Here is a 113155-nt window from a genome sequence, read left to right as displayed (position 1 = left end):
CCGAAAACCTTCCCGCCACCGTCCCCTTCGTCGGACCCGAGGCGCAGGAGCGTCGGCGCGGGGCCCCGTATACCGCCCGGATCGGTGCCAATGAGAACGGCTTCGGACCCTCGCCCCGCGCCATCGAAGCCATGGCGCGCGAGGCCGCGGAGATCTGGAAATACGGCGATTCCGACAATCACGAACTCCGCCACGCCCTGGCCACGCATCACGGCTGCGATCCGGACTGCATAATGGTGGGAGAGGGGATCGACGCGCTTCTGGGCCTGACCGTGCGCCTGATGGTCGCGCCGGGCGATGTCGTCATCACCTCTGACGGCGCCTATCCGACCTTCAACTACCATGTCGCGGGCTTCGGCGGGGATCTGGTCAAACTGCCTTACCGCGATGATCGTGAGGATCTGGCGGCGCTGCTCGACCAAGCGGCCGAACGGCAGGCGCGGCTGGTCTATTTCGCCAATCCCGACAACCCGATGGGAAGCTGGCACGAAGGATCGGAGATCGCGGCGCGGCTCGACCAGATCCCGCAGGGCTGCCTGCTGATCCTCGACGAAGCCTATGCGGAATTCGCGCCGGATTCTGCCTTGCCGGTGATCGACCCGGCCGACCGCCGCGTGATCCGGATGCGCACCTTCTCCAAGGCCTATGGCATGGCGGGGGCGCGGATCGGATATGCCATCGGCGCGCCGGATCTCATCGCCGGGTTCGACCGGATCCGGAATCATTTCGGGGTGAACCGGATCGCGCAGGCCGGCGCGCTCGCGGCGCTGAAGGATGCGGCCTGGCTGGAACACATCCGCCAGCGTGTCGATGCGGCCCGCGCCCGGATCGGACGGATCGCCGCCGGGAACGGGCTGTCCGCCCTGCCATCCGCGACGAATTTCGTCGCCATCGACTGCGGCCGCGACGGCGCCTTCGCCCGCGCGGTGCTGGCCGATCTGGACCGGGCGGGGGTGTTCGTGCGCATGCCGGGCGTGGCCCCGTTGGATCGCTGCATCCGCGTATCCTGCGCCCCCGAGGCAGAGCTGGACGCCTTCGCGGCGGCGCTGCCGCAGGCGCTGAAGGCGGCAGGGCGGGCCTGAACCTCGCCGCCGTCAGAGCGAGTATTTGTCCTGAAACCCACGCAATCCCGCTCGCTCCGGCTGCGGCAACTTGGCCACTATCCGGCCCGCCCGAACCGTTCCGCGCTTGCCGGGCCCGCCGCGGACGTTAATCATGCATGTCAATAATCCTTGAACGAGGGACATCATGGCGCAGATCAACGGCATCATCGACTGGGCCAACGGCCTGTTCTGGGGCTACATCCTCATCTACGGGCTGCTGGCGGTCGGGCTGTATTTCACCATCCGGCTCGGCTTCATCCAGTTCGCCCATTTCCGCGAGATGTGGCGCTGCGTCACCTCATCGGGGGTGACGGACCGCGACGGGATCTCGCCCTTCCAGGCGCTGACGGTCAGCCTCGCCAGCCGGGTCGGCACCGGCAATATCGCCGGTGTCGCCGTGGCGCTGACGCTGGGCGGACCGGGGGCGATCTTCTGGATGTGGATGGTGGCGCTTGTCGGCATGGCCACGGCCTATGCGGAATCCACCCTGGCCCAGCTTTACAAGAGCCACGGCCCGGACGGGATGTATCGCGGCGGACCGGCGGCCTATATCGCGCGCGGGCTGGGGGCGCCCTGGCTCGCGGCGATCTTCTCGGTCGCGCTGATCCTGTCCTTCGGGCTGATCTTCAACGCCGTGCAGGCCAATTCCATCGCCGAGGCCGCCGCCGCCCCGATCGAGGCGCTGCTGGTGCAATGGGACCTCGTGGCCCCCGCGACGGGCGACGAGATCGGCGCCTATGTCGCCGCCAAGATCGTCATCGGCATCGCCGTGGCGCTGCTGTCCGGCATCATCATCTTCGGCGGCATTCCGCAGATCGCGCGGGTGGCCGAATTCGTGGTGCCGATCATGGCCGGGCTGTATCTGCTGGCAGCGATCATCGCACTTGTTCTGAATATCGAGCGTGTGCCGGGCATCCTGTCGGGCATCGTGCTGAACGCGTTCGGCCTGCAGGAAACCGTCGGCGGCGTCGCCGGCGGGGTGATTGCCGCGGCCATGAACGGGATCAAGCGCGGCCTGTTCTCGAACGAGGCCGGGATGGGGTCGGCGCCGAACATCGCCGCCGTCGCCACGCCCGCGCCGCATCACCCCTCCAGCCAGGGTTTCGTCCAGGCGCTCGGCGTGTTCATCGACACGATCCTGGTCTGCACCGCGACGGCGGTGATGATCCTGCTGGCCGATGTCATGCCGTCCGAGGAACTGACCGGGGTGAACCTGACCCAGGCAGCACTCGGCGATCATTTCGGCGGGCTGGGGCAGGTCTTCGTCGCGGTGGCGATCTTCTTCTTCGCCTTCACCTCGATCATCGGCAACTACTCCTATGCCGAGAACGCCATCGTCCATCTGGGCGGCGGGCGCGGCGGGATCGTCGCCCTGCGGCTCGCCGTGATGGCGATGGTGGTCTGGGGCGCGTCGCAGGCGGTCACCACGGTGTTCAACTTCGCCGATGCCTCGATGGGGCTGATGGCGACGATCAACCTGATCGCGATTGTGCTTCTGTCGGGCACGGTGGCCACGGTGACGCGCGATTACCTGGCCAAGCGCAAGGTGGGCGAGGAGCCGTTCTTCCGCATCTCGCAATATCCCGACATCGCGCCCGGCGTGAATCGCGAGATCTGGAGCTGAGCCGCCCCCGGCCTCTCCGCACCACGCCCGCGCCCGTCCCGTCAAGGGGCGGGCGCATCGCATTGCAGCGGCCGGGTTGCAGCATCTTTTCCCGTCCGCGCGGCCATGTTAAGCCCGCCCGCGAAACTTCAGGATGACGCCGATGACCGATCTCGACACACTCCGTTCGACCTATCTCGCCCGTGTGGCCGACGCCGCCGATGCGGCGGCACTGGAGGAGGTGCGGCTGGCAGCCCTCGGCAAGAAGGGCGAGATCAGCCTGAAGATGCGCGAATTGGGCAAGATGACGCCCGAGGAGCGGCAGACCGCCGGCCCCGCGCTGAACCGCCTGAAGGACGAGATCGACGCCGCCATCCGCGCCCGCAAGACGGCGTTGGAGGATGCGGCGCTCGATGCCCGGCTGCGCGACGAATGGCTGGATGTCACCATGCCGGGCCGGCCGCGTCCGCAGGGCACGATCCACCCGGTCAGCCAGGTGACGGAGGAGGTCACGACGATCTTCGCCGATATGGGCTTCGCCGTCGCCGAAGGCCCGCAGGTGGAAAGCGACTGGTTCAATTTCGACGCGCTGAACATCCCGCCCGAACATCCCGCGCGGCAGGAACATGACACGTTCTTCATGCACCGGGCAGCGGGCGACGACCGCCCGCCCCACGTGCTGCGCACCCATACCTCGCCCGTCCAGATCCGCGCCATGCAGGAACAGGGCGCGCCGATCCGCGTCATCGCGCCGGGCCGGGTCTATCGCATGGACATGGACCAGACCCATACGCCCATGTTCCACCAGGTCGAGGGGCTGGCCATCGGCCGCGACATCTCCATGGCCAACCTGAAATGGGTGCTGGAGGAGTTCTGCCGCGCGTTCTTCGAGGTCGAGGCGGTCGAGCTGCGCTTCCGCGCCAGCCATTTCCCCTTCACCGAGCCCTCGGCCGAGGTCGATATCCGCTGCTCATGGGAAGGCGGCAAGCTGCAGATCGGTCAGGGCGATTCCTGGATGGAGATCCTCGGCTCCGGCATGGTCCATCCCAAGGTGCTGGAAGCGGCTGGCGTCGATTCCACCCAGTGGCAGGGCTTCGCCTTCGGCATGGGCATCGACCGGCTGGCGATGCTGAAATACGGCATCCCCGATCTGCGCGCGTTCTTCGAGAGCGATCTGAGGTGGTTGAGGCATTACGGTTTCGCGGCGGGCGATGTGCCGAGCGTGGCGGGTGGGTTGTCGCGGTAGTGGCGATTGGATTTCACCCGCGCGCCGGGCAGATACTGGTCGGAGATTTCAGCGACCTTCAACCTCCCGAGATTTGCAAGGTCAGGCCGGTGATTGTCGTATCGCCGAAACTGCGATTTAGAAGCGGACTGGTTGCGATCGTTCCGGTCAGCCTGACAGCCCCCAGAACTGAACTGCCCTACGTTCATCGACTTTCGAGAAATTACCATCCTGACTCGCCGGATGACCTGCCCTGCTGGGCAAAATGCGATCTTTTGATGAATATCTCGCTCAAACGATTGAACGGCTTCAAGGTCGGCCGCCGAAAATGGGCGACGCCCAGCGTCTCTCCAGAGGATCTGGCCGCTGTTCCGAAAGCTGTTGCTGCCGGTCTCGGGCTGCAAGTTAGTTGAATCTTAGGAAGCGATCCACTATGTGAGGCCTGTACCCCGTAAATCGGGCTTTAAGACCTAGAACACTAGGCAGGCTGCTCGCTGATCGATGACAAGATTTGAGTAGCCTAGATATTGTCGAACGTCCCAAAGCCCTGCCTCGGCAGGGCTTTGTGCATCATGAGGCGCGCGTCGACGAAACGCAGGTTTGCTAGGTTCCGTCTTGAGTGGTTGCATGTTGCTCGGGTCGATGTAGCACCGAAAATTGACTCCACCTCGATTGACGCGAGTCAATTGGCCGCTGGCCCGGCGGGGCTGCGCCCCTTGTTTCAGGCCGGGGTTCGCGGCGCTGATGACGCGGGGCAGACCAACACTACAACACCGAAATCATCCCCCCATCGACAAATATCAACTGCCCGTTCACATAATCCGACGCGGCACTCGCCAGATACACCGCCGTGCCGACCAGTTCCTCCGGCTTGCCCCAGCGGCCGGCAGGCGTCCGCCCTTTCACCCAGGCGTCGAATTCCGGGTTCGAGGTCAGCGCTTCATTCATCTCGGTCAGCATATAGCCCGGCCCGATGGCGTTGGCCTGGATCCCGTGCGGCCCCCACTCGGCCGCCATGCCCTTGGTCAGCAGCCGGATGCCGCCCTTGGCGACGGTGTAGGGGATGACCGTCGCGCGGGCGAGTTCACTGGTCAGCGAGCCGATATTCACGATTTTGCCGCGCCCGCGCGGGATCATGCGCTTGGCCGCCTCGCGACCCAGCAGGAAGGCACTGGTCAGGTTGGTGTCGATCACCCGCTGCCAGTCGGCGAGCGACAGCTCCACCATCGGCTGGCGGTGCTGGATGCCGGCATTGTTCACGAGGATATCGACCGCCACCCCTTCCGCATCCAGCTCCGCGAACACCGCCTCGACCGCCGCTTCATCGGTCACATCGAACGCGGCGGCGCGAACGCTCAGACCGGCATCGCGCAGCTCTGCCGCGGCGGCCTCGGTCTTGGCCGCGTCACGCCCGTTGACGATCAGCGCGGCCCCGGCCTGCCCGAACCCTTCGGCAATGGCCCGGCCCAGCCCGCGGGTGGAGCCGGTGATCAGCGCCGTGCGGCCGCTGAGATCGAACAGATTTTGCGTGGTCATGCGTCAAGCTCCGAATTGCGGGTGGTCAGGTCGCTGCGCTCGAACACGGCGGGCAGCAGATCGGTGCCCAGGCCCGGCCCGTCCATCGGCAGGACATGGCCGTCGCGGATCACCGGCATCTCGGTCACCAGCTCGCGATACCAGCCGTCGTAAAAGGCGCGCACCGATTCCTGGATCAGCGTGTTGGGCTGGCTGAACGAGGCGTGGATCGCGGCCACGAAACCGACCGGCCCGGTGCAGTCATGCGGCGCGAAGGGGCGGTGATAGCTGTCGGCAAGGGCTGCGATCTTGCGCCCCTCGGTCAGCCCGCCGGTCCAGCACAGATCCACCATGGCGATATGCGTCGCGCCCCGGTCCAGCATGTCCTTGTAGGGAAAGCGCGATCCCAGCGTCTCGCTCGCACAAACCGGGATCTCGGTCGCGGCGGCGTATTCGGCCAGGGCCTGTGGCGAGTTCATGCGGATCGGATCTTCGTACCAGAACGGGCGATAGGGCGCGACCTCGCGGGCGATCTGCATCGCGGTCGGCAGGTTCCACAGGCAGTGCAACTCGACCATGATATCCATCGCATCGCCGACACGGCTGCGGATCTTCTCGAACGGGTCCAGGGCCTCGCGCATCTGTGCCGCGCTGATCGACATGCCGCGATTCTCCTGCGCCGCCGGATCGAAAGGCCAGATCTTCATCGCCGTGATGCCGCTTTCCAGCAGGTTCTCGGCCAGGGCGCCCGCATCGGACATGAAGGCCGCCAGATCCTCGTACGGCCGCTCGGCCTCGCCGATATTCCACGTATCGACCGGGCGGATATTGTTGCTGCGCACATAGCCGTAGCCCGCGCAGGTGTTATAGATCCGCAGCCGGTCGCAGTTCAGCCCGCCCAGCAGGGTATGCACCGGCTGCCCGGTTAGCTTGCCCAGCAGATCCCACAGCGCAATGTCGATGGCCGAGCAGGCGCGGTATTCCACCCCGGTCGAGCTTTGCGCCATCGGCAGATCCACCATGGCGCGGTTCAGCGCCTCGATCCGGGTCGCGTCGCGGCCCAGCAGGCGCGGGGCGAGCGTGTTGTGGATATGCGCCTCCACCGCCTCGGCGCCATAGAAGGTCTCGCCCAGCCCGACACGTCCGTCTTCGGTATGCAGCCGCACCCACAGCACGTTGGAAAACTCGGCCGTGCGCAGCGTCTCGATCCGGGTGATCTTCATCCTCTTGGCGCTCCCCTCGCATAAGCTCGTGATTGACTGTATAGATATACTGTGAAATATCACAAGGGCATTGGCGGGGGAGGCACGGTGCAGCAGATCGACCATCGGGCAGAATATGCGGACCCGGACGGGCCGGGCGCGGACGGGCTGGACCATCCGGCCCAACCGCAGGCGGGCGACCGCACCGCCGCTGCCTATGAGCGGATCGAGGAGCTTTTCGTCTCGCTGCAACTTCAGCCCGGCGCGGCACTGCGCACCCAGGATCTTCAGGCGCTGACCGGGCTGGGACGCACCCCGGTGCATCAGGCGGTGCGCCGCCTTGCCGCCGAAACCCTGCTGGATGTCCAGCCCCGAAACGGTGTGCGCGTCGCCCCCATCGATCTCGCGCGGGAACGCCGCCTGGCCGATCTGCGCCGCGACATGGAGCGCTTCATCTGCGGCGCCGCCATCGCCGGGATGGAGGGCAATGAGCGCGCCCGGCTTTTCTACATCAAGGACCAGCTTCGCGCCGATGCCGACCGAATCACGCTTGACCGTTTCAACATGCTGGACAAAGCTTTCGACATGCTGATGATCCAGGCCTCGCGCGAACGTTTTCTGGAACGCAGCCTGCGTCCGCTGAAGGCGCTCGGGCGGCGCGCCGGGTATCTCGACATCAGCCGCGTCAGCGGCGCGGCGGGGCTCCGCGAGACGGTGGAGCGGCATCTGGCGATCATGGAGGCGGTGCTGGACCGCGATGTGGCGCGCGCCCGCGACATGTCGGATGGATTGATCAATTTCGGGCTGGAAATGCTGGATCGGCTGGAACGCCATATTGATCCCGCCTGCCTCGATATCAGCTTCGGCCTGGAAACGGGTCAGGGGGGCCGGGCGGGCTAGCCCGGCAAGGGCCCGGCGCGCGGTGGGGCGGGCCGGGAAAAACAGATTGTGGGAGGAACCCTATGAAACTCATTCACGCGGCCGCATTGGCTCTCGCGATGTGCAGCGGCGGTGCCGCGGCGCAGGAATACAGCTTCAAATTCCAGTCCTCGGACCCGGCCGGGAACCCGAATTTCGAATTCCAGAAGGGCTGGACCGAACTGGTCGCGGAACGCTCCGGCGGCGCGGTCGAGATCGAGCTGCTGCCGGTCGGCTCGGTGGTCGAATATAACGAGACGCTCGACGCGGTGGCCGCGGGCATTCTGGACGGGCAGATCTGCGACAGCTCCTACTGGGCGGGCAAGGATCCGGCGTTCGGTCTGATCTCCAACCCGGTCGGCGCGTGGTCCGATCCCGAACAGATGATCGACTTCGTCGAGAATGGCGGCGGCAAGGAGATCATGCAGGAATTGCTGGGCAGCTACGGGCTGCATTTCATCGGCGTCTCGACACCGGGGCTGGAGGCCTTCGTGTCGCGCGTGCCGCTGGACGGCGTCGATGACCTGCAGGGCGTCAAGATGCGCTCGCCCGAGGGGCCGATCGCCAATGTCTTCGCCGCCGCCGGCGCCTCGCCCGTCAACCTGCCCTCGTCCGAGGTGTTCACCTCGCTCGACAAGGGCGTGGTCGATGCGGCCGATTACTCGGTGTTTTCGGTCAACCAGCAGCAAGGGCTGAACGACGTGGCGCCGCATCCGGTCTATCCGGGCTTCCATTCGCTGCCTCTGGTCGAGGTGTCGATGAACAAGGCGAAATGGGACGCGCTGCCCGAGGATATCCAGACCATGCTGGAAGAGACGGTGAAGGAATTCCAGCAGACCCAGCTTGCCGGCAACCGCGCCGCGGACGAGGCCGCCCTGGCCGAGGCCGAGGACAATCCCGACATCACCGTGCATAACTGGTCCGAGGAGGAGCGCGCGAAGTTCCGCGAACTCGGCGTCGCGGAATGGGAGCGTATCGCTGGTGAATCCCCGGCCGCGCAGCAGGTGTTCGACACGCTGACCGCCTATCTGCAGGAAAAGGATCTGCTGCAGTAACGCGATCCCCGGCCGCCCCCGAAGCGGGGCGGCCATATCCAGCTTCAGGAGGGCGACCGATGGCAGACCAACAGGGCCAGCCGCAGCAGGACCAGATCGACCTTGCGGCAACCAGCGAAGGCGCGGGCCCGGTGGCCCCCGAAGCCGGGCTGATGGGCCGCATCGTGGACCGGGTGGGATATGTTTTCGCCGCGGGCATCGTCGTGGCCGCTGCCGTCCTGCTGATGGAGGTGTTCCTGCGCTACCTGCTGAACCGCCCGACCATCTGGGCGCATGAGACGACCGTGTTTCTCTGCGGGCTGGCCTTCACCTTCGGCGGGCTCTACTGCACCAGCCGCAACAGCCATATCCGGGTGGTGCTGCTTTATGACGTGATCTCGCCCGGCCTGCGGCGGATCTTCGACATCGTAATCTCGCTGGCCTCGGCGATTGCGGCGGGCTTCTTCGCCTATGCCGCCTGGCACATGGTAACCCGCTCGGTCTGGGCGCCGTCGGGCGAGATCCGGCTGGAAACCACCGGCAGCGCGTGGAGCCCGCCGACACCGGCGCTCATCAAGATCTTCGTGTTCGTCGTCATGCTGCTCCTGGTGGTGCAGTTCCTGATATTGGCGGTGAATTATGCCCGCCGCGTGAAAAGGTAATCCGGCATGATGGATCTGGGCTTCAACCTTCAGGCGCTCGGGATCGAGTGGGGCACGGCGGTCATGTTCGGCATGCTGATCCTGCTTCTGCTGACCGGGATGCCGCTGGCCTTCGTCACCTTGCTGGTGGCGCTGATCTTCGCGCTTGGCTGGTTCGGGCCGATGTCGATCCCGCTCATCACCAGCCGGGTCTATTCCTTCGTGATGAATTTCGTCTTCGTCTCGGTGCCGATGTTCGTGCTGATGGCGGCGATTCTCGACCGCTCCGGTATCGCCCGCGACCTGTTCGACGCGATGAAGCTGTTTGCCGGGCGCATCAAGGGCAGCGTGGCGATCCAGACCGTGTTCGTGTCCGTGATCCTCGCCGCCATGTCCGGCATCATCGGCGGAGAGATCGTCTTGCTGGGCCTTCTGGCCCTGCCGCAGATGCTGCGTTTGGGCTATGACCGCAACCTCGCCATCGGCGTCGTCTGCGCTGGCGGCTCGCTCGGCACGATGATCCCGCCCTCGATCGTGCTTATCATCTATGGCCTGACCGCCAATGTCTCGATCGGAGAGCTGTTCACCGCCTCCTTCCTGCCGGGCTTCATGCTGGCGATGTTCTACTGCGCCTATATCCTCGCCCGCGCCTATCTGACGCCGGGCGCGGTGCCCGATGTGGATCCCACCCCGGTCCCGCGGGAGGAGAAGATCCGCCTGCTCAAGGGGCTGGCCCTGCCGATCCTGGTGGTGGTCATGGTGTTGGGCTCGATCTATGGCGGCATCGCCTCGGTGACCGAGGCATCGGCCATCGGCGTGGGCGGCGTGCTTCTGTCCACCGTGCTGCGCGGCGAATTCAGCTATGCGCTGCTGCGCGACGCGGCGCTGCAGACCCTCGGCACGGTCGGCATGATCGTCTGGATCGGCATCGGGGCGACGGCAATCGTCGGCGTCTACAACCTGATGGGCGGCGTCGATTTCGTGTCCGAGATGATCACCGGCATCTCCGACAACCCGACCGTGATCGTGCTGGTGATGATGGCGATCCTGTTCTTTCTGGGCGCGTTTCTGGACTGGGTCGGCATCGCGCTGCTGACCATGCCGATCTTCGTGCCGATCATCACCGATCTGGGCATGGACCCGGTGTGGTTCGGGGTGCTGTTCTGCATGAACATGCAGGTCAGCTTCCTGTCACCGCCCTTCGGCCCGGCCGCGTTCTATCTGAAATCCGTGGCCCCGCCGGATATCTCTCTGGGCGACATCTTCCGCTCGCTTCTGCCCTTCATCTGCCTGCAATTGCTGGCGGTGGGCCTGCTGGTGGCGTTTCCGGGCATCACCGGGCGCTGATCGCCGCGCCGCCGGGGTCAGCCCGGCGGACCCGGCCCGTCCATCGCCGCGATCCCGGCCAGCAGCCGGTCCACGAGCCGCGCCGGATCCTCCTCGATATCGGCAGCCACGACGCGCTCATCCGCCGTCGGCGGCTCCAGCGTGGCGATCTGGCTGTCCAGCAGCGCCGCCGGCATGAAATGCCCGTCGCGGTCCGACATGCGCCGGATCAGCGTCTCGCGCCGCCCGCGCAGGAACAGGAAGGTCACCGGCCCGTCGCAATTCGCCCGGATCCGGTCGCGATAGGCCCGGCGCAGCGCCGAGCAGGCGATGAGCGCGCCGGGACCGAGCGCCGCGCCCACCCGGTCCAGCCACGGCGCCCGGTCGGCATCGTCCAGGGGAATCCCCCGCGCCATCTTGGCGATGTTCTCATCGGGATGCAGCGCATCACCGTCGATGAACGCCAGCCCCAGCCGGGCTGCCACCGCCGCGCCGATGGTGCTCTTGCCGCAGCCCGACACCCCCATGATGACAAAGCGTCCCGCTGTGCTGCCCATGCCTCCCGCTCCGTCGTGATACCCGCGCCCCGGACCGGTCCGCTGTCCCGGCACCAATGCCTGTGCGACAGGCTGATCGCGCATGGGGCGAGGATAGGCAAGCCCGCCCCGCCGGGCAAGCGCCCGACCACCCGGCCCGCATCCGCAGGACCGCATCTTGACGCCGCCCGCCGCAAGGCAGATCAACGGATCAGCCGAAAGGGACAACATGGCCCATCCCGCCACCAACAGCGCTGCCGCGCCCGAGCGGACCACGTGGCTGATCCTCGCCGGGGTCAGCCTGTGCCACATGCTCAACGACATCATGCAGTCGCTGCTGGCGGCGATCTATCCGCTGCTCAAGGCGGAATTCGCGCTGGATTTCTGGCAGATCGGGCTGCTGACGCTGGCCTTTCAGGGCACCGCCTCGATGCTGCAACCGGCAGTGGGGCTGGTGACCGACCGCCACCCGCTGCCCATGTCGCTGCCGCTGGGCATGGGGTGCAGCCTGCTCGGCCTCCTGGCACTGGCGCAGGCGCCCTCCTATCCGCTGCTGGTCGCGGGCGCGATGCTGATCGGCATCGGCTCGGCCGTCTTCCACCCCGAGGCGAGCCGGGTCGCCCGCATGGCCTCGGGCGGGCGGTTCGGCACGGCGCAGAGCTTCTTCCAGGTCGGCGGTAATGCCGGCACCGCCATCGGCCCGCTTCTGGCGGCCTTCATCGTGGTGCCGAACGGGCGCGGCGCGATCCTGTGGTTCACCGCGCTGGCACTGCTGGGGGTGCTGATCCTGTCACGGGTCGGGGTCTGGTATGCGGCCTGGCTGCGCGACACGACGCGGGCCCGCAAACCCGCCGCGATGCATGCCCTGTCCCGCCGCAAGGTGAAGATCGCCACCGCGATCCTGGCGCTGCTGACATTCTCCAAGAACATCTACACCGCCTCCTTCACCAGCTATTACACCTTCTACCTGATCGAGAAATTCGAACTCACCACCCAGCAATCGCAGGTGATGCTGTTCCTGTTCCTCGCCGCCATGGCGGTGGGTGTGATCCTCGGCGGCCCTCTGGGCGACCGGTTCCGGCCGCTCACCGTGATCTGGATCTCGATCCTCGGCGCGCTGCCCTTCACGCTGATGCTGCCCCATGTCGGGCTGATGGCGACCGGGGTGCTGACCGTGGTGATCGGGGTGGTCATCGCCTCGGCCTTCCCGGCCATCGTGGTGTTCGCGCAGGAACTCGTGCCGGGGCGGGTCGGGCTGATCGCCGGGATCTTCTTCGGCTTCGCCTTCGGCTCGGGCGCGATTGCCGCCGCCGCGCTCGGCGTGGTGGCGGATCTGCGCGGCGTGGGCTTCGTCTTTGCGCTTTGCGCCTGGACGCCGGCCATTGGCGTGCTGACCGTGTTCCTGCCGCGACGGGCCGCGATGGCCGTCAGTCCCGCACCGCAAAGCCCCGCCGCGCGCCCCGGCGATACGCCCCAGCTCTAGCCGGGCGCGCCGCAACCGCCACCGGCCCCCGCGCTAATGCCCGTACCCGCCCATCCCCGGCAGCCAGGTCGAGAAGAACGGCACGAAGGTCAGCACCATCAGCACCGCGATCGCCGCCAGGAAGAACGGCGGCAATTCCCGGATGAGCGCGCCGGGCCGCTGCCCGGTCGAGGCGGCGATCACAAAGATCAGCCCGCCCACCGGCGGCGTCAGCAAGCCGAAGGTCAGGTTCACGATCACCACGATGGCGAAATGATCTGGTGCAATCCCCAACGCATAGGCAATCGGCGCGAGAATCGGCACAAGGATCATCACCCCCGGCAGCGGGTCCATGAACATGCCGAACACCAGCAGCAGCAGATTGACCGCCAGCAGAAACGCGATGGGCGACAGGTCGAGCGCGATGACGTAATCCGCCAGATCCTGCGGCACGCCCTCGATAATCAGCACCCAGGCGAAGGCGCGGGCCGAGGCGAGGATCAGCAGCACCGCGACCGACATGATCGCCGCCCGCCGCGCCGCCCCCCAGATCTCGCGCAACCCCATGGAGCGATAGATCACCACGCTGATGAGCAGCGCATAGAACACCGCCATGACCGAGGCCTCGGTCGGCGTGGTGATGCCGCTGCGGATGCCGCCCACGATCAGCACGATCAGCATCAGCGACGGCACCGCATGCGCCGAATTGCGCAGAATATCCCGCAGCGGGGGCCGCGCCGCGTCGCTGACATAGTTGCGCTTGCGGCTGATCCAGAAATTCACCGTGGCCATCGCCGCAGAGATCAGCAGCCCGGGCAGGATCCCCGCCATGAACAGCGAGCCGACCGAGACATTCTGATCCTGCAACGCATAGATGATCATGGTGATCGAGGGCGGGATGATCGGCCCGACCACCGCGCTCGAAATCGTCAGCGCCCCGGCATAGGCGCGGTCATAGCCGCCCTTCTCCATCATCCGCGTCATCATCGCGCCCGGCCCCGCCGCATCGGCGAGCGCCGAGCCGGAAATGCCGGCAAACAACGTCTGGCTGATGACATTCGCATAGCCCAGCCCGCCGCGCAGATGCCCGACGAATTGCCGCGCGAAGCGCAAGAGCGACATGGAAATCGCCCCCGCCGACATGATCTCGGCCGCGAAGATGAAGAACGGCACCGCCAGCAGCGGGAAACTGTCCAGCCCCGAAAACATCTCCTTGACGATCACCACCAGCGGATAGGCCCCGGTCAGCCCCAGCGCAGCAAAGGCCGCCAGCCCAAGCGCAAAGGCCACCGGCACGCCGATGACCAGAAACACCAGGAAGGACAGCACCATCAGCGCGATCATCGCGGAACCTCGGCCTCCTCCGCCTCCAGCCCGTCACGCAGATAGGCCCTCGCGATCAGCGCCAGATGAACGACCAGCAGCGCAAATCCCACCGGCATCGCGGCATAGACCCAGAACATCTTCAGCCGCAGCGCCGCGGAAAGCTGGAACCTCGCGCGGGTCATGTAATCCCAGCCCATCCAGATCATCACCGCGAAGAAGAACATCAGCAGCACCAGCACCACCCCGCGCAGCGCCCGCGCGGCGGGCAGGGGCAGGGCGGTCTGGAAATTGGTCAGCGCCACATGCGCGCCCTCGCGCAGTGCGAGGCCCGCGCCCACGAAACACATCCAGATCATCGTGTAGCGCGCGACCTCATCCGCCCAGGACAGCGATGTCCCGGTCAGATAGCGCAGCCCGACATTCCAGCCGACCACGACGCACATCACCGCCAGCAGCGCCACGATGGCGGCGGCGTTCAGCCCGACGAAGATGCGCTCGGCCCGCGAAGGGCGCGGCCCGCCCTCCGCCATGCTGTCTTCCGCGCTCATTCGGTGGCGATGATGCGGTCCATCAGCTCCTTGCCGAACTGCGCCTCGTAATCGGTATAGACATCGGCGAGCTGTTCCTGGAATGCCGCCTTGTCCTCCGCAGACAGCTCGTTCACTTCCATGCCGCGCTCCTTCAGCGTGGCGACGCCCTCGGCCTCGACCTGATCGACATAATCGCGCATCGCCACCACTGCGGCATCGCCGGCCGCCTCGAAGGCGGCTTTCTGGTCGTCGTCCAGGCTCTCCCAGAGCTGGCCCGAGACCATCACGATGGCCGGGGAATAGACATGCCCGTCCAGCGTCAGATATTGCTGCACCTCGTCCAGCTTGGCCGAGACGATCACCGAAAGCGGGTTTTCCTGCCCGTCGATCGCGCCCTGTTCCAGCGCCGGGATCACCTCGGGCCAGGCCATTGGCGTCGGCGCCGCGCCCAGCGCCTCGAAGGCCTTCAGATGGACCGGGTTCTCCATGGTGCGGATCTTCAGCCCGGCCATATCCGCGGGCGAGGCCACCGCCCCACGATTATTGGTGATGTGCCGGAACCCCTGCTCGCCCCAGGCCAGCGCATGGGTGCCGGTCTCGCTGAACTTCGCCAGCATGTCCTGCCCGATCTCGCCATCCAGCACGGTGCGGGCATGGTCCAGATCGCGGAACAGGAACGGGATGTCGAACACCCCCACATCCGGCACGAAATTCGACAGCGTGCCCGACGACGCGATCGTTGCCTGCACCGTGCCGATCTGCAGCCCCTCGATCACCTCGCGCTCACCGCCAAGCCCCGAGGACGGGTAATGCCGCACCGTGAACGCGTCGCCCAGCTCCGCCGTCAGCGTCTCCTCGAACGCCCGCGCCCCCGCGCCGTAATGGCTGTCCTCGGCCAGCGCATAGCCCAGCTTGACCTCCTCGGCCCCAGCCAGCGATACCGATCCCGCCAGCGCCAGCGCCGCCCATGCGAATTGCTTGCTCATATCCGTCATCCTCCCATGATCCGGCCACAGATTGGGCGGATTGGGGGCGCCCCGTCAATGCCCCCTCAACGCCCCGCTACAGCAGGTTGCGCCGCGCCTGCGCCACCAGCAATTGCAGATCGCCCAGCGTCTGCAACCCGAACCGCGCCTCATGCCCAGCGATGAAGGTGGGCGTGCCCTGCAACCCCATCGTGTCGGCCAGGTCCATCGTCTCGTAGATCTGATCGAGGATCGCCCGCGCCTCCATATCCGCGCGCAGCTTCTCGGTATCCAGCCCGATCTCGCGCGCGACCCGCATGACCGTGGCCTCCTCGGCCCGCGCATTCAGCCCCATCATGGCCGAATGAAACTGCCAGTACTTCCCCTGGTTCAGCGTCGCGAGCGACGCCTTGGCCGCGAACATCGACCCCTCACCGAACACCGGCCATTCCCGGAACACCAGCCGCAGATCCTCATCGCGCGAAACGATCTGCTGCACCGCCTTAATGTTCCTGCGGCAGAAGGTGCAGTTATAATCGAAAAACTCCGTCAGCGTGACATCGCCATCCGGGTTCCCCGCCACCGGCAGCGCCGGGTTGCGTTCCAGCACGTCGCGCAGTTCTTCAGGCATCGGATTGGGATGCGGCTCCTGCGCGCGCCCCGCCAGCGGCCACGCCGCCATCGCCACCCCCGAGAGCACCACCCCCCGCCGCGTCATCCGGCCTTTGCTGTCATCCTGCGCCGACATGCTGTCCTCCTGAATCTGGCTTTGGTCGCAGGTTGGACGCTTGGCGAGGCCGAGGCAAGCCGGGGATGGGGAACGATTGGGTGAGGGGTTGGGACGGCCCTGAGCCGCCGTTCGACCAAGCGTGGCGCTGCCCCGCAGCATTCACCGGACCGGCCATTCGCCGCATTTGCGAAAAATTGGGCCGCTCGAATTCAAGCGATGCTGGACGAAGCCAACTTTCAGCGCTGCGGCAATTATGCAGATCTCACTGCCGTTAAACTCAGTGTCTGCCAACATACTCCTACGCTACGGCCCGAGACGGTAACTCATCCCATGTGCGTCCGTCGAGAGTTCGACCAGCCTTTTTCTTGTTGACACCACCCCACTGTTTGAAATGAAACGCAACGCTACTCCTCACGCACTGATCTCGAATTGAACGTACCCAATCTGGGTCCATATAACGAGCTCCGGGGCCACTTTCTCCGCCTGCAATTGCCCATTCGATACCATCAAGATCTAGTAGCCCAACGTCCCCTACAAGAGGTTCAAGTGAAAGAAATTTTGTGAAGGCTCCACTCGCCCGCAAATCATCAATTCTGAAAGTGTAATCGGCACTCTCAACGCTCACTCCCATCCAGATATTGGATGACCATCGAAGAAAAGGTGACAATTCCTTGAGCCTGTCGGAACGCTTTGTCAAAACTTGGAACGTATGATGCGAGCACACCCGCATCACAGCAAAAACGCGCTTAATGAAATCAAGAGGCACATCTTCATGGAACAGGTCAGACATTGAATTGACGAAGATCATCCGGCCTTGCTTCCAGGAGCGCGGAATTTTCAGCGCTTCTTCGTCTATGCGAATTCTTCCATTCCACTTAGGGCGTCCGCCCGATTTTCGAGTAAGGCCTTGGTACTTCGGTTGACCCATCGCCTCTAGCCTCTGCGCCATCCGCATCGCATAGCAATTTGTACAACCGGGCGAAACGATACTGCAACCAGCGACGGGATTCCACGTCGCCTCAGTCCATTCAATTTTTGAATTTGTGCCCATCATACCACCTATGGAAAAATTACCAGAAGACGATCAGCGAAGGAATTTTGCCTCCTCTTTTTACCCTCAGGGTCAACAACGGAAACTTTTTCAGCAGACTCTAGTTTTCCTAAGACATCTTTGTAGTGGCGGCTCAGGAAGGGTCGACCCACGCTGTGTTCACAGTAAACGTCTCTCAGGGAAACAGTTCGGCCTGCAAAATCGTGTAGGAGCAAATCGGCAAGATCATCCAGCGGACGCTGAAACTCGAATAAGAAAGGCATAGTCTCGTCGGCAGGCGAATAAGAAAAACTCGCCACTCCCTGATCCTCGGTGGAACTCTCCTTTGCCATAATTTCCTTCATGACTTCGTATCCTTTGAAATTCTTCGATACGAAGACAAGATGGTGCGTCAAACGACCTTCTGGGTTTTTGAAACGGAAAGGGAGCACAAACTTTCCGCCCATCTCAATAAGAGCATTGGATAGTTCCTCGAGCACCATTTCCTGCCGATGAGCCGGTCTCGCGCCATTGACTTTGATGCGCAATTGATCGGCGCGCTCCTCACCAAACAGTGCGTCCATGTGCGGCTTTACAGACGCGTTCGAGATTCCCGCATTGATACGGTTATAGTTGAAAAAGAAGACACAGTCGCAGCCCCAATCCTTAATCACCCCATTAACCAAGCGCAAAGACAATCCCTTGTACCCGAAAGGATCGAAAAACGTGAAAGCGGGAATAATTTGAGTTTCCGAGAAATACTCTTCGGCGTCCTTGCCGACCTCGTTGCAATTCACAACTGGCTGATATTTGAGAGTTTTGATCCCGGGTAATTTGGCTATTTCCTGCTTGAGAGTGCTCGAATTATTTTCATCAACATCATTAAACAGTGCAACAAGCGCGTCTCGAATTCGTTCGTTTTCAATTGCTTTTTCCAGCACCATCAAGGGCGTTGATGCCGAACCATCCTTGTATCGCCCCGGCCCCGCGTAAAGGTCGATATAGGCGATTTTTCCTTCACCCCACCTCTTCGCACTCCCAACTACGATGTTTGCCCATGCGACAAAATATTTTTGCACAATACGCGCCTTGACGATCGATTGGTCGCCGCGTTCTTCAAAGAACTTTTTTGACATAAATGCCCCAAGGTTACTGTCTTGTTGCACGCCATAGTAGATCGACTGTTCCATACCCAAAAGTAGAACATAACTAGAACAAATGGAAGGGTGAGAATTTGCTCTACTATCTCGCTCGCAGCCGTAGCAGCTTTGCCTGAGACGGCGGCCTTCAGTCGAATGGCGGTTCTCGCACGATGCTGCGATTGCTCTGCTGCCCCGCCGCATGTCCGCTAGCTGCCCGGACGCGCGCCTCGCCGAAAGCACGAGCACAACCCTGTGCACAACCCGTGTACAGCCTGTGTACGCCCTGTGTACGCGCTGTGACCCCCGCAAAACGGCCAAAAAAACAGGCAGCCCGAAGGCTGCCTGTGGAAAACCCTGTGTACAGATCAGTTGACAACCTGTGGGGTTAATTTGTCCGCTCAGACCGAGTAGTACATCTGGTACTCGACCGGGTGGGGGGTGTGCTCATAGGCGTAGACCTCTTCCCATTTCAGCGCCATATAGCCTTCCAGCTGGTCGCGGGTGAACACGTCGCCCTGCAGCAGGAAGTCCATATCCTTCTCCAGCTCCTCCAGCGCCTCGCGCAGCGAACCGCAGACGGTCGGGATCTCGGCCAGTTCTTCGGGGGGCAGGTCGTACAGATCCTTGTCCGAGGCCGGGCCGGGGTCGATCTTGTTCTTGATCCCGTCGAGACCCGCCATCAGCAGCGCCGCAAAGCACAGATAGGGGTTGGCGGCGGGGTCGGGGAAGCGCGCCTCGACCCGCTTGGCCTTGGGGCTTTCGGTCCACGGAATCCGCACGCAGCCCGAGCGGTTGCGCGCCGAATAGGCCCGCAGCACCGGCGCCTCGAAGCCGGGGATCAGCCGCTTGTAGCTGTTGGTCGAGGGGTTGGTCAGCGCGTTCAGCGCCTTGGCGTGTTTCAGGATGCCGCCGATGAACCACAGGGCTTCCTGGCTCAGATCGGCATATTTGTCGCCCGCAAAGATCGGCTTGCCGTCCTTCCAGATCGACATGTTGACGTGCATGCCGCTGCCGTTATCGCCCTTCATCGGCTTCGGCATGAAGGTCGCGGATTTGCCATAGGCATGGGCCACGTTGTGGATGACGTATTTGTATTTCTGCAAATGGTCGGCCTGTTCGGTCAACTCGCCAAAGACCAGCCCCAGCTCGTGCTGCGCGCTGGCAACCTCGTGGTGGTGCTTGTCAACCTTCATGCCAATCCGCTTCATCGTGGACAGCATCTCGCCGCGGATATCCTGCCCCGCATCAATCGGGTTTACGGGGAAATACCCCCCCTTGTGACCGGCGCGATGCGCGGTGTTGCCCATCTCGTATTCGGCGTCGGTGTTCCAGGCGGCGTCGGCGGCGTCGATCTGGTACGCGACCTTGTGCGGTGTCACGGAGTAGCGGACATCATCGAACAGGAAGAACTCGGCCTCGGGCCCCCAGAAGGAGACATCGCCGATCCCGGTCGATTTCAGATAGGCCTCGGCCTTGACGGCGGTGCCGCGCGGGTCGCGGGCATAGGGTTCGCCGGTGTCGGGCTCGACCACATTGCAATGCACGCAGAGCGTTTTCTCCGCGTAGAACGGGTCCAGATAGACCGAGGAGGTGTCCGGCATCAGCTTCATGTCGGACTGGTCGATCGACTTCCACCCGGCGATCGAGGAGCCGTCGAACATGAAGCCGTCCTCGAAGAAATCCTCGTCGATCTCATCCTTAATCAGCGTGACATGCTGAAGCTTGCCCTTCGGATCGGTGAAGCGGACATCGACATACTCGACCTCCTCATCCTGCATCAGCTTGATGACGTCTGCGACTTTCATGGTTGCCCTTCCTTTTTCGTGCTGAAACCGGCCAGGGCCGGCTCCGTGTCGCCAATCTCTGTTCTCGTCCGGCCCCGCGCGCGCGTCAGACCGCGTCCTCGCCGGTTTCGCCGGTGCGGATGCGAATCGCCTGATCGATCGGCGAGACGAAGATCTTGCCATCCCCGATCTTCTCAGTTCTCGCCGCCGAGACAATGGCCTCAACGGCGGCGTCGATCTGGTCATCGGGGAGCACCATCTCGATCTTGATCTTGGGCAGGAAATCCACCACGTATTCGGCCCCGCGATAGAGCTCCGTGTGCCCTTTCTGGCGACCAAAGCCCTTGACCTCGGTGACGGTCAGCCCCTGCACGCCGACTTCCTGAAGGGCCTCCTTCACATCGTCCAGCTTGAACGGCTTGATGATCGCTTCGATCTTTTTCATCGCGGTGATCCTTCCTGCGCTTGTCTGCGACCTGCTTGCCGGGTTTGCGGTCAGCCGTCCACGCATTGCGCATAAGATCCGGGCGGTTGGGCCGGAAAGATCCGGGCATTCGCCTAGCAATTGGGCGATGTGCACAGAAAACAGGCAGCTTTTGTCTCTAGTCGTTCGGCGCGACGGTCATCAGCCCCGCGCGCCAATGCCGCCCTGGACATCAATCCGGCCGGTATCCGGTTCTCGCGGCGGTGCCGCGGCGCGGTCAAGGCAGACCCCGATGAAGCCGAGCGTGAGAAAGCGTTCGGCCGCGTCGGAGCAGATCGTGCTGCGCAGGGCTTGCCAAAACCCAGGCGGCATCTGCCGGTCTCAGGGAGACCGGATACAGAAAAGCCGCGGCCAGATGGCCGCGGCTTATCCGTCTGCGTTTGCGCGCGGATTACAGCTCGTCGAGGCTTTCGACGGCTTTCTCCAGCTCTTCCTTGCTGACTTCCTTGTCCTCGACCTTCGCCTGCTCGACGATGTGATCGACCACCTTGTCCTCGAAGATCGGGGCGCGGAGTTGCTGCTGCGCCTGTGCGTTCTGCTGGATGAACTCGAAGAACTGACGCTCCTGGCCGGGGAACTGGCGGGCCTGGTTCATCACCGCCTGGGTGAATTCCTGATCCGACACCTGCACCTCGGCCTTCTGGCCGATCTCGGCCAGCAGCAGGCCAAGACGCACGCGGCGCTCGGCCAGTTTCTTGTGCTCCTCGGTCGGCTCGATCTCGCCGTGGTTATGGCCCTGCTCCTCGGGATGTTCCTCGTGCCAGAGCTGGTGGGCGATCTGGCCGGCCTCGGCCTCCACCAGAACCTCGGGCAGGTCGAACTTGACCTGATCGTCCAGTTGATCGAGCAGCGAACGCTTCATCACAGCGCGGCTGGCGCCTTTGTATTCCGCCTCGAGCCGTTCGGTGATCTGCTCTTTCAGCTTGTCGAGCGACTCGGCGCCGAAACGCTTGGCCAGTTCATCGTCGATCTGGGCATCGACCGGCTTCTTGACGGCCTTGACGGTGGTGGCGAAGACCGCATCCTTGCCGGCCAGATGTTCGGCGCCGTATTCGGCGGGGAAGGTGACCTTCACCTCGACCTCGTCACCGGCCTTCGCACCGATCAGCTGATCCTCGAAACCGGGGATGAAGCTGTTCGAGCCGAGCACGAGCGGATAATCCTCGGCCGCGCCGCCCTCGAATTCCTCGCCATCGACCGAGCCCTTGAAGTCGATCACGATCTGATCGTCCTTCGCGGCCTTGGAGCCCTTGCGCTTGTCCTCATAAGCGGTGGCGTTCTTGGCCAGCCCGTCCAGGGCTTCCTGAACCGCGGCATCTTCGGCCTTCACGACGAGGCGCTCCAGCTTCACCTTCGACAGATCGACCTCGGGGATCTCCGGCAGGATCTCGTAGGAGACGTTGACCACGACGTCGTCGCCTTCCTTCCAGTTCTCGCCATCCTGCATCTCGACCTTGGGCTGCACGGCCGGACGGTCGCCGGATTTCTCCAGATGCTCGCGCAGCGCGCCGTCGATGGAATCCTGCATCGCATCGCCCATGACGCGCGGGCCGAACTGCTTTTTCAGCATGGCCATCGGCACCTTGCCCTTGCGGAAGCCCTTCATCTCGACTTCGGGCTGGGCTTCTTTCAGCTTGGCATCCACCTGGGCGGCCAGATCCGCGGCCGGGAGGGTCATCTGGTAGCCGCGCTTGAGGCCTTCGTTCTGGGTCTCTGTGACCTGCATGTTTCATCCTTCGTCATGGTGCGGGTGGAGGGACTTGAACCCCCACGCCTTGCGGCGCCAGAACCTAAATCTGGTGCGTCTACCAGTTTCGCCACACCCGCAATGTCAAGCGGCGGGCACTCCGGCCCGCCCCGTAAATCCGCGCCGTTCTAGCAAAGCAATCGCGCGGGCGCGAGCGGAAAATCGAGGCGTCTGGCGCACGGGGGAGGCGCCGTCGCGCGGCCTGTGCCGCAGGCCACGCACCCGCCGGTCAGCGCCGCGGCGCCTCGCCGTTGAGCGCGCGCAGATGGCGTTGGGCCACGGCATTGATTTCTGCGCCGACAAGCACGACGATGGCGGAAATCCACATCCACATCATCAGCACCACGACGGCACCAAGCGTGCCGTAGGTTTCGTTGTAGGACGCGAAATTCGACGTATAGAAAGAGAACAGCGCCGAGGCCGCCACCAGCCCGACCGCGGCGAACAGCGCACCGGGCGAGATCCAGCTGAAATGCGCGTCATCGCGGCTCGGTCCCCAGCGATACAGCGCCGAGATGGCCAGCAGCAGCACCGCGAACATGATCGGCCAGCGGATCGCAGTGACCAGATCGCGCGTCTCTGCCGGTATGGGCAGCCAGTCGAGCAGGGCGGGCAGCACCGCGATTGTGGCGACGAGCGCGATGACCAGCACGATCGCACCCAGCGTCATCGCCAGCGATACGATGTTCAGCATGACGAAGCCGCGCCGCTCACGCTGGAACCAGGCGACGTTGAGCGCGTCCATAAGCGCCTTCATGCCGCCATTGGCCGACCACAACGTCGCCAGGAGCCCGGCGATCCCGGCAAAGGACAAGGCGGTGCCGGGCGATTCGATGATCGCCTCGACCTGGCCGCGAATGATGTCGAGCGCCGAGGACGGCACGAATTCCTGCAGGCTGTCGAGCTGCTGGCGGATCACCTCGGGATCGGCCACCAGCCCGAAGATCGACACGAGCGCGGTGATGGCCGGGAACAACGCCAGCAGCCCGAAAAACGTCACGCCGCCCGCGACCGAGGTCACGCGATCCTCTCCGATTTCCTTGACCGTGCCCTTGAGGACCGCCCACCACTCGGACCCACGTAAGCCCCAGGGAGTCCGGGGCGCATCGGCGCGCGGGGCGGGCAGGTCAGCGTCGGGATCACCGTCCCGCACCCGCTTGGCCGCGGCTGGCGGCGGCGGCTCGTCCAGCCCGTATCTGCGGCGGACATCGTCAGGGAGCGGGCCGAAAAACGCATCGGCGACGGATCGGTCAGAGCGTGCAGTCATGCGGGATTACAGCCTGTGGGTCCGGTCTTTGCTGCCGTCCACGCGGCGATACTCGGCATCGCGGCCCGTGTCGTCACGCCCGGCCGCCTCGCGGCCGCGCGGCGCATCGTCACGATCCCCAGCGGCATGGCGACGTGATCCGCGATCCGTTGACCCGTCGGTGCTGCGGCTGCCGAGGAATCCGGTCAGGCGGTCCGCGGCGCTCTCGAAGTCGCGCATGATGCCGTCGGTCTTGCCGGAGACCTTCTGCAGACCCTCGACCGCGGCATTTGCGGCTGTGAGGATGCCGGTCAGGCTGGTCGCGACCTTGTTGGCATTGTCGCTCAGATCGTCGATGAAATTCCCTGACGATCGTTGCGAGGAGCGGGCGCGGGACTGTGCCTGACGGCGCGCGCGCTTGCGGGTCTCGGTCGCATGGTCGTCATAATCGTCGAAATTCGCGCGCGCCCGGCTGCGCATGGCCTGCCTGTCCTCGGCGCCAAGCGCCTCGAAGCGGGGGGCGTAGCGGCGACGGGGGCCTGCATGGCGGCTGCGCGAGCGGCGCGCCCGGTGATCGTCGTCATCATCGTCTCCGCTGACCGCGTCAATCACGGCGCGGCCTGCGAACACCGCAAGCGCGGTCGTCGCCGCTGCGGCCACGCCGACGCCGCCCCAGATCAGCCAGTCGGGACCACCTTTCCGCGGCGGTGCCAGACGCCGGTTCGGCGGGATGCTGTCAGACGGGATATGGCCCTCGGGGACGGGGCGCGGGCCGTGGGGGGTGTCAGAGGTCACATCAGCAAAGCGCGACATGGGCCATTCCTTTCGATTCGCGTGTCGGGACAGAACGAGCGGCGGCGCGGTTTCGTTCCGCAGATCGCTCCAAAACCGCTGCGCACCAACGGCACGTGGAATGCAAAAAAGCCGCGCCGGTGATCCGGCGCGGCCCTTGGCTGCGACTGGGTCGGAATCGGTGCGGTTACTCGCCCGAACCCGCCGTGGTTTCCGGCGCCTCGTTCACCAGCTCCTCGTCCTCGCGCGAGGCGGAGCCGATGTCGTCGAACAGCTCGGCAATCTCGAACTCGGCAGCGGCGTCTTCTTCCGCGGCCAGATCCTGGATCGACTTGCCCGATGCCTGAAGCTCGGCCTCTTCGTTGGAGCGGGCGACGTTCAGCGTGATCTCGGCCTCGACTTCCGGGTGCAGAACGACCTGAACTTTATGCAGCCCCAACTCCTTGATCGGCGCGCCGAGCACGATCTGTTTGCGATCGACGCTGTGGCCGGCCTCGTTGGCGGCATCGGCCGCGTCGCGCGGGCTGACGGAGCCGTAAAGCGCACCGGCATCAGAGGCCGAGCGGATGATGACGAAGGTTTCGCCGTTCAGCTTGTCGGCGACCTTCTGCGCATCGGCCTTGGATTCGTCGTTCTTGGCGACGAGCGCGGCTTTCTGCGCCTCGAAGGCGGCGATATTGGCGTCAGAGGCACGCAGCGCCTTGCCCTGCGGCAGCAGGAAGTTGCGGGCGTAGCCCTCCTTGACGCGGACGACATCGCCCATCGCGCCAAGCTTGGAGACGCGTTCCAGCAGGATGACTTGCATCGGTCTTCCTCCTTATTTCACGACATAGGGCAGCAGCGCCAGGAACCGCGCGCGCTTGATGGCCTGGGCCAGCTTGCGCTGGTTCTTGGCCGAGACGGCGGTGATGCGCGACGGCACGATCTTGCCGCGTTCGCTGATGTAGCGCTGCAGCAGGCGGGTGTCCTTGTAGTCGATCTTGGGGGCGTTATCGCCACCGAACGGATCGACCTTGCGACGACGGAAAAACGGTTTGTTTGCCATATTCTCGCTCTCCTCAGTTGTCGCGGTCGCGATCTCGACGCTCGCGGCGCTCGCCCCGCTCTTCGCGCTTCTGCATCTGGACCGAGGGGCCTTCCTTATGCGCGTCGACCTTGATCGACATCACGCGCATCACGTCGTCATGCAGACGGGCCAGACGCTCCATCTCCTGCACGGCGGCCGAAGGCGCGTCGGTGCGCAGGAAGGCGTAATGCCCCTTGCGGTTCTTGTTGATCTTGTAGGCGAGGGTGCGGACACCCCAGTATTCGCTGTCGACCACCTTGCCGCCATTATCGGCCAGCACGGTGGAAAAATGTTCGACCAGCCCTTCGGCCTGCGTGTTCGACAGGTCCTGGCGGGCGATCAGCACATGCTCATAAAGCGGCATGTCAGACCTTTCAGTTTCAGGCGGCTTCAACGGCGGGACACCCCTTCCGCGCCCCGCCACGAGAGGCTGCGCCGGTTTCGCGATTGCGGAAGGATGCGGCTTTATAGCGGCGAAACCCGGCAATGCAAGCCGATTCGCGTGGTGACCGGCCCGATCCGTGGCTGGAACCTCGCCAGAGGCGGGACGTTGGCTGCGGGATGCAGTATCCATCCAGTTTGAAGGAAACTTTGATGTTCACGATTTTTACCGCGACACCGATCCGCAAGCGCCATCTTCTCGCCGCAACGATCCTGGTGTCAATCGGGCACGGTGGCGCGGCATTCGCGCAGGAGACAGGGGCGACCGACAGCGCGGATGCGACGAACGAGGCCGCACAGCCGACCCAAGGCGCGGCAGAGGGCGAACAGACGGGCGGCGACTCCCCCGCTGCCACCGGGTCGGAGCCGCAGGCTGGCGCGCCGGTCATGTCCAAACCCGGCGATGACGACACCATGCCCGACGCCGGCAGCTACAGCTTCGATCCCGCCCATAGCCAGATCATGTTCAGCTATGACCATATGGGATTCTCGACCTCCCGCGGCTTCGTGAACGGTCTGGAAGGCACAATCACGCTCGATCCGGCCGATCTTGGTGCGGCCACGGTCGAGGCGTCGTTTCCACTCGACGCGCTGCGCACCGTCTCGCCGGAGTTGGACACACATCTGATGGGCCCGGATTTCTTCGACGTGAGCGGCGACACACCGATTGTCACTTTCGTCTCGACCGGCGTCGAGGTCGAGGATGACGACGAAGAGGCCCGCGTGACCGGCGATCTGACGCTGAACGGTGTGACGCGGCAGGTGACGCTGGATGTGGAGTTCAACGGCGCCGGGCTGGACCCGATCACGCAGCAGCCGACGATCGGCTTCTCCGCCGAGGGCGAGATCGACCGCTCCGATTACGGTCTGAGCGCCTTCGTGCCCGCGGTGGATGACGAGATCGAACTGGAGATCTCGGTGGAGGCAAAGGCCGACGGCTGAAGCTTTGACAGCGTGACTGCGTGGATGCGCGGGGCCGCCATCGCTCGGCCCCGTTTGGCATTGCACCGCACCGGCTGCCGGGTCATCTTGCACGCAAACGGGGGAAGGACGGCGACATGGCGCTCGAGGACGCGAAGAACCAGGTGGATCAGGCCTTTACGCGGCAGGACCCGCGGGGACTGAGCTTCGAGAATGCGTTCGGCGGCGCGACCTCGTTCTTGCGGCGGCGCTACACCAAGGATCTGGCCGGATATGATCTGGCCGTCACCGGCATTCCCTTCGACCAGGGGGTGACACATCGTCCCGGAACCCGCTTCGGCCCGCGCGCGATCCGCGAGGCGTCGGCACTGCAACCCTATGATCCGCCCTATGGCTGGGGCTATGATCCGTTGTCGACGCTGGCGATTGCCGATGCGGGCGACATGGCCTTCGACTACGCCAATACGCGCGAGGTGCCGCAGCGGATCGAGGCGCATATCGGCGGGCTGCTGGATCAGGGCGTGGGCACGGTAACGCTCGGGGGCGATCACTTCATCACCCTGCCGATCCTTCGGGCCTATGCCAAGCGGCACGGCCCGATTGCACTGATCCAGTTCGATGCCCATTCCGACAGTTGGGTCGATGACGACCCCGATCGCATCGATCACGGGACGTTCCTTTACAAGGCGATCCGCGAAGGCGTCGTCGATCCCGCGGCGAGCGTCAGCGTCGGCATCCGGACGGACAATCCCGACACGATGGGCGTCACCATCCTGGACGCGCGATCCGTCCACCGGGCCGGGATCGAGGAGACGCTGAACCGAATCCGCGAGGTCATCGGCGCGCGCCCGGTCTATCTCACCTTCGACATCGACGCGCTCGACCCCGCATTCGCGCCGGGGACCGGCACGCCGGTCTGGGGTGGTCTGGCCAGTTGGCAGGCGGCGGCGCTGCTGCGCGGCCTGGCCGGGATCCCGTTGCTCGGCGGCGATGTGGTCGAGGTCTCGCCCCCCTATGACACCACCGGCGCGACCGCGATCGCCGGGGCCCATGTCGCCACCGAACTGATCTGCCTTTACGGCTGGACCCGCCGCTGAGGGCGGTCGGGCGGCGGCTTCGCCACGCCCGATCTGTTGAATTGAGGTCTTGAACGCCGCGGGCTGCCCGAGATGCAAACTTGATGCAACCGCGTTTTGGCTTGACCTGCGCCATGCCGCGGTGCACTTCGCAGACATGCTTCCACAGGACCGTTTGTTGCAGATCATCCAGCGTTTCGAGTTTCTCGAGGCCAAGCTGAACGCCGGGCCGGCCGCCGATGAGATTGCCGAGATCAGCCGGGAATATGCCGATCTGAAACCGGTCGTCGATCAGATCGGTCGCTGGCAATCCGCGCGTGAGGGGCTGGAAGAGGCGCAGCTCATGCTGGCCGATCCCGATATGCGCGAGCTGGCCGACGAGGAGGTGACGCGGCTGAAGGCCGAGCTGCCGCTGCTCGAACAGGCGCTGCGGGTGGCGCTGCTGCCGCGCGATGCGGCCGATGCGCGGCCCGCGATTCTGGAGATCCGACCGGGCACGGGGGGCGAGGAGGCGGCGCTGTTCGCCGGTGATCTGCTGTCCATGTATCGCCGCCACAGCGAGGCGCAGGGTTGGGATTTCCAGTTGCTCGAGATGGCGCAGACCGAGCTGGGCGGTGTGCGGGAGGCGACCGTGCGCGTCGCCGGTGACGGGGTGTTCGCGCGTCTGAAATACGAATCCGGCGTGCACCGTGTGCAGCGCGTGCCGGAAACCGAATCGGGCGGGCGCATTCACACCTCCGCTGCCACGGTCGCCGTTCTGCCCGAGGCGCAGGAGGTCGATATCGAAATTCCGGCCGCCGATATCCGCATCGACACGATGCGGGCCTCCGGCGCGGGCGGACAGCATGTCAACACGACCGATTCCGCGGTGCGGATCACCCATCTGCCGACCGGGATCGTGGTCACCTCGTCCGAGAAATCGCAGCATCAGAACCGCGCCAACGCGATGGCCGTGCTGCGGGCGCGGCTCTATGACATGGAGCGGGAGCGCGCCGCGAGCGCGCGCGCGGCAGACCGGAAATCGCAGGTCGGATCGGGCGACCGGTCGGAGCGCATCCGCACCTATAATTTCCCGCAGGGGCGCATGACGGATCACCGGATCAACCTGACGCTCTATGCGCTCGACCGGGTCATGCAGGGAGATCTGGGCGAGATCATCGACGCCCTGACGGCGCATGACCAGGCGGAGCGGCTGGCGGCGCAGGAATGACCGGATTGACCGGGCGGGCGCTTCGTGCGCAGGCGCAGGAACGCCTGACGGTGGCAGGGGTGGCCGATCCGCGGCGCGATGCGACGCTGCTGCTGGCCCATGCGCTGGAACTTCTGCTGGGCAGACGGGTCGCGGCGCATCACCTGTCGGACCATCTCGACAGCCCCGCGATGAACGGGCTGCCGGAGATCTATGATCGGCTCGTCATGGCCCGCGAAGCGCGCCAGCCGGTCAGCCAGATCACCGGCAGGCGCGCCTTCTGGAACCATGAGTTTCGCGTCACGCGCGACACGCTGGACCCGAGACCGGAGACAGAGGTGCTCGTCGCCGCGGCGCTCGACCTGCCCTGGCGAAGCGTGATTGACCTCGGCACCGGGACCGGGGCCATCCTGATCTCGCTGCTGGCGGCACGAAAGGCTGCGCGGGGACTGGGGATCGACATCTCCGAGGCCGCGCTCGACGTGGCCCGCGACAATGCGGCACGGATCGGGGTCGAGGCGGAGTTCCGCACGGGCAACTGGCTCGACGACGTCACCGGGCCGTATGAGCTGATCGTGTCCAACCCGCCCTATATCGCGCGCGATGAGATGGCCGATCTCGCACCCGAAGTGTCGCGATGGGAGCCGGAAGGGGCGCTGACCGATGGCGGAGACGGGCTGTCTGCCTATCGCGCCATTGCCGCACAGGCGCGGCGCGTGCTGGTGCCGGGCGGGCATGTGCTGGCCGAGATCGGCTGGCAGCAGGGCGACAGCGTGCGCCGGATCTTCGAGGCTAAAGGCGCGGTGGTGCGGCTGATCCCGGATCTCGACGGGCGCGATCGGGTGGTCGGCGCGGTTTTTCCGCACGGAATGGATTGAGACATGCGGGAATCGGCAGATCTCCCCGGCCAGAGGCGGCAAATGCAGTTTTTGCTTGTATTGCAATCCCAGCCGTGCTTATTCGATCTGCGTGACGGTGGACCGGGTTCGCCGCACCAATCAGCCACGACATTGCTGAAGTCCAGGGCGCGGGTCACCCGCAACGCAATCGGACGCAGGCGACATGTGGCATGTCAACCATTCCAGATGACTGGATAAAGTCAGACAGATGAGATCTTCCAAATCCCGTTCGCGTTCGAAGTCGAACCGTCAGCGTTCGCTTGGCAACATCGTCAACCGCGTCTTCGATTCCTCGGGCCCAGAGGGCAAGGTGCGCGGCACGCCGCAGCAGATTATCGACAAGTACCTGACGCTGGCCCGCGACGCGCAGCTCTCCAATGACCGCGTGGCCGAGCAGGCTTTTCTTCAGCACGCCGAACATTACACCCGCATGCTGGGCGAGGCGCAGCGCGAACAGGCCGAGCGTCAGCAGCAGCATCAGCAAAACCAGCAGAACCACCAGAATCAAGGCAATCGCGGCGATGACGACCGTGAAGGCGGCGATGACGCGCCGCGCGATCAGGGCCGGGACGACCGCAACCCGCGCCGCGACAATCGCCCGGACCGGTCGGAGCGCCAGGACCATCGCGACGCCGCCAACGGTGCGCGCGGCGACGATGCGCAGCCGCCGGTGAATGGCCGCGACAACCGGCGCGCCTTGCGCGAGGAACAACCGCCAGCTGCGCCGGTTGACGCCGCCGGGGATGCGGCGGCGCCTGAGCAGGGCCAGACAGCGCCCGCGCAAGAGGGTGCAGACGCCGCGCCGCAGGGTCTGCCCGCTGCCATTGGCGAGGAATCTGGGCAGGTCGATACGCCGGAACAGGCGGCCGCGAAACCGGCCGCGCGCGGCCGCCGCGCCGCGTCCGCCGCACCGCGCGCCCGCGCACGCAAGACCGATCCGGCCCGGCCCGCCGCGGCCAAGAAGCCGCGCAGCAAGGACAGCAACGCGGCCTCGGACGCGCAGGGCGACTGATCCGGGAAAGCAGGTTTCAGCTCATGCTCAGGTCCGGCGCGGTGAAACGCGCCGGCCCAGTCGGTTCCGGGGTCCGGCCGCTTCAGCCCGTATTGCGGGCGAGAAGCAGGGACAGGCGGCAAAACTGTTCCACTCCGATTTCCTCGGCGCGGGCGGTGGGCGAGATGCCGGCCTCGGTCAGCACTGCCTCGATATCCGGGCGCAGCCCGCGCAGCGAGCTGCGCAGCATCTTGCGCCGCTGATTGAAGGCCGCGGCCACTACGCGCGACAATGCCGCCGCATCGGCGGGAAAGCGCGGCGCGGGCAGGGCGGTGATCTGCACCACGGCCGAATGGACCTTGGGGGCCGGCACGAAAGCCTCCGGCGGCAATGACATGACGATCCGCGCCTCGCTGCGCCACTGTGCGAGCACGGCCAGCCTGCCATATGCCTTGCTGCCGGGGGCGGCCACGATCCGCTCCGCCACCTCGCGCTGAAACATCAGGGTCAGCGATTGCCAGAAGGGCGGCCATGAGGGCGGGGTCAGCCAGCGGATCAGCAATTCGGTGCCGACATTATAGGGCAGGTTCGCCGCCACCCGGATCGGCGGGTTCAGATGCGCCAGCGGATCGATGTCGAGCGCATCGCCGTGGATCAGGCTCAAACGGCCGGGATAGGCTGCCGCGATCTGTTGCAGCGCGGGCAGGGCGCGGGCGTCCTTCTCGATGGCCAGAACATGGCGCGCGCCTTCGGCCAGCAATCCGCGCGTCAGCCCGCCCGGTCCCGGCCCGATTTCCAGCACGTCGCAGCCCGACAAATCCCTCGCTTGCCGGGCGATCTTGGCCGTCAGGTTCAGATCGAGCAGAAAATTCTGGCCAAGCTGCTTTTTCGCGCGCAAATCATGTTCGGCAATCACCTCGCGCAGCGGCGGCAGCCCGTCGATCGTGCTCATCCGCGCCGCCTCATTGCGCCTGCCGGGCCCGCGCAAGCTGACCGGCCATGCGCAGCGCGGCGATGGCGCTGTCGGGATCGGCTTGCCCGGTCCCCGCAATATCGAAGGCGGTGCCGTGATCGGGCGAGGTGCGCACGAAGGGCAGCCCCAGCGTGACATTCACCCCGCCGGAGAAATCCAACGTCTTCATCGGGATCAGCGCCTGATCGTGATAGGCGCAGATCGCCGCATCCCAGCGGGCGCGGGCGGGGGCATGAAACATCGTGTCCGCCGGAAGCGGGCCGCTGATGTCAAGCCCTTCATCCCGCAGCCGCGCGACGAGGTCGCTGATCCAGTCCTGTTCCTCGCGGCCCATCGCCCCGCCCTCGCCGGCATGGGGATTGAGGCCCGCGACGGCGAGGCGCGGGGCGGGCAGGCCGAAATCGCGGATCATGGCCGCGCGGGTGATGCGGATGGTCCGCTCCAGCAGATCCGGCGTCAGCGTCCGGGGCACATCGGACAGCGCGATATGGATCGTGGCGGGCACCACCCGGCAGGGCGGGTCCACCGTGGTCGAGGCGAGCATCATCGCGACATCGGCACCACCTGCGAGATGGGCCAGAAACTCCGTATGGCCGGGAAAGGCGAAGCCCGCACCGTCCTTCAGCGCCTTCTTGTGGATCGGCATGGTGCAGATCCCGGATGCCGCGCCGTCTCGGCAGAGTGTGACCGCACGTGCAATCACCTCGATCACGCCCGCCGCATTGGCCGGATCGGGTGTGCCGGGTCGGGCCGGCGCCGCGAAATCATGACGCAGCACAGCCAGGCCGTCGGCGGGCAGTTGCGCCAGATCCGTCACCTCGGTCCAGGCGGTGCCGTCCGGCAAATGCCGCGGATCGCCCATCCAGACAAACGGGACGGCGGCCCGATGCAGCGCGGGCGCCAGTTCCGGGCCGATCCCCGCCGGTTCGCCGCAGGTGACGATGATCGGGCGCGGCATCTCAGTTTCGCCGGATCACCGCATCCGCGCGCAACTCGGCCAGATAGGCGTCTGCTGCCTGGGTGATCTTGCGGTTGAAAATCTGCTCGCGCACCGACTCGCGCTCCGGCAGCGCGTTGGAATCGGCCGCCGCCACCGTCTCGCCATCGGTCGTCGTCGCGGTGGCCACCGGGCCGCTATCCAGCCCGGCCAGAAGCACCGGCGTGCGGTCGCACAGCATCACCAAATCTGCGGCGCCGCCACGATCGATCACTGTTGCTTCGTTCTCGTCAAGCGAAGCCAGCCGCACCGCGATCCCGCTGGGAATGCTGCCCTGACCGCCGGTGACGCGCTGCACCTGCTGGTCCGGCAGGCCGTTGGCAAAGACATACAGCTCCTCGCAGGAACGTGCCTGCGCCGCGACGCCCTGCGCCTCAGCCGTGCTGGCATAGGTGACCTGGAGATAGTCGAGCTGCTGCTCGCGCGCGCCGGGGCGCAATTCGCCGCGCGTGTCGCGCAGAAAGAACAGCACCACCGCGCCGGAGACGCTGAGCGGCGGTGTCATCTGGCCCGGCTGCAGACCCAGGATGATCGGCCGCAGCGACGGCGGCATGTTGTCAACGGCCATCCATTCCAGGCGCCCGCCGCGCGCCGCCGATGGCGTGGCGGAGAGGCGCCGCGCGGCGTCGGCAAAGGCGGCTTCGCTGCGCACCGACTGGGTCAGGGCCTCGGCCTGCGCCATGACTGCCTGTTCCTGTCCGGGCGGGGCGGGGATGATCAGCTCGGAGATCAGCACCTGCGTGACAAGCGGCGTCTCCACGATCCGCTTGAGCGCCTGATCCAGTTCGGCATCCGACACGGCGACACTGGGTGCGATGCGCTGCCTCACCACTTCGCGCCAGGCCACACCGGCTTTCACGAAATCGCGATAGGCCTGCCGCTCCACGCCGCTGCGTTCCAGCACCTGGATGAATTCGCCCGTGGACAGCCCGGCGCGGCCGGCAAATTCGGACAGGCCCTGTTCCAGCCCGACATCGCTGACCTCCACGCCGATCTGGCGCGCGGCCTCGTTGCGCAGCCGATCCTCGATCAGCGCCTTCTCGGCCGCGTCGCGGCCCTGCTCCGGCGCGTTCAACACCTGCATGAAACGCATGCGCTGCTGGATTTCGTATTCTGTCACAACGGCGTTGTTGACATAGACCACCGGCGAGAAGTCCTGCGCGAGACCGGGCGCCGCAACCGGCGCAGAGATCACCGCGGCAAGCGCGACGGAAAGAAAGAACTGCCGCATGAAGTCATGCCCCCTCATCATTTGGCGTCAATCTAGCGCAAGCAGCTTCGGCGCGCCACACTGCCCTTGCCTTCCGGCTGGCGGCCGAACCCGCCAAGCCGCACCGACAGGTCGAGATCGGTTTCCGGGTCGACTTCGGCCGTGTCGGTGAACCGGCGCGAGGCCGAGAAATCCACGCTGATGCACTCATTGCGATAGGCGATGCCGAACCCGGCGGTCTGGGCTCGGGTGTCGGCCAGGTCATAGCGGGTGTTCGCGGTGGCCCACCAGCCTTGCGCCAGTTGCCAGCCGACCTCTCCGGTCAGTTCGGACAGGTTGTCGTCCCGGCCCTCGAACTCGTCGGCCTTCAGCCAGATATGGCCGAGGCTCAGCTCCAGCCCCGGCCGCGCCCAGCCGATGCGCAGCTCGTCGCGGTTGATGCTGAAATTGTCGTCGAACAGCGCCCGGTTGGCGATGCTCAGCCCGGAATTATCGGCGTAGTGCCAGGCCAGCAGCCAGTCGGATTTGCGCCCGCGCAGTGGCAGCGGCGTGTCGTCCCCCGGTTCGGTCCGCTCGCGGAAGATACGCCCGCCCGCCAGCGACAGCGACCAGCCGGCCGGGTCGAAGCGCGTCCAGGTCACGCCGAGATTGGCCCGCAATCCGGTTTCCCGTGCGTCCCAGCCCGGATAGCGGGATAGCGCGAACAGGTTGCCCTCGTCGAACTCGATCTGGCGGCTGTCCTCGTTGGGGATCCGGTCACCGTCATCCTCATAGGGCGACCATACGAGCTGCGCGACGGGCTCCAGCACATAGGAGGCGCGACCGTCACTGCCGGTCAGCGGATAGCGCAGCGTCGTCGCGACCCAGGGCACGCTGCGGGTCTCGGTGTCGTCGAAGCGGGAATCGTCACGGATGGCGTAGATGTCGGCATCGAAGCCGAGCGCCGCCTGCGCCAGTACCCCGCCCGGCAGGATCTGGCTGCGCCGCCAGTCGAGGGCCAGCGAGGCGCGCGCGGCATCGCGGCCAAGCTGATCCTCACCGGACGGGCGGCGATGGGCGTGGGTGTTCCATTCCAGCCCGGCCTCGCCCCCCGCCAGGCGCCAGCGGCGGATCCAGCTCATATCGGCCACCTGCGCCGGCGAGGTGGAGTTGTCCTCATCGTCGCGCAGGGAATGGTAATTGCCCGCCCGCGCCCAGACCAGCTTGTTCCGGGTCACACGCTGAAGCGTCAGGCCGCTCCACAGCCGGTCGGCATCGCTGATGTCGTAATCCAGCAGATAGCCGTCATCGGAGGCGACCTGCAATTGCATCCCGAGCTGGTAGCCGCGCGGCAGCTCCCATTGCGCGGCGCCGAACAGATAGCCGCGCGTGTCCCCCTCTCGGATGTCGTCTCGGGTGATGGCCCCGTTCCACTCCGTCGCACCGTTCCAGAAGGCCTGTCGATAGCGCAGCATCAGGGTCCGGGTCTCGGACGCCGACAGATAGGGGGTGGCTGTCACATCGGCATGCGGGCCGAGCGTCCTGAAATAGGGCAGCATCACCCCGAAGCCGAGATTCGACGTGGTGCGGAAGCGCGGCCGCAGGAAACCCGACATCCGCTCCACCGTCGGATCGGGGGCGGTTACCGTGCCGGGCCAGGCCGCAATCGGCAGACCGAAAGCGCGCAGTTGCGGATGCTCGAAGATCAGGCGGTTTTCCTCGTCGTCATGGGTGATGCGCCGCGCCCGGATCTCCCAAAGCGGGGTCGGATCGGCGGCACAGACCTGGCAGGAGGACGCAACGACATTGTCGAGTCGCGTGAACCGGCCCTGCCCGGTGATCTCGACCTGAGAGGCGGCCATCTGCATTTCGCGGGCCAGAACCAGCCGCGCGCCGCGCAGCAGCCCTTCGCGCATGTCCTGGCTGAGCTGCGCCTCATCCGCGATCAGCACCGCCTCGTCCTCGGTCCCGGCCAGGCCCGGCCGGGTCAGGTGGATCGGGCCGCTGATCTTCATCTCGCCGCTGTCACCGTCATAGCGGACCCGGTCCGCCACCAGCCGTGCGCCCTGATACCACACGACAACGCCGCCGGATGCGGTCAGGCTGCGATCCTCTGACATGGTGATGTCGTCGGCCAGAAGCGTCGCGGCACCGCCATCCTCCGCCATGCCGTCGCCCGCGAAGGTGATCTGCCTGCGGGGCGGGCGAACGCTGCCGCTGAGCCGGCTGAGCTCGGTTCCGTCGGCATAGGGGGCTGCGGGATCGCGGTTTTCGGTCGGCGCGAGCGCGGGCCCCTGGCTGCCGTCATAGGCGGGATCGGTTTCCCACCAGGGCTGACGATCCGCGATATTCTGGCCGGATGCGGGCGCCGTCGCGAGGAGCAGCGATGCGAGCAGCAGTCTTTTCATCAACCATCCTCGAGTTGCAGCAAAGCGCCGACCGCGAACAGCAGCGCGACGACCGGAGGGGCCCAGCCCGCCAGCCAGGGCGGCACCCCGGCATTCTCGCCCAGGACCTGCGCCATGTTGCGCAGGAAGAACAGCGCGATCCCGGCGGCGAAGGCCATCAACACCAGACTGCCGGATTTGCGCCCGCGCATGTGGCGGATCGTGAAGACCGAGGCGATCACCACCATGGCTGCCAGGGTCAGCGGCAAGGCGAGTTCCATCTGCAGCCAGACCTGATGGCGCAGTGCCGAGAACCCGGCGCGCTTCAGCCCGGCGATATAGGAAGGCAGATCCCAGACCGGCACGGCCTGCGGGCTGCCGAACCCGTCGCGGATTCGGTCGGCGGTCAGCTCGGTCGGCAGGATCAGCTCCGCGCTCTGCCGGGCCTCCGCTTCCGGGTTCACGGCGTCGAGCGGCCATTCCTTCACCTCGCGCAGCGTCCATGCGCCGTTTCCGAGCGTGGCCTCCGCCGCCGAGATGCGCGTGGCCGGCCCGCTCTGCTGGTCGTAGATTACAAAGCTCGCATCATAGAGCGTGGTGGCATCCGGGCTGGTGCGGGCGGCGCGGATCATCATTTGCCCGCCTTCATCGCCGAGCGCCTGCCTGAGCCAGACGGCGTCCTCGCTCAGACTGACGGTCTGGGCGGTGCCGGACTGGAGCGCCGTGACCGCGGCGGAATATCGCGCCTCGGTCGCGGCAACCATCGGGTTCAGCACCGCCACCGCGAAGGCGCCGATCAGCCCGGCCATGACCGCCGGGGCCAGCACCGAGCGCAGACCGGACCGCCCCGAAGCGCGGATCGCCACCATCTCGGACGAACGCGACAGGCCCAGAAACAGCGTGATCGCGGCCAGCAGGCCGATCAGCGGCAGGATGCCGTAGAAACTGCCCGCGACCGACAGGGCCGACAGCCGCGCCGCGCCGCCCAGGCTGATCCCGTCATCAGAGAAGCGCCGGATCTGTTCGACCATGTCGATCAGCAGCAGGATGGCCAGGAACACGCCCGCCAGAAGCAGGAAGGCCCGCAGATACTTGTTGGCGACATAGCGGGCGAGCGTCATGCGGCCTCCACCGATGCGGTCAGCGGACCGGGCCGTCGCCGTCGCGCGGAGAGCCACAGCAATGTGGCGCAGATGCCGGCCCCGACGGCTGACGGCAGATAGACGAGCGGCCAGTAGCTCGCATCATCACCGGCGCGATTGGCCGTCCAGTTGGTCAGAAGCTGCACGAAGATCAGCGCGACGATGGCCCAGCCGACCTGCCGCCAGACCCCGAAGCGCGAAAACCCGCCCACCAGCAAGGTGGCAAATCCAAGCATCGCGGCCACCGGGGACAGAAGCGGCTGCGCCAGTCGCTCATGCGCCTCCAGCCGCGCGCGGGCGGCGGTCTGCCCGGTTGCAGCAAGCAGGGCGGCGTCGGGCGACAGCAGCCGGGCGGTGCCGTAATCGCGCAGATCGCGCCCCTTCGCGGCGCTGCCGCCGACCATGCTGGCCAGATCATAGGTCATGTCCTCGAACCGCGTCACCGACAGGCGCGGCGCATCATCATTGCTGCGCAGCGACTGCACCATGCCGCGGATCATCACCAGTTTCGGCCCGGCATCGGATTTCACGATCAGCGCCTGCTCGGCGCTGTAGGACGTGATGGACGACGCGTCGCGCGCATCCTCCAGGAACAGCCCCTCGATCTCGCCCTGCGCGGTAATGCCGCGGATGAACAGCGTCACGCCCTGCGCCGGATACTGGAAGATCCCGGGCTTCAGGAACTGCGCGGTCACGTTCTCGGCGATCTGCTCCTGGCGATCTGCCAGCCGGGCACGCGCCATGGGCACGATGGCATGGACCAGGATCGACACCATCAGCGCCACCATCATCCCGAACACGAGCACCGGCCGGGCCATCCGCCACGGCGAGAGCCCCGCCGATTGCATCGCCACCAGCTCGGATTCGCCCGACAGACGGTTCGTGCCATAGGCCGTGGCCGCAAAGGCCGCGACCGGCAGCACGATGGAGATCACCAGCGGCAGCGTCAGCAGCGTGAATTCCAGCACGACGAGCGCCGTCTGGCCGTCCGCGATCAACTGCTCGAACAACGAGACGGCCCGGTTCAGCCAATAGACCGCCACCAGCACAAGTGCGAAGAAGCCGAACAGGATCAGCATGAGCTTGAGAATGTAGCGGTCGATGCGGGTCATGCGCTGTCCTTCGGGCTGGCCCCTGATTAACGGCTGGGGCGCGCTTGGGGAAGAGCGGTGGTCGGCTGCGCCTCTGGCCAAGGGCGCGGGCCGGGGATAGGGTTTGCGGCAATGCAGACAGGAGTAGCCCCATGACCCAGCCGGTCGAGATCCGTTTCACCGAAACCAGCACGGAAAACCTGGCATCGCGCGCCGGCCGCATCGCGCTGATCGTCAGCAAGGAGGGGCAGCTTCCCGCGAAACTTCCGAAATCGGCGCGCCCGGCGATGACCCGCGCGGTCGAATCAAATGAGTTCGCCAAGCTGGAGCCGGGTCAGGCGCTGACCATGGCCTATCCGGGCGGGCTGGAAGCCGATGCGATCCTGCTGGTGAAACTGCCGAAAAAAGCCACCGTGGCGCAGGCGCGCAAGGCCGGTGCTTCGATCGGCGCGGCGCTCGGCAGTTCCGAGATGCTGGTGATGGCGGGCAACCACGCGCGTGCCGCGGACATCGCGCTCGGACTGGCGCTGCGCGGCTATGATTTCTCGATCTACAAGACCCGGCCGGATGCGGCAGAGGGCGAAACCGCTGCGCCCGCGCAGCAGCGCCCGCCGCAATCGGTGCAGGCGCGCGGCAATGGCGATGCGGTGCTGGGCGATGCGTCCGGCGCGGAACGTGCGCCCGATGCGCAGCCCGACGCGCCGCGTCCCGATCCGGCGCGCGCCAGCGTCACCTTCATGTGCGACAAGCCAGAGGCCGTGGCCAAGCAGGCCGGCGACCACGCCGCCGTGGCCGAGGGCGTGTTCTTCACCCGCGATCTGGTGAACGAGCCCGCGAATGTCCTGACCACCACCGATTTCGCCGATCGGCTGAAGGCGATGGAGGAGATCGGCCTGGAGGTCGAGGTGCTTGAAGAGGCCGAGCTTGAGAAGCTGGGGATGCGGGCGCTGCTGGCGGTCGGGCAGGGCTCTGAATCGCCGTCCAAGGTCGTGGTGATGCGGTGGAATGGCGGCAAGAAAAGCGATGCCCCGCTGGCGCTTGTCGGCAAGGGCGTGGTGTTCGACACGGGCGGCATCTCGATCAAGCCTGCCGCCGGGATGGAAGAGATGACCATGGATATGGGCGGCGCGGGCGTCGTGGCCGGGGTGATGCGCGCCGTGGCGCTGCGCCGCGCGAAGGCCAATGTCGTCGGGCTGGTCGGGCTGGTGGAGAACATGCCCGATGGTCGGGCGCAGCGTCCCGGCGACATCGTGAAATCCATGAAGGGCGACACGATCGAGGTCATCAACACCGACGCGGAAGGGCGGCTCGTTCTGGCGGATGTGCTCTGGTACGCGCAGACCGAGTACAAGCCGCGTGCCATCGTTGATCTGGCCACGCTGACCGGCGCGGTCATCATCGCGCTCGGCCATGAGCATGCCGGTATCTTCTCGAATGACGACGATCTTTCGGCGCAGGTTCTGTCTGCAGCCGAGGCGGAGGGAGAGGGTGCGTGGCGCCTGCCGCTGGCGCCTGCCTATGACAAGCAGATCGACAGTCGTCTGGCCGATGTGAAGAACACCGGCGGCCGGCCCGCAGGCTCGATCACCGCGGCGCAGTTCCTTCAGCGTTTCGTGCGCAAGGATCAGCCCTGGGTGCATATCGACATTGCCGGGGTGGCGCTGCCGCCCGGTGGATCGGATCTTGCGCCGAAAGGCGCCTCCGGCTGGGGGGTGATGACACTGAACCGGCTGATCAGCGACCAGTTCGAGGGCTGATCCCACAATGGGCAAGGCGCTGTTCTATCACCTGACCCGGTCCAATGCCGAGCGATTGCTGCCGCAATTGCTCGGCAAGGCGCTAGAGGCGGGTTGGCGGGTCGAGCTGCGCGGGCGCGACACGGAACGGCTGGCCCGGCTGGACGACGCGCTCTGGCTGGAGGAGGGGTTCCTGCCGCATGGCATGGCGGGCGGTCCGCATGATCCCCGCCAGCCGGTGCTGCTGCGCGACGAGACGGCGCCTGAGGCGGCAAATGCGCCGGACTGCCTGATGGCGCTCGATGGCTGCGAGGTCACGCCGGAGGAGGCGGAGGCGCGCCAACGGGTCTGCATCATCTTCGACGGCAATGATCCCGAGTCGCTCGACCGGGCCCGCGCGCAGTGGCGCGGTCTCACCTCCGGCGGGGTCGTGGCGGAATACTGGTCCGAAGCCGGCGGACGCTGGGAAAAGAAGCGCTAGCGCTCCAGCACCATCGTCTCGCCCTCGAAGCTGACCCGCGCGAAGCGGCGCAGATAGGTCATGCCCAGAAGGGACACGTCCAGATCACCTTCGACCACGCTGGCGGGCACATCACCATCCACGATGTCGCCGATCCTTACCTCGTCGATCCGCACCGGCGCGGTATAGACCGTGCCATTTGCGGTCGAGGCCATGTTCACATAATCCAGCGATCCCGGCGCCAGCCCGATCCGTTCGGCATCGCGGCGGCGCAGCGCGATTTCGGAGGCGCCGGTATCGACCATGAACCGGACCGGGGTGTCGTTCAGCCGCAACTCGATGCGGAAATGCCCGTCATTGCCCATCGGCAGCTCGATCCGGTTGCCCTCGATGCGCTGCGGCGGGGCGACATTGCGGCGGATATCCTCCCACAGCCCGAATCCCGCGACCAGGCCGAGAAAGATCAGCCCCCAGGCCAGCATCTGGCGCAGCGACTTGCCGGGCCGGGTGCGGAACTCGACCAGCATATATCCGCTGATCGCGATCAGCAGCAGCACGAGGTAGGCGACGCGGGGGATCTGGTCGCTCATCCGTAGAGCCCCGTTCCGCGCAGCCCGTCGATGATGAACTGCACCGACAGGGCCGCGAGCAGCATCCCCAGCAGGCGGGTCACGACCATGGTTCCGGTGCGGCCCAGCACGCGCGACAGCGGCCCGGCCAGCACGAACAGCATCATGGCGAGCGCCAGCACCGAGGCCATGACCAGCAGGATCATCGCCGTATGCAGTGTGGACTGCTCCTCTCCGACCAGGAGGATCATGGTGGCCAAGGCCCCCGGTCCGGCCAAAAGCGGCGTGGCCAGCGGGAACACCGACGGATCAGTGTCATTCTCGGCGGATTGCCCCTCCCGCCGCTCGGTGCGGCGCTCGAACAGCATGTCGAGCGCGGTCAGAAACAGCAGGATCCCGCCGGCGATCTGGAAGGCGGGCAGCGAGATGCCGACGAAGGACAGGATCGAATCGCCGGCCAGCCCGAACAGCGTCAGCAGTACGGCGGCGATGGCCACGGCGCGCCAGCCGATGCGGCGGCGCTGCGCGTCGCCCATCCCGGTCGTCAGCGCAATGAACAGAGGCGCCAGCCCGACCGGGTCGATGACGACGAACAGCGTGACGAAGGCAGTGACAATCGCGGCCGGATCCATGCGCCGGTTATGGCGCAGCCCGACGGCTCTGCCAAGTCATCTGCGCAACCCGCAGATGTCCCGGTTCTTCGCGCATCGGGGCTTTGCAAATCACCCCCGAACACCCTAGATGTGTTGCGTCACCGGGCCGAACTTGCCCGTGAAGGGAGCAAAACATGCTGAACAATATCGGTCTGCCCGGCATTCTCTTGATCGCTGTCGTGGTGCTTGTCCTGTTCGGGCGGGGCAAGGTGTCCTCGCTGATGGGAGAGGTCGGAAAGGGCATCAGCTCGTTCAAGAAGGGCGTCAAGGAGGGCAGCGACGAGGTCGAGAATTCCGGCCGCGAGCTGACCGAGGACATGAAGCGCGAGGAAGCCGGGCGCGACGAGAAGCTGCGCGACGTGACCCCGCAGCACCGCGTGCCGGACGACAAGAACCGCGTCTGATCGCCGCCTGACGGCGGGATCCTGTCGCATTTGCCGAGGGGCGCCTGATGCTGGATATCGGCTGGACTGAGCTGCTGCTCATCGGGGTGGTCGCGCTGATCGTCGTCGGTCCGCGCGACCTGCCGCATATGTTCCGCGCCCTTGGCCGGATCACCGGCAAGATGCGGTCCATGGCGCGCGAGTTCTCCCACGCGATGGAAGATGCTGCCCGCGATTCGGGTCTGGACGAAGCCAGCAAGTCGCTGAACGATATCCGCAACGTGACCTCGAAACGCTCGCTCGGTCTCGACGCGCTCGACCGGGCGGCGGACAAGTTCGAGAAATGGGATCCGAAGCTGCCCGCCTCACGCGGCGGGGCGACGCCCGATCCGGCCGCCAGGGGCAAGGTGCCTGCTGAAGGCGCGACACCGGCGTCGACGGCCCCGTCCCCCAGGGCCGCTCCGGCCGGGGCTGCGAAACCGGTCAGCAGCGCGCCCGCAACGTCGCGCGACAGCGACGACGAGCACGCCACCAGCCAGCGCCGCCTGCACGCGGTCCGGCGCAGCGAATCGAAGGATGGCTGAGGTGAGCAGCAAGACCGATCCCCGCGAGGACATCGACGACAGCTCGGCGCCGCTGATCGAGCATCTGGCGGAGCTGCGGACCCGGCTGATCTGGTCGGTTCTGGCCTTCGTCGTGGCGATGGTGCTGTGTTACACGGTCTGGAACCCGATCTATAACTTCCTGACCCAGCCGATCTGTTCGGCGCTCGATCAGCGGGGGCAGGAATGCGGCCTGATCCTGCTGAAGCTGCAGGAGGGCTTTTTCGTCGCCATCCAGATCAGCTTTCTGGGGGGCTTCATCCTGTCCTTCCCGATCATTGCCTTCCAGCTCTGGCGGTTCGTGGCACCGGGGCTGTATCGCAACGAGAAGCAGGCGTTCCTGCCGTTCCTGATCGCATCGCCGGCCATGTTCTTCCTGGGCGCGGCCTTCGCCTATTACGTCATCCTGCCCATGGCCTATGATTTCTTCCTGGGCTTCCAGCAGGGGCCGCTGGCGCTGCCAGATGACCCGGACGCCGCCCCGAGCAACAGCATGGCGGGTATCGTGTTCCAGGGATCGGTTAGTGAATACCTGGCCCTGACCACGAAATTCATCCTGGCCTTCGGGCTGTCATTCCAGCTTCCCGTGGCGCTGACCCTTCTGGGCAAGGCAGGGCTTGTGTCGTCAGAAGGGTTGGGCAGCATGCGCAAATACGCGCTGCTGCTCATCCTGGTGCTGGCGGCCATCGTGACCCCGCCCGACGTGGTCAGCCAGGTCGTGCTGTTCACGGTGGTCTATGGGCTCTACGAGATCTCGATCCAGCTTGTCCGCCGGATCGAAAGGCGCCGCGACGAGGAACTCCGCGCGCAGGGGCTGCTCGACGACGATGAATGACGCCACGCTGACCCGCATTGCCGAGGCGCTCGAACGTCTGGCCCCGGCGCCTGCCCCCGCGCCCAGCTTTTCCGAGGCCGACGCCTATATCTGGCATACCGGGCCGGACCGGCTGGAACCCGTGCCGAAGGTGAATCGCGTCGATCTGGACCGGCTGGTGGGCATTGACCGGGCGCGCGACACGCTGCTGGCGAACACACTGCAATTCGCGCGCGGACATGCGGCCAATAACGCCCTGCTCTGGGGGGCGCGGGGCATGGGCAAATCCTCGCTGGTCAAGGCCGCCCATGCCGAGGCGGTGGCGCAGGGTCTGCCGCTGGTGCTGGTCGAGATCGCGCGGGAGGATCTGTCCAGCGTCGGCCGTCTGCTGAACGTGCTCGGCGCCACATCCGACCGACGCTTTCTGCTGTTCGCGGATGATCTGTCGTTCAGCCATGACGACACGCAGTATAAATCGCTCAAGGCGGTGCTGGACGGCGGCGTGGCAGGCCGGCCCGACAACGTGATCCTCTATGCCACGTCGAACCGCCGTCACCTGATGCCGCGCGACATGATCGAGAACGAGCGGTCGACCGCGATCCATCCCGGAGAGGCGGTGGAGGAGAAAGTGTCGCTCTCCGACCGCTTCGGTCTGTGGCTGGGCTTCCACCCCTGTGCGCAGGACGAGTATCTCGAGATGATCCGGGGCTATTGCGACGCGGCCGGGCTGAAGATCGACCCCGATACGCTTCAGGCGGAGGCGATCGAGTGGCAGGCGACGCGCGGCGCGCGCTCGGGCCGGGTGGCGTGGCAGTTCTTCACCGATCTGGCCGGACGTCACGGCCTGTCGCTGTAAATCCGGGCCGCCGGTGTAAATCCGGCGCGGCCGCAGGGGCTTGCGCGCGCCGCAGCCTTGCGACTTGATGAGCGGATGAGCCAGCCAAGCACCCCGCATCGTGTGACAGCCGGAGCCCGGATCCGGGAACGCCGCCTGTCGCTCGGGCTGACCCAGGCCGATCTGGCACGCAGGGCGGGCATATCGCCGGCCTATATGAACCTGATCGAACATGACCGGCGCAACCTGACCGGCCATGTCCGCGCAGGACTGGCCGACGCGCTCGGCATCTCCGAGGCGGAACTGGAGGCCGGGCGGGAGGAGGCGCTGTTGCACGGTCTGCGTGTCGCCGCGGCGAGGGATGTTCCCGCCGAAATCGCCATCGAGACCGAGCGCATGGCCGAATTCGCGACGCGCCTGCCGGGATGGGCGGGGCTTGTCGTGGCGCTGTCGGAACGTGCCGAGGCGCAGGCCAGGCGGCTGACCGATCTGTCGGACCGGATGACCCAGAACCCCTATCTTCTGGACACGGTGCACGAAGTGCTGTCTGCCATCACCTCGCTGCGCTCGACCGCCTCCATCCTGGTCAAGGAACCGCAGATGGACGCCGCCTGGCGGGAGCGGTTTCACGGCAATCTGGATCAGGACAGCCTGCGGCTGTCGGTGACGGCGCAGGCGCTTGTCGCCTATCTGGACAGTTTCGAGCAGGATGCCGGGCTGATGACCCCGCAAGAGGAGTTCGAGACCTGGATCGCCGAAGGCCGGCCCGATGGTGGCCCCGCCTCTGATGCCGCGCGCGCGCTTGCCGAAAGCTGGGCGGAGGCGGAGGCCGCGGACCGGCTGCGCCTGCCGGATCAGGTGCTGGCGCCGCTCCTTGGCGGCGACCCGTTCGCCCTGGCGGCGCGGACCGGCGTGCCGCTGGATCTGATTTTGCGCCGTCTGGGCCTGTCGGAACCGGGCTCGGGGCTGATGATCTGCGACGGGGCGGGCGGCGTCACCTTCCGCAAGGCGGCCGGGCAGCAGGAGGCGGCGCGGCCCGGCGATCCCTGCGCGATGCTGCCGATCTTTGAGGCGCTCGGCCAGCCCGGAACCCCGCTGCAGCGGATCATCGAGACCGAGACCGGCGATCTGCTGGAGGCGACGGCGGTCGCCACGCGGATGCCGGCGGATCACCCCGGCGGCACGGTGCTGGGCCGGGCGGTGATGCTGCTGCGTCCCGCCGCAGAGCCGGAACCGCCCTTCGTGCCTGTCGGTCCGACCTGCCGCATCTGTCCGCGGCAGGGCTGCAAGGCCCGCCGCGTCCCGTCGATCCTGCTGGCCGGCGCGTGACGGGCGGCGAGACGCGCTTTGACAGGGGCGCCCCGCGCGCCTAATCCGGTTGGGGAGGAGGGGCCGCGCATGTCTCATGTCATCGATATTCTGCTGATCGAGGACGAGCCCAATATTGCCGAGGCGGTCCGCTTCATCCTGTCGCGTGATGGCTGGTCGTTGGCGCATTGGCACGAGGGTGGCGAGGCGCTGTCGCAGATTGCCCACCTGCGGCCGAAGCTGATCGTGCTGGACGTGATGCTGCCCGCCCGCTCCGGCCTGGAGGTGCTGGAGGCGCTGCGGGCGGATCATGCGCTCCGCCATCTGCCGGTGCTGATGCTGACCGCGCGCGGAATGTCCGGGCGCGGCGGGATCTCCTCAAGCAAGGCGGACCGGGTGCTGGCCAAGCCCTTCGACAATGACGAGCTGCGCCGGATCGTCCGGGACATGCTGGGGGCGCCTCGATGAGCTTGCCCTCCGACCGCCCGATCTTTCTCGAACGCAGCGCCTATCGCCGCCGCAGGCTGGGCGATGCGGCGAAGCTGTTTCCGGTGGTGACGCTGTGCGCCCTGCTGGTGCCGGTCTGGCTGGCACCGGCGGCGTTATCGGGGGCAGGCGGGGTGATCTGGATCTTCTCGCTGTGGCTCACCGTGGTCATCGCCTCGGCGCTGCTGCATCGGCGGCTGGCGCGCAAGCCGAAACCGGCGGACCCTGACGCATGAGCTTCGATGCGCTTGTCGTCGCGGCGCTGATCTATGTCGGGCTGCTCTTCGGAGTGGCCTGGGCGGCGGATCGGGCGGCGGCGCGCGGCCGCACCGGCTGGACCGATCGCCCGGTCGTCTACACGCTGTCGCTGTCGGTCTACTGCACGGCCTGGACCTTTTACGGCGCGGTCGGCAATGCCAGTCGGAGCGGGCTGGAATTCGCCACAATCTACCTCGGCCCGACCGTGGTTCTGGCCGGAAGCTGGTGGGGGCTGCGCCGGCTGGTGCGGGTGTCGCGCATGCACCGCGTCACATCGGTGGCCGACCTGATCTCGGCCCGGTTCGGCAAGTCCAATCCGCTCGCCGCCCTCATCACGCTGATCGCGCTGATTGCCGCCACCCCGTATCTGGCCCTGCAACTGCAATCCATCGCGCTGTCCTTCGCGGCTTTCGGCCCCGGCGACACGCTGCCGGGACGGCTGGATCTGTGGGTCGCGGGCGGGTTGTCCGTGTTCACCATCCTGTTCGGCACCCGCAACCTCGCCGCAGATGAGCGCCATCACGGCGTGGTGATGGCCATCGCCGTTGAAGCGGTGGTCAAGCTGGTCGCGTTCCTGGCGCTCGGGATCTGGGTGGTCTGGGGGCTGGCGGGCGGTCCGGCCGATCTGCTGAGCCGCATCGCGGAGCATGCCGCCTCTGCCGAGGCGGAAGGCTGGGCGTTGCGCCCGGATCGCTGGACGGCGCTGATTGCCGTGTCCGCAGCCGCGGTGCTGACCTTGCCGCGCATGTTTCAGGTCATGGTGATCGAGCCTGCCGACGAATCTCCGCTTAGCTCGGCCGCCTGGGCTTTCCCGGCCTATCTGCTGGCCATGTCGCTCTTCGTGCTGCCGATTGCCGTTGTCGGGCAGGATCTTTTGCCGGCAAATGTCTCAGCCGATCTCTACGTGCTGCATCTGCCGATGTCGCAGGGGGCCGACGGCCTGGCGCTGCTGGTATTTCTGGGCGGGCTGAGCAGCGCGACCTCGATGGTCATCATCAGTGCGATCGCGCTTGCCACGATGATTTCCAACCACTGGCTGGTGCCGATGATCCTTGCGCTGCGCCGCGTCGATCCCTCCGACACCGTTCAGGCCGATATTCGCGGCCCGTTGCTGGCGTCGCGCCGTATCGCGATCCTGGCGGTGATCGGGCTGGGCGCGGGCTATCAGGCGGTGGGCGGAGGGCAGGCGCTTGCGGCGATGGGAACGGTGGCCTTTGTCGGCGTGGCGCAGTTGCTGCCCGCCATGCTGGGCGGGCTGCTGTGGCGGGGGGCGACGCGGATGGGGGCCTATGCCGGGATCTCGGCCGGGGGGACGGTCTGGATGGCCCTGGTGTTCCTGCCCTCGCTCGGCGTATCCTCGGAACTTCATTTCGGCCCGGTTGACCCGCTGGCCGCGGCGGTCTTCATTTCGCTGGGTTTGAACACCGTGCTGTTCACCTCGGTATCGCTCATCACGCTGCCCGATCCGCAGGAACGCCTGCAGGCGTTGTCCTTCGTGCATGCCGTCGCACCGGAGGCCGCCGCGGCCGCCGCCCCGCCCAGATCCGATGGCGCGGCGCGGGCCGAGGCGCTGCTGGCGCTCGCGCGGCGGGTCTGGGGCGGGGACGAGGCGCTGCGCGTCTTCCGCGCCGAGGCCGAGCGGCAAGGCAAATCGGGATTCCTGCCGGATGTGAATGCGGGTTTCCTGTCGCGGCTGGAGCGCAGGCTTGCCGGCGCGGTCGGCACCGCCACGGCGCATGCCATGCTGGCGCAGGTTGCCGGTCAGCGTCCGACCACCATGGCCGAGCTGATGGAGGTGGCAGGCGAGGCGCAGCGCGCCAAGCAGCGCGCACAACAGCTCAAGGACGATTCCGACGAGCTGGCCCGAACCGCCCGCCGACTCCAGGAAGCCAATGACCGGCTCTCGGCGTTGTCAGTGCAGAAGGACGCCTTCCTGGGCCAGATCAGCCATGAGTTGCGCACGCCGATGACCTCGGTGCGGGCGTTTTCCGAGTTGCTGAAGCTGCCGGATATTGCGGCGGATGACCGGGCGCGCTTTGCGGGGATCATCCATGACGAAGCGTCGCGGCTGACGCGGCTGCTGGATGATCTGCTGGACCTGTCGGTGCTGGAAAGCGGCCGTGCCCGGCTGTCGCCGGCGGTGGTCAATCTGCACCAGCTCATCTCGCGGGCATTGGAGGCGAGCTCCGCCGCCAGCCAGGATCAGGGCATGACCGTCGACCGTGATCTGCCGGCCGAGCATCTGATGGTCATCACCGATCCCGACCGGCTGTTGCAGGTGCTCATCAACCTGATCGGGAATGCGCGGAAATACTGCGACGCGGCCCGGCCGCGCCTGACCATCCGGGTCCGCCAGGCGGGCGGCGGGGCACAGATTGACATCATGGATAACGGATCCGGCATCGCCGCAGACCAGCAGGACATGATCTTCGAGAAATTCGCCCGGCTGAACGATCCCTCGCGGGCGGGCGGGGCCGGGCTGGGCCTGGCGATCTCGCGCAACGTGATGGACGCGCTCGGCGGCTCGATCACCTATCTGCCGGGGCATGACGGCGCCGCGTTCCGGCTGGACCTGCCGCAGCATCCGCCGGATTTCGGTGCAGCTCCGTAAACCGAAAATAAAGCTGCGTCGTGCAGGTTTGCGGTGCATATGAGCGATGCGGGCGGTATATCGTGACGGCTGAGACGAACAGGCGCGACGTGGCTGGGGCTGCGGGCAGGGTTCCCGGCCAGCGGTCACCGACCGCCATAGCACTTGCCCGCCATCTTCTCCGCGGCTCCGCGCGTCCCGCATCGCCGCCGGAATCGGCTCTGCCGGTCTCGGCCACGCCGGAGCGGATCTTCGCCTCCGTCTTCATGCAAGTCGCGCAGCGTGCCTTCGACCAGCCCGCAAGGCCGGTCATGGTCAGTGTCGGGCGGGCCTCGGCGGCCGAGATCGGGGAATTGTTGCCGGAGCGGGCGCTGATCCTGCTGGTCGAAGACGCCACCGGCGCGGTCGGCGTGGTGGCGATCTGCCCGCGCCTGCTTGCCTCGGTGATCGAAATCCAGGCAACAGGCCGGATCGGCGATGCGTCTCCGCGCGACCGGCATCCGACCCGCACTGACGCGGCGCTTTGCGCCGAACTCGTCAATGCGGTGCTGGCCGGCCTGTCGCGCGATCTCGCCCCGATGCCGCAGATGGCGGACCTGACGACATTCCGATTCGCCAGCCAGGTCGCAGCGCCTGACACCCTTGGCCTGCTGCTGGAGGACGGGGCGTATCATCACCTTGCGCTGACGGCCCGGCTCGGCGACGGCATCACGCGCGACGGGCGGTTCATTGCGTTTCTTCCGGCCGGAGAGGCTGGCGCCGCGCAACCGCCGAAAGCATATCGCGGGCAACCCGATGCAGATCGCGCAGCGCCGCAAGGCGGCGCATATCGGGCCATATCGGTCCGCGAGATCCCGATCATGCTGAACGCCATATTGTGCCGCCGTCGCATGTCGCTGCGTGAGATCCGCGCCCTCAAGGACGGGGTGGAATTGAAGCTGCCGCCCGGCGTGATGACCTCTGCCTGGCTGGAAACCAGTGCAGGCGGAATCGTGGCGCGCGGAAAGCTGGGCGCGTTTCACGGCTACCGGGCGATCCGTATCCAGTCTGCGGCGGTCAAGACGCCCGAGAGCGAGAGCGCGGGGCCGGGGCCAATTGCGACTGCGCCCGGCGAACTGACAGCCGCGCAGCCTGCCGATGACCATGCAGCCGCGCCCGAGAATGTTTTTGACGCGGCCGGAGATGGGTCCGTCCCCGAGGCCTCGCAAAACCTGCTCGCCGAGCCGCCGATCGGCGACGCCTCCCTGCCGGACCAGTTCCGATCTGACCTCAACGGTGCGACGCCAATGGAAGGGACTGACGCGGCCCCGGATCTGGCGCAGGCCCTGTCTGACTGACATCCCCGGCCTTGTTACCGCCCGATCACCGCCGTCACGGGATTGTCACGATCCGAACCAGACCCGAGGCGCGTAAAAAGCGCCGCTTTTGTCACGAGAACGACGCGAAACGGTGCCCTCCGCGATTTTTCCCTTGAAAACCCGACTTGACGGACGCATCTAACCTGCGCCCGCCTGTCATGCGGGAGCGCTGTCAAGGAGTGACCATGGCCAAGGAAGAAATGCTCGAATTCCCAGGCGTCGTGAAGGAACTCCTGCCCAACGCGACATTCCGGGTCGAGCTTGAAAACGGCCATGAGATCATCGCGCATATGGCAGGAAAGATGCGGAAGAACCGCATCCGGGTTCTGGCCGGCGACAAGGTTCAGGTGGAAATGAACACCTATGACCTGACCAAGGGGCGGATCAATTACCGCTTCAAGTGACGCGGAGTCCGGCAATGCGGGTGCAATCGGGCAGACCGCAGGGCCGATGATCGCCGGTTCGCTTCCCAATGCCCGCCATCCCGGTTAGGTCGGTGGCGTCACTGAATTCTGGCCCGGACATGCCCGATCTATCCAGACCTCGCCTCATCCTCGGTTCGGCCAGCCCGCGCCGCCTGGACCTTCTGTCCCAGATCGGCGTGGTACCGGACGAGGTGCGCCCGGCCGATATCGACGAAACCCCAAATCCGGGCGAGCGGCCGCGCGACTATGTCCGGCGCATGGCTGCCGAAAAGGCCGCCGCACTGAAGCTGGAGACGGGCGAGATGGTGCTCACGGCCGATACAGTTGTGACGGCCGGGCGCAGGATACTGGGCAAGCCGGCCTCCCGCGACGAGGCGGGGGCGTTCCTGCGGCTCCTCTCCGGGCGGCGGCACAGGGTGATGACCGCGATCTGCCTGCGCAGCGACGGGCAGGAATGGAGCCGGCTTGTCGAAACCATCGTGCGGCTGCGGCCGCTCGACGCGGCCGAGATCACGGCGTATCTCGACAGCGGCGAATGGGTGGGCAAGGCCGGCGGCTACGGCATCCAGGGGCGCGCCGGGGCGTTTGTAAGTTGGATCAGCGGATCCTTCAGCGCCGTTGTCGGCCTGCCCCTGGCGGAAACCTCGACATTGCTGCGGGCCGCTTCCGGGTCCGCGGCGCAGGAAGGGGATCGGAGTTGAAGGGACATCAGATCGCGCTTGGTCGGCTCGGGTCGCGAGATGCGGCGGCCCTGGTCGTCGATGGACGGCTGGAAGACCTGCTGGTCGATCCGGCGGGGCTTCAGGCATTTGCGCCCGGCGCCATCCTGCGCGGTCGGGTCAATCGGCTGATGAAGGGGCAGGGCGGCGTGTTCGTAAGCCTGCCTGACGGAGCCACGGGCTACCTGCGCGACCGCTCCGGGCTGCGGGAAGGCCAGAACCTGCTTGTCCAGATCAGCGGCGCGGCCGAGCCGGGCAAGGCGCTGCCGTTGACCTCGCGGGTGCTGATCCGTGGCCGCTACGGCATCGCCACCCCAACCGCGCCGGGCGTGAACATCTCGCGCTCGATCCGTGATCCCGACCGACGCGCGGCGCTGCAATCGCTGGGGCAGTCGGTCCTGGCGGAGCGCGAGACCGGGCTGATCCTGCGCAGCGCCTGCGCCGAGGCCGAGGACGCGGAGATTGCCGCCGAACTCTCGCAGATAATCGATCTGGCCACGGCGATTTCCGCGGATGCGGAAGGGGCCCCGGAACTCCTGCTGGACGCGCCGACCCCGTCCGAGACCGCCTGGCAGGACTGGTCGGACCCGGAGCCGGACGCCGTCGAGGACGCGGACGACATGCCCGAGGAGATCGCGGACCGCGTTGACGCGTTGCTGTCGCCCCGCATGTCCCTGTCCGGCGGCGCCTTTGCGCTGATCGAGCCCACCCGCGCCCTGCTGGCCGTCGACGTGAATACCGGCCCCGACACTTCGCCCAAGGCCGCGCTGAAGGCGAATATCGCCCTGGCCCGCGACCTGCCGCGCCAGCTTCGGCTGCGCGGCCTCGGCGGTCAGATCGTCATCGACTTCGCGCCGATCTCCAAGCGGGAGCGCGGCACGCTGGAGCAGGAGCTGAAGAAATCTTTCCGCGGCGATGGCGGCGATGCGGTTCTGCTCGGCTGGACCGCGATGGGGCTGTTCGAGTTGACACGCAAGCGCGACCGGGTTCCGCTGGCGCTTCTGTTGGAGCAGGGCTGATGGCAAACTGTCCGATCTGCAAGAAACCCTCTGTTGCGGCCTATCGCCCGTTCTGCTCCAGGCGCTGCGCCGATGTCGATCTGGCGCATTGGCTGCGGGGCGACTACGTCATTCCGGGGGAGCCGGTGTCCCCCGACGCGCCCCGCGAAGAGGAATGATGCTTTTGGCTCTAGACACTGCATTCTGGCTTGCGTAAATACGGCCCACCTCAGCCAAGGCTGACGTGCCCGGATAGCTCAGTTGGTAGAGCAGCGGATTGAAAATCCGCGTGTCGGTGGTTCGAATCCGCCTCCGGGCACCATTTCCAAGCAATATCTCCGACACATGCCCGCGGTGCGGTGCTTCTCCTTTGGCGCCGCGTATGCCTCCGGGAATGGCCGGGAAACCGGGTGGCTGTTGTCTGGACGGCAAGCTGCCGATCCGCGCGCGCGCGCAGCCCGGCACCCGCCGCTGATCCATGAAAGATCAGACTATATCGCGATGATGCGCGGTGCCGCGGGGGCGTTGGCCAGCTATCGTGGCGAATTCGTCCTTCAACGCCTGCGTTGCGATCCGGCTCTATAAAAAACTTGTTGCAAGACAGGGCGATCGGAATGCAGTTTGTACAGACATGTCAGGCAGCCGGAAAAGAAGAGCTGCATCTGTTCATCTGGGAGGAATGAAATGACCACCACATCCGTCAAGGATAAGTCCGTGAACCGCCGCTCGTTCTTGCGCCGGGGCGGTGCGATTGCCGGGGGGGCTGCCGCCAGCACGCTTCTGGCCGCGCCGGCCGTGAACGCGCAGTCGCCGCTGGTGCTGAAGATGCAGACGAGCTGGCCCGCATCCGATATCTGGCAGACCATGGCGCAGCAATATGTCGATCGCGTGCAGGCCATGTCGGGCGACCGCATCCAGATCGACCTGCTGCCCGCAGGCGCGGTGGTGGGCGCGTTCCAGGTGATGGACGGGGTCAGCGACGGGGTGATCGACATCGCCCATTCGGTCTCGGCCTACTGGTACGGCAAGAACAAGGCGGCGTCTCTGTTCGGCACCGGTCCGGTCTTTGGCGGCGATCCGAACAATATGCTGAGCTGGTTCTATGCCGGCGGCGGGCGTGAGCTGTATCGCGAGCTGACGCAGGATCAGATGGGGCTGAACGTCGTCGGCCTGATGGCCTTCCCGATGCCCGCGCAGCCGTTCGGCTGGTTCAAGGAGCCGATCAGCGGGGTCGAGGATATCAACGGCATGAAATACCGCACGGTCGGTCTGGCCGCCGATCTGCTGCAATCCATGGGCATGTCCGTGGCCCAGTTGCCCGGCGGCGAGATTGTGCCCGCGATGGAGCGCGGGGTGATCGACGCGTTCGAGTTCAACAACCCGTCCTCGGACTTGCGCTTCGGTGCGCAGGATGTGGCCAAGAACTACTATATGGGCTCCTACCACCAGGCCGCCGAGGCGTTCGAATTCCTGTTCAATCGCGATGTGATGGAGGATCTGGAGCCGGATCTGCGCGCGATTCTGGAACACGGGGTCGAGGCGGTCTCGACTTACAACACCGCTTTCGCGCTCGACAATTACTCGGCCGACCTGCTGAAACTGCGCGACGAATCGGGCGTCACCATCCACAAGACGCCCGAGGGGATCCTTCAGGCCCAGCTTGAGGCCTGGTCGGAGATGATCACCCAGCTTGAGCAGGACGAGATGATCAAGAAGATCATGGACAGCCAGCGCGACTGGGTGAAGCGCACCGTCTATTACGAGCTGATGGACAAGCCCGATTACGCCCTTGCCTATGACCACTTCTTTCCGGGCGAGCTGAAGCTGTAACTGGCACCGGCCGGTCCCGTCAGGCTGATCTGTCGGGGCGGGCCAACTCGCGGAGTTTCCCTCATGCTGTCATTCATTCGCTTTGCCGACCGGCTTTCGGCATGGTTCGGCAAGACTTTCGGCTGGCTCATCATGATGATGACGATTGGTGTCAGCTACGAGGTCTTCGTGCGCTACGTGCTGCGCAGTCCGACCGCGTGGTCGCTCGATGTGTCCTTCATCATGTATGGCACGCTGTTCATGATGGGCGGGGCCTATACGCTGTCGCGCGGCGGCCATGTGCGCGGCGATTTCCTCTATCGGCTTTGGCCGGTGCGGGTGCAGGGCGCGGTGGATTTCGTGCTCTATCTGCTGTTTTTCTTCCCCGGCGTCACGGCGCTGATCCTGTCGGGCTGGAAATATTCCGCCCGCTCCTGGCAATATGCCGAGGTCAGCGTGAACAGCCCCGCCGGCATCCCGATCTATCAGTTCAAGTCGGTCCTGGTCGCCGCCGGGATCCTGCTGTTCATCCAGGGCATCGCGCAATTGCTGCGCAGCTTCATCGCCATGCGCGACGGGGTCTGGATCGAGGCCGATGAGGATGTCGAAGAGACCGAGCAGCTTCTGCTGCGTGAACAGGAAGACAGGGCCGGCGTGCATGTGGACTGACGCAGCGCGGCGCCCGGCACCCGAAACAAACCAATTGGAGTTCCAGACGTGACCGATCCACAGATCGCCCTGATGATGCTGGGCATCTTCATCCTTCTGGTGTTCCTGGGATTTCCGATTGCCTTCACGCTGATGGCTCTGGGGATCGGGTTCGGCTACTACGCCTATTTCGATGCGGGCCGCATGTGGCGCGCCTATGACCGGCTGGAAGAGGATGCCGGCTGGCTGACCGAGCAATGGACCTGGCTCGAGGGGTTTTATAACAACCGCATCTTCGACCTCTTCATCAACCAGACCTATACGGTGATGTCGAACGAAGTGCTGACCGCCGTGCCCTTGTTCCTGTTCATGGGCTATGTGGTCGAACGCGCGAATATCGTGGACCGGCTGTTCTCGACCCTGGCCATCGCGTCGCGCCGGATGCCCGGCTCGATGGGGGTGGCGGCGCTGATCACCTGTGCGCTGTTTGCCACCGCCACCGGGATCGTCGGCGCGGTCGTCACGCTGATGGGGCTGCTGGCGCTGCCGGCCATGTTGAAGGCGCGCTACGATCCGCGTTTCGCCAGCGGCATCATCTGCGCGGGCGGCACGCTGGGCATCCTGATCCCGCCCTCGATCATGCTGATCGTCTATGCGGCGGCGTCGGGCGTGTCGATTGTCCGGCTTTACGCTGGTGCGATGCTGCCCGGCCTGGTGCTGGTGGGGCTGTATCTCAGCTATGTCATCGGACGCTCGATCATCCAGCCCTCCGTCGCGCCGCGCCCGAGCGAGGATGAGGTGCCGAGCGTGCCTGTCGGCAAGCTGATCTGGATGCTTGTCACCTCCTTCTTCCCGCTGGCCTTCCTGATCCTTGCGGTGCTGGGTTCCATCCTGTTCGGGCTTGCGACGCCCACCGAGGCCGCCGCGATCGGGGCGCTTGGCGGGCTGTTGCTGGCGCTGCTCTATCGTGCGCTGACCTTTCAGCGGCTGCGGGAGTCGGTGTATCTGACGGTGCGGACGACGGCGATGGTGTGCTGGCTGTTCGTGGGGTCGTATACGTTCAGCTCGGTCTTCTCCTATCTCGGGGGCGAGCATGTCATCTCGGAATTCGTCAGCAGTCTGGACCTGACGCCGCTGCAATTCCTGCTTCTGGCACAGCTGATCATCTTCCTGCTCGGCTGGCCGCTGGAGTGGTCCGAGATCATCATCATCTTCGTGCCGATCTTCCTGCCGCTTCTGCCGATGTTCGGGATCGACCCGCTGTTTTTCGGCATCCTCGTGGCGCTGAACCTGCAAACCTCCTTCCTGACGCCGCCCATGGCGATGTCGGCCTATTACCTGAAAGGGATCGCCCCGCCCGAGGTGAAGCTGACCCAGATATTCGCAGGGGTGATGCCGTTCCTGGCGATGGTCTTCATCGCCATGGCGATCATGTATATCTGGCCCGATATCGTCTTTGTCCTGCCGAATATGATCTATGGCAACTGATCCGGCATCGCTTGGCGCGGTTCAACTGCGCGACATGATCGCCTCTGGCGCGATCTCGGCCGAGGCGGCGACGGCTGCCTGTCTCAAGCGTATTGCCGAGACCGAGCCGGAGCTGAAAGCCTGGGCGCATGTCGATGGCGAGCATGCCATGGCGCAGGCCCGCGCGCTTGACGCGCGGCGCAAATCCGGGGCGCAGACCGGGGCGCTGCACGGTGTGCCAGTGGGGATCAAGGATGTGATCGACACGGCGGGGATGCCCACCGAGTATGGCAGCCCGCTCGGCAAGGGTCGGGTGCCGCGCGAGGATGCGCAGCTTGTCACGCGGCTGCGCGCGGCCGGGGCTGTCATCATCGGCAAGACGGTGACGACGGAACTGGCCTTCATGCAGCCATCTGCCAGCCGCAACCCGCATGATGCTACCCGCACGCCCGGAGGATCCTCATCAGGCTCCGCCGTGGCCGTCGCCGCCGGGCAGGTGCCGCTTGCCGTCGGCACGCAGACAGCCGGTTCGGTCATCCGCCCGGCCTCGTTCTGCGGCGTCGTTGGCTTCAAGCCGAGCTTCGGGATGATCGGGCGCGGCGGGGTGCTGACCCAGTCGCCGTTTCTGGACACGGTCGGCGGGTTTGCCCGCTCAACCGCGGATGCCGCATTGCTGGTCGAGACGATGGCTGGCCATGATGCGCGGGACCGGGACAGCCTTCTGGTCCCCGCCCCGCGGCTGCTTGATGCCGCGCGGCAGCAGCCGCCGCTGACGCCGCTGCTCGCGGTGATGTCGTGGCCCGGCGCGGAACCGAGAATGGTCGAGGCGCTTGCGGAGATTGCGGAGGCACTTGGTGATCGCGCGGTGCAGGTGGACGCGCCGCCGGGTTTTGCCGAGGCCGATGGGTATCGCCGCTGCATCAACCTGGCCGAAATGGCCAAATGCTACTACCCGCTCGAACGGCGGGGCAGGGCGGAGATGTCCGATCAGCTTCGTGCCGCGCTCGATGAGGGCAAGCAGATCCTCGCACGGGACTATATCGCGGCGCTCGACTGGCGGCAGGTGCTCAATGCCGGGCTGGAAGAGCTGCTGAGCCGCTGCGATGCGATCCTGTGTCCCGCCGCCACGGGCCCGGCCCCGCTGCTGGCGGAAGGCACGACCGGATCGCCCGCGATGAACGGAGCCTGGACCCTGTGCGGCGTGCCGGCCGTGACCCTGCCGCTGCTTGCCGACGAGGGGGGCTTGCCCATGGGCGTCCAGTTGATCGGCCGGCAGGGCGAGGATGCGCGGCTGCTGCGGGTCGCGAACTGGCTCGAGACCGCCTTGGCCGAAGGCAGTGAACCAACAGGACTGGAGAAGACATGACCGATCGAATTCTCGCGCTGATGGCCTTCGCCGTGCTGCTGCTGTTTCTCGGCATCCTCGTCTGGCATGTCCCGCAGCTTGATCTGGGGCTTGTCGTGCTGGCGACGCTGCTGCTTGCGGGCACCGACGTGCTGCAGCTTATCCGATCGCATGATCGGAAGGATGACGTGGCGGAGCCGGAAGAGCGTTAGGGTCGGCACCGGACCGGGTTACGTCGGCGGCGGCGCGGCCCGCATCGCCCGTTGGCTTGCTGCGGCAACCGAAGGCAGGGCGCGAGATGACGCATCGTTACAGGATGCGACACGGCCAGGGCCGCGCAGGATGGCTCAGTTCTGCCAGACTTCCAGTTCCGGCAGATCGGTAATCGGGACGCCGAGCGTCTGCATGGCGGCCAGCGAAATCTGGCTGCCCGCCCCGCCGCCGGAGAGCGGTTGCAGATCGACATTGGCCGATTTCCCGTCGGCCGGATTGACCACCCGTCCTTTGCCCGGCGCGGTGACGAGCGGCGTCTTCAGCCAGAACCCGCCCTCGGTCGCATCCCCCAGCGAGGCGACGGTGGTGCCCAGCCGTCCGCCGCCGGAACTGGGTTCTGCGGCGGCGGCCTTCTCCTCGGCCGTCGTGGTGTCCAGCGAGGCCACGCTTTGCGACGCGCCTTGCAGGACCGAACTGGCCGATTGCGAGGCGGCTGCGACCGCCGCCTGTGACGGGGCGGCGGGGGCCGGGGCCGGCGTGGCCTCTGCTGCCGCGGCGCGCCGCTCTGCCTCGCTGCGCGACACGATGGCGCTGTTTCCTCCCGCGCCGCAGGCCGTCAGGACCATCGCCGTCAGGATGAGCGCCGTGGCGGATGTGGTTCGGGTCATGGTCTGCTCCTGCGCATCTTTGCCGGCAGGCTATCCCCCACATGGCGGCGGCGCAATGGCGCGCTTGCGGGATCGCTGCCGAGCCACTATCTCCTAGTCATGCAACAGGCCCCGCTGATTGATCCCTTTGCCCGCCCGATCACCTATCTTCGGGTGTCGGTCACGGATCGCTGCGATTTTCGCTGCACCTACTGCATGGCCGAGCATATGCAGTTTCTGCCCAAGCGCGACCTGCTGTCGCTGGAGGAGCTGGACCGGATGTGTTCCAGCTTCATCCGTCTGGGCGTGCGCAAGCTGCGGATCACCGGCGGTGAACCTCTCGTGCGCAGGAACATCATGTCGTTTTTCCGCGCCGTGTCGCGCCATCTCGGCGACGGTCTGGACGAGCTGACGCTGACGACCAATGGCAGCCAGCTTGCCCGGTACGCGGATGAGCTGGCCGAAATCGGCGTGCGGCGGGTGAACGTGTCGCTCGACACGCTGGATGCGGAAAAGTTCGCCGCGATCACCCGCTGGGGGCGTCTGCCGCAGGTCATGGACGGGATCGCGGCGGCGAAGGCGGCCGGGCTGCGGGTGAAAATCAATGCCGTCGCGCTGAAGGGCTTCAACGAGGAGGAGCTGTTTCCGCTGGTGGAATGGTGCGCCGCGAACGATCACGATCTGACCTTCATCGAGGTCATGCCGATGGGCGAGATGGGCGAGGAGGACCGGCTGGACCAATACTGGCCGCTCTCCGATCTGCGCGCACGGCTGGCCGAGCGTTACACGCTGATCGATCTGGCCGAACGCAGCGGCGGGCCGGCGCGCTATGTCCGGCTGTCGGAAACCGGCCAGAAGATCGGGTTCATCACCCCGCTGAGCCATAATTTCTGCGAAAGCTGCAACCGGGTGCGGGTGACCTGCACGGGTGAGCTGTTCATGTGCCTGGGCCAGGAAGACCGCGCGGATCTGCGGGCCCCGTTGCGCGCCGCACCCGATGACACCCTGCTGGAAGATGCCATTCGAGAGGCCATCGGCCGCAAGCCGAAAGGCCATGATTTCGACTATTCCCGCCAGAAGGTCGCCGGCCAGATGAGCCGGCATATGAGCCATACCGGCGGTTGAGCGCAGGCGTCAGCCGGCTGGCATCCTTGCTTCGACCATCCCGGCCAGCCAGCTTGCCCCTGACGGAATCGCGTCCTCGGTGAAGTTGTATTCCGGATGGTGCAGCATGGCGGTGTCGCCATTGCCCAGGAAGATATAGGCGCCCGGCCGCGTGTTCAGCAGGAAGCTGAAATCCTCCCCGGCCATCAGCGGCGCGACCTCCGTATCGACCTGGCCCGCGACTTGGCGTGCAACCTCGGCCGCGTGGCGCGTCGGCTCGGAATGGTTGACGGTGACGGGGTAGCCGTAATGGTAATCCAGCGTCGCGGTGGCGCCAAAGGCCGCGGCGGTGTTTTCCGCCACGCGTCGGATCGCCCCGGCCTGCAGGTCGCGGATCTCGGGATCGAGGCTGCGCGCCGTGCCGCTGATCCGAACCTGTTGGGGGATGACATTATGCGCGGTCGAGTCGGTCTCGATGGCGCAGCAGGACACCACGCCGCTTTTCAGCGGATCGACGTTGCGGGCGACGACGGATTGCAGCGCCACGATGATCTGTGACGCCACCAGCAGCGTGTCGATGCAGTCATTGGGCTTTGCGGCATGGCCGCCCTTGCCGGTCACGACGATCTCGAACTCGTCCGCCGCCGCCATGATCCCGCCTTCGCGGATGGCGAATTGACCGACGGGAATGCCGGGCATGTTGTGGAGCGCATAGAACTCCTGGATGTTCCAGCGATCCGCCAGCCCGTCCTCGATCATCGCCTTGCCGCCCGCGCCGCCCTCCTCCGCAGGTTGGAAGATGACAATGGCCGTGCCGTCGAAATTGCGCGTCTCGGCCAGGTATTTCGCCGCGCCGAGCAGCATCGCCGTATGGCCGTCATGCCCGCAGGCATGCATCTTTCCGGCCACGGTCGAGGCATAGTCAAGCCCGGTCGCCTCGTTGATCGGCAAGGCGTCCATATCGGCGCGCAGCCCGACCACCCGGCCGCTCGATGCGTCCCGTCCGCGGATCACCCCGACCACGCCGGACCGGCCAATGCCTTCGGAGACTTCATCCACACCGAAATCGCGCAGCAGGTCCGCCACCCGCCCCGCGGTGCGGTCGAGGTCATATCCCAGTTCCGGATTGGCGTGGAAATCGCGCCGCCATTCGATGATCTCGGGCAGCATCTCGGCAAAGCGGTTCCTGACGGGCATGGCGGTCTCCTTCTCCCGTCAGACATGGCGCGGAGTCGCAGGCAACGCAACCTTCGTCTTCCGGGGGCGGGATATGCGCAATTGCCGCCAACCCGTCATCTCGGCCGCATGTGGCGGGATGGCGGATTGCCGTGGCGGGGCCGCGACCCGTTGGGGGGTGCGCGGCCCGGCCGTTCAGTGGAGGCTGGGGTCCGTCCGGCTTTCCTGGCTGAGCATGTTCATCACCGACAGCCGCGCGACGATTTCGCGCTGATCGGCACCTTTCGGGATCGGCCGTGCGGCGACCGGCTCGAAATCGGGCTCGGACCATTCGGGGAAGATGGACAGCAACTCCTTGCGCTGTTCGGGCAGCAGCATCCGCAGCGCCTGCGGACCGGCATAGAGGCTTTCCGAAATGACACCCTCGGAGAAGATCAGCTCATGCCGGCTGAAGGCGATATGGACATATTCCACACCGTCCCCGATTTCGGCCCAGCTCACCCCCTTCTCGCCGACAAGGCTCTTGGCGGCGACCAGCACCTCGTCGTGGCGCGCGGCGCGGTCGTCGAAGCGGCGCGTCAGCAGGATGCGGTGCTGGGGCGAGACGGTCAGGCTGCGCTGCGGCACCTGCGGGCCGAGCGCGCCGGCGGAAATCTGCACCGGCCGCATGCTGGGACGCGAAAGAAGCTGTTTCGGGGTGATCTTGCGCGACCCGACCCAGCGGATCTCCTGGAAGCCGTGATCGACGGTGCGCACCATGTCGCCCGCCTGCAGATCGCCGGCCCGCACCTCGCCGCGATCGGTCAGGATCAGCGTGTCGGCGGAGAAGCACATGAAGGCCGGCACCGTGATGGCGCCGCTGCTGATCGAGACCCCGCCATTGTTGAAGTAGGTCTTGACCTCCATGGTGATGTTGGTGCCGATCGGCGGGTCCGGCACCAGATCGACAGTTTCGTCCGTCAGCGCATAGCGGTCGGGAAGCTGATCCAGCTCGGACACGAGGTAGGTTTCGGTCTGCGTCAGCGTGCTGCCTGGGTTGTTCGGGTCCTCATAGGTGAAGGTGACCTCGACCTTGTCCACGTCCAGCAGGTCCGGCGGGGCTGTGAGAGTATCGACGAGCGTGGAGATGTCGGTGATCTGCTCGGCCCCGCCGGTATTGTCCACGAGATCCAGGTCGGTGGTGGAGCTGTCATTGCCCAAGCCGATCGCGGTGATGTTGGTGCTGTAGGCGTTGGTCAGCGCCTGAGCTTCATCTGTGGGATTATTGGTGGACGTCATCGCGCCGTCCGACATGAATATGACGTTGTTGCTGGCGGTCGGGTCGATGTCGTTGCTGAGATCGCCATCGGAGTTGAGCCCATCCCAGTAGGTCTTCAGTTCGGCAAGCGGATCCGCGTAGTTGGTAAATCCGCTGACACTGATATCGTCGACTGCGTCATTGTAGGCGGCGAGATTGTCGAGGGTAAAGCGCCCGACCACATTGCCGGAGCTTCCAAAATCGACAAGCGTGATGCTGACGCTGGCCGGATCATAGCCGAGATCGATGTATTTCTGCGCAATTTCCTTCGCGGCTATTTTCTGCGCCTCGATAAATGAATCATTGGAGTTGTCGCCATCAAGATCACTGCCGGAACTGATGAGTGTTGACCACGACCGGTCGATGACGATCGCCAGGTTGACCTTTTCCGGATCCTGCGCGCCGATCACCACATCATGGCTGAACTTAATCGTGTCATTCGTGTATTCGGGCGCTTCGGTTATGGTCGTGACATCCACGCCATCGACCGTTTCATTCTTTGTAATAACCTGATCCGGCATTTCGTACCCCTCCGCCGCCAGTTGCTCTCTCACATAATTCGTTAACCGAATTGCGCTTCAACCCGGCCGTTCGACAATGCTATGTAAGGCTCTCTTACACCTGCCGCAACAATATGTTAACCTGCCTAAATGGCTATTAACCCTACGTTAACCAAATTTGATTCATGTCAACGCATCGCGAATTGCTTTCACTTAAATCGGAGCGCCGGATCGTAATTTTCTCATTCGTCTTCTTTCTATTCATGCAAATTAATATGAGTTGTATTTAAATATGCCAAAGACTGAAGGCGTTTCGTGACGTATTCCCGTCCGAGAAGCCAAATGAACGAAATGGCAGAGTTGCCCGAACGTGCAGATGGTTGGGGAAACAGGCGTTGATTCGGGAGAAAACTCCGGCACACGACGTGCCAATCGCCCTGATGCGTCGCTGACCGATCTTCGCCGGGGGTGTGGACGCCAGCCGCAGCCAAATCTGCGCGCGGCAGGCATAAAAAAGCGCGCCGGCCCGAAAGCCGACGCGCCCGCTTTTCAGAGACAGGGGCCGGGGGTTACTCGACAGTCACCGATTTCGCCAGATTGCGTGGCTGGTCCACGTCGGTGCCCTTGGCGACGGCGGTGAAATAGGCCAGGTATTGCATCGGCACGGCGTAGACGATCGGCTGGAAGAGTCCGCCGCCCGTGGGCATGGTCAGCGGCGCGTGAATGCCGTCGCCCGCCTCCTCGATCCCTGCGGCGTCGGACACCAGAAGAACCTGCCCGTGCCGCGCCATGACCTCCTGCATGTTGGAGACGGTCTTCTCGAACAGCTCGTCGCGCGGCGCAACCACCACCACCGGCATGTTCTGGTCGATCAGCGCGATGGGTCCGTGCTTCAGCTCGCCCGAGGCATAGCCCTCGGCATGGATATAGCTCAGCTCCTTCAGCTTCAGCGCGCCTTCCAGGGCCACCGGGTACAGGGGCCCGCGCCCCAGGAACAGAACATCGGCGGATTCCGACAGCCACTCGGCCAGCTTCTCGCAATCATCCGCCGTGCTGAGCGCCTGGTTGACGAGCGCCGGGATCCCGCGCAGATCGGCCAGATGCCGGGCCAATGCGGCATCATCCAGCATCCCGCGATCCTGCGCCGCTTTCAGCGCCAGCACCGCCAGCACCGCCAACTGACAGGTGAACGCCTTGGAGGAGGCCACGCAGACCTCCACCCCGGCCATGGTCGGCAGGGCGGTATCCGTGTCCCGCGCAATGGCCGAGGTGCCGACATTCACCACGCCGACGGTCTTGGCGACCTTGCCGCGCGCATAATGCAGCGCGGCGAGCGTGTCCGCGGTCTCGCCCGACTGGCTGACGAAGATGCCCCAGCTCTTCTCAGACAAGGGCGGCTCGCGATAGCGGAATTCGGAGGCCACATCCAGATCGCAGGGCAGGCCGGCCAGCTTCTCGAACCAGTATTTCGCCACGTAGCCCGCCAGATAGGCGGTGCCGCAGGCCACCAGCGTGATCCGGTCCACCTCGGAAAAATCCATTCCGTCCGGCAGCACGATCCGGTCGCCCTTGATGTAGTGGCTCAGCACATCGCCCAGCACGGCGGGTTGTTCGGCAATCTCCTTGGCCATGAAATGGCGGTATCCGCCCTTGTCGATGGCGGTGGCGCCGACATCGATCGTGGCCATGTCGCGGCTGACCGGCTGGCCGTCCGCGTCGAAGATCTCGGCCCCGGCACGGGTCACGATGACATGATCGCCATCTTCCAGATAGGTGATGCGGTCAGTGAAGGGGGCAAGCGCAATCGCGTCCGAGCCGACGAACATCTCCCCCTCGCCGTGGCCGACGACCAGCGGGCTGCCCTTGCGGGCGGCGACCATCAGATCGGCCTCGCCGTCGAACAGGAAGGCGAGCGCGAAGGCGCCTTTCAGCAGGGACAGGGTGGCGCGGGCAGCCTCGACCGGCGACATGCCCTGATCGAGATGGCGCGCCGTCAGCATGGCGACGGTTTCGGTGTCGGTGTCGGATTCCGGGTTATATCCGGCGGCAACCAGCTCCGCCCGCAGCTCCTTGAAGTTCTCGATGATGCCGTTATGGACCACGGCGATGCCGCCGCGATGATGCGGATGGGCGTTTTCCTCGGTCGCCGCGCCATGCGTCGCCCAGCGGGTATGGCCGATCCCGGACTGCCCCGGCAGCGGATCGGTCACCAGCCTGTCGGACAGGTTCACCAGCTTGCCCACCGCGCGGCGCCGGTCAAGCTGGCCATCCGCGTTGATCGTCGCCACGCCGGCGCTGTCATATCCCCTGTATTCCAGCCGCTTCAGCGCCTCAACCAGTTGCGGCGCGACCTGATGGCTGCCGAGAATTCCGATAATGCCACACATCAGGATTTGTCCCTTTTCGATCTTTCTTCACGAAGCGATTGCATGATCCGGCTTGCCAGACCTTCCTTGGTCACCTGCCGCGACCGGCCCAGCCCGAGCGCCTCGGACGGGACATCTTCGGTAATCACCGAGCCGGATGCGGTCATGGCGTTGTCGCCGACGCGGACCGGGGCGACCAGCATCGTGTTCGAGCCGATGAACGCATTGCGACCGATCTCGGTGCGGTGTTTCATCACCCCGTCGTAATTGCAGGTCACCGTCCCCGCACCGATATTCGTGTGCTCGCCGATATGGGCGTCACCCAGATAGGTCAGGTGGCCGACCTTTACGCCCTCATCCAGCACCGTGTTCTTGATCTCGACGAAATTGCCGACATGGGCATCGCCGCCCAGCTCCGCTCCGGGACGCAGCCGGGCAAAGGGGCCAACCGTGGCCCCGGCCGAGACATGGCAGCCTTCGAGATGGCAGAAGCCGAGGATCTCCGCCCCGCTTTCGACGGTGACGCCGGGGCCGAAGACGACGTTCGGCCCGATAATCGCGTCGCGTCCCAGATGGGTGTCGAGCGCGAACCAAACGGTCTCCGGCGCGGTCAGGGTGATGCCATCGGCAAGCGCCTCGGCGCGGCGGCGGGACTGGAAGATCGCCTCTGCCTGCGCCAGCTCGGCGCGCGAATTGACACCCAGCGTCTCCTCCTCGCGGCAGGTGACAACGGCGGCGCGGTGGCCGGCCGCGCGGGCCAGGCCCGGAATGTCGGTCAGGTAGTACTCGCCCGAGGCATTGTCATTGTTCAGATCCGCGATGAAGCGGCGAAGGATCGCCGCATCCACCGCCATCACCCCGGAATTGCACAGCCGGATCGCGCGGGTCGCCTCGTCGCCATCCTTGAACTCGACGATGCGTTCCAGATTTCCGTCCGCATCGGTGACCAGGCGACCATAACGGCCGGGATCGGCCGCCTCGAAGCCCAGAACCACGATCTCGGCGTCATGCCCGGACAGATCACTCAGCGTGGCCTCGCTGATGAAGGGCGTGTCGCCGTAGAGCACGATCACCCGCCCCTCGAACCCGTCGAGCAATGGCAGGGTCTGCGCGACGGCGTGGCCGGTGCCGAGCTGTTCGGTCTGCATCGCGATCCGGGCCTGATCGTCAAGTTTCGCGACCGCGTCCGTGACCGCCTGCGCGCCATGCCCGGCCACCACGATCAGCCGCGACGGATCCAGGCTGCGCGCGGCGGCAAGCGCATGGCCGACCATCGGCACCGCGCCGAGTTTGTGCAGCACTTTCGGCAGGTCCGACTTCATCCGGCTGCCCTGCCCGGCGGCGAGAATGACAACCGCGATATCTGGTTTCTGCTGATCTGCCGACATGCTGCCCGTCTGTTGATTTGCTGTTTCCGTCGAGGCGGTTTAACCCTTGGCCGACCGGATCAGCAAGGGCTGCTGCTTCACGTGAGTTTACGAAAGGTTACAGCATGGCGGGTACGGTTGTCTTTGATCTCGACGGCACGCTCGCCGACACCGCCGCCGACCTGATCGGATCGGCCAACGAGGTGCTGGCCCGGCGCGGTCTGGAGGGGCTGGACCCGGTGGCGGATGCGGCCATCGCATTCTCCGGTGGCCGGGCCATGCTGCGCGAGGGGTATGGGCGTGCGCCGTCTGACATGCTGATCCCGCCGGATGCCGAGGAGGTCGATTTTCCCCTGCTGCTTGACGCTTACGACGCCGCCATCGCCGTGCACACGCGGCTCTATCCCGGCGTCGAGGCGGCACTGACCCGGCTGGCGGGTGATGGCCACACGCTGACCGTCTGCACCAACAAGCCCGAGGCGCTTGCCCATAAACTGCTGCTTGAATTGGGCGTGCGTGACGCGTTCTCCGTGCTGATCGGGGCGGACAGTCTGACGGTGCGCAAACCCGATCCGGTGGCCTACCATGCCACGGTCGAGCGGGCCGGCGGCACGGTCGCGCAATCCTTCATGCTGGGCGACACGATCACCGATGTCAGGACGGCCGCTGCCGCCGGGGTACGGGTGGCGCTCGTCTCCTTCGGGCCAGAGGGGACGGAAATTGCGCGGTTGAAGCCGGATGCCATGCTGGACCATTATGACGATCTGCCGGAACTGGCGCGCGGCTGGCTCGGCTAGGGCAGGCGCCCCACGTCAGGCGGGCTCGAGACCGCCCAACTCCATCAGCACCGCCCATTCGGCCTCGGTCACGGGCTGCACCGACAGGCGCGAATTGTTCACCAGCACCATGTCCTTCAGGCGCGGTTCGGTCTTGGCCTGATCCAGCGTGACCGGGGTTTTCAGCGGCACGACCGCCTTGATATCGACGCAGTCCCAACGCGCATCGTCGGTGGTCGAATCGGGATGCGCCTCGGCCACCACCTCAACCACGCCGACGCATTCCTTGCCGATATTGGAATGGTAGAGCACGCCCCGGTCGCCGCGCTTCATCTCGCGCATATTGTTGCGGGCCTGGTAATTGCGCACCCCGTCCCATTCCTCGCCGGTCTCGCCCTTGGCCACCAGATCATCCCAGCCGAATACGTTTGGTTCGGATTTGAACAGCCAATATGCCATCAGCCGATGACCTTCTTCCATTCGCTGATCTGGACGCTGCCGAACAGGCCGGCCTTGCCATAAGGGTCGCCCGCGGCCCACGCATTGGCCGCCTCCAGATCCGGCGCATCCAGGATCACCAAAGATCCCGCCATCTCGCCATCCTCCAGCAACGGGCCGGCCATAAAAACGATGCCAGTCTCGTTGATGTAATCGAGATGGGCGGGGCGGTTTTCCTGACGAATGGGCAGGGCGCCCGGCTTGTCTTTGCAGATCACGGCGTAGAGCGGCATCATTCCTCCTTCAGCGGACGGCGCAGTAATTCCAGAATGCTCTCTGCCACGCTGGCGCGGCCCTGGGCAAGCTCCGCAACCGCATCGGCAATCGGCATTGCGATGCCGCGCGCAGCGGCAATGCGGCTGACGGCCTGGGCGGTCTTGGCGCCTTCGACGGTGATCGCGGCGTCGAATGCCTTTCCGGCGCCGAGCGCGTGGCCATAGCGGTAGTTCCGCGACAGGGTGGAGGTCGCGGTCAGGACCAGATCGCCCAGCCCCGACAACCCGGCCAGCGTCTCGGGCCGAGCGCCATGCCGGGTGGCAAAGCGCGTCATCTCGGCAAATCCGCGGGTTATCAGCGCGGCGCGCGCACTTTCCCCCAGCCCGGCCCCGATGGCGATCCCGGCGGCGATGGCGACGACATTCTTCAGCGCGCCGCCCAACTCCGCCCCGCGCAGATCGTCGCTGCGATAAAGCCGCAGCACCGGCGTGGACAGCGCATGTTGCAGATCCTCGATATCCTCGTCCGCGCAGGCAAGCGTCAGCGCCGTCGGCTGGCCGCGCGCAATATCCACCGCGAAGCTGGGTCCGGTCAGCGTCGCGATCCGGGCATCGGGGCAGGCCCGTGCGATCAGGCCAGAGGGCGATTCGCCGCTCTCCAGGTCGATGCCTTTCGCGGTATTGACCAATGTGCGGCCATCCAGCGATGCGCCATGCGCCCCGACGAAGCCGCCCAGTACCTGCGTGGGCAGGGCCAGGATGACGGTCTCGCTCAGCGCGCTGTCGAGATTGTCCGTGCACCGCACCTCGGCCGGGATGGTCACGCCGGGCAGCCGCGGGGATTGTCCCCCGACCGGAAGACGGCGCGACCACAGCGTCACCTTCTGGCTGCCCGACAGGGCCACGGCAAGCGCCGTGCCGAACGCGCCGCCACCGAGGATGCTGATCATGGCCGTTCCCCTTTCAGCTCGATCCCGTATCTGCGGCAGAACCACATGAACAGCGGCGCCTCGATCACCGCCAGCGTCAGCAGCGCGAAGCAGAACCAGTTGACCCGGAACAGGAGCATGTCAAAGCGGGTGCCGGTCCCGGCAAAGAGCGCGCCCGCCATGCACAGCGCCAGCGAGGTCATCAGCAGGTCGCCGCGGATCAGGGCGGCCAGCGTCCGCGGCCTCATTGTCGGGTAGATCGCGCCGTAGCACCACAGCGCGATGATCAGATTGCTGGCGAGGATCATCATCTCTGGCGTCACGCCTTTGCCCCCCGCTTGCCCGCGCCCAGCATCGGGGCGGCGGCCTGATCCAGCGGCCATCTCGGCCGGCCGGCAAGCGCCATCCCGTCCCGCTGTCCAAGTCGGAACGCCTCGATCCCGGCCCAGGCGATCATCGCCGCATTGTCCGTGCACAGCCGCAGCGGCGGGGCGAGAAAACCAGCACCCCCATCCTGCGCCACCTGCTCCAGATCGGCCCGGATCCGCGCATTCGCAGCCACGCCTCCAGCCACGGCCAGCAGGGGCGTGCGCGTCTGCGCAAGTGCCCGGCGGGTTTTTTCCGCCAGCACGTCGGCGATGGCGGCCTGAAACCCGGCGCAGAGATCGGCCCGATCCTGACGCGACAACCCGCCCCTCGCGGCGGCCAGATCATCCCGCGCCCGCAGCACGGCGGTCTTGAGGCCCGAAAAGGACATGTCACAGCCGGGACGATCGAGGAGCGGGCGCGGCAGGGCAAAGCGGGCCGGGTCTCCGCTCGCGGCCTCCGCCTCAACCGCCGGTCCGCCGGGCTGCGGCAGGCCCAAAAGCTTCGCGACCTTGTCGAACGCCTCGCCCGGCGCGTCGTCGATCGTGCCGCCGAGCCGGTGAAAGGCGTCCGCCGCATCCACGCGCAGAAACTGGCAATGTCCGCCAGAGACGAGCAGCATCAGATAGGGAAATTCGACCCGGTCGGTCAGCCGCGGGGTCAGCGCGTGCCCGGCCAGATGGTTTACGCCGACAAGCGGCAGGCCGGTTCCTGCAGCGATCCCCTTGGCCAGCATGACCCCGGCCATCACCCCGCCGATCAGGCCCGGCCCGGCGGTGACTGCCACGCCGTCCAGATCGGCCAGACGCAGCCCGGACAGGTGCAGCGCCTCCTCGACGCAATGATCCAGCTTCTCGGTATGGGCGCGCGCGGCGATTTCTGGCACCACACCGCCGAAGGCGGCGTGAAGCTCCGTCTGGCCGGCCACCACCGAAGACAGGATCGTGCCATCCCCGCGCACCACCGCGGCTGCGGTGTCGTCGCAGCTGCTTTCGATGCCCAGGAAGCTCAGCGCCATGGTTGCGATCCTCGTCGCGAAAACGATAGCTAACCAGATAGCCCCCAAGTCCCGGAGCCGCAATGACCGCCCCGATCTGCCTTCTGACCCGGCCCGAGGCGCAGTCATGCGCCATCGCGGCGAAGCTGGACGGGATGGAGTGCCTGATCTCTCCGATCCTGCGGATCGCGCCGCTGCGCGTCGATGCGGCGCGGATCGCCGCCGCGCCGGGGCTGATCTTCACCTCGGTCAATGCCGTGCCCTTCGCCGGGCCGCCGATGGGGCGACATGCGCTCTGCGTCGGGCCGCAGACCGCAGACGCGGCGCGCGCGGCCGGGTTCGACGTGATCGAGGGGCCGGGCGACGCCGAGGGGTTGCTTGCAATGCTAGAGGGGCGGCGCGACTGGCTGCATCTTCATGGCCTGCATCGGGCCCGCGCGCTGCCGGTTCCGTCCATGGCTGTCTATGAGCAGTTGGCGCAACCGTTCAGCGCCGGGGCGATGCGCCTCCTCAACGGGCCGCGCCCGCTCATCTTGCCGGTATTCTCGCCGCGCAGCGCCAGCCTGCTGTCCCCGCAAGTGGCGGGCTCATCTGCCCCGCTGACGCTCGTCGCCATCAGCAAGTCGGCCGAGGCCGCCTATACCGGCCCCGCGGCGCGGCGGATCATCGCGGCGCGGCCTGACCGTCCGTCCATGATCGACGCCATCCGTGCCGCGCCGTCCGGCGGAACGATGCCGCCCGCCGTGGGTTGAGGCGGGAAGGGGTGCTCGCTAGACTGCGCCTCGACGCGGTCGGCCTCTCTGCTGACTGCAACAGTTTCAGGGGGACAGCACGTGGCCACGTCCGGCAAATCCAGCAAGAACGACACCAAGCCAGAGACCAAGACGGGCGGGACGGCCAAGGCACCATCGCAAAAGCCCGTCGTGACCTCATCCCCGGCCGAACCCGGCGAGACGACGGTGTCGCGCATCCCCCCGTCCCAGCCGATCGAATCGACGCTCGTGGGGAAACCGGACGGCAAGACCGAGGCCGCGCAGCCGAAAACCGCGGTCGCCAAGGACGCGGACAAAGCCGCGCCTGCTGGCCGCGTGACCGACAGCACCGCCGCCAGCCGCACGGAGACGAACGCGGCACCGGCTGGCACCCCTGTCCGTGAGCGCGACCTCGGATCTGCCGCGAACTCAAAGTCGGGCGGCGGCGGCTTCTGGCCCCTGGCGCTTGGCGGGGTCGTCGCGGCGGGTCTGGGCGCGGCTGCGGCGGTCTATGTCCTGCCGCAGATCAGCCCGCAGCCGGATCTGGACAGCGTGACCTCCGAAGCCGTGTCTGCGGCCACCGAGGCGGCGCAAGCCGAGATCGGCGCGATCCGCGACAGCCTCGTGTCCGAGGCGACCGAGACCGCCAGCCTTGCTGGCAGCGAAGCCGGTGCACTCGCGGCGCAGGACATCATCGCGGAAATGCCACAGGGCGCGGACACCACCACGGAATTGCAGGCGGCGTTGCAGGCGCAGGCCGACAAGATCGCGGAGTTGGAAAGCGCGCTCTCGGCGCAAGCTGCAGCCGCGCCACAGCCTGCGGACCGGATGCCGGATGCGGTGACCGTCAGCGCGGCGAGTCCCGACACTGGCAGCAGCGCGCTTGCCGCGGAGATCGAAACCCTGCGCCAGCGGCTCGCCGCGCAGGAGGAGACGATTTCCGAGCTGACCTCTCGTCCGCAGGTCGATCCCGAAGCGATCGAGCGCGTGCAGTCGCTCGCCCAGAACGCCGAGCAGGTCCGGTCCGACATCGAGGCCGCGGCGGCCGACGCGCGGGAGCGGCTGGAGGCCGTGCAGTCGGAGGCCGATGCGGCGACGCAGCGGGCACAGGCCGTGGCCTCGGTCGCGGCACTCGGCGCGGCGCTTGAACGCGGCGGCTCGCCGACCGAAGCCGTGGAGCAGCTCGAGGAGGCCGGGGTGGATGTCCCCGAGCCGCTGGCGCAGGAAGATCTGCCGACGCTGGATCAGGTCCAGATGGGGTATGACGCAGCCTCGCGCGCGGCGTTGCGGGCCTCGCTGCAGGCGGATGGCGCGAATGGCGGGGCCGTCAGCGCGGTCGGGAACTTCCTGCGCTTGCAGACCGGCGCCCGCTCGGTCGAGCCGCGCGAGGGCGACGATCCCGATGCGGTGCTGTCGCGCGCGGGAGCGCTCGTCGCGCAGGGCGATCTCTCCACGGCGCTTGACGAATTGCAGGCGCTTCCGCCGGAGGGGCAGGAGGCGATGGCTGACTGGACCGCACAGACCGAAGCTTACCTGGCCGCCGAAGCGGCGCTGAACGACGTTGCCAACACGCTGAACTGAGGGGTTCGATATGCTGCTGTCCTTGTTGAAGATCCTTCTGTTCTTTGCCGTCATTCTCGCCGTGGCGGTCGGGCTGAACACGCTGTCTGCCACTTCGGACGGGGTGCGGGTGGTGCTGGCGGGCACCGAATACACGCTCGGCCCGATCCAGGCGGTGGTGGCGCTGCTGGTTCTGCTGGTGGCGGTCTGGGCGCTGTTCAAGCTGCTGGGGATCCTGTGGGCCTTCCTGCGTTTCATCATGGGCGACGAGACCGCGATCAATCGCTACTTCGCCCGGTCGCGGCGGGAGAAGGGGTATGAGGCGCTGTCGCAGGGCCTGCTGGCCGTCGCGGCGGGCGAGGGAAAGCTGGCGCAGGAGCAGGCGACGCGGGCGTCCAAGTATCTTGACGACCCCCGCGCCACGCGGCTCCTGTCGGCGCAGGCGGCCGAGGTGGCAGGCGACGATGCCCGCGCAGAAGCCGTCTATCGCGAGATGCTGGACGATGACCGCACCCGTTTCGTGGGGGTGCGCGGCCTGCTGAAGCAGAAACTGGCGTCGGGCGACACCCAGACGGCGCTGCAACTGGCTCAGAAGGCATATGCGCTGCGTCCGCGCAACGCGGACATGCAAAACACGCTGCTGGAATTGTCGACCAAGCAGGGCGACTGGAAAGGCGCGCGCGGTGTGCTGAAGGACAAGCGCAAGCAGGGCGAGTTGCCGCAGGATGTGCATATCCGCCGCGATGCCGTGCTGGCCCTGCAGGAGGCACGCGACGTGCTGTCGGGCGGCAGCTCGGTCTCGGCGCGGGAGGCGGCGATTTCTGCCGCGAAGGCGTCGCCCGATCTGATCCCGGCGGTGGTGCTGGCAGCCCGGTCCTATCTGGCGCAGAAGGATCCGCGCAACGCGGAACGGCTGCTGGAGAAGGCGTGGTCGGTCCGGCCGCACCCCGATCTGGCCGCGGCCTTTGCCGAGGTGAAGCCGGAGGAGACCCCGAACCAGCGTTTGCGGCGTTTCGAATCGCTCATGCGCAAGAACCCGGATGACGAGGAGACCCGGCTGCTGCGGGCCGAATTGCTACTGGCGAATGAGGATTTTCCCGGCGCAAGGCGGGCGCTCGGCGATCTGGCCGAGAAACACCCGACGACGCGCACCCTGTCCATCATGGCCGCGATCGAGCGCGGCGCGGGCGGGGACGATGCCGCGGTCCGGGCCTGGCTGGTCAAGGCGATGAATGCCTCGCGCGGGCCGCAATGGGTCTGCGACAAATGCGAGACCGTGGCCGAGGACTGGGCGCCGGTCTGCGAAAATTGCGGCGGTTTCGACACGCTGAGCTGGCGGGAGCCGGTGCAGAAACGCTCTACCGCGATCGCCACGTCCGGGGCGGAATTGCTGCCGTTGCTGATCGGTCGGCCGGACAGCGGGACGGCGGATGAGGTGAAGGACAGCCGGGACGCTGATCCGGCCGAGGCGGTGGAGGGGCGCAGTGCGCAGCACGCCAACGGGGCCGGATCGGCGCAGAGTGTTCAGGCCGATGTCGCGCCCGGCATCGTGCCGCGCGAATCGGATTTCGTGGATGCCAGGCCGGTTGGCTCCACCGCACGGCCGGCGCCAGCGGAGTCGCGCCAGTCAGATGTGGCAGCGACACCAAAGGCAGCCACGTCGGTGCCGGTTGAAAAGACCGCGACGCGGTCGAATGCGACCAAACTCGCATCGCGCGAGATCGACGACGCGGAGCCTGCGCCGGTCCGGCCCGATGTCGATCTGCCATCCGACGAATCGCTGCCGCCCGCCCGGCAAAGCGCCCGCGACCGCGCAATCCGCGACGGCGACACCCCGCCGCCGCGCCCGGATGTCGAGCCACTGGACGAGCCGCCGAAATCGCGCGGCTGACGCTGTCGCTCTGCCGGCAGAAAAGGTCTTTTCCCCCGCGCCGGAACCTGCTATCCGGCGCGGCACGCAGACGGGGCCGCTGTAGCTCAGCTGGTAGAGCACGTCATTCGTAATGATGGGGTCGGGGGTTCGAGTCCCTTCAGCGGCACCACCTCTGCGGCGGCGACGCGATGTCGCGACATCCAGAAATCGTCATGGCAGCACCGGCGGAACCGCGCCCCTTGATGCTGCGCCGCGCCGCCGGTCAGGCGGCCATTGCACCAGCGGCCACTGCCGTCACCCGCAGATAGGCGGGGTCGAACCTGGCAAATCGCGCCAGCCCCTCGGGGTCGAGCAGCCGGACATGCGGGCCGCGCCATTCCACGAACCCGGCCTCGCGCAACTGCCGCACGGCCCGGTTGATATGAACCGGCGAATATCCAAGCACATCGCCCAGGTCGCGCTGTTTCACCGGCAGGTGAAAGCGGTTGTCGCGCGCCTCCCCTGCAGCCGACAGGCGCAGGTTCAACTCGCACAAAAGATGGCCGACATGTGCGGCCCCGTTCAGCGTCGCCGCCGCCACCTGCCATTGCCGGCTGATCGTGGTGTCGCGCGAGGTCAGGCTCATCAGCACATGGGCCAGCCGCGGATCGTCCCCTACCAGGCGCTCGATATCCTCATGCGCGATCAACTCCACCGTGGTCGGGCCGCAGGCGACGATGTCCTGCCGGTTCTGCGCGATCACAAACCCGCCCAGATCGACAATCTCGCCCGGAACATTTAAGGCGCTGACCACAGTTCTGCGGTGGCCGCGCGGCAGGTGGTGGACGCGCTTGGCCATTCCCCTCGCGATCAAACGGCAGTCGGTATTTGCTTGGCCAGCAGACAGGATGGTGTCGCCATCGCGATAGTGCTGCGTGCGGCAGCGCAAAGCTGCGATCTTCAGCACGATGTCGGAGGGGAGATGTGCGTGGCGCGCAAGTGCTGCGAGAAGGGTGGCGGAAACCAGGCTGCTTGTCATGATCGGAAACGCTTCGACTGGGTTAACGCAACAGGCAAATATATGCCGGGACGGTAGTTAAATCCCCCGGCGCACTCAAGCGAACGAGACGTAGCGTAAGCTCTCCTGTGGCGTGCCGCGGCTGACCGGCGGCAGATTTTTCTTGGCTGACGTCACGGCCGTTTGCCGGTGCGCCCGTCGGAAAACCGATGCGAGAACAACATGGTTCCATGCGGCGTGCCCCGGCCCCGCCGTCGCTGCATGGGCGCGCGGGGAGGTGAGTGTTTGACATTAGTGTTTTTTCGCGTTGATGCTGGGACAAGCCCGGTCACGGGTCTGTCTGAACATGGGAGGAAAAGTTGAAACGCATTCTGATCAATTCCGCCGCGATGATAGCGCTCACGGCGACCGCGGCACAGGCACAGCTCATCTTCGAGCCCGGCGAAGACGAGCGTTTCAACTGGGCCAGCCTTGAGGAATTCGGTGCCGCGCATTCCGGGTTGGAGGGGCAGCGCTTCAATATCCTTGGCCCCTGGCTGGGTGGAGACCAGGAGCTGTTCGAATCGGTGATCCCGTATTTCGAGGAGGCGACCGGCGCGGAGGTCGAATATAACGGCTCCGACAGTTTCGAGCAGCAGATCGTGATCGACAGCGAAGCCGGCTCTCCGCCCGATGTCGCGGTGTTCCCGCAGCCCGGTCTGGCCGCCGGGCTGGCGGCGAAAGGTCAGCTCAAGCCGCTTCCCGACGAGATGCGCCAGTGGATCGTGGATAACTATGCCGCCGGTGAAAGCTGGGCCGATCTCGTGACCTATGCCGGTCCCGAGGGCGAAGAGCAGCTTTACGCCTTCCCCTACAAGGCCGACGTGAAATCGCTGGTCTGGTATGTGCCGGAGAACTTCGAGGACGCCGGTTACGAGGTGCCCGAGACGCTGGAAGACCTGAAGACGCTGACCGAGCAGATTGCCGAAGATGGCGAGACGCCGTGGTGCATCGGGCTGGGTTCGGGCGGTGCCACCGGCTGGCCCGCGACCGACTGGGTCGAGGATCTGATGCTGCGCATCAACTCGCCCGAAGATTACGACGCCTGGACCACCAACGAGCTGAAATTCAACGACCCGAAGGTGATCGAGGCCATCGACGAATTCGGCTGGTTCGCCAAGAACGGCGATTTCGTGGCCGGCGGCGTCGGCTCGGTCGCGGCGACGGATTTCCGGGAAAGCCCGGCCGGATTGTTCGAGTTCCCGCCGAATTGCTACCTGCACCGTCAGGCCAGCTTCATCCCGACCTTCTTCCCCGAAGGCACGATGATCGGCGAGGATGTCGATTTCTTCTATTTCCCCGCCTTCAGCGAGGTTGATCTGGGTCAGCCCGTTCTGGGCGGCGGCACGCTGTTCTCGGTGCTGACCGACAACGAGGCGGCGATGGCGTTCATCGAATTCCTGCAGACCCCGATCGCGCAGGAAATCTGGATGGCGCAGACCGGCTTCCTGACCCCGCATACCGGCGTCAATACCGATGTCTATGGCGACGACACGCTCAAGCGCATGGGCGACATCCTGCTGAACGCGACGACGTTCCGCTTTGACGGCTCGGACCTGATGCCGGGCGCAATCGGGGCCGGTGCGTTCTGGACCGGCATGGTCGATTTCGTCGGCGGGCAATCGGCCGAGGATTCCGCCAACGCCATCCAGAGCACCTGGGACACGTTGCAGTAAATCCGGTTCGGACCGGCCCGGAACCGGGCCGGTCCGCAGGCAGTAAGGGGGGACAGTCATGGAATTATTCCTGCTTGCGGTCAGCACCATCGCGATCGGTGTGCTCGGCTGCGTGGCGTGGTTCTGGGGATCGAACTATGTGCTGGATTCGATCCTGCCGCCGCGCGGGCCGAATGCGGGGGCGAATATCCGCCGCGCCGGCATGGTCCGCCCCTGGCTGTTCCTGGGCCCGGCGATCCTGTTTCTGGGCATTTACCTGGTCTATCCGGTGCTGAACTCGGTCTGGCTGTCGCTGATGAACGCGTCGAGCAGCCGGTTCGTGGGCGGGGACAATTACGGCTGGCTGATCGGGGATTCCAAGTTTCAGGAATCGATGATCAACAATTTCCTGTGGCTTCTGGTGGTGCCGGCGCTGTCGACGCTGTTCGGGCTGATCGCGGCGCAACTGACCGACCGCATCCGCTGGGGCAATTTCGGCAAGTCGCTGATCTTCATGCCGATGGCGATCTCCTTCGTCGGCGCGGGCGTGATCTGGAAGCTGATCTATGAATACCGCGAGGCCGGGGCCGAGCAGATCGGGTTGCTCAACGCCATCGTGCAGGCGCTCGGCGGCAATCCGCAGACCTGGCTGAGCCTGCAGCCCTGGAACAATTTCTTCCTGATGATCGTGCTGGTCTGGATCCAGACCGGGTTTGCCATGGTGATCCTGTCGGCCGCGCTTCGCGGTATCCCCGAGGAGACCATCGAGGCGGCGGTGCTGGATGGCGCGAGCCCCTGGCAGATCTTCTTCAAGATCAAGGTGCCGCAGATCATGGGCACGATCGCGGTGGTGTGGACCACGATCACCATCACCGTGCTGAAGGTCTTCGACATCGTCTTCGTGATGACCAACGGCCAGTGGGGCACGCAGGTGCTCGCCAACCTCATGTATGACTGGATGTTCCGCGGCACGCCGGATTACGGGCGCGGATCGGCCATCGCCATCGTCCTGATGGTCCTGGTGCTGCCGATCATGATCTGGAACATCCGCAATGTCCGCAAGGAGATGCGCTGATGGACGGGATGGCCGGACAGAAATCATCGCTCACCTGGGCGGTCAATATCGCGGCGCTGCTGCTGGTGGTGCTGTGGACGATCCCGACTGCGGGGCTGCTGGTGTCGTCCTTCCGCGACCGCGACCAGATTTCCACCACCGGCTGGTGGAAATCCATGACCTCGCAGGAGCAGAGCAGCTTCGTGCGCACGGGCGCGGCCGAGGATCAGGTCCAGGACGGCGATCTTTACGTGCTTGAGGGCGATCTTGTGGGCGAGGGGCAGTCCCTGTCCGCATGGGGCACAAGCGCGCGCGATCCCGGTGCCTTCGCACCGGGCGAGTCAACCGATGTGGATGGCGCGACGCTGACCGTGACCGAGGATGGCCAGTACCGGATGGAATCGACCGCGCCCTTCGAGATGCGGCGTGGCGAACGGATCTTCGTCATCACCGAGAGCCCGCCCAGCTTTACGACCGAAAACTACTCTCGCGTGCTGAATGCCCAAGGGATCGGGCGGGCCTTCATGAACACGATGACGGTGACGATCCCGGCCACGGTGATCCCGATCCTGATCGCGGCCTTCGCGGCCTATGCGCTCGCCTGGATGGAGTTTCCGGGCCGCGCCCTGCTGACCGCCGCGGTGGTCGGCCTGCTGGTCGTGCCGCTGCAGGTGGCGCTGATTCCGCTTCTGCGTCTGCATAACGAGATCGGCATCGGCAAGGGCTATCTGGGCATCTGGCTGGCCCATACCGGGTTTGGCCTGCCGCTGGCGATCTATCTGTTGCGCAACTACATGGTCGGCCTGCCGCGCGAGGTGATCGAATCGGCCCGTGTCGATGGCGCGACGGAGTTCCAGATCTTTCGCAAGATCATCCTGCCGCTGTCCTTCCCGGCGCTCGCCTCCTTCGCGATCTTCCAGTTCCTGTGGGTTTGGAATGACCTGCTGGTGGCGACCGTGTTCCTGGGCAACACACGTGACGAGCTGGTGATGACCGGGGTGCTGCGCGAATTGATGGGCTCGCGCGGCGGCGACTGGGAGATCCTGGCCACCTCCGCCTTCATCTCGATCGCGGTGCCGCTGCTGGTGTTCTTCGCAATGCAGAAATATCTGGTCCGCGGCCTGCTGGCCGGTTCGGTAAAAGGTGGATGATGAATATGCTCGACAAGGCGCCGGACTGGTGGAAGGGCGCAGTGATCTATCAGGTCTATCCGCGCAGCTACCAGGACACGACGGGCGACGGCACGGGCGATCTGCGCGGCATCGCCGAGCGGCTGGATCACATCGCCTCGCTCGGGGCCGATGCGGTATGGATCTCGCCCTTCTTCCGCTCGCCGATGAAGGATTTCGGATATGATGTCAGCGATTACCGCGACATTGACCCGATCTTCGGCAACATGGCGGATTTCGATGCGCTGATCGCGCGGGCGCATGATCTGGGCCTCAAGGTGATGATCGACCTGGTGCTGTCGCACAGCTCCGACCAGCATCCGTGGTTCGTGGAAAGCCGGGCCAGCCGCGACAACCCGAAAGCCGACTGGTATGTCTGGTCCGACCCCAAGCCCGATGGCACGCCGCCCAATAACTGGCTGTCGATCTTCGGCGGGCCCGCCTGGCAATGGGATGCGCGGCGCGAACAGTATTTCCTGCACAACTTCCTGACCGCGCAGCCGGATCTGAATTTTCACAACCCGGATGTGCAGCAGGCTCTGCTGGACGTGGCGCGGTTCTGGCTGGACCGCGGCGTGGACGGGTTCCGCCTCGACACGATCAATTTCTACACCCATGATGCCGAGCTGCGCGACAACCCGGCCCTGCCGCCGGAAGAGCGCAACGACCAGACCGCGCCCAAGGTGAACCCCTACAACCACCAGCTTCACCTCTACGACAAGTCGCGGCCGGAGAATCTGGCCTTCCTGGAAAAGCTGCGCGCGGTGATGGAGCCTTACGGGGCTGCCGCGGTGGGCGAGATCGGCGACAGTCAGCGCGGGCTGGAACTGCTGGGCGAATACACGCGCGGCGACACGCGCATGCATATGTCTTATGCCTTCGAGTTCCTGTCAGGCAGCGACCTGACCGCGCAGCGTATTGTCGATGTGTTCGCTGAGGTGGCGGAGAAGGCACCGGGGGGCTGGCCCTGCTGGGCGTTCTCGAATCATGACGTGATGCGCCACGCGACCCGCTGGAACCTGGGCGAGCAGGCGGTCTGCGCCTATGCCACGGTGATGATGTTCATGCGTGGCTCGGTCTGCATCTATCAGGGTGAGGAGCTTGGGCTGACCGAGGCCGATTTACCGTATGAGGCGCTTCAGGATCCTTACGGGATCGAGTTCTGGCCGGAGTTCAAGGGCCGGGACGGCTGCCGCACGCCGATGGTGTGGGAGGCGAATGCCAACACCCATGCCGGGTTCTCGACCGCGGTGCCGTGGCTGCCCATCCCGTCCGAGCATCTGGCGTTGGCGGTGTCCGAACAGGACCACCGTGCGGGATCAGTGCTGAACCACTACCGGTGGGCGATTGCGCTGCGTCATCGCCACAAGGCGCTGCAAACCGGCGCCCAGAAGATCCATGCGGATGGCGATGTGCTGACCATCGAACGCCGGGCCGAGGATGCGCAAATCACGCTGCGCATCAACCTGTCGGACCGCGAGGCAGGCGGGCTGGGTCCGTGGCAATCCGACATTCAAGAAGCATAGCCGGGGCTGAACCGGAGGGGAGCGAGTAATGGCAGATCTGAAACTCACCGATGTCGCGAAATCCTATGGCGATGTGAATGTGCTTCGGAATATCGATCTCGACATCACGTCGGGCGAGTTCATCGTATTTGTCGGCCCCTCGGGCTGCGGCAAATCCACCCTGCTGCGCATGATCGCCGGGCTGGAGCGGATCACCGGCGGCACGCTGGAAATCGACGGCCAGCAGATGAACGACATCCCGCCCAGCCAGCGCGGCATCGCGATGGTGTTCCAGTCCTACGCGCTCTATCCGCACATGACGGTGCGCGACAACATGGCCTTCGCGCTGAAGATCGCCGGCCAGTCGAAGGAGCAGATCCAGCAGGCCACCGACCGCGCCGGCAAGATGCTGCAACTGACCCCCTATCTCGACCGGCTGCCCAAGGCGCTGTCGGGCGGGCAGCGTCAGCGCGTGGCCATCGGCCGGGCCATTGTGCGTGACCCGAAGGTGTATCTGTTCGACGAGCCGCTTTCCAATCTCGACGCCGCGCTGAGGGTGGCCACGCGGATCGAGATCGCGCAGCTCAAGGAATCGATGCCCGACCGCACGATGATCTACGTCACCCATGACCAGACCGAGGCGATGACGCTGGCCGACCGCATCGTGGTGCTGGCGGGGGGCGGAATCGCGCAGGTCGGCGCGCCGCTGGAACTCTATGAGCGGCCGGTGAACGAATTCGTCGCGCAGTTCATCGGCTCCCCGGCGATGAACCTGCTGCCGGGGCGGATCACCGGCACCGGGGCGCGGACGCGGGTGCGGCTCGACGCCGGCGGCGAATGCGAGGTGGCGATCCCGACCGGTCCCGAGGATGAGGGCCTGACGGTCAGTCTCGGCGTCCGCCCGGAGGATATGCGCATCACCGACGGGCCCGCCCTGTTCGAGGGCGAGGTCGATCTGACCGAGGCGCTCGGCGAGGTGACGCTGCTCTATTTCGGCACCGGGCTGGAAGCCGATCCGGTCATCGCCAAGCTGCCGGGTATCCATAACAAGCTGAACCACACCACGGTGCGGCTGACCGCCGATCCCGAGGCGATGCATCTGTTCCACGAGGGCAACTCGCTGCTCTATCGCGACAACCCGCCACCTTCGGCGCCGCGCCGGATGCCTGAACCGGAAGGCGGCGAAGACCTCGACGAGATCGCCAAACCCAACCCGGCACGCTGAGGTTTCATTGACCGTCCGCGCCCATGCGCCTAATGCTGGCGCAAAGGCGAAGGGGTCGGCATGAAGATCATCATCTGCGGCGCGGGGCAGGTCGGCTGGCAGATTGCGCGCCACCTGTCGGGCGAACGCAACGACGTGACGGTCATCGACAATAACGGCGAGTTGGTGCGCCGCGCGACCGAGGCGCTTGACGTGCAGGGGGTGGAAGGTTTCGCCAGCCATCCCGACGTGCTCGACCGGGCGGGCGCGCGCGATGCCGATCTGCTGATCGCCGCGACTTACTCGGACGAGGTGAACATGGTCACCTGCCAGGTGGCCCATTCGGTATTCCGCGTGCCGCGCAAGATCGCGCGGCTGCGCAGCTCGGCCTATCTGGATGCGATCTATTCCGATCTCTACCGCACCGATCACCTGCCCATCGACGTGGTCATCAGCCCGGAACGCGAGGTCGCCCAGGCGGCGCTGTCCCGTCTGCGCGCGCCCCAGACCTTCGAGGCGGAGGATTTCCTCGATGGCCGCGTGCGCCTGCTGGGGCTGGTGCTGGACGAGGATTGCCCGGCGCTGAACACGCCCCTGCGCCAGCTCAATGACCTGTTCTCCAGCCTGCGCGCCATCGTGGTCGGGGTGCGCCGCGACGGAAGGCTGTTCGCGCCGGAATCCAACGATCAGCTTTTCGCCGGCGACCAGATCTATGTCTTCACCGACCGCGAGGACGTGGAACGCACGCTGGAAATCTTCGGCAAGGAAACCACCCGGCCGGAGCGCGTCATCATCATTGGCGGCGGCAATGTCGGGCTGACCGTCGCCAAGACGCTGGAGACCGGTCGCAACCGGGTCCGCACCAAGATCATCGAGCATAACCGTGACCGAGCCGAATTCGCCGCCGACGCGCTTGAGCGGACCATCGTGCTGCATGGTGACGGCCTGTCATCGGAACTGCTCGAAGAAGCGGCGGTCGGCAAGGCGGATGCGGTGCTGACGCTGACCCATGACGACAAGGTCAATATCCTGGCCGCCGTGCGGGCCAAGCTGGCCGGGGCAAAGCTGGTGGTCAGCCTGGTCAATGACCCGACGCTGGTGCCGCTGATGGGCCCGCTGGACATCGACGCCTATATCAACCCGCGCTCGACCACCGTGTCGACCATCCTGCGCCATGTGCGGCACGGGCGGGTGCGCGACATCTATTCCATCGGGGACGCCGAGGCCGAGGTGATCGAGGCGCAGGTGCTGCCGACCTCCTCCATGTCGGGCCGCACGATCCGCGACATCGACCTGCCCGAAGGGGCGCTGATCGGCATGGTGATGAAGCAGGACCGCATCGTGAAGCCCAACCCAGACACGCGGATCGAGGAGGGCGACATCGTCTGCATCTTCGCGCTGACCGATGACGTGCCCGAGGTGGAGCGGCTGTTGCAGGTCGCCATCGACTTCTTCTGATGGATCTGCTGGCCCGCCTGCCGCTGTTCGTGCTGCTGATCGGCTTTGCCGGGGCGGCGATGCTGGCGCCCTCGGCCTATGCGGCGGCGCTCGGGATGGGAGAGATCGCGCGCATCTTCCTGTTCAGCGCCACGCTGTTGCTGGTGCTGACAACGCTTCTGGGGCTGGCGACGAACGGGCGGCGCACGCCGGGCCCGCATGGCCGGTCGGTGCTGGCGACGATGCTGGGCGTGTTCGGGGTGTTGCCGGTCGCGCTTGGCCTGCCGCTTGCCATGGCGCTGCCCGATACCGGCATGTTCAACGCCTGGTGGGAGATGGTGAGCTGCCTGACCACAACCGGCGCCACGCTCTACGCCGCCGAGATGCTGGCCCCGCCGCTGCATCTGTGGCGCTCGCTGGTCGGTTGGCTGGGCGGGCTGTTCATTCTTGTGACGGCAGTGGCGGTGCTGGCGCCGCTGAAGGTGGGCGGGTTCGAGATACTCTCCTCGCCCTATGGCCGCGACGAGCGATTCGAGCCGCTGCCCGAAAGCGCCACCACCGCGCGCCACCACGGCCGGGTCAGCCCGATGGCCGATCGCGGCACGCCCACCTCGCGCGCGCTGAAGGTGCTGGGCCAGGTGATGCCCTATTACGCCGGCTTCACCTTGTTGATGTGGATCATCCTGCTGCTGGCGGGCGATCCCGGCCTGATCGCGCTGAGCCGGGCGATGGGGACGCTCTCCACCTCCGGTATCTCTCCGGTCTCCGGCGCCACCGGGACGCATTCGGGCGTTCTGGGTGAGATGGTGGTGTTCGGCTTCCTGCTGCTGGCGCTGTCGCGGCGGTTCTGGCCGGGCGGGGCGGAACTGCGGGCGAGCGACAGCCTGCGCAGCGATCCCGAGTTGCGGCTTGGTTTCAGCGTCGTGATCCTGGTCGCATTGGTGTTGTTCCTGCGCCATTTCTTCGCCAATCTCGAACAGGCGAGCAACAGCGCGGCGGCACCGGCGGGGCTGTTGCTGAACCTGCAGAATGCCGCCGTGGCGGCCTGGGGCGGGCTGTTCAACGCGCTGTCCTTCCTGACCACGACGGGCTGGAATTCGGTGGACTGGCAGGGCGCGCGAAGCTGGTCCGGGCTGGAATCGCCGGGGCTGCTGCTGGCGGGTCTGGCGATCATGGGCGGCGGGGTCGCCACCACCGCGGGCGGGGTGAAGCTGCTCAGGGTCTATGCGCTCGCCCGGCAGAGCGAGCGGGAGCTGGAGCGGATCGTGCACCCGACCTCGGTCGGCGGCGGCGGGCGGATGGATCGGCGGCTGAGGGGCGAGGGCGCCTATCTCGCCTTCATCTTCTTCATGCTGTTTGCCCTGTCCATTGCCGCGACCGTGCTGCTCGTCTCGATCCGGCAGATCGAGTTCGACACCGCCGTGATGCTGTCGGTCTCGGCGCTGACCAATACCGGCCCGCTGGCCAGCACGATCGCGCTGACCCCCAGCTTCGAATCGAGCGCCGGGATCGCGTCGAATCCGTGGGAGGGGTGGTCTGGTCTGGCGACGCTGCCGAAGCTGGTTCTGGCGGGGGCGATGATCGTCGGTCGGCTGGAAACGCTGGCCATTCTGGCGCTGCTGACGCCGGATTTCTGGCGGCGCTGAGTCGCGGAATAGCCACAGCGCCTGCCGCGCCGCTTGGCGCCGCTTGTGTCTTCACGATTCGTTTCCTAGATTTCACAAAACAATCAGAACAGGGACCAAACATGGCCGCCGACAAACAGAATCTTCAGGACGCTTTCCTGAACCACGTCCGCAAGGCCAAGGTTCCGGTCACCATCTTCCTCATCAACGGGGTCAAGCTGCAAGGCGTGATCACCTGGTTCGACAATTTCTGTGTGCTGCTGCGCCGCGACGGGCAGTCGCAGCTTGTCTACAAATCGGCGATCTCGACGATCATGCCGGGCGCGCCGATCAGCCTGTATGAAGGTGAAGAGTGATTGGCTGATGCCCATGTGACCGAGCGCGCGCCGACGCGCGCCTTTGTCATTCACCCAGATATTGACGGCGCCGGCGGCAATCGCCGGGCGGCGGAGAGCGCGCTCGAGGAGGCGGTGGCTCTGGCGGAGGCGCTTCCCGGCGTGGAGATCGTGGGCGCCCAGGCGGTGCGGCTGCGCAACCCCTCGCCCGGTCAGCTCTTCTCGGCGGGAAAGCTGGACGAGATGGCCGGCCTGCTGGCGGCGGCAGAGGCCGAGCTTGTGCTGATCGACGGGCCGGTGACCCCGGTGCAGCAGCGCAACCTGGAAAAGGCCTGGGAGGTGAAGATCCTCGACCGGACAGGGCTGATCCTAGAGATCTTCGCCGACCGGGCGCGGACGCGCGAAGGGGTGCTGCAGGTGGAACTGGCGGCGCTGTCCTATCAGCGGACTCGGCTGGTGCGGGCCTGGACCCATCTGGAGCGGCAGCGCGGCGGGCTGGGCTTCGTGGGCGGGCCGGGAGAGACGCAGATCGAGGCGGACAGACGCGCGATTGACGAGCAGATGACGCGGCTGCGCCGCCAGCTTGAGCGGGTGGTGAAGACGCGGACCCTGCACCGGGCGTCGCGGGCCAAGGTGCCCTATCCGATTGTTGCGCTTGTGGGCTATACCAACGCGGGGAAATCCACGCTGTTCAACCGGCTGACCGGGGCCGAAGTGCTGGCCAAGGACATGCTGTTTGCCACGCTGGACCCGACGATGCGGGCGATCCGGCTGCCGGGCGGGCGGCAGATCATCCTGTCGGATACGGTGGGGTTCATCAGCGAGTTGCCGACCGAGCTGGTGGCCGCGTTCCGGGCCACGCTGGAAGAGGTGCTCGAGGCGGATCTTATCCTGCATGTGCGCGACATCTCCCATCCCGAGACCGAGGAACAGGCGGCGGATGTCGCGGAAATCCTTGAATCGCTGGGTGTTGACGAGGATGTGGCGCTGATCGAGATCTGGAACAAGATCGACGCGCTGTCCCCGGCCATTCAACAGGCGCTGCGCCGGGCTGATGAGCGCACAGAGGGGGTGCAGGCGGTCAGCGCGCTGACCGGGGACGGGCTGGACGCGCTGCAGGGCGCCATCGAATCGGCCCTTGAGCAGGTGCTGGACGAGCCGCGCGCGGCCGAGGAATTGCGGCTGGATTTCAGCGAGGGCCGCCGCCGCGCCTGGCTGCATGAGGCCGGGGTGGTCGAGGCGGAAGAGGCCGCGGAAGGCGGGCATGTGATCCGGGTGAACTGGACCGCGAGGCAACGCGCGGCGTTCGAGGCGCTCTGATCCGCGCCACTCGGTTTCGGGCAGCAATGGCTGGAAAATCCGTCGCACCGCCTGTGCACCGCGCGTACACAGCCTGTACACCGAGGATGCACCGCTGTTGCGCCGACGGCCCGGCGCACGGGGCCGGTCAGAGTGTGTTGTGGCTGTTCAGCAGGTCGGCGGCACGGACCGTGCGGCCGCCGGGCAGGCGGCAGAGATCGGCGCGGCGCCCGCCGGCGGTGGCCGGGATCACCTCTCCGCCGCTGCGCTGGCAATAGAGCACCGAGGGGGTCAGCGGCAGGTTGCCTGCCGAAGCGCCAGACTGGCGCGGGGTCGAGGAGCCGCCGCCGCAAGCGGTCAGGGCGAGCAGGGCTGGCAGGGCAATGAACAGTCTCAAATCGGTCTCCCGGACAAACACAACCGATGGGATAGTCCGACGAAGCGGCGCGAGACGCAACCGCGCAATTCGGCCGGGACGCGCGGGCTCGTGCGACCCGAGGCCGCAGGGACGGGGATGGCGACGATGCGGATGGTCATCCGGGCGGTTGTTGTCAGGCTATTGCAGGCGCGGGTGCGGTGGGCGGCGATGGGTTGCCACGCTGAGAGGCGGATGGCAGGCCGCGACCGGGCCCGGACGGCTGCGCGAAGCGTGGCTGCAACTGCGGGCGTGGGGTGATGCCGGGATCTGGGCCGCGACCTTGGCCGTGGAGTGCACCGTGCTGGATCGGTGCGGACATCTCGGCTTCCGCGCGGTGCAAGGATAATATGCCGGTGCGAGCCAAGGAAGGTGGCACATATCTGCGCCCTGATTGGGCGCGCGGCGACAGGCACGGTCCGTGGCGTGCAACATCGCGGCACGGGTTGCAGCTTGCGCGACGGGGGGATCGCGCGGCGGGTCGGCGGTGCCGTTGGCGTGATCGGGGGCATGTTCTGAGAGCAAGGCTGCACTGGGCAGACTTGCCGGGTCCGGTCGCGGCTCCGGTCCTGTCAGAGCAGGCCTTCGCGGCGGAAGCTGACCTCTCGCCCGGCACCGATCACGAGGTGGTCGTGTATGGTGATGCCCATCACCTCTGCCCCGGTGGCGATGCGGGCGGTCATGGCGATGTCGGCCTGGGACGGAGTCGGATCGCCCGACGGGTGGTTATGGACCAGAATCAGCGCCGACGCGCCGAGTTCCAGCGCCCGGCGCAGGATCTCGCGCGGATAGACGGGGACGTGATCGACCGTGCCGCGGCCCTGTGCCTCGTCCGCAATCAGCACGTTCTTTCGGTCGAGAAACAGCACCCGAAACTCCTCCGTCGTCTCATGGCCCATGGCGGTATGACAGTAATCGAGCAGCGCGTCCCAGCCGGACAGGACCGGCCGGCCGATCACGCGGCCGCGGGCCATGCGCGCTGCCGCCGCCGCGACCAGCTTGAGTTCCGTGACCACCGCCGGGCCGACCCCGGCCGTCTGTTCCAGCCGCGCCTGCGGGGCGGACAGCACCCGCGCGAAATCCCCGAACTGGTCGATCAGCCGCCGTGCCAGCGGTTTCACATCCTGGCGCGGGATGGCGCGGAACAGCACCAGCTCCAGCAATTCGTAATCCGGCATCGCCTGCGCCCCGCCGGACATGAAGCGTTCGCGCAGCCGCGCGCGGTGATCGCTGAGATAGGACGGAGCGCGGCCGGGCCTGCCCGGCGCGGGGACCGGCCCGCCCGCACCGGCCGGGACGTCGGCTGGCTGCACGTCATCCTCTGCCGGGGCGAACAGGGGAAGCGGCGCTTCCCCGAAGGCGCGATTCGTCGTCATGCCAGCAGCTTGCGCGCCGCGCGGTCAAGAAAGCGTTAAGCGCAATCCCGCAACCGGGTCGCGGATCCCTGACTTGAGGTCATAATCGTAAACGTCCCTTGACCGGGCACCCGGCTTGCGCCCTAAACTCGACCCTATCGGTGCGCAGCTCCTGCGCATGTGAAACAAGAGGTTGCCATGACGGTGCACAAAACCCTTCTCGCCTCGGCCGCTGCGTTCGGCCTGCTGGCGGGAGCCGCGTCGGCCGAGCCGGCGCTGATCTTCGACCTGGGAGGAAAATTCGACAAATCCTTCAACGAGGCCGCCTATATGGGCGCCAAGCGTTGGGCGGATGAGACCGGCGGAAGCTATAAGGAGCTGGAAATGCAGTCGGAGGCGCAGCGCGAGCAGGCGCTGCGGCGGCTGGCGCAGAGCGGCGCGAACCCGATCGTAATGACCGGCTTTGCCTTCGGCGAGGTGCTGAACAAGGTGTCGCCCGACTATCCCGACACCAGCTTCGTGATCATCGACTCGGTGGTCGAACAGCCCAATGTCCAGTCCAACGTGTTCAACGAGGGCGAAGGCTCCTATCTGGCCGGGATCATGGCCGCGCAGGCCTCGGAATCGGGCACGGTGGGCTTTATCGGCGGCATGGACATTCCGCTGATCCACAAGTTCGAATGCGGCTATCGGCAGGGCTTCCTGGCCGCCAATCCCGACGGCGAGGTGCTGATCAACTATACCGGCACCACGCCCGCGGCCTGGAACGATCCAGTGCGCGGGGGCGAGCTGGCCCGCGCCCAGATCTCGCAGGGCGCCGATGTGATCTATGCCGCGGCGGGCGGCACCGGGATCGGCGTGTTGCAGACAGCCGCCGATGAGGGCGTGCTGTCGATCGGGGTGGACAGCAACCAGAACCATCTGCATCCGGGGCAGGTTCTGACCTCGGTGGTCAAGCGGGTGGACAATGCCGTCTATGACGCCTTCACCGCCGGCGAGGCGGTCGAGCCGGGGGTCAAGGTCTGGGACGTGGCCTCGGACGGGGTCAGCGTCGCGATTGACGACAATAATGCCGAGCTGGTGACCGAGGACATGCAGGCGGGGCTCGATCAGGTGCGCGAAAAGATCGCCTCGGGCGAGATCGAGGTGCATGACTACATGACCGATAATAGCTGCCCGGTGGATTGATGCCGGCGGCCGACACGATGGGCGGGGGGCCGGTTTCGGCCCCCCATGCCGCCCCGCCGGCCATTGAGCTGAGCGGGATTTCCAAATCCTTCGGGCCGGTTCAGGCCAACAAGGATATCGATCTGACCGTCGCCAAGGGCTCGATCCACGGGATTATCGGGGAAAACGGGGCCGGGAAATCGACGCTGATGTCGATCCTTTACGGGTTCTACAAGCCCGATCGCGGCGAGATCCGGGTGAACGGGCGCGCGATCCAGATCACCGATTCCATGACCGCGATCCGCGCCGGGATCGGCATGGTGTTTCAGCATTTCAAGCTGGTGCGGAATTTCACCGTGCTGGAGAATATCATCCTCGGCGCCGAGGACGGGCCGATGCTGCGGCCTTCGCTGGCCCGGGCGCGGACAAGGCTGCGCGAGCTGGCCGAGGAATATGAATTGCAGGTCGATCCCGACGAGGTGATCGAGGAATTGTCCGTCGGCCATCAGCAGCGGGTGGAGATCCTCAAGGCGCTCTATCGCCAGGCCGATATATTGATCCTTGATGAGCCGACGGGTGTGCTGACGCCCGCCGAGGCCGATCACCTGTTCCGCATCCTGCGCGGGCTGCGCGATGAGGGCAAGACGATCATCCTGATCACCCACAAGCTGCGCGAGATCATGGAGATCACCGATACGGTCAGCGTGATGCGGCGCGGCGAGATGGTGGCGAGTGTCACGACGGCGGAGACCTCGCCCGAGGAGCTGGCCGAGCTGATGGTCGGCCGCAAGGTGCTGATGGAGGTCGACAAGCAGCCCGCCGCGCCGGGCGAGACGGTGCTGTCGGTCCGCGATCTGCGGCTTGTCGATGATGAGGGGGTGGAGCGGATCCGGGGGATCAGCTTCGACATCCGCGAGGGCGAGATCGTGGGGATCGCGGGGGTGAGCGGCAATGGCCAGACGCAATTGCTGGAATTGCTGGGTGGTTTCCCCGAGAAGGGCGCGACGGTCGGCGGCGAGGTCGTGATGAACGGGCACAGCCTCGATCTCACCGGGACGAAATCGGATGCCGCCACGCGGCGGGCCCGCGGCATCGGCCATGTGCCGGAGGATCGGCAGGATGAGGGGCTGATCATGGATTTCGCGGCCTGGGAAAACGTCGCCTTCGGCTATCACCACGCGCCGGAATACGGCCGGGGCGTGTTCATGGACCGCGCCGCGATCCGCCGCGATGCCGAGGCCAAGATCGAACGCTTCGACGTGCGCCCGCCGAACCCGGATCTGGCGGCGCGGAATTTCTCGGGCGGGAACCAGCAGAAGATCGTCGTGGCCCGCGAGGTGGAACGGAACCCCGATCTGCTTCTGATCGGGCAGCCGACGCGCGGTGTCGACATTGGCGCGATCGAGTTCATCCATAAGCGCATCGTGGAGTTGCGCGATGCCGGCAAGGCGGTGTTGCTGGTCAGTGTGGAACTGGACGAGATCATGTCGCTCAGCGACCGGATTCTGGTGATGTTTGACGGGCTCATCATGGGCGAGCGTCAGGCCGCGACCACCACGCCCGGCGAGCTGGGGCTGCTGATGGCCGGTGTCACCGATACCGAGAATGCGCGGGACGAAGACGGCATTCCGCCCGAACACAGCCATCCCGTCGACCGGCCCGATGAGGCGACACCCCGGCCCGAGGGGGGCCACTGAATGGACAAGATGCCGAAATGGGCGGATGTGATCCTGACGCCGCTGATCTCGCTGGTGCTGGCCTTCGCGATTTCCGCACTGGTGATCCTCGCCATCGGGGAAAGCCCGTGGGAGGCGCTGAAGACGATGGTGACAGGTGCGCTCGGCTCCAGCTATGGCTGGGGGTTCACGCTTTATTACACCACGAATTTCATCTTTACCGGGCTGGCCGTGGCCGTCGCCTATCACGCGAGCCTGTTCAATATCGGCGGCGAGGGGCAGGCGGGTCTGGGCGGTCTGGGGGTGGCCATCATGTGCCTGTTCATTCCCTGGACGCATTGGTCGCTGGCGCTGATCGCCGCATCGCTGGGTGCGGCGGCCTTCGGCGCGGCCTGGGCGTTCATCCCGGCGGTGCTGCAGGCCAAGCGGGGCAGCCATATCGTCATCACCACGATCATGTTCAATTTCATCGCCGCGGCGCTTTTGAACTGGGCCCTTGTGAACTGGCTGCGTCCGGTGGGCAGCATGGACCCGGCCTCGGCCAATTTTCCCGAGGCCACCCATCTGCCGAAGATCACCGACATGTTCGCGGCGCTTGGCATCGAATGGGGCACGCATACGCCGGTGAATGTGACCTTCTTTGTCGCCCTTCTGGCCTGTGTCGCGGTCTGGGCGCTGATCTGGCGCAGCAAGCTGGGCTATGAGATCCGCGCGCTTGGCCGCTCCGAGACCGCGGCGCGCTATGCCGGGATATCGCCGGTGCGGGTGACCGTCATCGCCATGCTGATTTCCGGCGGGCTGGCCGGGATGATGGCCACGAACAACGTGATGGGCGAGGCCGAGCGGCTGGTGCTGAACAATGTCGAGGGGGCGGGCTTCATCGGCATTGCGGTGGCGCTGATGGGGCGCAACCATCCGGTGGGCGTGCTGCTGGCCGCGCTTCTGTTCGGGTTCCTCTATCAGGGTGGGGGCGAGCTGGCGCTTTGGACCAGCATTCCGCGCGAGCTCATCATCGTCATTCAGGCGCTCGTCATCCTGTTCACCGGCGCGCTCGACAACATGGTGCGCGCGCCGCTGGAGGCGTTCTTCGTCGCCCGCCGCAAGCGGGGGGATGCGTGATGGATATCAACACCATCATCCAGATCCTCGATTCTGCCGTGCGGCTGATGACGCCCTTGCTGCTGGCCTGTCTGGCGGGGCTGTATTCGGAACGCTCGGGCGTGTTCGATATCGGGCTTGAGGGCAAGATGCTGATGGCGGCGTTCTCTGCCGCGGCGGTGGCGGCGCTGACCGGCTCGGTCTGGCTGGGCTTGCTCGCCGGGATCGCGGGGTCGCTGATGCTGTCGCTGGTCCACGGTCTGGCCTCGATCACCTTCCGGGGCAACCAGTTGATTTCGGGGGTGGCGATCAATTTCCTGGCCTCGGGGCTGACGGTTCTGCTGGGGCAGAAGATCTTTGCGCTTGGCGGGCGGACGCCGTCGCTGACCGGGGGCGGGCGGTTCGGGGCGATCCGGCTGCCCTTTGCCGAGACGCTGGAGCCGGTGCCGGTGATCGGGCCGATCTATGCCGATCTGATCTCGGGCCATTCGATCCTGGTCTATGTGGCGTTCCTGTGCGTGCCGCTGACCTGGTGGCTGCTGTTCCGCACCCGCTTCGGTCTGCGGCTGCGCGCGGTGGGGGAAAACCCCGCCTCGGTCGATACGGCGGGGGTGTCTGTCACCCGGCTGCGCTATGTTGCGATCGGGATCTGCGGAGTGCTGTGCGGGCTGGCCGGGGCCTATCTGGCGACCGGGCTGGGGGCCGGCTTCGTCAAGGAGATGACGGCGGGGCGCGGCTTCATCGCGCTTGCCGCGCTGATCTTTGCCAAATGGCGGCCCTGGGGGGCGCTGTTCGCCACTTTCCTGTTCGGGTTGCTGGAGGCGATTGCCGGGCGATTCCCGAGCATTGATCTGGGCATCATCACCGTGCCGTCCATGTTCATGAACGCGCTGCCCTATATCCTGACCGTCATCATCCTGGCCGGGTTCGTCGGCCGGGCCATTCCGCCGCGCGCGGGGGGAGAGCCTTATGTCAAAGAGCGCTGATCTGGTTGCGCTGATCCGCGAGCGTGCGGGGGAGGCGGCGCCGGACTACGGGCTGATCCTCGGCTCGGGGCTGGGCCATCTGTCGCAGGCGGTGGCGGGGGTGGCGATCCCATATGACGATCTGCCGGGATTTCCCCATGCCGGGGTCTCGGGCCATGTGCCGCAGCTTGTGATCGGTGAGCTTGAGGGGCGGCGCGTCGCCGTGTTCGGCGGGCGGTCGCATTACTATGAGAGCGGGCGGGCCGATGCGATGCGCCTGCCGCTGGAGGTGCTGGCGGGGTTGGGGGCGGAGCGGCTGATCCTGACCAACGCCGCCGGGGCGGTGAATGCCGATCTGGCGCCGGGCGGGCTGATGCTGCTGAGCGATCATATCGCCTTTGCCGGGACCAACCCGCTGATCGGTGAGGCGACGGATGGGCGTTTCGTGCCGATGACCGAAGCGCATGACCCCGAGATGCGCGCCGCGCTGAAGGGGGCGGCAGCGGCGGAAGGGGTTGAACTGCCCGAAGGGGTGTATGGCTGGTTCTCTGGTCCCAGCTTCGAAACCCCGGCCGAGATCCGGGCGGCGCGGGTGCTGGGAATGGATGCGGTGGGCATGTCCACCGTGCCGGAGATCATCCTGGGCCGGTTCCTGGGGCTGCGCTGTGCGGCGATCTCGGTCATCACCAATATGGGTGCGGGGATGAGCGACGAGTCGATCAGCCATGACCACACCAAGCAGATGGCGCCGCTGGGGGCCGAAAAGCTGGAACGGGTGCTGCGGCGGATGCTGCGCGGGTGATCCGGCGGGCCGGGCGGGGCGGATGGATGCCGTTCCGGGACCAGGATGCGACGCAATGTCGCAACCGCCCGCCGCGGCGAAGGCGAAAACATCACAGTTGCGCCGATTTGCCCGGTTTACACGTGGTTGCCCGGCTGGACTGGCAGGAATTTGATCGCTAGAGATGAGCACGCCGAGGCCGCGATTCAAGCGGCCCGATACAACATGCTGGTCCGCGCGCGCGGGCCTGAACCGGAGATAAGCCGTGACCCACGCTGAAGAACACGAAGGCACGCGGAGGGATTTCCTCTTCTACGCCACCGCCGGGGCCGGAGCGGTCGCGACGGGTGCCGCCGCCTGGACCCTGATCAACCAGATGAACCCCTCGGCCGATGTTCAGGCGCTGTCCTCGATCATGGTCGATATCAGCGGGGTCGATACCGGCACGCAGCTGACCGTCAAATGGCTGGGCAAGCCCGTGTTCATCCGCCGCCGCTCTCCCGAAGAAATCGAGGCCGGGCGTGCCGTCGATGTCTCCGATCTGATCGACCCGGTGGCGCAGAACGCCAACCTCACCGGCCAGGAGCCGGCCACTGATGAGAACCGCACGCTGGACGAGGCCGGGGAATGGCTGGTCCAGATCGGCGTGTGCACCCATCTGGGCTGCGTGCCGATCGGCGATGGCGCGGGCGATTTCGGCGGCTGGTTCTGCCCCTGCCACGGCAGCCATTACGACACGGCCGGCCGCATCCGCCGCGGCCCCGCGCCGCGCAACATGGACATCCCCGTCGCGTCCTTCGTCGACGACTCGACCCTGCAACTCGGCTGAGGAGGCGCGACATGTCCGGTATTCCGCACGACCATTACGAACCCAAGACCGGTTTCGAGCGCTGGCTGCATCGCCGCCTGCCGGTGGCCGGGATCGTCTATGACACGCTGTTCATCCCGACGCCCAAGAACCTCAACTGGATGTGGATCTGGGGCATCGTTCTGGCTTTCTGCCTGGTGTTGCAGATCGTCACCGGGATCATCCTGGCGATGCATTACACGCCGCATGTCGACATGGCGTTCAACAGCATCGAGCATATCATGCGCAACGTGAATGGCGGTCACATGATCCGCTATCTGCACATGAACGGGGCCTCGCTGTTCTTCTTTGCCGTCTATCTGCACATCTTCCGCGGCTTGTTCTACGGCTCCTACAAGGCGCCGCGCGAGGTGACCTGGATCATCGGGATGCTGATCTACCTGATGATGATGGGCACGGCCTTCATGGGCTATGTGCTGCCCTGGGGTCAGATGTCGTTCTGGGGGGCCACGGTCATCACCGGGCTGTTCGGCGCCATCCCCGGCATCGGGCCGAGCATCCAGGAATGGCTGCTTGGCGGGCCGGCGGTGGACAATGCCACGCTGAACCGCTTCTTCTCGCTGCATTACCTGCTGCCCTTCATCATTGCCGGGCTGGTGATCGTCCATATCTGGGCTTTCCATTCGACCGGGAACAACAACCCCACGGGCATCGAGGTGCGCCGCGGCTCGAAAGAGGAAGCCGAGAAGGACACGCTGCCCTTCTGGCCCTATTTCGTCATCAAGGATCTGTTCGCGCTTGCGGTGATCCTGGTGATCTTCTTCGCCGTGGTCGGGTTCATGCCCAACTATCTGGGCCACCCCGACAACTATATCGAGGCGAACCCGCTGGCGACGCCGGAGCATATCGTGCCGGAATGGTATTTCCTGCCCTTCTACGCGATCCTGCGCGCCTTCACCGCCGATGTCTGGGTGGTGCAACTGGTCAACTTCATCTCCTTCGGGATCATCGACGCGAAGTTCTTCGGCGTGATCGCCATGTTTGGCGCGATCCTGGTCATGGCGCTCGTGCCGTGGCTGGACACCAGCCGGGTGCGGTCCGGCCGGTTCCGTCCGCTGTTCAAGTGGTGGTTCTGGCTGCTCTGCATCGACTTCGTGATCCTGATGTGGGTCGGCGCCATGCCGGCAGAGGGGATCTATCCGTATATCGCCCTGGCGGGCTCGGCCTACTGGTTCGCCTATTTCCTGATCATCCTGCCGCTTCTGGGAATCATCGAGAAGCCGGATCCGATGCCGGAGACGATCGAGGAAGACTTCGCCGCGCATTACGGCAAAACCACCCATCCTGCCGAGTAAGGAGAGGCAACATGACCCTGAGTATCAAGACCCTCACGGCCGTGGCCGCGCTGTCTCTCGGTGCGGCAGCCTGGGCGCAGGACAGCGACCAGCCGGTGACGATGCCCGATGACATCGTTCCCGAGGCGGCGGAGGCTGCGGCCGAACCGGCGGTGACGATCATCCCTGCAGCGGAGGCGGAGGCCGAAGCGGAGGTGGCGCAGCCCGATGACGTGGCCGCTGCCGAGGCACCTGCCGAGGTGGCGCAGCCTGACGACATCGCACCTGAGGCGGCCGAGGCGGCCGAGGCTGACGGCGACGCGGCGGGGGCCACCGAAGAGGCCGCAGCGGATGCTGACGCCGCAGCCGAGGCTGACGCAGGAGCCGAAGCCGAGGCGGACGCGGCGGAAGGCGAAATGGCTCAGGACGCCGCCGCCACCGAGGGCGAAGGCGAGGGTGCCGTTGCCGCGGAAGAAGACGCCTCTGCCGAGGAAATGAGTGCCGAGGCCACGACCGAAACCGAAGAGGTCGCCGCCGAGGGAGAGGCACCGGCGAGCGAAGCCGCGCCCGCCGAGGACAGTGCTGCCGAAACCGAGGCCGCTGAGGTCGAGGGCGAGGCCGCCGCCGAGGAGGGCATGGCCGAAGCCGAGGCCGGTGCCGAGGAGCATGCCGCCGAAGAGGGCGAAGAAGGTGGCCATGACGAGGCGCATATCACCGACGTGTCCTTCAGCTTTGAAGGTCCGTTCGGGCGGTTCGACCAGTTCCAGCTTCAGCGCGGCCTTCAGGTCTATACCGAGGTTTGCGCCGCCTGCCACGGTCTGCGCCAGGTGCCGATCCGCACCCTGGCCGATGAGGGCGGCCCGCATCTGCCGGAAAACCAGGTCCGCGCCTATGCCTCGCAGTTCTTCATCGACGATGCCGAAACCGGCGAGGAGCGCCCGCGCGTGCCGACCGACCATTTCCCGACCGTGACCGGGGACGGGATGGGCCCCGACCTGTCGCTGATGGCCAAGGCCCGTGCCGGGTTCCACGGCCCCTACGGCACCGGTCTGAGCCAGCTTTTCAACGGGATGGGCGGCCCGGAATATATCTATTCCGTGCTGACCAGCTATACCGGCGAAGAGGTCGAACAGGCCGGCACCTATCTTTACGGCAACGAGGCATTCGCGGGCGGGCTGATCTCCATGCCGCCGCCGCTGTCGGATGATCTGGTCAGCTACGAGGACGGCACCCCGGCCACGGTCGATCAGATGTCGCGCGACGTCTCCGCCTTCCTCATGTGGACCGCCGAGCCGCATATGATGAGCCGCCAGAAGAACGGGTTTGTCGCCGTGGTCTTCCTGGTCGTGCTGGCCGCGCTGCTGTATCTGACCAACAAGCGGCTGTGGTGGGGCGTCAAGCACGGCCGGGACCAGTGATCCGGGCCTGACGCGACAGACGGCTGAAACGCGCCCCGCGGGGCGCGTTTTTCGTTGCGCGGGCGCGGTCCGGCCTGTCTAGTGCGGACGGCAGGGGGGAGACGGCATGACTATCTATAATCTCGGCTCGATCAATATCGACCATGTCTATCGGCTGGATCACATGCCGGCGCCGGGCGAGACCCTGTCCTCGCAGGAATTCAGCCAGGGGCTCGGCGGCAAGGGGGCGAACCAGTCCATTGCGGCGGCGCGCGCGGGGGCCGAGGTGGTCCATATCGGCGCGATCTCGGGCGATGGCGATGACTGGGTGATCGAGCGGCTGGCGGGGGCCGGGGTCGATACCGGCCAGATCGCCCGGCTGGACGGCATCGCGACGGGGCACGCGATCATCTATGTCGACGGGGCGGGCGAGAACGCCATCGTGCTGCATCCTGGTGCGAATATGCGGCTGGAGCGCGACAGGCTGACCCGCGCGCTGTCGGGGATCGGGGCGCGGGACACGCTGCTGATCCAGAACGAGACGAATTTGCAGGCCGAGGCGGCGCAGATCGCGCGGGCGGCTGGGGCGCGGGTGATCTACAGTGCCGCGCCGTTCGGGATCGAGGCGGTGCGCGCGGTGATCGGGCAGGTCTCGATGCTGGCGCTGAACCGGATCGAGGCCGAACAGCTCGCGGCCGCGACGGGGGGCGGGGTCGATGTGCCGGCCATGCTGGTCACGCGCGGCGGGGAGGGCGCCGAGTTCCGCGACCTGGCGACCGGCGAGGTGATCCGGCAGGATGCCTTTGAGGTGGAGCCCGTCGATACGACAGGGGCCGGGGATTGCTTTGCCGGATATGTCGCCGCCGGGCTGGATCTGGGCCGGGACATGCGCACGGCGCTGCGCCACGCCGCCGCCGCGGCCGCGATCAAGGTGACGCGGGTCGGCGCGGGCGACGCGATCCCCGACGCAGCCGAGGTGGAGGCCTTCCTCGCCGCGCGGGGCTGAGCGGGTCGGGTGGGGCCGACGAGATGCGGGCGGTGCGGGTCTTGCCATAAGAAAATTCGATTCTCACCGTTGTCGCTTTGCTGAACCGCGCAGCTCTGCCGAGTCCGGCCAGCTGGCCGCCAACGCGGGTTTGGCAACCGCTCCGCCCGGTCGTTGTCACTGGAAATGCCGGGATTTGTGGAGTTAGCGGCGTTAATACTGTCCTTTTGTATAATGTTAACAAAGCTTAACAGCGTGATTTTCTGAATCGGCGGCGGTATAATCTGCTGCGTTGCCGTTGGGAGGATCGGATTTGAAACGCGCGCTTCTGATTATCGGATTGCAGAATTATTCCTTTCCCGGAGGGCTGATGCCCGCGCAGGGCAGCGAGGAGATCGAGGGCCGGATCCTGACCGCGATCGGCCGGGCCAGGGCGGCGGGCGACCGGATCATCCTGATGCGGCATGTGTCGCGCAACCTGACCGGGCAACTGCCCGCAGATGGCTGGAACGCGGCGCTGCGTGTCCCGGTTCTGGAAGCCGCGGGCGATGCGCTGGTGGTGGACAAGCACAGCGCCGACGGGTTCCACGACAGCGAACTCGCCGCGCATCTGGAGGGGGTGGAGGATCTGCTCATCTGCGGCATGATGAGCCAGAACAGCGTGCTCTTTACCGCCATGTCGAAGCATGCCGCCGCCTATCGCGTGTCGGTGGTCGGCGATCTCTGCGCCGCGCCGAAATCCTATATTCACCGGCTGGCGCTTAAAACGCTGGAGGGGGTGGTTTCGGTGCGCAATGCAGACGACATCTATCCGCCCGCCGAGATGGCACCGCAGGTGATGCGGACTGCCGCGCCCGGCCCGGCGCTCGGCCTCGGGCTGGCGGCACCGCAGCCTTAGCGCGGCCCGCCGCCGGAACCGTCAGGGACAACATTCATTCGGTTACGACCTGAGGGGCGCACGGCCATTCTGCCTGAACAGGGGAATGGCCGTGTGGCAGGTCGCCGGACGCCCGCCCGCCTTACAGACCCAGCGAGCCGTAGACATTGGCGATGCGGCGAATGGCCACCACATAGGCCGCTGTCCGCAGATCGCCGACCCGGTCATCCTCGAACCAGACCTCCTGCATCTTCTTGTAATTGTCGCGCATCGTGTCATCGAGACCGGATCGGACCAGCTCGATCTCGTCGGCGCCGTGCAGATAGGCCTCCTTGAAGCCGTCGGTCATGGTCCAGGCCAGGCCGGAATCGGCGGAGAGCCGCTCGATCTCCGAGATCAGCAGCCGGTTGCGGTGTTCCTCGTAGCGGCGCTCCATCCGGCCGAGGCTGATCTGCGAGAGGTTCTTGACCCACTCGAAATAGGACACGGTCACACCGCCGGCATTGGCATACATGTCGGGGATGACCACGATGCCGCGCTTCTTGAGCACATCGTCGCCGTCGGATGTGACCGGGCCGTTCGCGGCCTCGATGATGAGCTTGGCCTGGATGCGGGGGGCGTTTTCCTCGGTGATGACGCTTTCGACGGCGGCGGGGATCAGGATGTCGCATTCATCTTCCAGACCCTCCAGCCCGGCGGGGCGGAAGCTAGCGCCGGGAAAGCCCTCGACTCCGCCGGTTTCGGTGATATGCGCGCGCAGCTTGACGATATCCAGCCCGTCCGGGTTGTGGACGGTGCCGTTATACTCGACCACGGTGACGATGTGGCAGCCATCCTCTTCCTGGAGGAACTTGGCGGCGTGATAGCCCACATTGCCGAGACCCTGGATCACCACGCGCTTGCCGGAGAGTTCGCCGGTGATGCCCGCGCGTTTCAGCGCCTCGGGATGGCGGAAGAACTCGCGGACCGCGTATTGCACGCCGCGCCCCGTCGCCTCGACCCGGCCGCCAATGCCGCCGATGGTGACGGGCTTGCCGGTCACGCAGGCCTTGGCGTTGATGTCATCGGGATGCAGCCGCTTATAGGCATCGGCCATCCAGGCCATTTCGCGTTCGCCCGTGCCCATGTCGGGGGCGGGCACGTTCTGGCTGGGCGAGATCAGGCTGCGCCGCGACAGCTCATAGGTGAAGCGGCGGGTGATGCGTTCCAGCTCGTCCTCATCCCAGTCGCGGGGATTGATCCGCAGACCGCCCTTGGAGCCGCCGAACGGCACCTCGACCAGGGCGCATTTATAGGTCATCAGCGCCGCCAGTGCCTCGACCTCGTCCTGGTTGACCGACATGGCATAGCGGATGCCGCCCTTGACCGGCTCCATATGCTCGGAATGAACGGAGCGATAGCCGGTGAAGGTGTGGATCGCGCCGCGCAGCCGGACCCCGAAACGCACCGTGTAGGTGGAGTTGCAGACCCGGATCTTTTCTTCCAGCCCCGGCGGCAGCTTCATCAGCGAAGCTGCGTGGCTGAACATCCGGTCGACTGACTCGCGGAAGGAGGGGTGGTTTCGCGTCATGGGGCGTCTCCGCTTTGCCTGATCCTGGGGCGAGCATCGTCGTTACGGCAAGATTTCGCAACGTATTTCCCCCGTCATCTTACTGACTTGTCCCGATCCCCCGGAACGCCCTATGCTTTTCAATGTAAGCCGTAGTTTAGGCAGTGATATGGGTAACGAGGAACGGTTGGTCACGCGTGGGCGCAAATTCGGCCAGGTGCTGGAAGGGGCTCGTCGCGTGTTCATGCGCGACGGCTATGAGGGCGCCAGCGTCGATGACATCGCACGCGAGGCGGCGGTGTCGAAGGCGACGCTCTACAGCTATTTCCCGGACAAGAAGCTGATGTTCGACGCGGTGTTCCGCGAGGAGCTGGAGCGCGAGCGGGTCGATGGCAAGGAACTGGTCGGGCTGGATCTGCCGGTGGACCAGGTGTTGCGCTTCACCGGGCATCTGATCGCTAATCACGCCGTGTCGGAATTCGGGTCGCGCACGCTGCGCCTGGCGATCGCGGAGGCCGAGCGGTTTCCCGGTCTCGCGGCAGAGTATTACCAGCTTGGGCCGGCGGCGCTGCAAAAGACGCTGGAGCGGCAGTTGCGCCATTGGCAGAAGGAGGGGATGCTGCGCGACGACATCCCCGATCTGAACCTCGCGGCGGACAGTTTCATCCAGCTCAACACGGTGCGGCTGAAGGACCGGGTGATGCTGACGGGGCGCGACTCCGTCGATGACGTGATGATCCGGCGCACGGTGGACAATGCCGTGACCATGTTCCTGCGCGCCTTCGGCACCGGCATGGCGCAGCGGCTGATCGAGACCTGACCGGCCGAGGGGGAGGTGATCCGTCAGCCGCGCCGCAGGCTTCACGCCCGGTGCCGGGAACGCTATAGCTGGCTGCGCGGCCTTCGTTTGAAAAGGCCCGAGAGGCAGCATGGATCACCAATTCCAGGGACAGGTGAACAAGATGACAAAGACGCAATTCGCCGCGCCGCTGATCGCGGTTCTGGCGCTTTCGGCCTGCATGGCCCCCCCGCAGATCGAGGAGGCCCCGGTGCAGCCGCCGGGCATCGAGCCGCTTCCGACCGCCTATGATGACGGGCTGACCGAGCGCAAGCCGGATCTGTGCAAGGCCAGCAGCTATGCCGGGCAGATCGGCCAGCCGGGCGGGGTGATCCCGACACTGGGGATCGAGCGCAGCTATCGCGTGGTCGAGTATCGCGGCATCGAGCCGCAGGAATATGACCCGAACCGGATCGTGTTCCGGCTGGACGAGATGGGCAATATCTCTGCCGTCGATTGCGGCTGACGCGCAAAGGGTAAGGGGCGGCCGGGCCGGCCGCGCCCGGCTGTCGCTTGTGCCCGGCGTTGTGGCGGAACCCTGCCGGTGACGCGCCCTGGCCGGTGACGAAGGCCATTGATTGCCGCGCCGCGCGGTGCCACGATCAGCGGATGCAGAACCCGACGCACCCGTTCGTGTCTCAGCCCGAGCAGATCGCCTTCGACCGGGCCGAGCTTGGCATCATCCTGTCGGTCTACGGCCGCATGGTCGCGGCGGGGGAGTGGCGCGATTACGCCATGGCCTTCCTGCGAGAGGTGGCGGTGTTCTCGATCTTCCGGCACAGCGCCGAGACGCCGATCTACCGGGTCGAGAAGCGGCCCAAGCTGCGCCAGGCGCAGGGCATGTATGCGGTGATCGGCATGGATGGCCGGATCCTGAAGCGCGGCCATGATCTGCGCCAGGTGCTGCGCGTCTTCGACCGCAAGCTGATCCGCGCGGTCGATCAGCCCAGATAGGCGGCAAGCGCCGGGGGCGGATCGTCCAGCAGGGGGGCAGTGGGCACGGGGGGCTCAGCCACGCCGTCGATCACCACCACCGTTTCGGGCGCGAAGGCGCGGGCATCGTCCGGGTCATGGGTGACCATCAGCACGGTCGCGCCGGTCTCATCCGCGATCCGGGCCAAGAGCGCCAGCATGTCGGCTTTCAGCGCCGGGCCGAGCGCCGAGAAGGCCTCGTCAAGCAGCAGGATCGGGCGCGCGCGCAGCGCCACGCGGGCGAGCGCCACGCGGCTTTGCTGGCCACCCGAAAGCTGCGCCGGGCGGCGGTCGGCCATGGCGGAGAGCCCGACCTGATCGAGCGCGGCCTGCACGTCGCGTGTCTGCGCGGCGGAGAGTTTCAGGTCGGGGCGCAGCCCCAGCCCGACATTCTGCGCCACGCTGAGATGCGGGAACAGGTTCTGATCCTGAAACAGGATCGACACCGGCCGCTCCCCCGGTGGCAGGGGCGAGAGGTCGCGGTCACGCCAGCCGATCCCGCCCGAGGAGAGCGGCACGAAGCCCGAGACCATGCCGAGCAGCGTCGATTTCCCCGAGCCAGACGGGCCGATTACCGCCACACGCGCGCCCGGCGCAATGTTGAAATCGGCGCGCAGGACAAAGCTGCCCAGTCTCGCCTCGGCGCGGTCAAATCGCAGCATGGGCACGGCCTCCGCGGTCGAAGATCCAGAACAGCGCGAAGCTGATCGCCATCAACAGCACCGCGCAGGCCGCCGCATCCGCCATGCGGTAGCTGTTCATCAGTTGGTAGAGCTTCAGCGGCAGGGTGGCGTTTTCGCTGTCTGCAAAAAGCGTGATGACACCCAGATCCCCCATGGCGAGCGCGGCGGACAGACCCCCGGCGAATCCCAGCGGCCGCGCCAGCCGTGGCAGGGTCAACAGGCGCAGCCGCGCCGTGCCGTGCATGGCCAGCGAATCCGCCAGCCGCCCGTAATCCGCCCGCAGGCTGCGCGCCGCCGGGATCAGGATGCGCAGCGCAAAAGGCAGGGCCATGGCGGCATTGATCGCGACCGTGACCGGCAGCGCCAGCTCGGTCGGGGAGGCGATGCCGCGCAGCATCAGGTAAAGCCCCGTCCCAAGAACCAGCGGCGAGGCGACGAGCGGCAGCATCCCCGCCGCCTCCACCCAGCGATGCCCGCGCGCGATGGACAGCGCCAGTGCCAGACCCAGCACCAGCGTCGCTGCAGCCGAGATCAGCGCCATGATGACGGAGCGCAGCGCGGCCTGCCAGACCGAGACCGGCAGGTCGTGCAGGCGCGGCGCGCCCTGAAGGATCACCGACAGCATCGGCAGCAGCAGGAAAAGCGCGGCCAGCCCGATGGCGATTCCATCCGCCCCGCGCCGCCAGCCGGGCGGGCCGCGCAGATCCGCCGCGCGGTCCATGCCGCTGCCGAAGGCTGCGGGGATGGCCACCCGCGCCGACAGGATCAGCGCCAGCAGGCACAGCCCGACCTGGATCAGCCCCAGCGTCGCGGCCTTGCCCATGTCGAAATCGAAGCGGAACGCCTGGTAGATCGCCAGTTCCACCGTCGTGGCGCGGGGTCCGCCGCCAAGTGCCAGCGCCACCGCGAAGGAGGTCAGGCAGACCAGGAACACCGCCAGCCATGCGCCGGGCAGGATCTCGCGCAGCATGGGGCGTTCGAGATGTCGCCCGATATCGGCCGGGGCGAAGCCGAGCGAACGGGCGAGGCGGAACCGTTCGGCCGGGATCGCCTGCCAGCCATGCAGGATCATCCGCACCGCCAGCGGCAGGTTGAAGAACACATGGGCAAGGATCACCCCCTGCCAGCCATAGATGGAAAGCGCAGGCAGGCCGAGTGCTGCAAGCGCCTCGTTCACGATTCCGCTGCGCCCGAATACGGAAACCAGCCCCATGATCGCGACGATCACCGGCAGGATGAAGGGCGCGCCGAGCAGCGTGACCAGAACCGCCCGGCCGGCAAAACGGCGGCGGGCAAGCGCGCGCGCGACGGGGATGGCCAGCACGGCCGAGAGCGTGGCCGACACCACCGCCTGCCACAGCGTGAACCAGACCGCGCGCCAGTCCCACGGCCCCAGTCCACCCGGCCCGCCCGCCTGGATCGCCACGGCGGCCAAAGTGCCCAATACCAGGGCTGTGAGCGCAGCGGCGGCGAGCGTCCCCGCGGGGTCTATTGCGCGAAGACGCGAAGCCATTCATCCAGCGCCGGCTCGCGCAGCGCCTCGGCCTCGGTCTCGTCAAGGAAATGTGTGAGCTGCGCGCGGGGCAGCGCGGCGAAATAGGCGGGCAGCAGATCGCGTTCCAGCTTCGACGGGTAGGACCAGTTGGCCTCCGCGATCATGCCCTGGAAATCCTCGGACAGCACGTAGCCCATGAATTGCCGGGCGAGTTCGGGCTGGTCGGTTCCGGCAAGCTGCGCGGCCAACTCGACCATGAAGTAATGGCCCTCGGGAAAGATCGCCGCCTGCTTGGACGTGTCGTTCTCGGCCCCGATGTGATAGGCGGGCGAGGTGGTGTAGCTGAGCACCATATCCGCCTCGCCATCGGTGAACAGCCCGTAGCTTTCCGACCAGCCGGGGGTGACGGTCAGCACTTTCGGCTTCAGCTTGCGCCACGCCGCCTCGGACTCGTCGCCGAACACCTCCTTGACCCAGAGCAGCAGCGCCAGACCGGAGATCGAGCTGCGCGGGTCCTGGATGACGATCTTCAGATCGTCAGGCGCGTCGAGCAATTCCTGGAAGCTGGTGGGCGGGTTCTCCAGCTCGGTGCGGTCGTAGACAAAGGCGGTCTGCGACCAGTTGAACGGCAAGAACACCTCGTCCGTCCAGTCGATCGGCAGGGTCAGGCCGGACAGATCCTGGCCATGCGGCGCGAAGAGGCCGGATTCGCGCGCCCGCTTGGTCACGTCGCTGTTCAACCCGATGACCACATCCGCCTCGGTCCGCTCGCCCTCCAGCAACAGGCGCGGGAGGACGTCGCCGGTCACGAATTTCAGGTCGCAGCCGCAGATCGTCTCGAACCCCTCCTCGATGGCCGGGCCGGGGCCCCATTCGGAGGCGAAGTAGTCGGGACCGTAGACGGTGAATTCATCCTGCGCGGCAAGGGCCGGGCTGGCGGCGGTGAGCAGGGCGAACATCGCGGATCGCATCGCGTTCTCCTTCGATAACAAAATGACGGGACACGGCGCGAGACCTTCCCTCCGCCGGGGTCAGCCGGTTCAGGTTCGACGGGTCCGCATGCAGCGTCTCAGCCAGAGGCTCCCCGAGGCCGGGCCAGTGTGGTCAATTGCCCCGATACGTGCAACCCCGATCTTGCATGTTGCCGCAGCCCTGCCGGATCGCTACTCAGGCCGGAAAGGAGATCCGCGATGAGCCTGAACAGCTTCGGCCATGTGTTCCGTGTCACCACCTGGGGCGAGAGCCACGGGCCGGGGCTGGGTGCGGTGATCGACGGCTGCCCGCCGGGCGTGGCGCTTGACGAGGGCTGGATCCAGCCCTTCATGGACCGCCGCCGTCCGGGCACGTCGAAAAACACGACGCAGCGCCAGGAGGCGGACCGGGTGCGCATCATGTCCGGCGTGTTCGAGGGGCGGACTACCGGCACGCCTATCATGCTGATGATCGAGAACACCGATCAGCGCAGCAAGGATTACGGCGAGATCGCGACGGCGTTCCGGCCGGGCCATGCCGACATCACCTATCACCAGAAATACGGCATCCGTGATTACCGCGGCGGCGGGCGGTCGAGCGCGCGGGAAACCGCGGCGCGGGTGGCCGCCGGTGCGGTCGCGCAGGCGGTGCTGCGCGAGATGGTGCCGGAGCTTCGGGTCATCGGCTATATGGTCCAGATGGGCGAGATGCGGCTGGAGCGGGCGAATTTCGATGAAACGGCGATTTCGGAGAATCCGTTCTTCCTGCCCGACGCGGCGGCCGCCGCTGCGTGGGAGGATTATCTGACGGGGATCCGCAAGGCGCAGAACAGTGTCGGTGCTGCGGTCGAGCTTCTGATCCGGGGCTGCCCGCCGGGCCTCGGCGCGCCCGTCTATGGCAAGCTGGACACCGATCTGGCCGCGGCGATGATGTCGATCAACGCCGTGAAGGGCGTCGAGATCGGCGAGGGCATGGCGGCGGCTGCGCTGACCGGGACCGCCAATGCCGACGAGATCCGCATGGGGGCAGGCGGGCCGGAATATCTCTCCAACCATGCCGGCGGCATTCTGGGCGGGATCTCGACGGGGCAGGAGATCCTGGTGCGCTTTGCGGTCAAGCCAACCTCCTCGATCCTGACCCCGCGCCGCACCGTCAACGCGGCGGGTGAGGAGATCGAGCTGATCACAAAGGGCCGCCACGATCCCTGCGTCGGCATCCGCGCCGTGCCCGTGGCCGAGGCGGTGGCGGCCTGCGTGGTGCTGGACCATCTGCTGCTGGATCGTGCCCAGACCGGCGGCCATCGCGGCCAGATCGGCTGAGCCGCCGCAAGACCGGGCGCGCAGGCGCTATTCCCTCCCGTCACGAAGCAAAGTCGGCCTGGACGAATCGGCGGCCGGTTTCGGGCATCGGGATGACAGAATTGCCGGAATCGTCGCAAGGCGCGGCCGTGCAGCCCGCAGGGATTTCCCTGATCTTCCAATATTTTCGCCAGGATCACGCACGATTCCGGCCCTTTTCGCAGGGGCTTGGCGTTTTGCCGTCCGGTTTGTCACAAAGCTGTCACATTCCCGTCGCATAAGCGTCGCACTCGCGTCCTAGGGAGTGCCCAGGCAAATCGTGCCATCTTAGAAGTATTCAGGAGTCATCCTCATGAAATCCGTCAAGCTTGCCGTCTCGGCTGCCGCGCTGATCGCGGCCTCGGCTTCGGTCGCCGCTGCTCAGGAACAGGTGCAGGTCGCCGGTTCCTCGACCGTTCTGCCCTACGCCACCATTGTGGCTGAAGCTTTCGCTGAAAACACCGAATTCCAGGCGCCCGTCGTCGAAGGCGGCGGTTCCTCGGCCGGTCTGAAGCAGTTCTGCGAAGGTGTCGGCGGAAACACCATCGACGTGGCCAACGCGTCGCGCCAGATCAAGAGCTCGGAAGTCGAGACCTGCGCCGCCAATGGCGTCGCCAACATCATCGAAGTCCAGTTCGGCTATGACGGCATCGTCTTCGCCTCGGACATCAACGGCCCCGATTTCGTGCTGACCCCGGCTGACGTGTTCGGCGCCCTGGCTGCCGAAGTCGTGGTTGACGGCGAAGTCACCGCCAACCCGGCCACCAACTGGTCGGACGTGAACCCGGATCTGCCCGAGCAGGCGATCATGGCCTTCATCCCCGGCACCAAGCACGGCACCCGTGAAGTGTTCGAGGAAAAGGTTCTGCTGGCCGGCTGTGAAGAAACCGGTGCCATGGAAGCCTTCGCCGAAGCCAATGGCGGTGACGAAGATGCAGCCGAAGCGGCCTGCATGTCGGTCCGCACTGACGGCGCGTCGGTCGATATCGACGGCGACTACACCGAGACGCTGGCCCGTATCGCCAGCAACCCCAACGGTGTCGGCGTGTTCGGCCTGTCCTTCTACGAGAACAACACCGACAAGCTGAAGGTTGCGACCATCAACGGCGTGACCCCGACCGTCGACAGCGTCGCTTCGGGTGAATACCCGGTCTCGCGCCCGCTGTTCTTCTACGTCAAGAAGGACCATATCGGCGTCGTTCCCGGCCTGAAGGAATATGCCGAGTTCTTCGTGTCGGACGCCATGGCTGGCCCGGGCGGCCCGCTGGCCGAATACGGCCTGGTGCCGGATCCGCAACTGGCTGATGTCCAGGCGACCGTCGCCGACGAAGCGACGATCCAGTAACCGACCCATGACGAGGCCGGGCAGTCAGCCGACTGCCCGGCACGTTTGCACTTCCGGGGGACCATATGCCCGTTCAGTGGATTTTGTTGATCGTTCTGGCCATCGCCGTGCTGGGCTATGTCCTCGGCCGGCGCCGCGCGTTGACGCTGGTTGATGGCGACGCGCGCCGCCTGCATTCCCGCCCGACCTATTACGGCTGGAACGTCGCGCTTTACGCCGCCGTGCCGGCGCTTCTTGTTCTGTTGGTGTGGCTGTTCGCGCAGCCTATGATTATCGAGCGTTCGATTGATCGCTACATCCCCGAGGATGCGGTGTCCGAAGGGCAGACCCGCGGCATGTTGCTCAACGAGGTGCGCAAGGTCGCCTCGACCCTGAACGGTGCCGTCGCCCAGGACGTGCTGACCCGTCCCGAGGCGCTGACGCTGACCATGGACGATTCGGCGCGGATGGACGCGCTGAAAGCCGCCGGCCAGGCGGTGCTGACAAAGCCCGTCATTCTGGACGCCGCGCAGCAATATATGCGCTCCACCCATACCGGCTCGATCTGGCTGTCCATCGTGACGCTGGCGCTTGCCCTGGGGCTGGCCGCCTTCGCGTGGCGGCGCACCGGGCCGGAGTTCCGCGCCCGCAACGTGGTGGAACAGGTCATGCGCGCGATCCTGATCGGCTGCTCGACCATCGCCATCATGACGACCGTCGGCATCGTCTTGTCGCTGGTCTTCGAATCGATCAATTTCTTCCGCCTCTATCCTTGGCAGGATTTCTTCTTCGGCACCGAGTGGACGCCCAGCTTCGGTGGCGGATCCGAGCTCGGCATGCTGCCGCTGCTCTGGGGCACGCTCTACATCTCGTTCATCGCGCTGCTCTTCGCGGTGCCGGTCGGGCTGTTCGCGGCGATCTATATGTCGGAATATGCGAGCCCGCGCGTCCGCTCCTTCGCCAAGCCGGCGATCGAGATCCTGGCCGGCATCCCGACCATCGTCTACGGCCTGTTCGCGCTCGTCACGGTTGGTCCGCTGCTGCGCGACTGGATCTCGCAGCCGCTGGGTCTGGGCAATAGCGGGTCCTCGGTGATGACCGCGGGTCTGGTGATGGGGGTCATGCTGATCCCGTTCGTCAGCTCGCTGTCCGACGACATCATCAACTCCGTCCCGCAATCGCTGCGTGACGGCAGCCTCGGCCTCGGTTCGACGCATTCGGAAACCATCCGCCAGGTTGTGCTGCCCGCGGCCCTTCCGGGCATCGTCGGCGCGGTTCTGCTGGCCGCATCCCGCGCCATTGGCGAGACGATGATCGTCGTGCTGGGCGCAGGTGCCATGGCCCAGATCAGCGGCAACCCGTTCGAGGCGATGACAACGATCACGGTGAAGATCGTCGGCCAGTTGACGGGCGACAATGACTTCGCCAGCCCCGAGACGCTGGTGGCCTTTGCGCTCGGGCTTACGCTGTTCGTGCTGACGCTCGGGCTGAATGTCTTCGCGCTGTATATCGTGCGCAAATACCGGGAGCAGTACGAATGACCGACGTGACCGACACCGCCGCTTTCGGACCGGGCGGCGAACGCCACACCAGCGGCTCGCTGCTGACCGAAAGCGCGCGCACACGCAAGCGCAACGCGGCCGAGAAACGCTTCAAGGCCTACGGCATCGGCGCCATCGCCATCGCCATCCTGTCGCTGGTCTTCCTGCTGACCTCGATCATCGGGGACGGTGCGTCGGCCTTCCGCCAGACCTACGCCTCGATCCCGGTGACTCTGAGCGCCGACGTGGTCGACCCGGACGGCAATCGCGACCCGGAGGAGATGTCCGGTGTCTATTCGATGTCCTACGGCTCGCTGCTGACCGACTCGCTGCGCAACTGGATCGAGCAGGAAGGCATCCAGATCGAGGGGCTGACCGACGCCGACCTGTCCGGCTTCTTCTCGAACGAGGCGCAGGCCAGCCTGCGCAACCAGGTGCTCGACAACCCCGAACTCGTCGGCCAGACGGTCGAGATGACGGCGCTGACCTCCAGCCGGGTGGACGGCATGTTCAAGGGCCGGGTCAGCGAGGAATCGGCATCGCGCGACGCCAAGACTTCCGTGGCGCAGTTCCAGCTTGCCGAGGCGATGCGCGAAAACGGCACGCTCGTCACCCGCTTCAACAGCAGCTTCATCACCAAGCCCGACGCCTCCGACAACCGCGCCGAAGCGGCGGGCATCGGGGTCGCGATCCTCGGCTCGCTCTACATGATGCTGATCGTGCTGGTGCTGGCCCTGCCCATCGGCGTCGCCGCCTCGATCTATCTCGAGGAATTCGCGCCGAAGAACCGCTTCACCGACATCATCGAGGTGAATATCTCGAACCTCGCCGCGGTGCCGTCCATCGTGTTCGGGATCCTGGGGCTGGCGGCCTTCATCAACTTCGCCGGCCTGCCGCGCTCCACCCCGATCGTGGGGGGGCTGGTGCTGACGCTGATGACGCTCCCGACAATCATCATCTCGACCCGTGCGGCGCTGAAATCCGTGCCGCCCTCGATCCGGGACGCCGCCCTTGGGGTGGGTGCCTCGCGCATGCAGACTGTGCTGCATCATGTGCTGCCGCTGGCCATGCCGGGCATCCTGACCGGGACCATCATCGGCCTGGCGCAGGCGCTTGGCGAAACCGCGCCGCTGCTGCTGATCGGCATGGTGGCCTTCGTGTCCACCTATCCGGGCGCCCCGCCCGCCGGTTTCTTCGACCCGGCATCGGCGCTGCCGGTGCAGGTCTATAACTGGACTCAGCGGGCCGACCCGGCCTTCTTCGAACGGGCCTCCGGTGCGATCATCGTGCTGCTGGTCTTCCTGCTTTGCATGAACCTGCTGGCGATCTACCTGCGCCGCAAGTTCGAACGCCGCTGGTAGTATTGTGGCTGGGATGGATAGAATGAACGACATGAATATCGTGGAGCGCAACGTGACGACCGATACCTTCAAGATCACCGCGCGCAAGGTGCAGGTCTATTACGGCGAGAAACATGCCATCAAGGATGTCGATGTCGACATCCTCGACAAGACCGTGACCGCTTTCATCGGCCCGTCGGGCTGCGGAAAATCGACCTTCCTGCGCTGCATCAACCGCATGAACGACACGATCGACGTTGCCCGCGTCGAAGGCGAGATCAAGCTGGACGGCGAGAATATCTATGACAAGCGCGTCGATCCGGTGCAGCTGCGCGCCAAGGTCGGCATGGTGTTCCAGAAGCCGAACCCGTTCCCGAAATCGATCTATGACAATGTGGCCTATGGCCCGCGCATCCACGGGCTGGCCCGTAACCGCGCCGATCTGGACGAGATCGTCGAGAAATCGCTGCGCGGTGCGGCGCTGTGGAACGAGGTCAAGGACCGCCTTCAGGAACCGGGCACCGGACTGTCGGGCGGTCAGCAGCAGCGCCTGTGCATTGCCCGCGCTGTCGCGACCGCGCCGGAAGTCCTGCTGATGGACGAACCCTGCTCGGCGCTCGACCCGATCGCCACCAGCCAGGTCGAGGAGCTGATCGACCAGCTTCGCAAGGAATTCTCGGTGGTGATCGTGACCCACTCGATGCAACAGGCCGCCCGCGTCAGCCAGAAGACCGCTTTCTTCCACCTGGGCAACCTGGTCGAATATGGCGACACGGACGATATTTTCACCAATCCGCAGGACCCGCGGACGGAAAGCTATATTTCGGGCCGCATCGGCTGAGCCGAATTTCCGGAGGAGTAACATGAGCAGCGACACGAAACATATCGCCTCGGCGTTCGACCGCGACCTGGAGACAATTCAGGCGCTTGTCGTGCGGATGGGCGGGCTGGTGGAAACCGCCATCGAGGATGCCGCCCGGGCGCTCGAAACCTATGACGAGGAGCTGGCCGAGACGGTCCGGCGCCGCGACAAGGAAATCGACAATCTCGATCTGCAGGTCAACGAGGAAGCGGCGCGGCTGATCGCGCTGCGCGCGCCCACCGCCACCGATCTGCGGCTTGTGC

109 protein-coding genes and 3 tRNA genes (2 of these 112 running past the window's edge) are annotated in these 113155 nt (G+C 66.0%); 69 read left to right on the top strand and 43 right to left on the bottom strand.

Annotation, left to right across the window (positions count from 1 at the left end; translation table 11 throughout):
• From BLT73_RS01655 to BLT73_RS01640, 4 genes are all read left to right on the top strand, one after another.
• Nucleotides 1-1082, top strand: the 3' portion of a protein-coding gene (locus BLT73_RS01655) for a pyridoxal phosphate-dependent aminotransferase (protein WP_090520264.1). 19 nt of this gene lie to the left of the window's left edge; 1082 of the gene's 1101 nt are visible here — the last part of the coding sequence; the start codon falls outside the window, past its left edge; it ends in the stop codon at nucleotides 1080-1082.
• Between the two features lie 166 nt (nucleotides 1083-1248).
• Entirely contained in the window at nucleotides 1249-2727 is a 1479-nt protein-coding gene (locus BLT73_RS01650; protein ID WP_245726903.1) for an alanine/glycine:cation symporter family protein, read from the top strand.
• A gap of 142 nt (nucleotides 2728-2869) precedes the next feature.
• Nucleotides 2870-3952 carry a phenylalanine--tRNA ligase subunit alpha gene (gene pheS, locus BLT73_RS01645; protein WP_090520918.1) on the top strand — a complete coding sequence of 361 codons (1083 nt, stop codon included), beginning with the start codon at nucleotides 2870-2872 and terminating at the stop codon, nucleotides 3950-3952.
• On the top strand, nucleotides 3952-4344 hold the full coding sequence (locus tag BLT73_RS01640; protein ID WP_176804841.1) for a type II toxin-antitoxin system PemK/MazF family toxin: 393 nt from the start codon (nucleotides 3952-3954) through the stop codon (nucleotides 4342-4344). The genes pheS and BLT73_RS01640 overlap by 1 nt, the downstream gene beginning before the upstream one ends.
• Before the next feature lie 352 nt (nucleotides 4345-4696).
• Here the strand turns inward: BLT73_RS01640 and BLT73_RS01635 are convergent, their stop codons facing one another.
• Both BLT73_RS01635 and BLT73_RS01630 read right to left on the bottom strand, forming a co-directional pair.
• Nucleotides 4697-5467: an SDR family oxidoreductase gene (locus tag BLT73_RS01635; protein WP_090520260.1), complete on the bottom strand. Its 771-nt coding sequence runs from the start codon at nucleotides 5465-5467 to the stop codon at nucleotides 4697-4699.
• A complete protein-coding gene (locus tag BLT73_RS01630) occupies nucleotides 5464-6669 on the bottom strand; it encodes a mandelate racemase/muconate lactonizing enzyme family protein (RefSeq protein ID WP_090520259.1) in 1206 nt (401 codons plus the stop codon). Before BLT73_RS01630 ends, BLT73_RS01635 begins: the two co-directional genes overlap by 4 nt.
• An 87-nt stretch (nucleotides 6670-6756) precedes the next feature.
• Here BLT73_RS01630 and BLT73_RS01625 point away from each other — a divergent pair, with 87 nt between their 5' ends.
• The 4 genes from BLT73_RS01625 to BLT73_RS01610 all read left to right on the top strand — a co-directional run bounded on the left by BLT73_RS01625 (nucleotide 6757) and on the right by BLT73_RS01610 (nucleotide 10588).
• Entirely contained in the window at nucleotides 6757-7548 is a 792-nt protein-coding gene (locus BLT73_RS01625; protein WP_143025604.1) for a GntR family transcriptional regulator, read from the top strand.
• A gap of 62 nt (nucleotides 7549-7610) precedes the next feature.
• A complete protein-coding gene (locus BLT73_RS01620; RefSeq protein ID WP_090520255.1) occupies nucleotides 7611-8621 on the top strand; it encodes a TRAP transporter substrate-binding protein in 1011 nt (336 codons plus the stop codon).
• A gap of 59 nt (nucleotides 8622-8680) precedes the next feature.
• On the top strand, nucleotides 8681-9262 hold the full coding sequence (locus tag BLT73_RS01615) for a TRAP transporter small permease subunit (protein WP_090520253.1): 582 nt from the start codon (nucleotides 8681-8683) through the stop codon (nucleotides 9260-9262).
• Between the two features lie 9 nt (nucleotides 9263-9271).
• Nucleotides 9272-10588: a TRAP transporter large permease gene (locus tag BLT73_RS01610; protein WP_090520916.1), complete on the top strand. Its 1317-nt coding sequence runs from the start codon at nucleotides 9272-9274 to the stop codon at nucleotides 10586-10588.
• 17 nt (nucleotides 10589-10605) lie between these two features.
• On the opposite strand, the gene BLT73_RS01605 is transcribed toward BLT73_RS01610, so the two are convergent.
• Nucleotides 10606-11124 (bottom strand): gluconokinase, encoded by a 519-nt coding sequence (locus BLT73_RS01605; protein ID WP_218132492.1) that lies wholly within the window; start codon nucleotides 11122-11124, stop codon nucleotides 10606-10608.
• A gap of 208 nt (nucleotides 11125-11332) precedes the next feature.
• Here BLT73_RS01605 and BLT73_RS01600 point away from each other — a divergent pair, with 208 nt between their 5' ends.
• Complete coding sequence (locus BLT73_RS01600) at nucleotides 11333-12586, top strand: MFS transporter (RefSeq protein ID WP_090520251.1); 1254 nt, start codon at nucleotides 11333-11335, stop codon at nucleotides 12584-12586.
• A gap of 33 nt (nucleotides 12587-12619) precedes the next feature.
• On the opposite strand, the gene BLT73_RS01595 is transcribed toward BLT73_RS01600, so the two are convergent.
• From BLT73_RS01595 to rpsF, 15 genes are all read right to left on the bottom strand, one after another.
• The gene (locus BLT73_RS01595) at nucleotides 12620-13909 is read right to left on the bottom strand and encodes a TRAP transporter large permease (RefSeq protein ID WP_090520249.1); all 1290 of its coding nucleotides are present in this window, start codon (nucleotides 13907-13909) and stop codon (nucleotides 12620-12622) included.
• The gene (locus BLT73_RS01590) at nucleotides 13906-14439 is read right to left on the bottom strand and encodes a TRAP transporter small permease (protein WP_245726902.1); all 534 of its coding nucleotides are present in this window, start codon (nucleotides 14437-14439) and stop codon (nucleotides 13906-13908) included. The genes BLT73_RS01595 and BLT73_RS01590 overlap by 4 nt, the downstream gene beginning before the upstream one ends.
• Complete coding sequence (locus tag BLT73_RS01585) at nucleotides 14436-15407, bottom strand: TRAP transporter substrate-binding protein (RefSeq protein WP_090520247.1); 972 nt, start codon at nucleotides 15405-15407, stop codon at nucleotides 14436-14438. Before BLT73_RS01585 ends, BLT73_RS01590 begins: the two co-directional genes overlap by 4 nt.
• 76 nt (nucleotides 15408-15483) lie before the next feature.
• Nucleotides 15484-16134, bottom strand: coding sequence for a DsbA family protein (locus BLT73_RS01580; RefSeq protein ID WP_245726898.1), 651 nt, complete (start codon nucleotides 16132-16134; stop codon nucleotides 15484-15486).
• Between the two features lie 280 nt (nucleotides 16135-16414).
• A complete protein-coding gene (locus BLT73_RS01575; RefSeq protein WP_090520909.1) occupies nucleotides 16415-17167 on the bottom strand; it encodes a DUF5131 family protein in 753 nt (250 codons plus the stop codon).
• Nucleotides 17168-17175: 8 nt separating this feature from the next.
• Nucleotides 17176-18336 carry a three-Cys-motif partner protein TcmP gene (locus BLT73_RS01570; RefSeq protein ID WP_218132491.1) on the bottom strand — a complete coding sequence of 387 codons (1161 nt, stop codon included), beginning with the start codon at nucleotides 18334-18336 and terminating at the stop codon, nucleotides 17176-17178.
• A 350-nt stretch (nucleotides 18337-18686) separates the two neighbouring features.
• Nucleotides 18687-20093, bottom strand: coding sequence for a type I glutamate--ammonia ligase (gene glnA, locus BLT73_RS01565; protein WP_090520245.1), 1407 nt, complete (start codon nucleotides 20091-20093; stop codon nucleotides 18687-18689).
• A gap of 85 nt (nucleotides 20094-20178) precedes the next feature.
• The gene (locus BLT73_RS01560) at nucleotides 20179-20517 is read right to left on the bottom strand and encodes a P-II family nitrogen regulator (RefSeq protein WP_090520243.1); all 339 of its coding nucleotides are present in this window, start codon (nucleotides 20515-20517) and stop codon (nucleotides 20179-20181) included.
• A gap of 430 nt (nucleotides 20518-20947) precedes the next feature.
• Nucleotides 20948-22282, bottom strand: coding sequence for a trigger factor (gene tig, locus BLT73_RS01555; protein ID WP_090520241.1), 1335 nt, complete (start codon nucleotides 22280-22282; stop codon nucleotides 20948-20950).
• Between the two features lie 16 nt (nucleotides 22283-22298).
• A tRNA-Leu gene (locus BLT73_RS01550) sits at nucleotides 22299-22383 on the bottom strand.
• A 149-nt stretch (nucleotides 22384-22532) separates the two neighbouring features.
• A complete protein-coding gene (locus BLT73_RS01545) occupies nucleotides 22533-23570 on the bottom strand; it encodes a YihY/virulence factor BrkB family protein (protein WP_090520239.1) in 1038 nt (345 codons plus the stop codon).
• 6 nt (nucleotides 23571-23576) lie between these two features.
• A complete protein-coding gene (locus BLT73_RS01540; RefSeq protein ID WP_090520237.1) occupies nucleotides 23577-24362 on the bottom strand; it encodes a hypothetical protein in 786 nt (261 codons plus the stop codon).
• Nucleotides 24363-24528: 166 nt separating this feature from the next.
• Nucleotides 24529-25146, bottom strand: coding sequence for a 50S ribosomal protein L9 (rplI, locus tag BLT73_RS01535; RefSeq protein WP_090520235.1), 618 nt, complete (start codon nucleotides 25144-25146; stop codon nucleotides 24529-24531).
• 12 nt (nucleotides 25147-25158) lie between these two features.
• Complete coding sequence (gene rpsR, locus BLT73_RS01530; protein WP_090520233.1) at nucleotides 25159-25386, bottom strand: 30S ribosomal protein S18; 228 nt, start codon at nucleotides 25384-25386, stop codon at nucleotides 25159-25161.
• A gap of 13 nt (nucleotides 25387-25399) precedes the next feature.
• Complete coding sequence (gene rpsF, locus BLT73_RS01525) at nucleotides 25400-25771, bottom strand: 30S ribosomal protein S6 (RefSeq protein WP_090520231.1); 372 nt, start codon at nucleotides 25769-25771, stop codon at nucleotides 25400-25402.
• Nucleotides 25772-26001: 230 nt separating this feature from the next.
• Here rpsF and BLT73_RS01520 point away from each other — a divergent pair, with 230 nt between their 5' ends.
• From BLT73_RS01520 to BLT73_RS01500, 5 genes are all read left to right on the top strand, one after another.
• Nucleotides 26002-26790, top strand: a complete 789-nt coding sequence (locus tag BLT73_RS01520) for a YceI family protein (protein WP_176804839.1) — start codon at nucleotides 26002-26004, stop codon at nucleotides 26788-26790.
• A gap of 116 nt (nucleotides 26791-26906) precedes the next feature.
• Nucleotides 26907-27866: an agmatinase gene (speB, locus tag BLT73_RS01515; RefSeq protein WP_090520227.1), complete on the top strand. Its 960-nt coding sequence runs from the start codon at nucleotides 26907-26909 to the stop codon at nucleotides 27864-27866.
• A gap of 136 nt (nucleotides 27867-28002) precedes the next feature.
• Nucleotides 28003-29055 carry a peptide chain release factor 1 gene (gene prfA / locus BLT73_RS01510; RefSeq protein ID WP_090520907.1) on the top strand — a complete coding sequence of 351 codons (1053 nt, stop codon included), beginning with the start codon at nucleotides 28003-28005 and terminating at the stop codon, nucleotides 29053-29055.
• The gene (prmC, locus tag BLT73_RS01505; protein WP_090520225.1) at nucleotides 29052-29912 is read left to right on the top strand and encodes a peptide chain release factor N(5)-glutamine methyltransferase; all 861 of its coding nucleotides are present in this window, start codon (nucleotides 29052-29054) and stop codon (nucleotides 29910-29912) included. The genes prfA and prmC overlap by 4 nt, the downstream gene beginning before the upstream one ends.
• 229 nt (nucleotides 29913-30141) lie before the next feature.
• Nucleotides 30142-30945, top strand: coding sequence for a DUF4167 domain-containing protein (locus BLT73_RS01500; RefSeq protein WP_090520223.1), 804 nt, complete (start codon nucleotides 30142-30144; stop codon nucleotides 30943-30945).
• Nucleotides 30946-31027: 82 nt separating this feature from the next.
• Here the strand turns inward: BLT73_RS01500 and rsmA are convergent, their stop codons facing one another.
• From rsmA to lptF, 6 genes are read right to left on the bottom strand one after another with little or no spacing between them, the layout of a single operon-like run.
• Nucleotides 31028-31876 carry a 16S rRNA (adenine(1518)-N(6)/adenine(1519)-N(6))-dimethyltransferase RsmA gene (gene rsmA, locus BLT73_RS01495; RefSeq protein ID WP_090520905.1) on the bottom strand — a complete coding sequence of 283 codons (849 nt, stop codon included), beginning with the start codon at nucleotides 31874-31876 and terminating at the stop codon, nucleotides 31028-31030.
• A 10-nt stretch (nucleotides 31877-31886) separates the two neighbouring features.
• Nucleotides 31887-32855 (bottom strand): 4-hydroxythreonine-4-phosphate dehydrogenase PdxA, encoded by a 969-nt coding sequence (pdxA, locus tag BLT73_RS01490; RefSeq protein WP_090520221.1) that lies wholly within the window; start codon nucleotides 32853-32855, stop codon nucleotides 31887-31889.
• Between the two features lies 1 nt (nucleotide 32856).
• On the bottom strand, nucleotides 32857-34125 hold the full coding sequence (locus BLT73_RS01485) for a peptidylprolyl isomerase (RefSeq protein WP_090520220.1): 1269 nt from the start codon (nucleotides 34123-34125) through the stop codon (nucleotides 32857-32859).
• Nucleotides 34126-34157: 32 nt separating this feature from the next.
• Nucleotides 34158-36491 (bottom strand): LPS-assembly protein LptD, encoded by a 2334-nt coding sequence (locus BLT73_RS01480; protein ID WP_090520218.1) that lies wholly within the window; start codon nucleotides 36489-36491, stop codon nucleotides 34158-34160.
• Nucleotides 36491-37591 (bottom strand): LPS export ABC transporter permease LptG, encoded by a 1101-nt coding sequence (gene lptG / locus BLT73_RS01475; protein WP_090520216.1) that lies wholly within the window; start codon nucleotides 37589-37591, stop codon nucleotides 36491-36493. The genes BLT73_RS01480 and lptG overlap by 1 nt, the downstream gene beginning before the upstream one ends.
• A complete protein-coding gene (gene lptF, locus BLT73_RS01470; RefSeq protein WP_090520214.1) occupies nucleotides 37588-38724 on the bottom strand; it encodes an LPS export ABC transporter permease LptF in 1137 nt (378 codons plus the stop codon). The genes lptG and lptF overlap by 4 nt, the downstream gene beginning before the upstream one ends.
• A gap of 131 nt (nucleotides 38725-38855) precedes the next feature.
• On the opposite strand from lptF, the gene BLT73_RS01465 reads away from it, so the two are divergent.
• Both BLT73_RS01465 and BLT73_RS01460 read left to right on the top strand, forming a co-directional pair.
• Nucleotides 38856-40460 carry a leucyl aminopeptidase gene (locus tag BLT73_RS01465; RefSeq protein WP_090520212.1) on the top strand — a complete coding sequence of 535 codons (1605 nt, stop codon included), beginning with the start codon at nucleotides 38856-38858 and terminating at the stop codon, nucleotides 40458-40460.
• A gap of 7 nt (nucleotides 40461-40467) precedes the next feature.
• On the top strand, nucleotides 40468-40920 hold the full coding sequence (locus tag BLT73_RS01460; RefSeq protein ID WP_090520210.1) for a DNA polymerase III subunit chi: 453 nt from the start codon (nucleotides 40468-40470) through the stop codon (nucleotides 40918-40920).
• Here the strand turns inward: BLT73_RS01460 and BLT73_RS01455 are convergent.
• Complete coding sequence (locus tag BLT73_RS01455) at nucleotides 40917-41489, bottom strand: retropepsin-like aspartic protease family protein (RefSeq protein WP_090520207.1); 573 nt, start codon at nucleotides 41487-41489, stop codon at nucleotides 40917-40919. The two genes, BLT73_RS01460 and BLT73_RS01455, sit on opposite strands and share 4 nt — an antisense overlap.
• The gene (locus BLT73_RS01450; protein ID WP_090520205.1) at nucleotides 41486-42100 is read right to left on the bottom strand and encodes a MarC family protein; all 615 of its coding nucleotides are present in this window, start codon (nucleotides 42098-42100) and stop codon (nucleotides 41486-41488) included. The genes BLT73_RS01455 and BLT73_RS01450 overlap by 4 nt, the downstream gene beginning before the upstream one ends.
• Nucleotides 42101-42255: 155 nt before the next feature.
• Between BLT73_RS01450 and BLT73_RS01445 the strand changes: the two genes are divergently transcribed.
• The 19 genes from BLT73_RS01445 (at nucleotide 42256) to BLT73_RS01355 (ending at nucleotide 58378) form a co-directional block, all read left to right on the top strand.
• Nucleotides 42256-42525 (top strand): twin-arginine translocase TatA/TatE family subunit, encoded by a 270-nt coding sequence (locus tag BLT73_RS01445; protein ID WP_090520203.1) that lies wholly within the window; start codon nucleotides 42256-42258, stop codon nucleotides 42523-42525.
• A 47-nt stretch (nucleotides 42526-42572) separates the two neighbouring features.
• The gene (tatB, locus tag BLT73_RS01440; RefSeq protein ID WP_090520201.1) at nucleotides 42573-43088 is read left to right on the top strand and encodes a Sec-independent protein translocase protein TatB; all 516 of its coding nucleotides are present in this window, start codon (nucleotides 42573-42575) and stop codon (nucleotides 43086-43088) included.
• Nucleotide 43089: 1 nt separating this feature from the next.
• Entirely contained in the window at nucleotides 43090-43941 is an 852-nt protein-coding gene (gene tatC, locus BLT73_RS01435) for a twin-arginine translocase subunit TatC (protein WP_425438793.1), read from the top strand.
• Complete coding sequence (locus BLT73_RS01430) at nucleotides 43934-44776, top strand: ATP-binding protein (RefSeq protein WP_090520198.1); 843 nt, start codon at nucleotides 43934-43936, stop codon at nucleotides 44774-44776. The genes tatC and BLT73_RS01430 overlap by 8 nt, the downstream gene beginning before the upstream one ends.
• A gap of 75 nt (nucleotides 44777-44851) precedes the next feature.
• The gene (locus BLT73_RS01425; RefSeq protein WP_090520196.1) at nucleotides 44852-46084 is read left to right on the top strand and encodes a helix-turn-helix transcriptional regulator; all 1233 of its coding nucleotides are present in this window, start codon (nucleotides 44852-44854) and stop codon (nucleotides 46082-46084) included.
• A gap of 69 nt (nucleotides 46085-46153) precedes the next feature.
• Nucleotides 46154-46531, top strand: coding sequence for a response regulator transcription factor (locus tag BLT73_RS01420; RefSeq protein WP_090520194.1), 378 nt, complete (start codon nucleotides 46154-46156; stop codon nucleotides 46529-46531).
• The gene (locus tag BLT73_RS01415) at nucleotides 46528-46785 is read left to right on the top strand and encodes a hypothetical protein (RefSeq protein WP_090520192.1); all 258 of its coding nucleotides are present in this window, start codon (nucleotides 46528-46530) and stop codon (nucleotides 46783-46785) included. The genes BLT73_RS01420 and BLT73_RS01415 overlap by 4 nt, the downstream gene beginning before the upstream one ends.
• Nucleotides 46782-49418 carry an ATP-binding protein gene (locus BLT73_RS01410; RefSeq protein ID WP_090520190.1) on the top strand — a complete coding sequence of 879 codons (2637 nt, stop codon included), beginning with the start codon at nucleotides 46782-46784 and terminating at the stop codon, nucleotides 49416-49418. Before BLT73_RS01415 ends, BLT73_RS01410 begins: the two co-directional genes overlap by 4 nt.
• A gap of 89 nt (nucleotides 49419-49507) precedes the next feature.
• Nucleotides 49508-50734, top strand: coding sequence for a FliM/FliN family flagellar motor switch protein (locus BLT73_RS01405; protein WP_143025603.1), 1227 nt, complete (start codon nucleotides 49508-49510; stop codon nucleotides 50732-50734).
• A 206-nt stretch (nucleotides 50735-50940) separates the two neighbouring features.
• Complete coding sequence (gene infA, locus BLT73_RS01400; RefSeq protein ID WP_010397442.1) at nucleotides 50941-51159, top strand: translation initiation factor IF-1; 219 nt, start codon at nucleotides 50941-50943, stop codon at nucleotides 51157-51159.
• A gap of 119 nt (nucleotides 51160-51278) precedes the next feature.
• The gene (locus BLT73_RS01395; protein WP_090520186.1) at nucleotides 51279-51881 is read left to right on the top strand and encodes a Maf family protein; all 603 of its coding nucleotides are present in this window, start codon (nucleotides 51279-51281) and stop codon (nucleotides 51879-51881) included.
• Nucleotides 51878-52918, top strand: a complete 1041-nt coding sequence (locus BLT73_RS01390; RefSeq protein WP_090520185.1) for a ribonuclease E/G — start codon at nucleotides 51878-51880, stop codon at nucleotides 52916-52918. The genes BLT73_RS01395 and BLT73_RS01390 overlap by 4 nt, the downstream gene beginning before the upstream one ends.
• Nucleotides 52918-53076, top strand: coding sequence for a DNA gyrase inhibitor YacG (locus BLT73_RS01385; protein ID WP_090520183.1), 159 nt, complete (start codon nucleotides 52918-52920; stop codon nucleotides 53074-53076). The genes BLT73_RS01390 and BLT73_RS01385 overlap by 1 nt, the downstream gene beginning before the upstream one ends.
• Nucleotides 53077-53143: 67 nt before the next feature.
• A tRNA-Phe gene (locus BLT73_RS01380) sits at nucleotides 53144-53219 on the top strand.
• 362 nt (nucleotides 53220-53581) lie between these two features.
• Complete coding sequence (locus BLT73_RS01375; protein WP_090520182.1) at nucleotides 53582-54727, top strand: TRAP transporter substrate-binding protein; 1146 nt, start codon at nucleotides 53582-53584, stop codon at nucleotides 54725-54727.
• Between the two features lie 63 nt (nucleotides 54728-54790).
• Nucleotides 54791-55375, top strand: a complete 585-nt coding sequence (locus tag BLT73_RS01370; protein ID WP_090520179.1) for a TRAP transporter small permease subunit — start codon at nucleotides 54791-54793, stop codon at nucleotides 55373-55375.
• 48 nt (nucleotides 55376-55423) lie between these two features.
• Nucleotides 55424-56842 (top strand): TRAP transporter large permease, encoded by a 1419-nt coding sequence (locus BLT73_RS01365; protein ID WP_090520177.1) that lies wholly within the window; start codon nucleotides 55424-55426, stop codon nucleotides 56840-56842.
• Nucleotides 56832-58187 (top strand): amidase, encoded by a 1356-nt coding sequence (locus BLT73_RS01360; protein ID WP_090520175.1) that lies wholly within the window; start codon nucleotides 56832-56834, stop codon nucleotides 58185-58187. The genes BLT73_RS01365 and BLT73_RS01360 overlap by 11 nt, the downstream gene beginning before the upstream one ends.
• The gene (locus tag BLT73_RS01355) at nucleotides 58184-58378 is read left to right on the top strand and encodes a hypothetical protein (protein WP_090520173.1); all 195 of its coding nucleotides are present in this window, start codon (nucleotides 58184-58186) and stop codon (nucleotides 58376-58378) included. The genes BLT73_RS01360 and BLT73_RS01355 overlap by 4 nt, the downstream gene beginning before the upstream one ends.
• 135 nt (nucleotides 58379-58513) lie before the next feature.
• Here BLT73_RS01355 and BLT73_RS01350 read toward each other — a convergent pair whose 3' ends face one another.
• Nucleotides 58514-59047, bottom strand: coding sequence for a hypothetical protein (locus tag BLT73_RS01350; RefSeq protein WP_245726895.1), 534 nt, complete (start codon nucleotides 59045-59047; stop codon nucleotides 58514-58516).
• A 99-nt stretch (nucleotides 59048-59146) separates the two neighbouring features.
• Between BLT73_RS01350 and moaA the strand changes: the two genes are divergently transcribed.
• Nucleotides 59147-60151, top strand: coding sequence for a GTP 3',8-cyclase MoaA (gene moaA, locus BLT73_RS01345; protein WP_090520171.1), 1005 nt, complete (start codon nucleotides 59147-59149; stop codon nucleotides 60149-60151).
• A gap of 9 nt (nucleotides 60152-60160) precedes the next feature.
• On the opposite strand, the gene BLT73_RS01340 is transcribed toward moaA, so the two are convergent.
• From BLT73_RS01340 to glmU, 4 genes are all read right to left on the bottom strand, one after another.
• Nucleotides 60161-61327 carry a M20 aminoacylase family protein gene (locus tag BLT73_RS01340; RefSeq protein ID WP_090520169.1) on the bottom strand — a complete coding sequence of 389 codons (1167 nt, stop codon included), beginning with the start codon at nucleotides 61325-61327 and terminating at the stop codon, nucleotides 60161-60163.
• A gap of 174 nt (nucleotides 61328-61501) precedes the next feature.
• Nucleotides 61502-63124 (bottom strand): Hint domain-containing protein, encoded by a 1623-nt coding sequence (locus BLT73_RS01335; RefSeq protein WP_090520167.1) that lies wholly within the window; start codon nucleotides 63122-63124, stop codon nucleotides 61502-61504.
• 548 nt (nucleotides 63125-63672) lie between these two features.
• Nucleotides 63673-65490: a glutamine--fructose-6-phosphate transaminase (isomerizing) gene (gene glmS / locus BLT73_RS01330; protein ID WP_090520165.1), complete on the bottom strand. Its 1818-nt coding sequence runs from the start codon at nucleotides 65488-65490 to the stop codon at nucleotides 63673-63675.
• A complete protein-coding gene (gene glmU, locus BLT73_RS01325; protein WP_090520164.1) occupies nucleotides 65490-66857 on the bottom strand; it encodes a bifunctional UDP-N-acetylglucosamine diphosphorylase/glucosamine-1-phosphate N-acetyltransferase GlmU in 1368 nt (455 codons plus the stop codon). Before glmU ends, glmS begins: the two co-directional genes overlap by 1 nt.
• 104 nt (nucleotides 66858-66961) lie before the next feature.
• Here glmU and BLT73_RS01320 point away from each other — a divergent pair, with 104 nt between their 5' ends.
• Nucleotides 66962-67633 (top strand): HAD-IA family hydrolase, encoded by a 672-nt coding sequence (locus BLT73_RS01320; RefSeq protein ID WP_090520162.1) that lies wholly within the window; start codon nucleotides 66962-66964, stop codon nucleotides 67631-67633.
• A gap of 15 nt (nucleotides 67634-67648) precedes the next feature.
• Here the strand turns inward: BLT73_RS01320 and BLT73_RS01315 are convergent, their stop codons facing one another.
• The 5 genes from BLT73_RS01315 to tsaD are packed head-to-tail and all read right to left on the bottom strand — an operon-like array spanning nucleotide 67649 to nucleotide 70638.
• Nucleotides 67649-68071: an EVE domain-containing protein gene (locus BLT73_RS01315; protein WP_090520160.1), complete on the bottom strand. Its 423-nt coding sequence runs from the start codon at nucleotides 68069-68071 to the stop codon at nucleotides 67649-67651.
• On the bottom strand, nucleotides 68071-68346 hold the full coding sequence (locus BLT73_RS01310; protein ID WP_090520159.1) for a YciI family protein: 276 nt from the start codon (nucleotides 68344-68346) through the stop codon (nucleotides 68071-68073). Before BLT73_RS01310 ends, BLT73_RS01315 begins: the two co-directional genes overlap by 1 nt.
• Complete coding sequence (locus BLT73_RS01305) at nucleotides 68343-69275, bottom strand: NAD(P)H-dependent glycerol-3-phosphate dehydrogenase (protein ID WP_090520157.1); 933 nt, start codon at nucleotides 69273-69275, stop codon at nucleotides 68343-68345. Before BLT73_RS01305 ends, BLT73_RS01310 begins: the two co-directional genes overlap by 4 nt.
• Nucleotides 69272-69577, bottom strand: coding sequence for a hypothetical protein (locus tag BLT73_RS01300; protein WP_090520156.1), 306 nt, complete (start codon nucleotides 69575-69577; stop codon nucleotides 69272-69274). Before BLT73_RS01300 ends, BLT73_RS01305 begins: the two co-directional genes overlap by 4 nt.
• Entirely contained in the window at nucleotides 69574-70638 is a 1065-nt protein-coding gene (gene tsaD, locus BLT73_RS01295; RefSeq protein ID WP_090520154.1) for a tRNA (adenosine(37)-N6)-threonylcarbamoyltransferase complex transferase subunit TsaD, read from the bottom strand. Before tsaD ends, BLT73_RS01300 begins: the two co-directional genes overlap by 4 nt.
• A 62-nt stretch (nucleotides 70639-70700) precedes the next feature.
• Between tsaD and BLT73_RS01290 the strand changes: the two genes are divergently transcribed.
• The 4 genes from BLT73_RS01290 (at nucleotide 70701) to BLT73_RS01275 (ending at nucleotide 74971) form a co-directional block, all read left to right on the top strand.
• The gene (locus tag BLT73_RS01290; RefSeq protein WP_090520152.1) at nucleotides 70701-71369 is read left to right on the top strand and encodes a uroporphyrinogen-III synthase; all 669 of its coding nucleotides are present in this window, start codon (nucleotides 70701-70703) and stop codon (nucleotides 71367-71369) included.
• An 81-nt stretch (nucleotides 71370-71450) separates the two neighbouring features.
• Nucleotides 71451-72950 (top strand): COG4223 family protein, encoded by a 1500-nt coding sequence (locus tag BLT73_RS01285; RefSeq protein WP_090520151.1) that lies wholly within the window; start codon nucleotides 71451-71453, stop codon nucleotides 72948-72950.
• A 10-nt stretch (nucleotides 72951-72960) separates the two neighbouring features.
• Nucleotides 72961-74820, top strand: coding sequence for a heme biosynthesis HemY N-terminal domain-containing protein (locus BLT73_RS01280; RefSeq protein WP_090520149.1), 1860 nt, complete (start codon nucleotides 72961-72963; stop codon nucleotides 74818-74820).
• A gap of 75 nt (nucleotides 74821-74895) precedes the next feature.
• Nucleotides 74896-74971, top strand: a tRNA-Thr gene (locus tag BLT73_RS01275).
• A gap of 93 nt (nucleotides 74972-75064) precedes the next feature.
• Here the strand turns inward: BLT73_RS01275 and BLT73_RS01270 are convergent.
• A complete protein-coding gene (locus tag BLT73_RS01270; RefSeq protein WP_176804837.1) occupies nucleotides 75065-75640 on the bottom strand; it encodes a Crp/Fnr family transcriptional regulator in 576 nt (191 codons plus the stop codon).
• Nucleotides 75641-76188: 548 nt separating this feature from the next.
• Here BLT73_RS01270 and BLT73_RS01265 point away from each other — a divergent pair.
• The 9 genes from BLT73_RS01265 (at nucleotide 76189) to hflX (ending at nucleotide 87142) form a co-directional block, all read left to right on the top strand.
• Nucleotides 76189-77514 carry an ABC transporter substrate-binding protein gene (locus BLT73_RS01265; RefSeq protein ID WP_090520901.1) on the top strand — a complete coding sequence of 442 codons (1326 nt, stop codon included), beginning with the start codon at nucleotides 76189-76191 and terminating at the stop codon, nucleotides 77512-77514.
• Between the two features lie 58 nt (nucleotides 77515-77572).
• Nucleotides 77573-78568, top strand: coding sequence for a carbohydrate ABC transporter permease (locus tag BLT73_RS01260; RefSeq protein ID WP_090520146.1), 996 nt, complete (start codon nucleotides 77573-77575; stop codon nucleotides 78566-78568).
• The gene (locus BLT73_RS01255; RefSeq protein ID WP_090520144.1) at nucleotides 78568-79698 is read left to right on the top strand and encodes a carbohydrate ABC transporter permease; all 1131 of its coding nucleotides are present in this window, start codon (nucleotides 78568-78570) and stop codon (nucleotides 79696-79698) included. Before BLT73_RS01260 ends, BLT73_RS01255 begins: the two co-directional genes overlap by 1 nt.
• Nucleotides 79698-81242: an alpha-amylase family glycosyl hydrolase gene (locus BLT73_RS01250; RefSeq protein ID WP_090520898.1), complete on the top strand. Its 1545-nt coding sequence runs from the start codon at nucleotides 79698-79700 to the stop codon at nucleotides 81240-81242. The genes BLT73_RS01255 and BLT73_RS01250 overlap by 1 nt, the downstream gene beginning before the upstream one ends.
• A 28-nt stretch (nucleotides 81243-81270) precedes the next feature.
• Complete coding sequence (locus BLT73_RS01245) at nucleotides 81271-82446, top strand: ABC transporter ATP-binding protein (RefSeq protein ID WP_090520143.1); 1176 nt, start codon at nucleotides 81271-81273, stop codon at nucleotides 82444-82446.
• Nucleotides 82447-82506: 60 nt separating this feature from the next.
• Nucleotides 82507-83883, top strand: a complete 1377-nt coding sequence (gene trkA / locus BLT73_RS01240) for a Trk system potassium transporter TrkA (RefSeq protein WP_090520141.1) — start codon at nucleotides 82507-82509, stop codon at nucleotides 83881-83883.
• Nucleotides 83883-85508: a TrkH family potassium uptake protein gene (locus BLT73_RS01235; RefSeq protein WP_090520140.1), complete on the top strand. Its 1626-nt coding sequence runs from the start codon at nucleotides 83883-83885 to the stop codon at nucleotides 85506-85508. The genes trkA and BLT73_RS01235 overlap by 1 nt, the downstream gene beginning before the upstream one ends.
• A 101-nt stretch (nucleotides 85509-85609) precedes the next feature.
• Nucleotides 85610-85843 (top strand): RNA chaperone Hfq, encoded by a 234-nt coding sequence (gene hfq / locus BLT73_RS01230; protein WP_090520138.1) that lies wholly within the window; start codon nucleotides 85610-85612, stop codon nucleotides 85841-85843.
• Nucleotides 85844-87142, top strand: coding sequence for a GTPase HflX (hflX, locus tag BLT73_RS01225; protein ID WP_090520137.1), 1299 nt, complete (start codon nucleotides 85844-85846; stop codon nucleotides 87140-87142).
• Between the two features lie 127 nt (nucleotides 87143-87269).
• On the opposite strand, the gene BLT73_RS01220 is transcribed toward hflX, so the two are convergent.
• Both BLT73_RS01220 and radC read right to left on the bottom strand, forming a co-directional pair.
• Nucleotides 87270-87518 carry a DUF333 domain-containing protein gene (locus BLT73_RS01220; protein WP_143025602.1) on the bottom strand — a complete coding sequence of 83 codons (249 nt, stop codon included), beginning with the start codon at nucleotides 87516-87518 and terminating at the stop codon, nucleotides 87270-87272.
• Between the two features lie 590 nt (nucleotides 87519-88108).
• Nucleotides 88109-88912, bottom strand: a complete 804-nt coding sequence (gene radC, locus BLT73_RS01215; protein WP_090520133.1) for a RadC family protein — start codon at nucleotides 88910-88912, stop codon at nucleotides 88109-88111.
• Between the two features lie 177 nt (nucleotides 88913-89089).
• Here radC and BLT73_RS01210 point away from each other — a divergent pair, with 177 nt between their 5' ends.
• From BLT73_RS01210 to BLT73_RS01165, 10 genes are all read left to right on the top strand, one after another.
• Nucleotides 89090-90079 carry a BMP family lipoprotein gene (locus BLT73_RS01210; RefSeq protein WP_090520131.1) on the top strand — a complete coding sequence of 330 codons (990 nt, stop codon included), beginning with the start codon at nucleotides 89090-89092 and terminating at the stop codon, nucleotides 90077-90079.
• Nucleotides 90079-91755 (top strand): ABC transporter ATP-binding protein, encoded by a 1677-nt coding sequence (locus BLT73_RS01205; RefSeq protein ID WP_281246287.1) that lies wholly within the window; start codon nucleotides 90079-90081, stop codon nucleotides 91753-91755. Before BLT73_RS01210 ends, BLT73_RS01205 begins: the two co-directional genes overlap by 1 nt.
• A complete protein-coding gene (locus tag BLT73_RS01200) occupies nucleotides 91756-92853 on the top strand; it encodes an ABC transporter permease (protein ID WP_090520129.1) in 1098 nt (365 codons plus the stop codon).
• Nucleotides 92853-93818 (top strand): ABC transporter permease, encoded by a 966-nt coding sequence (locus BLT73_RS01195; RefSeq protein ID WP_090520127.1) that lies wholly within the window; start codon nucleotides 92853-92855, stop codon nucleotides 93816-93818. The genes BLT73_RS01200 and BLT73_RS01195 overlap by 1 nt, the downstream gene beginning before the upstream one ends.
• The gene (locus BLT73_RS01190; RefSeq protein WP_090520125.1) at nucleotides 93802-94599 is read left to right on the top strand and encodes a purine-nucleoside phosphorylase; all 798 of its coding nucleotides are present in this window, start codon (nucleotides 93802-93804) and stop codon (nucleotides 94597-94599) included. Before BLT73_RS01195 ends, BLT73_RS01190 begins: the two co-directional genes overlap by 17 nt.
• Nucleotides 94600-94843: 244 nt before the next feature.
• Entirely contained in the window at nucleotides 94844-95407 is a 564-nt protein-coding gene (petA, locus tag BLT73_RS01185) for a ubiquinol-cytochrome c reductase iron-sulfur subunit (protein ID WP_090520123.1), read from the top strand.
• 11 nt (nucleotides 95408-95418) lie between these two features.
• On the top strand, nucleotides 95419-96741 hold the full coding sequence (gene petB, locus BLT73_RS01180; RefSeq protein ID WP_090520122.1) for a cytochrome b: 1323 nt from the start codon (nucleotides 95419-95421) through the stop codon (nucleotides 96739-96741).
• A 614-nt stretch (nucleotides 96742-97355) separates the two neighbouring features.
• The gene (locus BLT73_RS17530; RefSeq protein ID WP_425438798.1) at nucleotides 97356-98138 is read left to right on the top strand and encodes a cytochrome c1; all 783 of its coding nucleotides are present in this window, start codon (nucleotides 97356-97358) and stop codon (nucleotides 98136-98138) included.
• Between the two features lie 106 nt (nucleotides 98139-98244).
• Entirely contained in the window at nucleotides 98245-99123 is an 879-nt protein-coding gene (locus tag BLT73_RS01170) for a ribokinase (RefSeq protein WP_090520118.1), read from the top strand.
• A gap of 292 nt (nucleotides 99124-99415) precedes the next feature.
• Entirely contained in the window at nucleotides 99416-100000 is a 585-nt protein-coding gene (locus BLT73_RS01165) for a cysteine hydrolase family protein (RefSeq protein ID WP_090520117.1), read from the top strand.
• A 121-nt stretch (nucleotides 100001-100121) separates the two neighbouring features.
• Here BLT73_RS01165 and BLT73_RS01160 read toward each other — a convergent pair whose 3' ends face one another.
• Complete coding sequence (locus BLT73_RS01160; RefSeq protein ID WP_090520115.1) at nucleotides 100122-101549, bottom strand: Glu/Leu/Phe/Val family dehydrogenase; 1428 nt, start codon at nucleotides 101547-101549, stop codon at nucleotides 100122-100124.
• 148 nt (nucleotides 101550-101697) lie between these two features.
• Between BLT73_RS01160 and BLT73_RS01155 the strand changes: the two genes are divergently transcribed.
• The 3 genes from BLT73_RS01155 (at nucleotide 101698) to BLT73_RS01145 (ending at nucleotide 103320) form a co-directional block, all read left to right on the top strand.
• Complete coding sequence (locus BLT73_RS01155) at nucleotides 101698-102348, top strand: TetR/AcrR family transcriptional regulator (RefSeq protein WP_090520113.1); 651 nt, start codon at nucleotides 101698-101700, stop codon at nucleotides 102346-102348.
• A gap of 142 nt (nucleotides 102349-102490) precedes the next feature.
• The gene (locus BLT73_RS01150) at nucleotides 102491-102832 is read left to right on the top strand and encodes a hypothetical protein (protein ID WP_176804835.1); all 342 of its coding nucleotides are present in this window, start codon (nucleotides 102491-102493) and stop codon (nucleotides 102830-102832) included.
• Nucleotides 102833-102975: 143 nt separating this feature from the next.
• The gene (locus tag BLT73_RS01145) at nucleotides 102976-103320 is read left to right on the top strand and encodes a DUF2794 domain-containing protein (protein WP_090520110.1); all 345 of its coding nucleotides are present in this window, start codon (nucleotides 102976-102978) and stop codon (nucleotides 103318-103320) included.
• Here BLT73_RS01145 and BLT73_RS01140 read toward each other — a convergent pair.
• The 3 genes from BLT73_RS01140 to BLT73_RS01130 are packed head-to-tail and all read right to left on the bottom strand — an operon-like array spanning nucleotide 103308 to nucleotide 106487.
• Nucleotides 103308-104000, bottom strand: coding sequence for a thiamine ABC transporter ATP-binding protein (locus BLT73_RS01140; RefSeq protein WP_090520107.1), 693 nt, complete (start codon nucleotides 103998-104000; stop codon nucleotides 103308-103310). The genes BLT73_RS01145 and BLT73_RS01140 overlap by 13 nt on opposite strands.
• Nucleotides 103987-105534, bottom strand: coding sequence for an ABC transporter permease family protein (locus tag BLT73_RS01135; protein WP_090520105.1), 1548 nt, complete (start codon nucleotides 105532-105534; stop codon nucleotides 103987-103989). The genes BLT73_RS01140 and BLT73_RS01135 overlap by 14 nt, the downstream gene beginning before the upstream one ends.
• Nucleotides 105510-106487 carry a thiamine ABC transporter substrate-binding protein gene (locus BLT73_RS01130; RefSeq protein ID WP_090520102.1) on the bottom strand — a complete coding sequence of 326 codons (978 nt, stop codon included), beginning with the start codon at nucleotides 106485-106487 and terminating at the stop codon, nucleotides 105510-105512. Before BLT73_RS01130 ends, BLT73_RS01135 begins: the two co-directional genes overlap by 25 nt.
• Before the next feature lie 219 nt (nucleotides 106488-106706).
• Here BLT73_RS01130 and aroC point away from each other — a divergent pair, with 219 nt between their 5' ends.
• The 6 genes from aroC to phoU form a co-directional block, all read left to right on the top strand.
• Nucleotides 106707-107807: a chorismate synthase gene (aroC, locus tag BLT73_RS01125; RefSeq protein WP_090520100.1), complete on the top strand. Its 1101-nt coding sequence runs from the start codon at nucleotides 106707-106709 to the stop codon at nucleotides 107805-107807.
• Nucleotides 107808-108138: 331 nt separating this feature from the next.
• The gene (locus tag BLT73_RS01120; protein WP_090520098.1) at nucleotides 108139-109170 is read left to right on the top strand and encodes a PstS family phosphate ABC transporter substrate-binding protein; all 1032 of its coding nucleotides are present in this window, start codon (nucleotides 108139-108141) and stop codon (nucleotides 109168-109170) included.
• Nucleotides 109171-109235: 65 nt separating this feature from the next.
• Nucleotides 109236-110690 carry a phosphate ABC transporter permease subunit PstC gene (gene pstC, locus BLT73_RS01115; RefSeq protein ID WP_090520097.1) on the top strand — a complete coding sequence of 485 codons (1455 nt, stop codon included), beginning with the start codon at nucleotides 109236-109238 and terminating at the stop codon, nucleotides 110688-110690.
• Nucleotides 110687-112051, top strand: coding sequence for a phosphate ABC transporter permease PstA (pstA, locus tag BLT73_RS01110; protein ID WP_090520096.1), 1365 nt, complete (start codon nucleotides 110687-110689; stop codon nucleotides 112049-112051). The genes pstC and pstA overlap by 4 nt, the downstream gene beginning before the upstream one ends.
• Nucleotides 112052-112073: 22 nt before the next feature.
• Entirely contained in the window at nucleotides 112074-112871 is a 798-nt protein-coding gene (gene pstB, locus BLT73_RS01105) for a phosphate ABC transporter ATP-binding protein PstB (RefSeq protein WP_090520094.1), read from the top strand.
• 22 nt (nucleotides 112872-112893) lie between these two features.
• On the top strand, nucleotides 112894-113155 hold the 5' portion of the coding sequence (phoU, locus tag BLT73_RS01100; protein WP_090520093.1) for a phosphate signaling complex protein PhoU. The gene runs 464 nt beyond the window's last position; 262 of the gene's 726 nt are visible here — the first part of the coding sequence; the start codon lies at nucleotides 112894-112896; the stop codon falls past the right edge of the window.

Source organism: Paracoccus isoporae (genome assembly GCF_900101865.1).
GTDB lineage: Bacteria > Pseudomonadota > Alphaproteobacteria > Rhodobacterales > Rhodobacteraceae > Paracoccus > Paracoccus isoporae.
The sequence above is the reverse complement of the archived record's forward strand: the minus strand, read 5'-3'. Positions and strand labels throughout refer to the sequence as shown.

Coding starts and splice junctions, on each gene's coding strand:
- BLT73_RS01445 (WP_090520203.1), top strand. CDS start 42,256: ATGCTGAACAATATCGGTCTGCCCGGCATTCTCTTGATCGCTGTCGTG.
- BLT73_RS01145 (WP_090520110.1), top strand. CDS start 102,976: ATGCAGAACCCGACGCACCCGTTCGTGTCTCAGCCCGAGCAGATCGCC.
- BLT73_RS01465 (WP_090520212.1), top strand. CDS start 38,856: ATGACCCAGCCGGTCGAGATCCGTTTCACCGAAACCAGCACGGAAAAC.
- rplI (WP_090520235.1), bottom strand. CDS start 25,146: ATGCAAGTCATCCTGCTGGAACGCGTCTCCAAGCTTGGCGCGATGGGC.
- BLT73_RS01375 (WP_090520182.1), top strand. CDS start 53,582: ATGACCACCACATCCGTCAAGGATAAGTCCGTGAACCGCCGCTCGTTC.
- moaA (WP_090520171.1), top strand. CDS start 59,147: ATGCAACAGGCCCCGCTGATTGATCCCTTTGCCCGCCCGATCACCTAT.
- BLT73_RS01360 (WP_090520175.1), top strand. CDS start 56,832: ATGGCAACTGATCCGGCATCGCTTGGCGCGGTTCAACTGCGCGACATG.
- BLT73_RS17530 (WP_425438798.1), top strand. CDS start 97,356: ATGGCCGAAGCCGAGGCCGGTGCCGAGGAGCATGCCGCCGAAGAGGGC.
- BLT73_RS01635 (WP_090520260.1), bottom strand. CDS start 5,467: ATGACCACGCAAAATCTGTTCGATCTCAGCGGCCGCACGGCGCTGATC.
- rpsF (WP_090520231.1), bottom strand. CDS start 25,771: ATGCCGCTTTATGAGCATGTGCTGATCGCCCGCCAGGACCTGTCGAAC.
- BLT73_RS01250 (WP_090520898.1), top strand. CDS start 79,698: ATGAATATGCTCGACAAGGCGCCGGACTGGTGGAAGGGCGCAGTGATC.
- BLT73_RS01560 (WP_090520243.1), bottom strand. CDS start 20,517: ATGAAAAAGATCGAAGCGATCATCAAGCCGTTCAAGCTGGACGATGTG.
- BLT73_RS01170 (WP_090520118.1), top strand. CDS start 98,245: ATGACTATCTATAATCTCGGCTCGATCAATATCGACCATGTCTATCGG.
- BLT73_RS01605 (WP_218132492.1), bottom strand. CDS start 11,124: ATGGGCAGCACAGCGGGACGCTTTGTCATCATGGGGGTGTCGGGCTGC.
- BLT73_RS01455 (WP_090520207.1), bottom strand. CDS start 41,489: ATGAGCGACCAGATCCCCCGCGTCGCCTACCTCGTGCTGCTGCTGATC.
- BLT73_RS01595 (WP_090520249.1), bottom strand. CDS start 13,909: ATGATCGCGCTGATGGTGCTGTCCTTCCTGGTGTTTCTGGTCATCGGC.
- lptG (WP_090520216.1), bottom strand. CDS start 37,591: ATGACGCTCGCCCGCTATGTCGCCAACAAGTATCTGCGGGCCTTCCTG.
- BLT73_RS01190 (WP_090520125.1), top strand. CDS start 93,802: ATGTCAAAGAGCGCTGATCTGGTTGCGCTGATCCGCGAGCGTGCGGGG.
- radC (WP_090520133.1), bottom strand. CDS start 88,912: ATGACGACGAATCGCGCCTTCGGGGAAGCGCCGCTTCCCCTGTTCGCC.
- BLT73_RS01335 (WP_090520167.1), bottom strand. CDS start 63,124: ATGCCGGATCAGGTTATTACAAAGAATGAAACGGTCGATGGCGTGGAT.
- BLT73_RS01650 (WP_245726903.1), top strand. CDS start 1,249: ATGGCGCAGATCAACGGCATCATCGACTGGGCCAACGGCCTGTTCTGG.
- BLT73_RS01245 (WP_090520143.1), top strand. CDS start 81,271: ATGGCAGATCTGAAACTCACCGATGTCGCGAAATCCTATGGCGATGTG.
- BLT73_RS01575 (WP_090520909.1), bottom strand. CDS start 17,167: ATGGGCACAAATTCAAAAATTGAATGGACTGAGGCGACGTGGAATCCC.
- pstA (WP_090520096.1), top strand. CDS start 110,687: ATGACCGACGTGACCGACACCGCCGCTTTCGGACCGGGCGGCGAACGC.
- BLT73_RS01385 (WP_090520183.1), top strand. CDS start 52,918: ATGGCAAACTGTCCGATCTGCAAGAAACCCTCTGTTGCGGCCTATCGC.
- rsmA (WP_090520905.1), bottom strand. CDS start 31,876: ATGAGCACGATCGACGGGCTGCCGCCGCTGCGCGAGGTGATTGCCGAA.
- BLT73_RS01450 (WP_090520205.1), bottom strand. CDS start 42,100: ATGGATCCGGCCGCGATTGTCACTGCCTTCGTCACGCTGTTCGTCGTC.
- BLT73_RS01585 (WP_090520247.1), bottom strand. CDS start 15,407: ATGAGCAAGCAATTCGCATGGGCGGCGCTGGCGCTGGCGGGATCGGTA.
- hfq (WP_090520138.1), top strand. CDS start 85,610: ATGGCCGCCGACAAACAGAATCTTCAGGACGCTTTCCTGAACCACGTC.
- tatB (WP_090520201.1), top strand. CDS start 42,573: ATGCTGGATATCGGCTGGACTGAGCTGCTGCTCATCGGGGTGGTCGCG.
- BLT73_RS01235 (WP_090520140.1), top strand. CDS start 83,883: ATGGATCTGCTGGCCCGCCTGCCGCTGTTCGTGCTGCTGATCGGCTTT.
- BLT73_RS01270 (WP_176804837.1), bottom strand. CDS start 75,640: ATGGCCAAGCGCGTCCACCACCTGCCGCGCGGCCACCGCAGAACTGTG.
- BLT73_RS01340 (WP_090520169.1), bottom strand. CDS start 61,327: ATGCCCGTCAGGAACCGCTTTGCCGAGATGCTGCCCGAGATCATCGAA.
- prmC (WP_090520225.1), top strand. CDS start 29,052: ATGACCGGATTGACCGGGCGGGCGCTTCGTGCGCAGGCGCAGGAACGC.
- BLT73_RS01355 (WP_090520173.1), top strand. CDS start 58,184: ATGACCGATCGAATTCTCGCGCTGATGGCCTTCGCCGTGCTGCTGCTG.
- BLT73_RS01570 (WP_218132491.1), bottom strand. CDS start 18,336: ATGGAACAGTCGATCTACTATGGCGTGCAACAAGACAGTAACCTTGGG.
- pstC (WP_090520097.1), top strand. CDS start 109,236: ATGCCCGTTCAGTGGATTTTGTTGATCGTTCTGGCCATCGCCGTGCTG.
- glmU (WP_090520164.1), bottom strand. CDS start 66,857: ATGTCGGCAGATCAGCAGAAACCAGATATCGCGGTTGTCATTCTCGCC.
- BLT73_RS01350 (WP_245726895.1), bottom strand. CDS start 59,047: ATGACCCGAACCACATCCGCCACGGCGCTCATCCTGACGGCGATGGTC.
- BLT73_RS01265 (WP_090520901.1), top strand. CDS start 76,189: ATGATAGCGCTCACGGCGACCGCGGCACAGGCACAGCTCATCTTCGAG.
- BLT73_RS01500 (WP_090520223.1), top strand. CDS start 30,142: ATGAGATCTTCCAAATCCCGTTCGCGTTCGAAGTCGAACCGTCAGCGT.
- BLT73_RS01480 (WP_090520218.1), bottom strand. CDS start 36,491: ATGAAAAGACTGCTGCTCGCATCGCTGCTCCTCGCGACGGCGCCCGCA.
- BLT73_RS01545 (WP_090520239.1), bottom strand. CDS start 23,570: ATGACTGCACGCTCTGACCGATCCGTCGCCGATGCGTTTTTCGGCCCG.
- BLT73_RS01580 (WP_245726898.1), bottom strand. CDS start 16,134: ATGTCGGCGCAGGATGACAGCAAAGGCCGGATGACGCGGCGGGGGGTG.
- BLT73_RS01315 (WP_090520160.1), bottom strand. CDS start 68,071: ATGGCATATTGGCTGTTCAAATCCGAACCAAACGTATTCGGCTGGGAT.
- BLT73_RS01460 (WP_090520210.1), top strand. CDS start 40,468: ATGGGCAAGGCGCTGTTCTATCACCTGACCCGGTCCAATGCCGAGCGA.
- tig (WP_090520241.1), bottom strand. CDS start 22,282: ATGCAGGTCACAGAGACCCAGAACGAAGGCCTCAAGCGCGGCTACCAG.
- rpsR (WP_090520233.1), bottom strand. CDS start 25,386: ATGGCAAACAAACCGTTTTTCCGTCGTCGCAAGGTCGATCCGTTCGGT.
- infA (WP_010397442.1), top strand. CDS start 50,941: ATGGCCAAGGAAGAAATGCTCGAATTCCCAGGCGTCGTGAAGGAACTC.
- BLT73_RS01540 (WP_090520237.1), bottom strand. CDS start 24,362: ATGTCGCGCTTTGCTGATGTGACCTCTGACACCCCCCACGGCCCGCGC.
- BLT73_RS01205 (WP_281246287.1), top strand. CDS start 90,079: ATGCCGGCGGCCGACACGATGGGCGGGGGGCCGGTTTCGGCCCCCCAT.
- BLT73_RS01485 (WP_090520220.1), bottom strand. CDS start 34,125: ATGCGGCAGTTCTTTCTTTCCGTCGCGCTTGCCGCGGTGATCTCTGCG.
- BLT73_RS01520 (WP_176804839.1), top strand. CDS start 26,002: ATGTTCACGATTTTTACCGCGACACCGATCCGCAAGCGCCATCTTCTC.
- BLT73_RS01630 (WP_090520259.1), bottom strand. CDS start 6,669: ATGAAGATCACCCGGATCGAGACGCTGCGCACGGCCGAGTTTTCCAAC.
- BLT73_RS01140 (WP_090520107.1), bottom strand. CDS start 104,000: ATGCTGCGATTTGACCGCGCCGAGGCGAGACTGGGCAGCTTTGTCCTG.
- BLT73_RS01610 (WP_090520916.1), top strand. CDS start 9,272: ATGGATCTGGGCTTCAACCTTCAGGCGCTCGGGATCGAGTGGGGCACG.
- petB (WP_090520122.1), top strand. CDS start 95,419: ATGTCCGGTATTCCGCACGACCATTACGAACCCAAGACCGGTTTCGAG.
- BLT73_RS01310 (WP_090520159.1), bottom strand. CDS start 68,346: ATGATGCCGCTCTACGCCGTGATCTGCAAAGACAAGCCGGGCGCCCTG.
- glmS (WP_090520165.1), bottom strand. CDS start 65,490: ATGTGTGGCATTATCGGAATTCTCGGCAGCCATCAGGTCGCGCCGCAA.
- pdxA (WP_090520221.1), bottom strand. CDS start 32,855: ATGCCGCGCCCGATCATCGTCACCTGCGGCGAACCGGCGGGGATCGGC.
- BLT73_RS01120 (WP_090520098.1), top strand. CDS start 108,139: ATGAAATCCGTCAAGCTTGCCGTCTCGGCTGCCGCGCTGATCGCGGCC.
- BLT73_RS01320 (WP_090520162.1), top strand. CDS start 66,962: ATGGCGGGTACGGTTGTCTTTGATCTCGACGGCACGCTCGCCGACACC.
- speB (WP_090520227.1), top strand. CDS start 26,907: ATGGCGCTCGAGGACGCGAAGAACCAGGTGGATCAGGCCTTTACGCGG.
- BLT73_RS01150 (WP_176804835.1), top strand. CDS start 102,491: ATGACAAAGACGCAATTCGCCGCGCCGCTGATCGCGGTTCTGGCGCTT.
- BLT73_RS01195 (WP_090520127.1), top strand. CDS start 92,853: ATGGATATCAACACCATCATCCAGATCCTCGATTCTGCCGTGCGGCTG.
- BLT73_RS01395 (WP_090520186.1), top strand. CDS start 51,279: ATGCCCGATCTATCCAGACCTCGCCTCATCCTCGGTTCGGCCAGCCCG.
- BLT73_RS01305 (WP_090520157.1), bottom strand. CDS start 69,275: ATGATCAGCATCCTCGGTGGCGGCGCGTTCGGCACGGCGCTTGCCGTG.
- BLT73_RS01600 (WP_090520251.1), top strand. CDS start 11,333: ATGGCCCATCCCGCCACCAACAGCGCTGCCGCGCCCGAGCGGACCACG.
- BLT73_RS01280 (WP_090520149.1), top strand. CDS start 72,961: ATGCTGCTGTCCTTGTTGAAGATCCTTCTGTTCTTTGCCGTCATTCTC.
- trkA (WP_090520141.1), top strand. CDS start 82,507: ATGAAGATCATCATCTGCGGCGCGGGGCAGGTCGGCTGGCAGATTGCG.
- BLT73_RS01210 (WP_090520131.1), top strand. CDS start 89,090: ATGACGGTGCACAAAACCCTTCTCGCCTCGGCCGCTGCGTTCGGCCTG.
- BLT73_RS01420 (WP_090520194.1), top strand. CDS start 46,154: ATGTCTCATGTCATCGATATTCTGCTGATCGAGGACGAGCCCAATATT.
- BLT73_RS01415 (WP_090520192.1), top strand. CDS start 46,528: ATGAGCTTGCCCTCCGACCGCCCGATCTTTCTCGAACGCAGCGCCTAT.
- BLT73_RS01155 (WP_090520113.1), top strand. CDS start 101,698: ATGGGTAACGAGGAACGGTTGGTCACGCGTGGGCGCAAATTCGGCCAG.
- BLT73_RS01410 (WP_090520190.1), top strand. CDS start 46,782: ATGAGCTTCGATGCGCTTGTCGTCGCGGCGCTGATCTATGTCGGGCTG.
- tsaD (WP_090520154.1), bottom strand. CDS start 70,638: ATGGCGCTGAGCTTCCTGGGCATCGAAAGCAGCTGCGACGACACCGCA.
- BLT73_RS01620 (WP_090520255.1), top strand. CDS start 7,611: ATGAAACTCATTCACGCGGCCGCATTGGCTCTCGCGATGTGCAGCGGC.
- pstB (WP_090520094.1), top strand. CDS start 112,074: ATGAACGACATGAATATCGTGGAGCGCAACGTGACGACCGATACCTTC.
- BLT73_RS01430 (WP_090520198.1), top strand. CDS start 43,934: ATGAATGACGCCACGCTGACCCGCATTGCCGAGGCGCTCGAACGTCTG.
- BLT73_RS01200 (WP_090520129.1), top strand. CDS start 91,756: ATGGACAAGATGCCGAAATGGGCGGATGTGATCCTGACGCCGCTGATC.
- pheS (WP_090520918.1), top strand. CDS start 2,870: ATGACCGATCTCGACACACTCCGTTCGACCTATCTCGCCCGTGTGGCC.
- aroC (WP_090520100.1), top strand. CDS start 106,707: ATGAGCCTGAACAGCTTCGGCCATGTGTTCCGTGTCACCACCTGGGGC.
- BLT73_RS01425 (WP_090520196.1), top strand. CDS start 44,852: ATGAGCCAGCCAAGCACCCCGCATCGTGTGACAGCCGGAGCCCGGATC.
- lptF (WP_090520214.1), bottom strand. CDS start 38,724: ATGACCCGCATCGACCGCTACATTCTCAAGCTCATGCTGATCCTGTTC.
- glnA (WP_090520245.1), bottom strand. CDS start 20,093: ATGAAAGTCGCAGACGTCATCAAGCTGATGCAGGATGAGGAGGTCGAG.
- BLT73_RS01290 (WP_090520152.1), top strand. CDS start 70,701: ATGACCGCCCCGATCTGCCTTCTGACCCGGCCCGAGGCGCAGTCATGC.
- BLT73_RS01255 (WP_090520144.1), top strand. CDS start 78,568: ATGGACGGGATGGCCGGACAGAAATCATCGCTCACCTGGGCGGTCAAT.
- BLT73_RS01135 (WP_090520105.1), bottom strand. CDS start 105,534: ATGGCTTCGCGTCTTCGCGCAATAGACCCCGCGGGGACGCTCGCCGCC.
- BLT73_RS01260 (WP_090520146.1), top strand. CDS start 77,573: ATGGAATTATTCCTGCTTGCGGTCAGCACCATCGCGATCGGTGTGCTC.
- BLT73_RS01615 (WP_090520253.1), top strand. CDS start 8,681: ATGGCAGACCAACAGGGCCAGCCGCAGCAGGACCAGATCGACCTTGCG.
- BLT73_RS01590 (WP_245726902.1), bottom strand. CDS start 14,439: ATGAGCGCGGAAGACAGCATGGCGGAGGGCGGGCCGCGCCCTTCGCGG.
- BLT73_RS01370 (WP_090520179.1), top strand. CDS start 54,791: ATGCTGTCATTCATTCGCTTTGCCGACCGGCTTTCGGCATGGTTCGGC.
- BLT73_RS01160 (WP_090520115.1), bottom strand. CDS start 101,549: ATGACGCGAAACCACCCCTCCTTCCGCGAGTCAGTCGACCGGATGTTC.
- prfA (WP_090520907.1), top strand. CDS start 28,003: ATGCTTCCACAGGACCGTTTGTTGCAGATCATCCAGCGTTTCGAGTTT.
- BLT73_RS01130 (WP_090520102.1), bottom strand. CDS start 106,487: ATGCGATCCGCGATGTTCGCCCTGCTCACCGCCGCCAGCCCGGCCCTT.